This is a genomic window from Rhodococcus sp. SGAir0479 (assembly GCF_005484805.1).
Lineage (GTDB): Bacteria > Actinomycetota > Actinomycetes > Mycobacteriales > Mycobacteriaceae > Prescottella.
In genome coordinates this window covers 285,232-398,183 of sequence record NZ_CP039432.1, presented here as the reverse complement: position 1 = coordinate 398,183, position 112,952 = coordinate 285,232, and the positions used below count along the sequence as shown (strand labels likewise).

Here is a 112,952-nt window from a genome sequence, read left to right as displayed (position 1 = left end):
CAGCACGGTGTGCGCCAGTCCGTCCTCGAACACGCTGCGGGCCAACGCTTCCACGCCGGCCGGCGTGGTCCGCTCCCCCACCCCGACGGCGATCACGCCGGGCGCGAGCAGCAGCACGTCGCCGCCCTCGACCGGGGCGGTGTGCGACTCGTACGCGCGCCGCACACCGCGGAACCGCGGATGGTGCGCGTAGATCAGGTCCGTCAGCGACGTCTCGCGGGCCCGCGCGGGCAGCGCGAGCGAGGTGATCGCCACCTTCCCGCCCACCCAGAACGAGGAGTCCCGGGTGAACAGCAGGTTCGGTAACGGGTCGATGACGAAGTCGGCGCCGTGGTGCATGAGCCGCACCAGCGACGGCGTCGCGACGCCGGTCCCGATCGGCAGTTCGTCGAAGGTCATCCCGGACGTGAGGATCGCGGACAGTTCCACGGCCGGCAGCCCACGCAGGTGCGCAGCCAGGTCCTGCGCGAGCGGGTGCCCGAGCCGGCGCGGATCGACCGCCGCTGCGATGCCCTGCATCCGGGCCGCCCCGCTGGTCGTCAGCGTCTCGGTGAGCAGATCGGCCAGTAGCAGGACTTCCACGCCGTGCCCACGCAGCAGGTCCGCGAAGGCGTCGTGCTCGTCCTGGGCCCGGTCCACCCACGGCAGCCCGTCGAACAGCAGCTGGTCGTTGTTGCGGGGTGTGAGGCGTCGCAGTTCGTCTCCGGGGCGATGCAGCAACACCGACCGCAGCGTCCCCACCTCGCTGTCGACGCGCAGATCCGGCGGCTCACGCAGGCTCATGGGTAAACGGTAGACCCACGCGCAACGGTCGGCACGCCACAACCCTCGAGTAATGTTCAGGTTGCCCGAGACCGACGATGGCCGGAAGAAGGACCTCGTGGACATGCCGGAATGGAACACCCGGGAACTGACGCCCGGGCAGCTGTCGGAGCGCAGTGGGGTCGCGGTCTCCGCTCTGCACTTCTACGAGCGCGAAGGGCTGATCTCGAGCCGCCGCACGAGCGGGAACCAGCGTCGGTACAAACGGGAGACGCTGCGCCGGGTCGCGTTCGTCCGGTTGTCGCAGCGGGTGGGCATACCGCTCGCGGAGATCCGGGACGCCCTCTCCACGCTGCCCGACGGCCGCACTCCCACCCGCAACGACTGGGCCCGGCTGTCGAGCCGGTGGCACGCGGACCTCGACCGCCGCATCGAACAACTCACCCGCCTGCGCGACGACCTCACCGGCTGCATCGGTTGCGGTTGCCTCTCGATGGCGAGCTGCACGCTCGCCAACCCGCACGACGAACTCGGCGGCGAAGGCCCCGGCGCGCGGGTCCTCGACGTCGACCTGGAGTGATCCGTTCCGGACTCACTCGGCGGCGCTCAGCCGCCGCCGCGCCTCGTCGCCGTCGCGCTCGACCATCTGCGACACCATCTGCCGCGCGAGGAGCTCGATCTGGCCGCCGACGAGGGGGATCCGCACCGTGATCGTTCCGCGCACGTCGAGCACCGAGCCGCCGCCGCGGGGGCTCAACGCGTACTCGCCGTCGATCGCGACGGGAATTCCGCTGGAGGTACCGCGTACCCGCCCCGCTGCCCGGCCGTCGGCGACGGGTCGCCACACGTCCACCCGCTCCATGCGCATCTCGCCGCGAACCACCTTGCGCACCAGCGCCGGAAAGCCGTCCGCGTCGACCACGTCGGTCATCGTCACCGTCACGACGGGCACGCCGTCCGTGTCCTGTTCCGCGCCCACCCGAACCGCGGCACGCGGGCCGTCGGCCACGCGCGAGCGCCAGTACTCCTCGTCGGTGAGCAGCGCGTGCACGCGCTCGACGGGATGGTCGAACTCGGCCGAGAACTCGAATTGCTTCGGCATGCCACCAGACGGTACTCCGCCCGGTCAGGCGATGAGGCCACGTTCGCGCGCCGCGGCCACCGCGGCGGTGCGACTGTCGACCTCCAGCTTGGTGAACGCGTGCACGAGATGCGACTTCACCGTGGCCTCACTCACGAACAGCTGCTTCGCAATTGCCCGATTCGACAGGCCCTCGGCGACGAGCGCGAGCACCTCGACCTCGCGGGCACTGAGATCGGCCCGAGGCTGCTGCATCCGCCGGTACAACCGCTGCGCGACGTCCGGCCCCAGGACCGTCTCGCCGCGCGCCGCGGCGAACACCGAGTCGATCAGGACGTCCGGCGCGGTGTCCTTGAGCAGATATCCCGACGCCCCGGCCTCGACGGCGCGCAGGATGTCGGCATCGGTGTCGTACGTGGTGAGCACTACCACCCGCGGCGGCTCCGGCGCCGCGGTGATCCGCGCGGTCGCGGACGCGCCGTCGATCCCGGCCCCCAGACGCAGGTCCATCAGCACCACATCGGGTTTCGCGTCCGCCGCCAGTGCGACGGCCTGCTCCCCGGAGGCCGCCTCGGCCAGCACCTCGATACCGTCGTGGGACGCCAGGAGGGCGCGCAGACCGGCACGTACCACCGGATGGTCGTCGACCAACAGGACCCGGACCTTCCTCACACCGCCCTCCCGACGGGAAGTGTTGCCGCCACGGCGGTTCCGTCGCCGGGAGCGGATTCGACGACCAGCGTCCCGCCGAGCTCCGCCAGCCGGTCACGCATCGCGCGCAGACCGAACCCGCCGGCCTCACGCGCATCGAAACCGACACCGTCGTCGACGATGTCGAGTCGAACCTCGTCGCCGGCGTGACCGAGCGTCACCCGTACCCGCTGCGCGTGCGAGTGCAGCCGTACGTTCGCGAGCGCACTCTGCGCGACGCGCAACAGGGCCACGTCGTAGTCCATCGGCAGCGCGACCGCCTCTCCGTCGGTGATCAGTTCGCCGGCGATGCCGGTCTGGTCGGTCAATCGATCGAGCAGGCGGCGCAGCGCCGACTCGAGCGGCGCCGTCTCGAGGTCCGCGGGCGCCAGTGCCGCGACCACCCGCCGCGCCTCGATGAGGTTCTGCTGCGCGGTCTCGGCGATCTGGTCGAAGATCGGCACCGGCTCGGAGTTGCGGGCCCCGGCCCGGGCCAGCAGCAGAATCGACGAGAAGCCCTGGGCGAGGGTGTCGTGGATGTCGCGCGCCAGCCGCGACCGTTCGGCGAGCGCACCGGATTCACGTTGCAACGCAACCAGTTCGTCCTGCGCCCCCAGCAACTCGCGATGCGCCTCGGTCAGTTCGTCCACCAGCGACTGACGCTCGGACGCCTCCTGCACCAACTGCTGGTACACCACCGCCATGCCGGCCGCGACGGCCGCGCCGATCGCCGGCCCCACGATCGACGCGGTCGTGTTGGTCACGCCGTGCCACAGGCTCGCGGAGACCGACACCGCGGTCAGGGCGACCGTCGCCCCGAGCGCCTGCGGGACCGACAGCAGATGGAAACAGAGGAAGAACAACGCGAACGACAGCCACACGAAGTCGGGACTCGCGAGCACCAGCACCAGCCAGCCGAGCACCAGGACACCGAGCCACAGCCGTCCCGCGGACGCACCGGTGTCGCGGCTACGTCTCGCGAAGACGACACCCGACCCGTACCAGCCCAGTTCGGCCAGCGCGAGCACCGGAATCCACCAGCGTCCGTCGTCGGCGGCCAGGGCCCGCCCGGTCCCGACGGCCAACAGCGCCACGAAGAGGGCGTGCGCACCGATCTGCATGACGCGCAACACGGGTGCCACGCCACCACGGTGCGCCGTGTCGCCGTGGTAGTCGTCAGGGTTCCGCATTGCATTCACGCTAACACCGCCGACCGGGCAATCGTGGCCGTGACCAGGGATCTCCAACTTTCGATGGAGCGTGGAACCCAACCGATGCGCGATGCCGCCGGCGGGCGTCCGGACGAGGCTGGATCACATGTTCCTCAGTATCCGAGACCTCCGTTTCGCCAAGGGCCGGTTCGCACTCATGAGCTCGGCGCTGTTTCTGATCTCCCTGATGGTCGTCATGCTGTCCGGACTCACCTCGGGACTGGGTAACCAGTCCGTCGCCGCCGTGCAGCAGCTGGGCGCGGACCACTTCGCGTTCGGCGAGCCGGCCGACGGTCAGGCACTGTCCTTCGGCGAATCCTCCGTGTCCGCACAGCAGCGTGACGCACTTGCCGCCGCGGAGGGTGTCGACGCCGCCGCCCTCGTCGGCATCGCACCGGTCCGAATCTCCACCGGCACCCGGGACGTCGCGGCCTCCGCGTTCGGCGTCGACGGCAGCTCGTTCGTCTCGCCCGTGCCACTCGACGCGCATTCCGCGGCGGTGGACGCCGACCTCGCGCACGACAACGGTTGGGGCGTGGGCAGTCGGATCGCGATCGGCGGCAGCAATTTCGAGGTGGCCGCACTCGTCGACGACGCGTTCTACAGTCATCAGCCGGTGGTGTGGATCGACCACGGCGCCTGGGCGTCGTTGCCGTCGGCCGGCGGCAGCGACGGCACCGTGATCGCACTGCGCACGACCGGAGGCTTCGACGGCGACCGCGCGGCGGCGGCGTCCGGGACGGCCGTCACCGACGAGAAGGGCGCGCTCGCGGCCATCGGCTCGTACACCTCCGAGCGCGGATCGCTGCTGCTCATGCAGGCCATGCTGATGACCGTCAGCGCTCTGGTCGTCGGCGCGTTCTTCACCGTCTGGACCATCCAGCGCGGCCAGGACCTCGCGGTCCTCAAGGCCGTCGGTGCCTCCACGAAGTACCTGTTGAAGGACGCGCTCGGGCAGTCCCTGATCGTGCTGACCCTCGGCGCCGGACTGGGCAGCCTCGCCGCAGTGGGACTGGGCGCCATCGCATCCCGGTTCGTCCCGTTCACGCTGACGGTGTCGGGCACTCTGGTCCCCTTCGCCGCCCTCATCGTGATGGGCATGATCGGCGCCGCCGCGGCCCTGGCGCGCATCGTCTCGATCGACCCGCAGACCGCGCTCGCGAACGCCCGCTGACCCCCCGCCCCACCCACGTCCCCGAAAGGACCGCTCGATGAGCATCGACCTCCGCGACATCGTCCTCACCTACCCCGACGGCGACAGCCGCCTCCGCGCCCTCGACGACGTCGACCTGCACGTGGCCCTAGGACAACTGGTGGCGGTCACCGGACCGTCCGGCTCCGGTAAGTCCAGCCTGCTCGCCGTCGCCGGGCTACTCACCGCACCGGATGCCGGCACGGTGGCGATCGACGGGACGGACGTGACCGGGTTGGACCGCGGCGAGCGCACCGACGTGCGCCGCGAGAAGCTCGGCTTCGTCTTCCAACAGTCGAATCTGCTGCCGTCGCTCACCGCCACCGAGCAACTGCTGATGATCACCCATCTCGGCGGCGGCTCGGTCCGGGACGGCCGCGCCCGCGCCCGCGAACTGCTCTGCAGCCTGGGTCTGGAAGGCCAACTGGACCGGCGGCCCAACCAGCTGTCCGGTGGCCAGCGGCAGCGGGTGGCGATCGCTCGGTCCCTCGTGAACGATCCCGCGGTGCTGCTGGTGGACGAGCCGACCTCGGCGCTGGACGAGGAGCGGAGCCGGGAGATCGTCGCGCTGTTGGCCGAACTCAGCCGCGAACGGTCGGTCGCGACGGTCATGGTGACCCACGATCTGAGCCAACTCGATCTCGTCGACGCGGCGTACGAGATGCACAGCGGAGCGCTGCGCTCCGCCGCACCGGCCGGCTCCCGGCAGCAGGCCCCTAGAGCAGCTTGCTGAACCGGTCGTTGGCCTTCTGCATCACGAACTCGTACGGCGGTGCGAACTTACGGGCCCACCAATACCCGAACCGGACATCGCCCGACGTGTAGACCAGGTACCGGTTCTTCTCGATCCCCGCGAGAATGCAGGTGGCGACCTTCTCGGGTGTGACCGCGCGCTTCTCGAACCGCCAGGTGAGCTTCTGGACCCGCGGATCGGAGCGATCGACGCCCGCGATCTGGACGGTGTCGACCAGGGGCGTCCGGACGCCCCCGGGAACGACGAGGCTCACCCCGATACCGTGCCGTTTGAGGTCGTACCGCAGCACCTCCGACACCCCGCGCAGACCGAACTTGCCGGCGCTGTACGCGGCGTGCCAGGGCAGTGCCAGGAGACCGGCCGCGGACGAGACGTTGACGAGATGTCCGCCGCGGCCGGCGGCGATCATCGGTGGCACGAACCGCTCGATGACGTGGATCGGCCCCATCAGATTCACGTCCACCATCGACTTCCAGTGCCGATGCTCGAGATTCTCCACGGTGCCCCATGCGGAGATGCCGGCGACGTTCATGACGACGTCGAGGCTGCCGAACTGCTCGTGGATCTCGTCGGCGAACGCGGTGACGGCCTCGAAGTCCGAGATGTCCAGCGCGGCAGAGAAGCTCACGGTGCCGCCCGCGCGGCCGACGATGGCGACCGTCTCGGCGAGGCCCACCTCGTTGACGTCGGTGAGGAAGAGTTCGGCGCCTCGCCCCGCCGCGGCGACCGCGGTGGCGCGACCGATCCCGCTGGCAGCACCGGTGATCAGGCACTTCTTTCCGTCGAGCGTCGTGATCGCCATTGCGCGCTGCTCCCCCACCTTCACTTCACGATTCGATCCGTGTCGGCAGTGTACGTGGCGCACGCCACTACGCGCCTCGTCGGAGACGCCGCGCCGCCTCGTCAGAGACGCTGTGTCATCTCGTCAGAGACGCTGTGTCATCTCGTCCTGATAGTCGCGGATGGTCCTCTCGATGCCGTCCGCGTCCTCCGGGCGGCCATGGCTGCGCGCGTCGTCCGCGCGCTCGCGCAGCACGCGAATCGCCCGACGCAATTCGTTGTCGCTCATTCTGCGGTCCATGAATCCCAGTTTCCGCGCAGTGACCCGTTTTTTCCAGGCGTAGTACCGAACGGACCCGACCACGGCGGGGCCGGAATACCGCTCCGTCAGTGAGCTATCGCGAGGCTACTGGGCGAACAATGTACCGACCGGCGGGAACGAAAGTAGTCATCCGGAACCATGCCGAACAATTGACCGATCATTGTTTGTGAGCTACCCGTTGGTTACCTCCGGTGCTACTATCGTCGCGATGTCTGACTTCGCTGCACGGCTCAACAAGCTCTTCGACACCGTCCACCCTCCGGGACGAAAGCCCCACACGAACGCCGAGGTGGCGAACGCTCTGGTCGCGGACGGGCATCAGATCTCCAAGCCGTACATCTCGCAGCTGCGGTCCGGCCAGCGCACCAACCCCTCCGACGAGACGGTCGCGGCATTCGCGAAATTCTTCAAGGTCAAGCCGGCGTACTTCTTCAACGACATCTACGCCGCGAAGGTCGACCACGACCTCGAACTGCTGTCGCAGTTGCAGGGCTACGGATTGCGCCGGCTCACCACCCGCGCCTTCGATCTGTCGGAGGAATCGCAGGCGCTCCTGACGACGCTGGCGGAGAAACTCCGGGCCGCCGAGGGTCTGCCCGAGATTCCGCCGGACGCCTCGCGCTGAGGGCGCCCGGACGAGCGCCGAGCAGCCCGGGACACGAGAGCCCGAAACACGAAGCCCGGACACGAAGAAGGCCCCTCCCGAGGGAGGGGCCTTCTTGTGGTGGAGCTGAGGGGAATCGAACCCCTGACCTCTTCGATGCGAACGAAGCGCGCTACCAACTGCGCCACAGCCCCGAACCACGGTCTCGCTTTCGCTGACCGCTCGCAAACTCTAACAGCACCCGGGCCCGATCGACGAATCGGCTGGTCAGGAGCCGAAAAGAGCCGAACGACAAGGGCGCCCGGCCACCGAAGTGACCGGGCGCCCCGTGCATTCGAACGTCACATGCCGGACGCGCGGCGCATGCCGTGCCCGTCGGCGTAGCCGTCGTAGCCGCGACGGTCGCCGTACTCCACCGCCTCGGCGTCGTAATGATCGAGATGATCGAAGGCCGGATCGCCGTCGTCGACCTCGAGCACGACCGCGCCGGGTCGACGCAGCCGTGACGGCACGAGGCGGAGTTCGTCGTCGGAGTCGGACTCGACACCCAGGCGCGCGCGTCCGAGGCGCGCCATCCGGCGACGACGGATCTCCTGCTCCAGATTGACCTGGCGACGCAGGTACGCGAGGTATCCGACGAGCGCGCACGCCACCACGGCGAACACCGACCACATCACCGATGTGAGCGCGACGGCGAGACCGGCGGTCAGCAGGGCCGCGAACACCAGCCCCAGGACCGCGCGCTGGCGGAACTGATACCGGGCCGCCCGCGCGATCGCGTCCGCCTCGGGGTCGAAGCCACCGCGCCCGCGCCGGTTCGGGACGAAGTCCCGCGCTGCGCCGCGCGTCCGATCGGCTGCGTCGTCCGTCATCTCGGGATCGGCGTGAACGTCCATTCGGTCCTCCGCGTCTGTGCCGTACATGTCGTCGCCGTGGGTGTCACTGCTCTGACTGGTGGGTCCGTGCTGCCAGTTGGGGTCGCTGCGGTGTCCGGCCGCCGGTCCGCGTGCCGGCCGACTCGCCCCACCCCGGAAGAGCACTCGAGTGGCGAGTGCCGCGTCCGTGGTCTGTCGGATGCGAGGCCGCCTGCTGACGAGCATCGGTACAAGGACGAACAGCCAGACAGCGACGAGCGCGACCCAGATGATCGAGGAACTCGGCATTCCGGCGGCCCTCCTCCCATTCGTCTACCAGCACGTATGACGCCAATGACCCGTTCAGGGTAGTGGCATCCGACCTCGCGTCGGCGCCGACGCGCCGACTCACCTTTCGCAGGTGTCACACCCGTCACTCGATTATCACCTCTCGAGAGCGAAATTGCAGCCTCGAGATTCACGCCGGGTGGGCTCGGGTGCCGTAGCGCGGGGCGTCGGGGACCCCGGGCACCGCAGCGCCGCGGCGGTCCCGCTTTTCCGTCCACGCGAAGAATGCAAGCTATCCAATATGCCAATTCGGCTGGTTTGCCGCGAATGGCGCAATTGACGCGCGTCATCGAATCGTTAGCGTTCCTTTATGAAATTCATGAAAACAAGTCGCCAAAATCTTACGCGTGAGTGATTGGGAGCCAATACTCGATCGCACACAAACCCACCAGTCGTCGACCCGCCATCAATGCCCCCGAGGCCGGCGTCCCCGGTCGCGAAACGAACGAAGACGAGGAATTCCCATGCACGGAAATCGCCGGTCTCTCCTTCGCCGCAGGCTCGTCCGGTCCGGCACCGCCGTCGCCGCCGGCGCTGCCGCCCTCGCGCTGACGGTGACCGTGGGCTCCGCGGGTGCCGCGGTCAGTTCCCAGCCCGACACCTCGGCCCATGCCGTCAGTTTCGACGGGTGGCAACTCGACGTCACCCAGACGGGCCAATCCGTCAACAGCGTGGTGCCGCTGTCCGGGAACCAGTTCACCCGGGACGTCTTCGCGAGTGGACGCTCGCTGGCGACCGTCAGCGGCAACGGCGGCGCCCCGTTCACGGGCGGTGTGCTCGAGGTCGGCTACCAGATCGGCTACCAGGCCGACATCTCCAACGGCGCGGTGATCACCGGCAACGCGGGGATCACGCCGGGCGTGGTGTACATCCCGGAGACGTCCGAGAACCTGATCCTCACCGGGGATCCCGAGGTCCCCCCGGTGGTGGAACTGTTCAACGGGCAGGCGCTCGAGGTGGGCGTCGAGACTCCGGTGGAGGGCAATCTGTCGACGCAGATCACCCCCGGCACCATCGCGACGGTTCCGGTGCAGCGGAAGGAGTGCAGGTCGATGCAGTGCGCCATCACGCTGCGCGACATCCACCTCGAGGTCAACAGTGCGATCGGAACGGTCTCGATTCGCTCGTACGCCCTCTTCACCGCGTCCACCGACGTGGCCGACGACGTGGTCGTCAGCTACGGGCCGCCGGTCATCGTCTGACGTCCACCCGACTTCGGGACGCGCGGGTCACGCCCACGTGGCGCGGCCCGCGCGCACCAGACGGTCGGACACCGACCCGGGAACCTCCTCGACGGTCATCGCGACCAACAGGTGGTCGCGCCACTCGCCGTCGACGTCGAGATACCGGCGCAGCAGCCCCTCCTCACGGAATCCCGCGTGCTCCAGCACCGCTCGGCTCGCGAGGTTCTCGGGCCTGACCGTCGCGTCCACCCGGTGCAGCCCCATGGGTCCGAAGCAGTGGTCCAGTCCCAGCGCGAGCGCGGCGGTGGCCACGCCCTGTCCCCCCACCGCCTTGTCGACCCAGTAGCCGATCCACGCGGAGCTGAGCGCGCCACGAATGATGTTGCCGACGGTGATCTGCCCGCGGAAGGTGCCGTCCACCTCGATCGTCATCGGCAGCATCCGCCCCTTGCGAGCCTCGGACCGCAGACTCGAGCACAGCCCGGGCCAGGCCGTCACGTGGTGACGGTCCGCCCAGGGCGCCTGCCCCGTCGGTTCCCACGGTTCGAGCTCCGCGCGATTGTCGATCCGCATCCGGCTCCACACGGCAGCATCGCGTAACCGGATGGGGCGTAACGTGACCCGGCCGGCAGCGACACGCAACGGTCCGAGCCGTGCGGGCCACCCCGGATGCACGGCCACCCGCCGCTCAGCCCCGCTGCGCAAGGAAGGCGACTTCCACCTCTTCACCGGAGCGGATCTCGGTGACCTCCGGGTCCACGAGCACGAGGCAGTTGGCCTCCGCCAGGGTGGCGAGCAGGTGCGACGACGCGCCCGGCGCACCGCCGAGTGCCTGCACCAGGTACTCCCCCGTCGTCTCGTCGCGCATCAGCTGGCCGCGCAGGAATCCCTTGCGATTGGCGATCGACGTGATGGGCGCGACCGTCCGGGCGGTGACGATCCGGCGCATCGGCTGACGCCGGCCCAACGCGATGCGGATGAGCGGACGCACCATCACCTCGAACACCACGAGGGCACTGACCGGGTTCGAGGGCAGCAGGAACGTCGGGACCTCGTCGCGCCCGAGCTGGCCGAAGCCCTGCACCGAGCCGGGATGCATGGCCACGCGCTCGACCTCGAGATCACCGAGATCGGCGAGGGCCTCGCGGACCTCGTCGGAGGCGCCGCCGCCGACCGCGCCCGCGATGACGACGATCTCGGAACGGATGAGCTGCCCCTCGACGACCTCCCGCAACCGGCGCGGATCCATCGTCGCGATGCCGACCCGATTGACGTCGGCGCCCGCGTCGCGGGCCGCGGCCGCCAGCGCGTACGAGTTGACGTCGTACACCTGGCCCGGGCCGGGAGTGCGGTCGATGTCGACCAATTCGCCGCCCACGGAGATCACCGACAGCCGCGGACGCGGGTGCACCAGCACCTTGTCCCGGCCCACGGCGGCGAGCAGCCCCACCTGGGCGGCGCCGATGATCGTGCCGGCGCGCACCGCGACGTCGCCGGGCTGGACGTCGTCGCCCGCGCGGCGCACGTAGTCGCCGGAGCGGACCGGCTTGTAGACCTTGACCCGGGCATGACCGCCGTCCGTGCGATCCATGGGAAGGACCGCGTCCGCCAGCGTCGGCAGGGGGGCGCCGGTGTCGACACGCACCGCCTGCCGGGGTTGCAGGCGGATCGGCTGGCGCGACCCCGCGGTCACCTCACCGACGACGGGCAGGGTCAGCTCGGTCGGTTCGCCGTCCTCGCCGCGGATGTCGGTGCCCGCGGCGAGGACGTCGACGCTGCGTACCGCGTAGCCGTCGATCGCGGCCTGGTCGAACCCGGGCAGTGGCCGTTCGGTCACCACTTCCTCGGCGCACAGCAGCCCCTGTGCCTCGGAGATTGCTACCCGGACGGGCCGGGGGGCCACCGCGGCAGCAGTCACTCGCGACTGCTGCTCCTCAACCGAGCGCATGTGGTTCCTCGTCCTCCCGACCCTGTACTTCTACGAAACGCTATTCGGCGGACGGCTGTTGCAGACGGTCGGTCAGCCATTCGCGCAGCGACGGGCCGTACTCCTCGCTGTCCAACGCAAAGTCAACCGCAGCACGCAGGTAGCCGCCGGGATTTCCCAGATCGTGTCGAGTTCCGCGATGGACGACGACGTGGACCGGGTGGCCCTCGGAGATGAGCAGTGCGATGGCGTCGGTGAGCTGCAGCTCCCCGCCCGCCCCCGGGGTGATCCGGCGCAGCGCGTCGAAGATCGCCCGGTCGAGCAGGTAGCGCCCGGCCGCCGCGAACGTGGACGGTGCGTCCTCCATCGCGGGCTTCTCGACCATGCCGGTGACCTTGAGGACATCCGGGTTGGTGGCGTCCGGCACGGTCTCGACCTCGAACACGCCGTACGCGCTGACCTGCTCCTTGGGAACGTCGATGGCGCACAGCACGGTGCCGCCCCGCTTGGCGCGGACGCGCGCCATGGTCTCGAGCACCCCGCGCGGCATGACGAGATCGTCCGGCAGGAGCACCGCGATGGCGTCCTCGTCATCGTCGAGCACGGCCTCGGCGCAGCCGACCGCGTGACCGAGGCCGAGCGGCTCCTCCTGGATGACCGAGTCGACCTCGAGCAGTCCCGGCGCCTTCCGCACCTTCTCCAGAAGGTGGTACTTGCCGCTGGCTTCGAGCTTGCTCTCGAGGACGAGATCCTCGACGAAGTGAGCGACGACACCGTCCTTGCCCGGCGAGGTCACGATGACGAGACGGTTGGCTCCGGAGTCGGCCGCCTCTCCCGCCACCAACTCGATGCCCGGGGTGTCGACCACCGGGAGTAACTCCTTCGGGACGGTCTTCGTCGCAGGTAGGAACCGTGTTCCCATCCCTGCAGCCGGAACGACCGCCGTCCGAAAGCACCTGTTGTCATTGGTGACGGCATCTGTCATAACTCACCACCCTATCCACCGACCCCCGCGGTCGGTCGGAGCGATCCTAAGGTGGCGATCATGAAAGCGCTCTCCAAGCCGGAATGGCGGACACACGTATTGAGCGAACGCCGCGGCCTGGACCCCGAGACCAGAGCCGCCGAGGCCGCTGCCTTGGTCTCTTCCGTCACACCGGCTGCCGACGCCCTGGCCGCCCACCGCGACGGCAGAACCGTCTGCGCGTACGTGCCCGTCGGCTCCGAACCGGGTTCGCTCGCGATGCTCGACGCACTGCGCCGCGCCGGCCGCCGCGTCCTGGTGCCCGTCACGGGAGAGCCCGGCCCCCTCGAGTGGGCCGAATTCACCGGGTCCGAGAATCTGGTCACGGCGAGCTACGGACTGCGCGAACCGAGCGGTCGGGCCCTGTCGTTCGCCGAGGTCGGCAGCGCCGCCGTGGTCTTCGTGCCGGCGCTGGCGGTCGATCGGCGCGGGGTGCGCCTCGGCCGGGGGGCCGGCTTCTACGACCGCACACTCGGCCTGGTGACCCCCGGCACCGCACTGGTGGCCGTGGTCCGCGACAGCGAGCTGGTGCCGTCGCTGCCGGCCGATCCGCACGACGTCGCGATGACCCACGCGCTCACCCCGGGGCACGGGCTGGTGCGCCTGGGTCCGGCCGGATCGGAACCGGAATAGCCGGTGGGTTAACACTGTTGGCACTGTCGACTGTAGAGTGCCAACACCTGCGGTTTGACTACACCATGCGCTACACCTGCGGAGGACCCAGTGCCCACCTACTCGTACGCCTGCACCGAGTGCGACAACCGATTCGACATCGTGCAGTCGTTCACCGACGACACCCTGACCGTCTGCCCGGAGTGCTCCGGCAAGCTCCGCAAGCTCTTCAACTCGGTCGGCATCGTCTTCAAGGGCAGCGGCTTCTACCGCACCGACAGCCGCGGCGGGTCGAGCACGGCCAGTGAGCCGGCGAAGAAGAGCGACTCCTCGTCCAGCACGAGCTCGTCCAGCACGAGTTCGTCCAGCGCTGCCGGCTCGTCGTCCGGCACGTCCGCGCCCGCCGCTGCCAGCTAGTCCACAGCAGGTTTTCCACAGCCCACCGGTCATCCACAGGCGGGTTCCGGATCCAGGCGCGCACGGGGTCGTCCGTCCTGCCCGGGCCCTACCGTTCCCGTCATGGCTCACGATCTGTTCCGCCGACGCCCCGGGTCCGACCGGGACGGGACACTGGCGCCGACCCTCGGCGGCCGGCTCGGCCCGTTCCTGCGCCCGGGGTGGGCACGGACCGACGCGGCCCGCAGGGCCGCGGCCGCCCTGCTCGTCCTCGTCGCCGTCGTCATGGTGGTCCGCGACGGGCGCGAAGACTCCGGCGATCCGGTGGTCGTCGCGGCGCACGATCTGACTCCCGGCCGCGTCCTGACTCCCGACGACCTCCGCACCGTCGACCGGCGCGGGGCCGAGGTCCCCGGTTCCGCCGTCCGCGGCCTCGACGCGGTCGTCGGCCGCACCGTCGCCTCCCCCGTGCGCGGCGGCGAGATCCTCACCGACGTCCGCCTGCTCGGTCCCCGACTGGCCGAGGCCGCCGCGGGTACCGCCGACGCCCGCGTCGTCCCCGTCCGATTGTCGGACGCGGGACTGGCCGACCTGATCCGCGAGGGCGACCGCGTGGACGTCCTGACCGTCGGCGCCGCCCGCGACACCGACGCCTCCCGCCCGCCCACGGCCACCGTGCTGGCCTCCGGGGCGACCGTCGTCCTGGTGACACCGGAACAGCCTTCAGCCGCCCGACGCGACCGGGTGGTGATGCTCGCGCTCGCCGCCCCCGACGCGAGCGCCGTCGCGGCGGCCTCGCTCACCGACGCCATCACCGTGACGCTGCACTAGTGTTCGCCCCGATCGGCACACACTCGGGAGAGGCTCACATGCTCAAGGGATTCAAGGACTTCCTGCTCCGCGGCAGCGTTCTCGACCTCGCCGTCGCGGTCGTCGTGGGCACGGCGTTCACCGCGATCGTCACAGCGTTCACGAACAACATCGTCAATCCGTTGGTCGCGGCAGTGGGCGGGTCGGACGAGTACGGCTGGGGAAAGGAGATCATCGCCGGGAACGACGCCACCTTCGTCAACGTCGGCGCCGTCGTCTCCGCGGTGATCAACTTCGTCATCATCGCGGCGGTCGTCTACTTCGTGCTGATCGTGCCGGCCAACGCGGTCAAGGCGCGGTTCGCGACCGAGAAGGAGGACACGAAGGCGAGCGAGGCCGACCTGCTCATCCAGATCCGCGACATCCTTGCGGAGGGGCGCATCGGCGAGTCCGCCTCCGGATCGGTCTCCGGGAACGGTCGGCACGCCGACGCGCTCGACCAGCCGCCCTCGGACCGTCAGCCGTGATGCGGCGGCACCTGCCGCCGCAACCACTCGTCCTGGCCGCCCGACGTGAACGCGCCGTCGCGGGAGCGCTCGTCCGACGTCTGCTCCGGCAGGACGGTTCCGAAGATCGCGTCCAGGCGTGCCCGGTCCACCCGGTCCCGCTTCCGGTCGGGGGTCCGCTCGTCCGGCTCTGGATTCGCCATGACTGTCGTGCCGCCTTGTCAGTCGTTCGTTTCTATTCTTCGATGCCCGAGAGCTGCCCGATGACGTAGCTCGCGAGCGGGGTGAGGGTGGCCATCCCGTCCCGCACGGCGGCCCGCGAGGCCGCCAGGTTGGCGACCAGGGTGCTGCCGGAGATGCCGACGAGTCCGCGGGAGACCACGGCGTCGACCGCGCCGGCCGCGAGACCGGACGAGCGCAGCGCCTCACTGATGCCCGGCAGTTCCCGATCGAGCACCTCGGCCGTCGCGTCGGGGGTGACGTCGCGGGGCGAGACCCCGGTGCCGCCGACCGAGATCACCAGGTCGACACCGCCGATCACCGCGGTGTTGAGCGCGTTGCGGATCTCCACCTCGTCGGCGGACACCGCAACCGTCGCGTCCACCAGGAATCCCGCCTCGGTGAGCAGTTCCGTCACGAGCGGGCCCGTCGAGTCGACGTCGCCGTGGGCGGTCCGATCATCGACGATCACGACCAGCGCGCGTCCGGCCAGCGGTGCTTCGAGTTCCATGGCCCCTACCGTAATGGGCGCGCCCGACACTGCGCCCGACACGGTCGGAACGTGTCCGAGAACGGCGTGCAGCGCCGGGCGGTCTCCGAAATTCATCAACGACCACCCTGCGACTGTCCGGCCAGCTGGACGTCGACGGTCCGCGGGCTGCCCGACTGATCGGTGTACGTCACCTGCACGGTGTCGCCGGGGGCGTGGGAACGGATGGCCGCGATCAGCGAATCACCCGAGGTGATCACCCGGTCGTCGACCTTGGTCACGGTGGCGCCCTTGGGAATTCCGGCCTTCTCGGCGGGGCTGCCCGGGGTGACGTCCACGACCGCGGCGCCGCCGGTGGTGGTGTCCTTCGCCGAGACCTGGACGCCGATGATCGCCTGCGTCGCCTTCCCGGTCTTGGACAGCTCGTCGGCGATGCGTCGCGCCTGGTCCACCGGAATCGCGAAGCCCAGGCCGATCGAACCGCCCTGTCCGCCGGCGGTGGCGATGGCGGTGTTGATGCCGATGAGCTGACCGTCCATGTTCACGAGCGCGCCGCCGGAGTTACCGGGGTTGATCGCGGCGTCGGTCTGGATGGCGTCGATGACGGTGTTCTGGTTGCCCTGCTCCCCGCTGGTCGACACCGGTCGGTCGAGTGCGGAGATGATGCCCGAGGTGACGGTGCCGGCCAGGCCCAGCGGGGAGCCGACCGCGACGACCTGCTCGCCGACCTGGACGCCGTCCGAAGAGCCCAGTTCGATCGGCGTCAGGTCCGACTTGCCCTGGACCTTGATGACCGCGATGTCCGACGTCGGGTCGGTACCGACGAGCGTGGCGGGCGCGGTGGAGCCGTCCGAGAACGCGACCATGAGTTTGCCGTCGGAGCCGCCGCCGGAGACCACGTGGTTGTTGGTCATGATGAGGCCGTCGGACGACAGGATCACGCCGGACCCTTCTCCTTCGCCGCGACTGCCGGCGACCTGGATCTGCACCACGCTCGGCACCACCTTGGCGGCGACCGCCTCGACCGATCCCTGCGGCGCGTTGGACGCGTTGCTCGTGCTCGGCTTGGGCGCGTCGAGCGCATTGGTGACCGGCGCGCTGCCGTTGTCGGACGTCGCGAGCGAGCCGACCACACCGCCGATGCCACCGCTCACCAGGGCCAACGCGATCGCGCCGGCGACCAGCGCGGACCGGCCCACCCGGCGAGGCTCCCGCGGCGTGGGCGCGCCGGTGGTGGGCAGTGTGCCCGTCGTCCCGACACCGGGGAACTGCTCGGTGGGCTGCTGCTGGTAGCCGGGGTAGCCGTGCTGCTGGTAGCCGTGCCCGCCCGCGGCGCCGGGGTAGCCGGCGCCCTGGGTCGGGTTCTGCTGGTAGCGCCACGGATCCTGCGGGTCACCCTGTCGGTCGGAGCCCTGGTAGGGCGCGCCGTGCTGCGGGGCTCCTTGGTCGGGGCCGCCGTGAGGGTTACGGTCGTCGGTCATCGCACCGCCTTCTGTCGTGACCGCCCGCGTGGTGCGGGACGAGTCCGGTCGTCGACTTCCAGGTTGCCCGGCACGGCTGAGAGGCCGCTGAGACACCGCTTTCAGTTTCCCGTGGTGTTGCTGCGGTTTCCACCCGAGGGCGCCGTACGCGCGATCCGTGACCGCCGCTGCGCCGGGTCAGTGGACGCCGGGGTGGGGCTCGCCCGGCAGCACGATCCGGATGAGCGCGCCGCCGCGCCGGGAGGTCTCGACGGCGATGGTGCCGCCGTGCTTGACGACCACCTGCCGCACGATCGCCAGCCCCAGCCCGGAGCCGGGCATCGACCGTGACGCCGTGGACCGGTAGAAGCGCTCGAAGACCAGTTCGCGCTCCTCGACGGGAATGCCCGGTCCGGCGTCGTCGACGGTCAGTTCCAGGAGCCGGTCGCCGATCTGGCGCATGCGGACATCGACGTGCTGCCCCGACGGACTCCACTTCGCGGCGTTGTCGAGCACGTTGAGGACCGCCCGGGACAGACCCGCCTGATCGCCGTAGATGAACCACGGCGTGGTGACCGCCTCGAAGTCGATCTCGTTGCGCCGCCGGCGGGCCTTCTCGAGCGAACGTTCGACGACCTCGCTGAGGTCGACGAGTTCGAAGACGGTCTCGGGGGCGTCCTCACGCGCGAGATCGACCAGATCGCCGACCAGGGTGGACAGCTCCTCGATCTGCGCCATGACGTCGGCGCGGAGGTCGGCCATGTCCTGGTCCGGAATGTGCGGTGCGCCCGGGCGACTCGACGCGATGAGCAGTTCCATGTTGGTGCGCAGCGACGTGAGTGGGGTGCGCAGCTCGTGGCCGGCGTCGGCCACCAGCCGGCCCTGCCGCGCCCGCGACTCCGCGAGCGCCCGCAGCATGGTGTTGAAACTGGTTGTCAGCCGCGCCAGTTCGTCGTGCCCGGTGACGGGAATGGGCGTGAGGTCGTCGGTGCGGGCGACCCGCTCGGTGGCCGCCGTGAGCCGGGCGATCGGCCGCAGCCCGGTCCGGCCCACGGTGGTCCCGGCCGCGGCCGCCAGCACGACGCCGCAGCCGCCGACCACGAACAACACCCACGCCAGCCGGTCGAGGATGTCCTCGGTGGGTTGGAGCCGCTGCGCGATCACCAGCGTGCTGCCGTCGCGCGTCCTCTCGGCCAGCACCCGGCTGTCCTCGACGGTGCGCAGCGAGAAGTCCCGCTGGCCCCGCGCCACCGCCATCTCGGCCGGGCCGATGGGCACCACCGATCCCGGTGGGATGTACTTGTTCAGGTCCGGGAAGATCAGCGCCACACTGATGTCGCTGGTGTACAGCGTCGCCCCGGCGATGTACCGCGGATCGAAGGTGATGAGTTCGTTGTCGACGATCGACGACGCGCGCGACTGCAGCTGCTTGTCGACGTCGTTGTAGAGGGCGCGCGCGACCACCGCGTACGCCGCGACCGCCATGACGGCGACCGCGATCGCCACGACCGACGCCGCGAGCAGCGTCACCCGCCATCGCAGCGACACCGACCGCGTCAGCGGCATCGGCGGACGCATCTCGCCGCGCCGGGGCGCCGTCGCGCCGGGCGCGGCACCCGGACCGTCCGGCCGCGTCCCGGGCCTTCCGAAGGGAGCGACCATCAGGGCGGGGTCTCCCGCAGGACGTAGCCGACGCCGCGCACCGTGTGGATCAGGCGCGGCTCACCGTCGGCCTCGGTCTTGCGCCGCAGGTAGCCGACGTAGACCTCGAGCGCGTTGCCCGACGTCGGGAAGTCGTACCCCCACACCTCCTCGAGGATCCGACTGCGCGAGAGCACCCGCCGTGGGTTCGCCATCAGCATCTCGAGCAGCGCGAACTCGGTGCGGGTGAGGCTGATCGAGCGGCCACCGCGTGTGACCTCCCGGGTGACCGGGTCGAGGGTGAGATCCTCGAATCGCATCGCCTCGGAGTCGTCGCCCCCGGCCGGGGTCGCGCGGCGCAGCAGCGCCCGCAGCCGGGCCAGCAGCTCCTCGAGCGCGAACGGTTTGGGCAGGTAGTCGTCGGCGCCGGCGTCGAGCCCGGCCACCCGTTCGGACACCGAGTCCCGGGCGGTCAGCACCAGGATCGGCAGATCGTCGCCGGTGCTGCGCAGCCGCCGGCACACTTCGAGGCCGTCCAGGCGCGGCATCATGACGTCGAGCACCAACGCATCGGGCCGCGACGCCGCGACCTTCTCGAGCGCATCCATACCGTCGACGGCGAGCTCGACCGTGTAGCCGTTGAAGCTCAGCGACCGCCGCAGCGAGTCCCGGACCGCCCGGTCGTCGTCGACCACCAAAATGCGCATGCCGACATTTTGGCCCGGCGGGCTGAGATCCCGCTGAGAGGCGACCGCGAGCCGGGAGCGTGTCGCGTCACTCCTGGGGCAGCCGCGGGCCCGGCAGGCTCCAGTGCCGCCACAACGCGACCAGACGCAACGCGGTCGCGACCGCGGTACCGACCAGCAGCACGGCGTCGTGCGGCAGCCCGGCCGAGGTCCCCGCGACGACCAGCGCCGCCCCGAGCAGCGCCGGGATCGCGTACAGGTCCCGCTGCAGCAACAGCGGCACCTCGTTGACCAGCACGTCCCGCAGGATGCCGCCACCGATCGCGGTGGTGGCGCCGATGAGCGCGGACGCGAGCGGACCGGCACCGGCGTCGAGCGCGATGGCGGCGCCGGTGCACGCGAACAGACCCATTCCGGCGGCGTCGAGCACGAGAATCTCCCGCCGCAGCCGACCCAGCGCGGAATGCACGAAGAAGACGAGCACCGACGTCGCCGCGGCCGTCCCGAACAGCGACCAACTGGTCAGCGACGTGGGCGGATGGATGCCCAGCAGCACGTCCCGCACGATGCCGCCGCCGATGCCGGTGAACACACCCACGACGCACACACCGAAGATGTCGAGACGTTTGCTCACCCCGACCAGGGCACCGGACGCCGCGAACGCGGCGATGCCGACGAGGTCGAGGATCTGCAGCAGCACGCCGACAGCGTCGCACGCACCGCGTCACCGCCGGCACAGGTGCCCCCGGCGAACCCGTCCCGGCCCGAGTTTTCGCTGGCACGGCCGCCGCGGGCCGCCGGTCCGGTAGGATTGCGCAATCAGTCGAGCCGGTAAGGAAAAGCAATGGCAGTCAGAAGGTCCCCGTCGAAGAAGGCGCGCAGCGAGCAGGGCCGCCGCCCCAAGAAGAACCCGCTGATCGCCGCGGGCATCGAGACCGTCGACTACAAGGACGTCAACCTGCTCCGCACCTTCATCTCCGATCGCGGCAAGATCCGCAGCCGCCGCGTCACCGGGCTGACCCCGCAGCAGCAGCGCCAGGTGGCCACCGCGGTGAAGAACGCCCGCGAGATGGCCCTGCTGCCGTTCATCACCAGCCGGTAGCCCGAACCACGTACGAGAGGCCGCGCCGTCACCCGACGGCGCGGCCTCTCGCGTTCGCGGGTGCCCACCGGCGGCTCCACCGGCCCACGCTAGATTCTCCGGGTGTCGCTCTCGCTCCGTACCGTCGCTCTCCTCGCCGCCACCGCCCTGACCGTGGGCGGCGTCGCGGCGTGCTCGTCCGACTCCCCAGGCGCCTCCGGTGCCGCCGGCGCGGACTGCATCACCGATTTCGATCCGGCCATCGACTATTTCCCGGACAAGCAGTCCGTCGAGTACGCGCAGAACTTCGACATCGAATACCACAACTCGTACCAGGTGCTCACCGTCCGCCAACCCGGTCAGCCCGACGAGGCGTACGTGCTCACCAAGTGCGGCGCCCCGGCACCCGACCTGTCCGGGGACCTCGCGAACGCCCAGCAGGTGGCCACGCCGGTGAGCGACCTGTTCGCCGAGTCCACGACGCATCTGCCCAGCCTCGAGGCGCTCGGCAAGCTCGACGTCCTGACGGGTTTCGCGAGCGCCGACTTCGTCTACAGCGACGCGGCACGCGAACACTTCGCCGACACCGGCGTCGTGCAGTTCGCCACCGCCGGTCAGGTGGACGCCGAGGCGGTTGTCGCGCACGCTCCGCAGGCCCTGGTGACCGGCGGTTTCACCGACCCGGCCTTCGCGGTGATCGAGCGCTCGAAGATTCCGGTGCTCGACAACTACGACTGGCTCGAGACCGATCCCCTGGGCCGCGCCGAGTGGATCAAGTTCTTCGCGGCGCTGACCGGTACCGAGAAGCAGGCCGCCGAGACGTTCGACGGCATCGTCGCCGAGTACGACAAGTACACCGACCTGGCCGCCGCAACCGCGCCCGCACCGATCGTGCCGGGACTGCCCTACCAGGGCGGGTGGTCGGTGCCGTTGGCGAGTTACTCGAACGCGCTGTACGGCACGGCGCACATCACCCACCCGTGGATGAGCGAACCCGGCACCGGCAGCCTGCAGACCGACCTCGAGACCGTGTTCGCGAAGGCGGGCGCGATCCCGCTCGCGATCAGCACGTCCGCCGCCACGACCGTGGCCGAGGCGCTCGCCGCCGAACCGCGGCTGGCGGAGTTCGCGGCGTTCCGCGACGGGCAGGTGTGGACATCGTCCGCGCGCGCGACGGACGCCGGCGCGCTGGACATCTACGAGCAGGGCGTCCTGCGTCCCGACCTCGTGGTGGCCGACCTCATCGCGATCGCCCATCCGGAACTGCTGCCCGGGCACGAGTTCACCTTCTACCGCCGGCTGCAGTGACCCGCACCGCAGCCACCGTCACCGGCCTGGTCGCGCTCGTCGTCGCGGCGACCGTGCTGGCGGTGTCGGTGGGTTCGGTGACGATCCCGTTCGGCACCACGGCGCGGTATCTGCTGACGGGTGACGCCGGCGCCGACCGTTGGACCACGCTCATCCGGGACATCCGGCTGCCGCGGGTCGTCACGGCCGCGTGCGCGGGCGCGGCGCTCGCGGTGGCGGGGCTGTTGATGCAGACGCTGTTCGCCAACCCGCTCGCCGATCCGTACATCCTCGGGGTGTCGTCGGGCGCCAGTCTCGGAGTCGCGTTGGTGGTGCTCGGCTCGGGCACCGGAGCCGGTGTGTTCGCGGCCGTCGCGGGCACCGGCCGCCTGGGCATCGCGGCCGCAGCCGCCGTCGGCGCGTTGGTGGTGCTGCTGCTGGTGCTGGCCATCTCCCGGTGGGTCCGATCGGTGGTGACACTGCTGATCGTCGGCGTGATGGTGGGCTCGGTGACGAGCGCGGTCGTCTCGCTGCTGGTCGCGTTCTCCGAACCCGCCCAGATGCAGCAGTTCATCCTGTGGAGTCTGGGCTCGTATTCGGGCGCGTCCTGGTCGGATCTGCGAGTCCTGGTGCCGGTGGTGCTGGCCGGACTCGTGCTGGCGGCGACGCTGGTGCGTCCGCTCAACGCGATGCTGCTCGGTGAGGACTACGCCAGCTCGATGGGCGTGCACCTGCTGCGCACCCGGACGGTGGCGATCACCGCGGCGGCGCTGCTGGCCGGCGGGGTCACTGCATTCTGCGGCCCCATCGCCTTCCTGGGGATCGCGGTTCCGCATCTCGCGCGGCTGGCGCTCGGGACGTCCGACCACCGGATCCTGCTGCCCGGCGCGGTGCTCATGGGCGCGGCGGTGTCGCTGCTGTGCTCGGTCGTCGCGCAGCTCCCCGGCCGCGACGGCGTGCTCCCGCTGAACGTGGTGACCGCGCTCGTCGGCGCGCCGGTGGTGATCCTGGTGTTGCTGCGCTCACGGCGCGCAAAGGCCGGTGTCGCATGACGCTCGCGCTCGACGGTGTCACGGTCGGCTATCCGGGCCGGCCGCCGCGCCGGGTACTGGAGGACCTGCACCTGACCGCCCACGCCGGACAGGTCACCGCGCTGCTCGGTCCCAACGGCGCCGGCAAGTCGACGCTGCTGCGCTCGGTCGCCGGGCTGCAACGCGTCCTCGGCGGCACGATCCGCCTCGACAGCCGCGACGTCACCGCGCTGCCGCCGGCGCAGCGGGCCCGCCGGATCGCGGTGGTCCTCACCGACCGTGTCGAGGGCGGACTGCTCACCGGCGGTGAGGTGGCCGCGCTCGGCCGGCTCCCGCACCAGGGCTTCGCGTCGCGGCTGACCGACGACGAGAAGCGGTTGATCGCCGACAGCCTCGAACGGATGGGTGCCACGCATCTCGCCGACGTCCGGATGCACGAGATGTCCGACGGCCAGCGCCAGCGGGTGCTGATCGCGCGGGCGCTGGTGCAGCAGCCGGCTCTGCTGGTGCTCGACGAGCCCAGCGCGTTCCTCGACGTCGCGGCGCGGGTGGAACTGTTGGCGCTGCTCGAGGAGATCGCCGACGACAGCGGCATCACGGTGCTGCTCTCGACCCACGACGTCGAACTGGTGCTGCGCACGTCGCGGCACGTGTGGCTGGCCGCGGGCGACGGCACCGTCGTCGACGGCACTCCCGCGTCGCTGATCGAGGCGGGCGCCATCCGCCGGGCCTTCGACTCGCGGCGCGTTCACTTCGATCCGTCCGACGGCATCTTCCGGCTCGGCAACCCCTGAGACCCGACTTCCCTGAGACCCGGCTTCCCCTGAGACCCGGCTTCCCCTGAGACCCGGCTTCCCCTGAACGGGAATTCACGGCACGCTCTGGGCCCCGAACCGTGCCGTGAATTCCCGTTCAGCGGTCGGGTCTAGACTTCCCGCCGGGTTTCGGTTCGGTTTGGGAGGTGCCCCGCGGCGTGTCGGGTGTAGTCGCGGGTTTCACGGTCATCTTCGTCGTCATCGCGATCGGGTTCTTCCTCGGTCGCACGGGCACTCTCGGTGAGCACGGCCAGTTCGTGCTGAGCCGGCTGGTGTTCTTCGTCGCGACGCCGGCGCTGCTGTTCGACACCCTGGCCCGCTCCGACCTGTCGGTGGTCTTCTCCCCCACCCTGGCGGTGGCGGCGGCCACGGCATTCGCGGTCGCCGGCATCTACCTGGCGATCGCCCGCGTGTGGCTGCGCCGCCCACTGCCGGAGTTGACGATCGGCGCGCTGTCCGCGTCGTACGTGAACTCGGCGAATCTCGGCATCCCCATCGCGGTGTTCGTCCTCGGCGACGCGTCGTTCGTCGCGCCGCTGCTGCTGTTCCAGATCATGATCTTCTCGCCCGTCGCGCTCACCGTCCTGGACATCAGCACGACCCGCGCAGGCGCGTCCCGGCTCGAGACGATCACCGCGCCGTTCAAGAATCCGATCGTCCTGGCCGGCGCGGCCGGGCTGGTGGTGGCCGTATCGGGATGGACGCTGCCCGAGGCGTTGATGCAGCCGTTCCAGCTGATCGGCGGTGCCTCGGTGCCCGGCGCGCTGCTGGCGTTCGGGTTGTCGCTGTACGGGGTCCGGGTCCTCGAGAAGGGCGCCAGCCCGCGCCGCGACGTCGCGCTCGCCTCGGTGCTCAAGATCGGCGTCCAGCCGGTCCTGGCGTACCTGATGGCCCGGTTCCTGCTGGGCCTGGAGGGGCACGAGCTGTTCGCGATCGTGGTGGTCGCGACGTTGCCCACCGCGCAGAACGTGTTCGTGTACGCCAGCCGCTATCAGCGCGGCATGGTCCTCTCCCGCGACGCGGCCTTCGTCACGACGCTCGCGTCGATTCCCGCGATCGCGCTGGTCGCGGCGCTGCTGGCCTGAGCCGCCTCACGCCGCATCGGCGGGCGGCGGCGGTTTCCGGAGGCTCGACACCACCCCGTACAGGAAGAGGAGCCCAGCCACGACCAGCGCTCCCCCGGCGATCCGCATCGGCAGCGCGTCCCGCGTGAGTACGATCGCGGCGCCCCCGGCTCCCGTCACGAGTGCGATGGCCCCGGAGGCGAGCCGTTGCCGCGGGGTGCCCGTCGGCATCGACGGCTTGCCCTGCCGGTCGCGCCACCAGTCCTGAAGTCCCACGGCGAACAGGAACGCCAGGTACAGCTCCATCCAATCGCCCTGCACGATGCCGGTCCCGACCAGGAGCAGCCACGACAATCCGACGACCGCACACGCGGTGACGACGAGACCCTTCGGCAGGCGCACGGTGTGATCGTGACGGACCCACGCGCGGATGTCCATCACCTGCCGGGGCGCCGCATCCGCATGTAGTCGCTGACGACGGCGGCGCCCAGACCGTCCAGATCGGGGGCGACGACGCGGCCGCCGACGCGCTGGGCCATCCGATCGACCACCCGGGCCAGACCGGGATCGTCGCCGAGCCGGAAGATGGTGACCTGCGCGCCGAGCCGGGCCAGGGTGTCGAGTTCGCGCACCGTCAGTCCCAGGGTTCGCACGCTCGGCGGGTAGTCGAAGAACGCCTGCCCGTCGGGCTCGAGGTGCGCGGTGGGCTCACCGTCGGTGACGATCAGCACGACAGGCTGCGCGTTGGGGTGCCGGCGCAGATGCCGTGCCGCGAGCAGCAGCGCGTGATGCAGATTGGTGCCCTGGTCCCACGCGCCGTCCAACCCGGCGAGTTCCGCCGCCGACAGCGACTGCGCGTAGCGCCCGAAACCGATGAGCTGCAGCGCGTCCCCACGGAACCGGGTGGTCACCAGGTGGTTCAGTGCGAGGGCGGTGCGCTTCATCGGCACCCAGCGGCCGTCCATCACCATCGAGAACGACGTGTCGACCAGCAGCGCGACAGCGGCCTGCGCGCGCTGCTCCGTCTCGGCGACCTCGACGTCCGCGACCGTCATCCGCACCGGCATCCGGCCCGGCTCGCGCAGGATCGCGTTCGTCAGCGTCCGCGTGACGTCCCAGGGTTCGGTGTCGCCGAACTCCCACGTGCGCGACGCTCCCGTCGGCTCACCCATGGCGCCGGCCCGGCGCGTCTCGCGTTGCCCGCCACGGTTCGCGAGGCGTCCGGCCACGTCCCGCAGCGCCGTCTGCCCGAGTTGCCGCATCGCCTTGGGCGAGAGCCGCCACTGGCCGTCGGGTGCCCGGTCGAAGAAGCCCTGCTGCTGCAGCGCGCGTTCCAGGTCGGCGAGGGTCCGCGTGTCGGCGACGGCCTGATCCCCGAGTTGCCGGGCCAGTGCCTCGGCGTCGATGTCGTCGAGCTGGGCGCCCGGATACTGCTGCGACAGTTGGTCGGACAACCGCTCCAGGTCGGCGACGTCCGCGACCGCCGACGTCCCTTCCCCGAGGCCGAGTCCCTCGTCGCCGCCGAACTGCGCCGAACCGTTCCAGTCCTCCCCTGGACGCGCGGACTGCAGGTGCGCGTCGAGCCGATCGAGCTGGCTCATCAGCGAGGCGTCCCCGAATGCCTGCTGCGCCAGCGCATCGAGTTCCGCACGCTGGTCGGGGGTGAGCGAGTTCCGGAGCCGCTGCGCCGCCGCGGCGCGCCGGGCCAGCGAGTCCAGCAACTCTTCGGTGTTGCGCGGGTTCTCGGGGAAGAACTCGCCGTGGCGGTCCATGAACTCCTCGAACTGCTGCGTGGTGTCCTCGCCGCGAGCGTGGCTGTCCAGCAGGGAGTTGAGGTCCTCGAGCATCTCCCGGATCCGTTCGCGATCCTCGTCGGTGGCGCCCTCGAGCAGTTGCTTCATGCCCTCGAACCGCTGGTCGAGCAGCTCGCGTCCCAGCAGGTCGCGAATCTTCGCATAGTCCTCCCGGGCCTGACTGCTGCGCCAGTCGTAGTCGGCCAGGTCCGCGACGGCCTGCGCTGTGGACGGCGGCAACTCCTCGATCCGCATCTCCGCGAACCGGGCGTCGTCGTCGAGCGCGCGGGCGAGCGTCTTGCGCTCCTCGAGCACCGCCCGGTCGAGCAGCTCCCGCACCTCGTCGAGCGTTCCCCCGAGGTTGTTGCGCTCCAACAACTCCCGACGTCGGCGGTTGGCCTGGGCGGCCAGGTCGTCGAGACCGCGGCGGTCCCCGAAGCCGCGGCGCAGCAACTCGCGCAGCGCGGACCGCGGAGACGCCCCCTCGAGGACGTCGTCACCGATCGCGGCCAGAGCCTCCCGCAGATCGACGGGCGGCGCCAGCGGATCGCCGCCCTCGTACGGGCCGTAGCGCGCGCCGCGGGACATCTTGTCTCCCTTCACGAATTCGGCTACGAGTAGACGGCCTGGCCGTTCTCGTCCGGGTTCTTCGAGATCCGGCGGGCCAGATACAGGCCCTCGAGAGCGAGTTCGACGGCCGATGCCCGCTCCCCGTCGGACTGCGCGCCCAGCCGGGACGCCAGATCCCCGAGGACCTCGAGTTCCGGCAATTCCGCCAGGAACGCCTTCGCGGTGACCCGTTCGCCGGTCACCACCGGCTGCCCCAGTTCGACGGCGGTCACCAGCGGCGCGAGGTCGATGCCGCCGAGCAGGCTGCGTGCGGTGTCGGCGGTGGCGCGGCGCAGCAGGTGTTCGAGGATCTCGAGTTCCCGTCCCTCCTCGCCGGATTCGAACTCGACCTTGCCGCGCAGCACCTCGACGATCGTGCCGAGATCGATCGGCCGGGCCACGGCCTCGGCCTCGCCGAGCACGGCGCTGCGGTGCACCGCGGCCGCGCTCACCGTCTCGGCCCCGGCCACCGCGAAGCGGGCCGAGACGCCCGAACGCTGATCCACCGACGTCGACTCGCGCAGCAGCCGGGTGAAGCGGGCGAGGACCTCGAGCAGGTGGTGCGGCACGGCGGCCTGCAGATTCGCTTCCTGCTCGATCACCTCGATCTCGTCCTCGAGCAGCGGCGGGTAGTGGGTGCGGATCTCGGCGCCGAAGCGGTCCTTGAGCGGGGTGATGATGCGCCCGCGGTTGGTGTAGTCCTCCGGGTTGGCGCTGGCCACCAGCAGCACGTCCAGCGGCAGCCGCAACGTGTACCCGCGGACCTGGATGTCGCGCTCCTCCATCACGTTCAGCAGCGACACCTGGATGCGCTCGGCCAGATCCGGCAGCTCGTTGATCGCGACGATCCCCCGATGCGCCCGCGGCACCAGGCCGAAGTGGATGGTCTCCGGGTCCCCGAGACTGCGCCCCTCCGCCACCTTGATCGGGTCGACGTCGCCGACGAGGTCGGCCACCGACGTGTCGGGGGTCGCGAGCTTCTCCGCGTACCGCTCGCTGCGATGCCGCCACGCGACCGGCAACGCGTCCCCCAGTTCGGCCGCGCGGCGCAGCGAGATCGGCGTGATCGGCTCGTACGGATGCTCGCCCAGTTCGGAACCCGCTATGACGGGCGTCCACTCGTCGAGCAGCAGCGACAGTGTGCGCAGCAGCCGGGTCTTGCCCTGACCACGCTCACCGAGCAGGACGACGTCGTGCCCGGCGATGAGCGCACGCTCGAGTTGCGGCAGCACCGTCTCCTCGAACCCGACGATGCCGGGCCAGGGATCGACACCGTCGCGGAGTGCGGCGAGGAGGTTCTCGCGCATCTCGTCCTTGACCGGACGCTGGAGGTGACCGGACGCGCGGAGTTCGCCGAGTGTCCGGGGCAGGTGCGCAGGCGTTGTGGCAGTCACCACTCCACGTTACGAGCGATCTGGCGATTCGGCATCCGGACCGCGATCGTGCACGCTGCCTCTGCCGCGCTCTGATAGACACAGCTCCATGGCCGAATTCGAGATCACGTTCACCACCGACGACATCACGCTGCACGGCAGCCTGCGGCTCCCCGCCGGGGCCGACGCCGATGCGCCCGTGCCCGCCGTGCTGCTGCTCGCAGGCAGCGGCCCCACCGACCGCAACGGCGACAGCGCGTTGCTGCCGGGCTCGATCGGCACCCTCGAGTTCCTCGCCGACCTGCTCGAGCAGCACGGTTTCGCGAGCCTGCGCTACGACAAGCTCGGCAGCGGCGCCACCGGCCTCGGCCCGTACGAGCTCGAGGACATCGGCGACCTCGGCTTCTCCGTCTTCGTCGACTCCGCAGCGGCCGGGCTGAGATTCCTGGCCGGCCGGGCCGCCGTCGACCCCGACCGGGTGTACGCGGTCGGGCACAGCGAGGGCGCGCTCATCGCGCTCGCGCTCGCCGACCGCGGCGCGAAGGTCGCCGGCATCGGACTGCTCGAGCCGCTCGCGGTGCGCCTGCTGGACCTGCTCACCACGCAGATCGACAACCAGCTCACCGCCGTCGTCGACGCCGGACAGCTGCCGGTCGAACTCGCGGACGAACTGCGCGTGGCACTGGCCGGGGCCGTCGAGTCGCTGCGCGACGACGCCACGCTGAGCGACGACCTGCCGGATCCGCTGCGCGCCGCCGGGCTGGTGCCCGCCAATGCCCGCGCTCTCGCCGAGGAGGATGCGCTCGATCCGCGGGAACTCGCCCGCCGCCTGCCCGCCGGACTCCCGGTCGTCACGAGTTGCTCGGCCAAGGACATCCAGCTCATCAACAGCGACGTCGACGCGCTCGACGCGGCACTGGCGCACACCGCGCTCACGCCGGTGCGGATGACCACCGCCAACCACGTCCTCAAGGAGATCGGCGACGCGCCGTCCACGGGCGCCGACTACATCGAGCCGCTGCCGTGGTCCACCGAGTTCACCACCGGGTTCGAGGCCTGGCTGCGCAACCTCTGACTGCCCGGCCGTGACGCCGGACGACACCGCGCACGCAAAACCGAGATGTCGTCCGGCGGTCACTGCTGTATGGTTCTCCGTTAACCAACGGGCTCACACGAGAAAGGTACGGTCGCAATGCAGTCGAAGAGCTCGGCACTTGCCGTCAAGCGCATTTCCGAACACGCGTATTTCGCCGTACCCGCGTGGCACCGCCACGCAGCCTTCGTCAGGTGGCCCCGAGAGACGAGTTCCCCGTAACCGGAACCTCTCTCGGGCACCCGAAGGCACACCGCCTCGGGTGCCTTTTCTTTTACCTACTTCCAGTCAGGAGAAGCCACATGAAGCTTCGTCTCGGTGCCGGAGGCACCCTCCGGTACGGTGCCGGAGGCACCACCGATCTGGACCTGCCCGGCGACCTCACCGGTCAGGTCGTCACCGTCGATTTGCGGCACGTCGATCCGGGGAGCGATGCCGGCGCGACGGCACTGCTCAGCGAGCTGATCGCGCGCGGGGCGGCGCGGCTGGTCATCTCGGGCACCGACACCGCCAGCGCCCGCGCACTGCTCGCATCCGCACAGCACGACGCTCCCCCGTCGGGACTCGCCGCCTAGCGGCCACGAGCCCGACGAGGGAGCGTCGACAGGGGTTCGATCAGTGCGCGAAGTGGCGGGCACCGGTCAGGTAGAGGGTGACACCGGCCTCGCGGGCGGCCTCGATGACCTCGTTGTCGCGGACCGATCCGCCGGGCTGGACGACGGCGCGGACACCGGCGTCGAGCAGGACCTGCAGTCCGTCGGGGAACGGGAAGAACGCGTCGGACGCGGCCACCGAGCCCTTGGCACGGTCGCCGGCGCGCTGCACCGCGAGGTGCGCGGAGTCGACGCGGTTGACCTGTCCCATGCCGACGCCCACCGAGGCGCCGTCGTTCGCGAGCAGGATCGCGTTGGACTTCACGGCGCGGCAGGCGCGCCACGCGAATTCGAGGTCCGCGAGCGTCTTCTCGTCGGCGGCGTCGCCGACCACCAGCGTCCAGTTGGCGGGATCGTCGCCCTCGGCGTCGAGCACGTCGCGCTCCTGCAGCAGCGTGCCACCCGAGATCGGGCGCAGCTCGACGCCGGATGCGGTGGGTGCCGCGGCCTCGAGGACGCGGACGTTCTTCTTGCGGGCCAGCACCTCGACGGCACCCGGCGCGTACGACGGGGCGATGACGACCTCGGTGAAGATGTCGGCGACCTGCTCGGCCATCTCGACGGTCACCTCGCGGTTGGCGGCGATGACGCCACCGAACGCGGAGACCGGGTCGCACGCGTGCGCCTTGCGGTGCGCCTCGGCGATGTCGGCGCCGACCGCGATGCCACAGGGGTTGGCGTGCTTGATGATTGCGACCGCAGGCTCGGTGTGGTCGTACGCGGCACGCCACGCGGCGTCACCGTCGGTGTAGTTGTTGTACGACATCTCCTTGCCGTGCAACTGCTTCGCCTGCGCCAGGCCCGCCGGGCCGGACGGGCTGTCGTACAGCGCCGCCGCCTGGTGGGGGTTCTCGCCGTAGCGCAGCACCGCGGAGCGGTTCCAGGTGGCACCGACCCAGCGCGGGAACTTCGACTCGGCGGTGTCTTCCGCCGCGTCGCTCGGGGCGACGGTCGCGACCAGGCTCTCGGTCATCCAGGTGGCGACCGCGACGTCGTACGACGCGGTGTGCTGGAACGCCTGCGCCGCCAGCGCGGTGCGCTCGAAGAGGTTGAAGCCACCGGCCTCCACCGCGGCGAGGACACCCTCGTACTTCGCGGGGTCGACGACGACCGCGACGGACGGGTGGTTCTTGGCCGCGGCGCGGACCATCGAGGGGCCGCCGATGTCGATCTGCTCGACGCACTCGTCCGGGGTGGCGCCCGACGCGACGGTCTGCGTGAACGGGTACAGGTTCACGATCACCAGCTCGAACGCCTCGATGCCCAGTTCCTCGAGCTGCGCGAGGTGCTCGGGCTTGCGGGTGTCGGCGAGGACGCCGGCGTGCACGCGCGGGTGCAGCGTCTTGACGCGGCCCTCGAGGCACTCGGGGAAGCCGGTCAGGTCCTCGACCCTGGTGACCGGGATGCCGGCGTCGGCGATCTTGGCTGCAGTGGAGCCGGTGGACACCAGCTCGACACCGGCCTGGTGCAGGCCGGTGGCCAGTTCGACCAGTCCGGTCTTGTCGTAGACGCTGACAAGTGCGCGGCGCACAGCCTTGCGTTCACTCACTGGGGATCACGGCCTTTCGTCCGTCGGAAACAACACCTCGGAGGGCGACGGCGGCCACGACCTGGGCCAGCAGTCGCCGCTCGACAATCTTGATGCGCTCGTGCAGTGCGGCCTCGTCGTCGTCGACACGGATCTCGACCGGCTCCTGGGCCAGGATCGGGCCGGTGTCGATGCCGTCGTCGACGAGGTGGACCGTCGAACCGGTCACCTTGACGCCGTATGCGAGCGCGTCCCGCACCGCGTGCGCGCCGGGGAACGCCGGCAGCAACGCGGGATGCGTGTTGATGATGCGGCCCCCGAACCGTTCGAGGAACACGGGGCCGAGAATCTTCATGAAACCGGCGCTCACCACCAGGTCCGGCTGGTGCGCGGCGACGGCCGCGGTGAGCGCGACGTCCCACGCGTCGCGGTCGGCGTGATCGCGCAGCGCGACGCGGAAGTGCGCGATACCGGCCGCGGCCGCGTGCTCGGTCGCGGAACAGTCGCGGTCGACACCGACGGCGACGATCGTCGCGGGATACCCGTCCGTCCGGGAGGCGCCGACGAGTGCCTGCAGGAGACTGCCGGTCCCCGAGGCGAGTACGACGATCCGAGCGGGCACTGTGGGCCGCAGCTGGTCACGCGTGGCAGTCAGCGCACTACTCCTGGTTTTCGGGACGGTTCCGGCCCCGGTACGGGCCGGGTACGAGCCTAGTCTCTGGGGTTCCCGGGCCCGTCCGGCAGGGCGGCTTCGTCCGCCGACGTCGCCTCGGGGGCATCGTCGGCCTCGTCCTCCGGCTCCTCGACGTCGGCCACCTCGACGGCGGTCACGGCTTCGGGTCCGTCCGTCACGGTCGGTGTCGCCGGTTCCTCGACGATCTCCGCCTCCACCACCGCGGTGTCCTCCGCCGTCGCGTGCTCGCCCGTTTCGTGCTCGTCCGTTTCGTGCTCGTCCGATGCCGCGGCGTCGTCCGGTGCGTCGGCCGCTGCACCCGTCGCCTGCTCGAGCTCCGGGTCGGGGCCGGAGCGGTACCGGACGGTGGGCCGTTCCAATCGTCGGATCTCGAGGGGCGCAGCGACGTCGTCGGCGCCGGTTCCGATGTCCGTGGTGTCGACGTCGGTTTCCCTCTGGTCCTCGTGGGTCTCGGCGTGCTCCGTCTCGCGGCCGCGGGCGAGGAGCGCACCGACGACGAGTCCCGGCACGACGAGCCAACCGAACGTGACGACGCCGAGGGCCGCCGGCTCGACACCGACGAATCCGTAGGACCCGAGGTCGCCGCCCGCGAGCAGGCCGAAGAGGCCGGCGACGACGCCGACCACCGCGGCCGCACTCGCGACCACGTACGCGGTCTCCGCCATCGGCAGCCGCAGCCGCCCGCAGTCGCGGCCCAGGAGCGCACCGATCGTGACGGGGACGATCAGCAGAATCGGCCAGGCGCTGCCGACGAGTGCGGTGGGCACGCCGGCGAGGACCGGGACCGGCGGCACCGGTCCGGGCACCACGTCGAAGACGCTGACCGCGGCCCCCGCGTGGGCGGTGCCACCGACCAGGACCGCCAGGGCGCCCATCGCGACGTTCGGCAGGTACAGCACCGACAACACGGTGGACCCGAGCAGCCCCACGAACCCGAAGTCGCCGCCGAGCAGGTCCCCCACCTCGGACCAGGACCACACCAGCGATGCGGCCGTCACCGCCGCACCGGCCGCGAACATCGATCCGGCCGCCCGCCCGGCGGGCCGCCCGATGGCGGGGACCCAGTCGGGCAACCCCCAGCGTGCGCACAGGCTCGGCCCCACGGTGGCCGTGATCCCGGCAGCCGCCGCGAGCAGATGTATTCCGAACACCGAGCCGAGCGCTTCGAGTGCGCTGGGCTGCTGCAGCGGGATCAGCGCCGCCGCGTCGGTGATCACGGCGAGCGCGATGAGCGTCGCCGCGATCGGTCCGGCGACGGCGGCCGCGATCACCTTGCCCACGTCCCGCGCATCCGCGTCCGGCGCCACGGCCCGCGCGCAGCCGCGGGCGACGACCCACATCATCAGCATCGTCGGCAGCAGGGGCAGGATGCCCAGCGGCGCACCGGTGACGGTGAGCGACACCTGGTGCACGGCCAGCCAGCTCGCCGCGACCGCCCCCACCGCACCGGCCAGATCGCTGTTGGAGGAGACCAGCGTGACGAGCACGGCCGCGCAGATCAAGGCGATCGCGACCCCGGTCGGGCGCAGGGCCACCCCGAGCAGCGTGCGGACGTGATCGGGGCCGGCCTCGGGCTGTCCGGAGGTGTTGCGGCGGCTGCCGCGAGCAAGCAGAGAAGTCATCGGATCGAGGGTCGCACCCGTGCCCGGCGACGGCCCTCAGGCGCGCCGAGGCGTGGTGCGCCCCACTCGTTCACTTCTCCTCGTCGTCCTTCGCCGAGGGGTTCTCGCTCGTCCGAGCGTCGAACGCCTGTGTGGGCGCGCCCGCATCCTCGGGCGCGGCGCTCTGGTGCCGAGGAGCTGACGGCGGCGGGGTCGGCTGCCCCTGCTGGTACGGCTGGCCCGCCGACGGCTGCTGCGGCATCTGCTGCGTGGGCTGCTGGGCCTGGTACGCCTGGAACTGCCCGTATCCGGCCGTGGGCTGTTGCTGCTGCGGGTAGCCCTGCGACTGCGCCGGCTGACCGTAGCCCGGGGTCTGCTGGCCGTAGCCGGGCGTCTGCTGGCCGTAACCCTGCTGTCCGCCGTACCCCTGCTGCGGGGCATATCCCTGCTGCTGGCCTCCCGGCTGGCCGTAGCCCTGCTGCCCGCCGTAGCCCTGCTGCTGCGCGTACCCCTGCGGATGCCCGTAGGCGGCGGGATGCGCGTGCGAGCGGTACGGACGCCCCTGCGGCATCTTGACGAGACCGGCGCCGAACAGGAACACCGCGACGGCGAGAGCCGCCTGGACGAACGAGAGAACCAGGATCGCGATGCCGCCGCCGGCGAGGCTGCCGACACCCGGGAGGCTGAGCATGAAGACGAACGAGACGAGGAAGCCGACGACGGATGCGACGGCGGCCGGCGCCGCGTGGTACTGCTTCGGCAGCAACGAGATGCCGGCCAGCAGACCACCGGTCAACAGGAACGCCAGCGGCAGCGCCCCGCCGCTCTCGAAAGCGTCCTGGGTGAACGAGAATCCGAAGCCGACATTCGTCGAGTTCTCGAGGTACGGGGCGAACCCGAGCAGAAAGTTGACGATACCCAGCGCGAGCACGCCGAGTCCCAGATAGAACGCGAGCCCGCGAGTCCGGCTCTGCGCGGGCGCCTGCGAAGGCTGATCGAAACCGGACCCTCCGTCCGTGTACGTCATGTCTGCTCCTAGTCGGTCGATCATGGGCTCCCTGAACGCTACCCGCAACGACCCGTCCGTTGCGCCCACTACGCGTCAGGCGCGCACCGTCGTCCCGCGGCCGGTGTCGATCGCCGCGACCAGCTCGGCGTGGTCGCGGACGGTCAGGTCCGCGTAACCGCGCGCGAAGCCGGCGATCGCCTCGTCGAAACCGGTCCCGGAGCCCAGGTAGGCGGCGATCGCGCCCCGGTCACCCGACCGGGCGTGGGCGTGCGCGAGCACCCGCCCGCACAGCCGCGCATACGTCTGCAGGCCGGTCGGGGTCATCGACTCGATCGCCGGCGACGCCTTCGCATCGCGCAACTGCCGCACGTAGTAGTCGCGTCGCACACCGTCGAACCCTGTCCCCGACTGCCACCCCAGCAGGATGTCGCTCGCCGCCTGCATGATGCGCTGCCCCTCGACCACGCGCCGACCCTCGCTCGGGTACGACGGCCCGTCGAGATAGCGCGCGAGTACCGAGCGCTCCGCCTCCTTCGCCTGCAGGAACAGCGGGTCGTCGTCGTCCGCACCGCGCAGCAACAGGATCCACGCCCGGGTCCCGACACTTCCGACGCCGACGACCTTCCTCGCCGCCTGCACGAACTCGTACTGCTCGAACGGAATTCGGCACGGATCCTGCAACGTGTCCCGGTACTCGGCGAGCCGGGTGCGCAGTTCCGCGTACACCGCGTCGGCGTCCGCGTCCGCGAAGACCTCCTCGATCGGGGCGACGAGTGGTGGCCGGCTGACGATCCGCCGCCGCCCGTCCACGACCACCGTGAGCTTGCCGAGTGCGTGCACGCTGTCGTAGCGCCACGACTTCTCCACCAGCTTCCGGCTGCTCCTGCGGGTCGCGGCATCGAGTTCGTCGCGCAACTGCGCCAGCTCGGCCGACGGCTCGACATGGGTGTACCAGACGGCAAGATGGCCGAGCGCGGCCTGCCGGATCATCGTCTCCCGGTACCCGGCGACGCACGCGTGGACGATGCGCGAGCGCCGTTTGCCACCGCACCCGATCCCCCGCGCCGCCACTTCGACGCTCGCGGCCAGCCGCTTGACGTCCCACTCGAACGGCCCCGGGTAGGTCTCGTCGAAGTCGTCGAGGTCGAACGCCAGCCGGCGCTCGGGCGTCGCGAAGATTCCGAAGTTGCCGAGATGCGCATCCCCGCACAGCTGCACCCGCAGGTCCGTCCGCGGGTTGCGCGCCAGATCGTCGGCCATGACCAGCGCCGATCCTCTGAGGAACGCGAAGGGCGACAACGACATCCGCCGACTGCGCACCGGCACCAATTCGGGGATCCGGGTGCGCGCCTGGTCGTCGAGCAACCCGAGCGGATCCCGCGGGGCTCCAGGCTCGAGGGCGGCCAGCGCCTCGAACGGCACGCGCGCACGGGTGGCCTCGCCCCGTCGCGCGCGTTCGGTACGGGTGGGGAACTCGGCGGCGTCGGACATGATGCCTCGCTCGGGGTCGGAACGACCGGCGAGCACCATTGTCTCCCCGGACGGGCTGCCGATGACGGGAACGGGGAAGATGAGTCATGCCCTCCACGCTGTCCCCCGGCGCCGACGTCGTCGTGGAGACCGAGATCAAACACTCCCGGTTCATCGCCGCGCTGCGCCGCGTCGACACGCCCGCCGACGCGCAGGCCTTCCTCGACGAACAGCGCCGCGGCTACCCCGACGCGCGCCACCACTGCTGGGCGTACGTGACGGGTGACGAACCCACCGAGCGGGCCGAGCGGTCCGGCGACGACGGCGAGCCCGGCGGTACGGCCGGCGTCCCGATGCTCCAGGTGCTGCGCGCGCGGCAGCTGGTCGACGTCGCGGCGGTCGTCACCCGCTACTTCGGCGGCATCAAGCTCGGCGCGGGCGGACTCGTGCGCGCCTATTCCGGCGCCGTCGCGGCGGCCGTCGACGCCGCGGCCTCGCAGTCGCGGTTGCTCGGGCGCGAGCGGCTCGACCTGCTCACCGTCGACGTCGGGCACGACATCGCCGGTCGTGTCGACGCCGAACTACGCGGCCGCGGCGTGCTCGTCGTCGACACCGCGTACGCGGCCGAGGTCACCTTCACCCTCGCGACGAAGGATCCGGACGCGTTGGCGGCGATCGTCGCCGAGCTCACGGCCGGCGCCGGCCGGCTCGAACCCGCCGGGGTGCGGTGGGTGGACGTGTGACGCGGAACGGCGCCCGCAACCGGACGAGGTGTCCGGTTGCGGGCGCCGTTCGCGTGGATCCGGGCCGGGCGACGAACGCCCGCGCCGCACGGATCAGAGGCTCTTCAGGATCTCCCGGGCGAGAGCCGCGGTCTCGGACGGCGTCTTGCCGACCTTGACGCCGGCCGCCTCGAGGGCGTCCTTCTTGGCCTGCGCGGTTCCCGAGGAACCGGAGACGATGGCGCCGGCGTGGCCCATGGTCTTGCCCTCGGGAGCCGTGAAGCCCGCGACGTAGCCGACGACCGGCTTGGTCACGTTGGCCTTGATGTAGTCGGCGGCACGCTCCTCGGCGTCGCCACCGATCTCACCGATCATCACGATCAGCTTGGTCTCGGGATCCTTCTCGAACGCCTCGATGGCGTCGATGTGGGTGGTGCCGATGACCGGGTCGCCGCCGATGCCGATGGCGGTCGAGAAGCCGTACTCACGCAGCTCGAACATCATCTGGTAGGTCAGGGTGCCGGACTTGGAGACCAGGCCGACCGGGCCCTTGCCCGCGATGTTCGCCGGGGTGATACCGACGAGGGCCTCCTCCGGGGTGATGATGCCCGGGCAGTTGGGGCCGATGATCCGGGTCTTGTTGCCCTTCTCGACGTTGTAGGCCCACGCGTACGCGGAGTCCTGCACCGGGATGCCCTCGGTGATGACGACGAGCAGCGGGATCTCCGCGTCGATGGCCTCGACGATGGCGTCCTTCGAGAAGGCCGGCGGAACGAACGCGATCGAGACGTCCGCGCCGGTCTCCTTCATGGCCTCGGCGACGGTCGCGAAGACCGGCAGCTCGACAGCGTTGCCGTCCTTGTCGGTGTGCGAGACCGTGGTGCCGGCCTTGCGGGCGTTGACGCCGCCGACGACCTGGGTGCCGGCCTTGAGCATCAGCGCGGTGTGCTTGGTGCCCTCGCCGCCGGTGATGCCCTGGACGATGACCTTGGAGTCCTTGGTCAGGAAGATAGCCATTGTTGTGTGTGTCCCTTACTTCGCTGCGAAGGCGAGCTCGGCAGCCTTGTCGGCAGCCTCGTCCATGGTTGCGACGACCGTGACCAGCGGGTGGTTGGCCTCGGCGAGGATGCGGCGTCCCTCTTCGACGTTGTTGCCGTCCAGGCGCACGACGAGCGGCTTGTTGGCCTCGTCACCCAGGGTCTGCAGCGCGCCCACGATGCCGTTGGCGACGGCGTCACACGCGGTGATGCCACCGAAGACGTTGACGAAGACGCTCTTGACCTGCGCGTCGTTCAGGATGACGTCCAGGCCCGCAGCCATGACGGCAGCCGAGGCGCCGCCACCGATGTCGAGGAAGTTGGCCGGCTTGACGTTGCCGTGCTTCTCGCCCGCGTAGGCGACGACGTCCAGGGTCGACATGACCAGGCCGGCGCCGTTGCCGATGATGCCGACCTCGCCGTCGAGCTTGACGTAGTTGAGGTCGTTCTCCTTGGCCTTGAGCTCGAGCGGATCCGTCGCGTCCTTGTCCTCGAACTCGGCGTGGCCGGGCTGACGGAAGTCCGCGTTGGCGTCCAGGGTGACCTTGCCGTCGAGGGCCAGGATCTGGTCGTCGGGCGTACGGACGAGCGGGTTGACCTCGACCAGGAGAGCGTCTTCCTTGATGAAGACCTCCCACAGCTTCTGGATCGTGTTGGCCGCGGCGTCGAGCACCTCGGCGGGCAGCTTGCCGGCCTCGGCGATGCTGCGCGCGAACTCGAGGTCGACACCCTTGACGGCGTCAACGGGGATCTTCGCGAGAGCGTCGGGGTTCTCCTCGGCGGTGACCTCGATCTCGACGCCACCCTCGACCGAGCACATGGCCAGGTAGGTGCGGTTGGTGCGGTCGAGCAGGAAGGAGATGTAGTACTCCTCAGCGATGTCACTCGCCTCTGCGACCAGCAGCTTCTTGACGACGTGGCCCTTGATGTCGAGGCCCAGGATCGCCTCGGCGTTCGCCTGCGCGGCGTCCGCGTCGGGCGAGTACTTCACGCCACCGGCCTTGCCGCGGCCGCCGACCTTGACCTGCGCCTTGACCATGACCGGCTTGCCGATTTCCTCCGCGATCTCGCGGGCACCGGCGACAGTGTCGGTAACACGGCCGGCCGACGTCGGCACGTCATGCTTGGCGAAGAGTTCCTTCGCCTGGTATTCGAAGAGATCCATCTGCTCACCGTCTCGTCTGCGTTGACGCCCGCTCAGGGGTAGGAGCGGGTCCTTGTCGGACTTTAACTAGTTCAATCAATCGACTATCGCTCGCCCACATGCTATGTGGCATATGTCACGCGGCGGCAGTCGTCGCGGAACGCCTCGCGGGGGCGCGCGGCCCCACGGGCGGTCGCGCTCACCTCGAGGAGCACCACGGCAAGGATTGCAGGTGCCCCACTCGCGCCTGCGACCGGATCGTCCGGGCGGAACACCTACGCCTCACGGAGCACTCCGACAACAGGCGCCACACCCCCCGATTGCGCCTCCGCCGGACGGGCAACGCCCCGGCGACACGGGCCGCGCCGCGACGCGACCGGACGGTTCCGCGACCCCGCCGACGTCACTCGCCGGGACAGGTCACGGTGCGGGCCGCGGGCCACTTGGCGATCGGCGAGGACAGGACCGAATACAGACGGTGTAACAAACCGGATCCGTCCCGATATATGAACGAGACCAAGTGGCATGTTCCAAGAAATCCCAGTTCATACTGTGATGACCATCACATCTGCCGTTTCAGGCCGCTCTGCAGGTTGCTCCCCCGCAACCGTTTCGTTACCGTCGCCAGGGTCTAAGTCACAGGCAGGTCACGGGCAGGAGGACGGCAGGGCGCATGCACCACCGCACTCAGTTCACGGCCAGCCGCTTTGCGACACAACACGCTGACCCGGAAACCACGGTGTTCCCGACAGCGGCGGATCACGAGTTCGAGCGTTGCAATCCAGCAGCGGAGCCGTCTCCAGTCGGGCTGTTGGAGCGAGTGGACGGCGTCACAACCAGCTATCCGACGCCCTCGGAGGTTCGTTACTCCGAGGCGGAAAGTACTGAGATTCGTAACGCCATGCTTCCCAGCACCCCTGAGCCCCAGCCCACGGACTACGACGCGGCCCCCACCGCGGCGTTCGTCCCCAGCGGACCGACGGTCGAGGTGACCGCGCCGCGGACCGGTGGCCGCCATCGCCTTCCCGCTCCCCCCTCGGCCCTCAAGGGTCGCGCGGCCGTCATCGCGGTCGCCGCCGGCGCCGTCGTCGCAGCCGGCCAGGCAGCCATCAGCGCGCCGGCCGACCATGGCGACCACACCGATATCGAACTCACCGCCTCCGACATCGGCACCACCGCCGTGCCGCAGGCCGCACAGTTCAGCGACGTCCCGCAGACACCTGCCGACAGCGCAGCTCCGCAGGTCCTCGCGGTCGCCAATCCCACCGACCTGGGCCAGTTCTCCAATCTCCTGGCCAAGGGCCAGCGTTTCAGCGAGGAGCGTGCGGCCCGTGAGGCTGCTGCCCGCCGCCCGCTGTTCGTTCTGCCCGCGCAGGGCGTCTACACGTCGTCGTTCGGCTCCCGGTGGGGCACGCTGCACGCCGGCGTCGACATCGCGAACGCGATCGGCACCCCGATCCTGGCCGTCGCCGACGGCGAGGTCATCGACTCCGGTCCGGCCTCCGGGTTCGGAATGTGGGTCCGCCTCAAGCACGCCGACGGCACCATCACCGTGTACGGCCACATCAACGAGACCCTCGTCACCGTCGGCCAGAAGGTCATGGCCGGTGACCAGATCGCCACGATGGGTAACCGCGGCTTCTCCACCGGCCCGCACCTGCACTTCGAGGTCCACCTGGCCGGCGAGAACAAGATCGACCCGATTCCGTGGCTCGCGACCCGCGGCATCAGCCTCGGCGTCGAACAGCCCTGACGCTCGAACCCTCCGGCCCTCACGGGCTGCGAACCGACGAGTTTCGAACGGGTTCTTTCGGGTAATCCGACCGCGCCGCCGTGCGAGAACGTCTCCGGCTGTCTGCGCACTGCGCGCGACACGGGTGCGGCGGGTGGCAGGAGTACCCGATGACCGACAACGGACGTTCGCTCGCGCGACAGACCACGGCGGAACTGGGTAGGCCCCACAGCGTCCTGGCCCGCCAGCGCCGCGATCACATGCAGCTCGACGATCTGATGCAGGAGGCCGCGGCCACGACCGGGCCGGAACGGCAGGAAGTGCTCGCCGAGCTGTGCCGTCTGGTGTTCACCCACGCCTTCGCCGAAGAAGCGGTGTTGTGGCCCATCGTTCGCCGGACCGACGACGATTCGCTCCTGCGGATCGGGTGGATGTGGGAGGTGGTGCGCCGCACCTCGCCGACGCGGCCGCACCCGGTGGTCTCCCGCCGGATGCCGCCGCCTCGTGTCACCTCAGCCGGATGGCGGCGGGCCTCGCCGGGGCCGTCGAGCATCTGCCGCCGCTCCGACGGGGAGAGGACCCCTCGACCCGCGCCCAGCCGAATCGGGGCGTCCTCCCTGCCTCGAGCCGCTCAGGGCTTGTGGGGGTCGATCGCTTCCTTGACCTTCCCCATGAGGCCCTTCTCCGTGCCCATCGCCGACGAGCGCGGTTCGCCCCGGGAACCGTCGTAGGTGTCGTACAGCTGCGGGTCCGGCGGCGGCGCCCCGGCCTTGCCGCCCAACGCAACCGGGTCCGGAAGGAACGAGTTCGTGTGGACGCCGTCCGGTGCCGTGCCGGTGGCCCACCGGCCCTGATCGGACTGCGTGCCGTCCGACAGGTGCCACAACGTCCCGGCGTGTTCGGTGTGCTCCTCGTCGAGCAACGCGGTCGGTGCCACGGTGCCGGAGAGGCCGTCGGCCTTCAGTTCCTCGATGGCGGCCAGCCACATGTTCTGGTGGTACGTGTCGCGGGCGAGGTTGAACTTCAACATGTCTTTGACGCCCGGATCGTCGGTCATGTTGTACAGGCGGGCCGTCTGCAGCCGACTCTGGGCCTCGGCCGCCACGTTCGAGTAGAAGTCGGCCAGCAGGTTGCCGCCGGCCACGATGAACCGTCCGTTCCACGGCACGCCGTTGCTGTCGGCCAGCGTGGGGCCGCCGCCGGAGACGATCGCCTGCTGGGGATCCATGCCCCCGAGCACCGCAGCCACGACCGGGTCCGCCGCGGCCGCCTTCGTGGACTCGGTTGCCGGCGCGCCCTCGAGCAGTCGCGCGATCATGGTGGCGATCATCTCGACGTGGCCGATCTCCTCGGTGGCGACGTCCATGATGAGGTCCTTGTACTTGCCGTCCATGCGACAGTTCCAGCCCTGCATGAGGTACTGCATGGTCACGGTCATCTCACCGAACTCGCCGCCCAGCAACTCCTGAAGCTTGCGGGCATACACGGGATCCGGCTTCTCCGGCGCGACGTCGAACTGCAGATGGTCTGTGTGACGAAACATAGGGCTCTCCCTCGGGTCGGGTGAACCACTCGCCTACCCGGCCGATGCCGGAGCAAACATCCCCTCGGACGCCGCCGGACGCCGGTGCGACGGGCTACGTCAAAGTTTGACCATCGGGACGCCACCGATCAGCATCAGGCGCACCTTCCCCGCCGAACCGAAGTCGATCGTGACGGTGGCGGTGGGCCCACTGCCCTTCGTCTCGAGCACCTTGCCGAGGCCGTACTTGTCGTGACTGACCCGATCGCCGACCGCGAGAACCAGATTGTTGTTGCGTCCGCGGGGCGCCCCGAAGCTGGGCGACGACCCGCCGCCCCGAGAGCTCGACCCGCCGAAACCGCCGCCCCCACCGAAGCCCGAACCACCGAACCCCTGTCCCCGCGGACGTCCGCCACCGATGGCCCCACCGGCGCCGAGCACGCCCGGATCCTCGCGGCGCCAGTCCAGCAGGTCCGTCGGAATCTCCTGCAGGAAACGCGATTCCGGGTTGGTGACCGGCTGCCCCCACGCCGACCGCACGATCGCCCGGGTGAGATACAACCGGTGCCGCGCCCGCGTGATGCCCACGTACGCCAGACGGCGCTCTTCCGACAACTCGGCCGGATCGCCGAGGGCACGCATGTGGGGGAACTGTCCGTCCTCCCAGCCGGTGACGAACACGACGGGAAACTCGAGCCCCTTCGCGGTGTGCAACGTCATGAGCGTGACGACACCCTCGCCCTCGTCGGGCACCTGGTCCGAGTCGGCGACCAGCGAGACCCGTTCGAGGAACGCCGCGAGCGAGCCCGGATCGGGCAGCCCCTCGTCGTCGTCCGGGTCACCGGGATCGGCGTTCTCCTCCGCGAACGCTGCCGCGTTACGCGCATCCGAACTGAATTCCCTTGCAACGCTGACCAACTCGTTGAGGTTGTCGAGACGGGCACCGTCCTGCGGGTCGCTGCTGGACTCGAGTTCACGGCGGTAGCCGGTACGGTCGAGCACCGCCTCGATGATCTCGCCGATGTCGGTGAGGTCGTTGCCGTCGGCGTCGGTGGTGGTCATCAGCGCCCGCAGACCGTCGACCAACTCGAGGAACGACGCGATGGCCTTCTGGGACCGGGTGTTGAGCAGCGGCACGACGCCCTCGGCGCCCGCCCGCAGTGCCTGCGCGAAACCGATGCCCTTCTGCTCGGCGTACACCGACACGCAGGCCTCGGCCCGGTCGCCGATGCCGCGGCGCGGCGTGTTGAGGATCCGGCGCAGACTCACCGCGTCGTCCTCGTTGGCGAGCACGCGCAGGTACGCGACGATGTCGCGGACCTCCTTGCGCTCGTAGAAGCGCGTGCCTCCCACCACCTTGTAGGGAATGCCGAGGCGGATGAAGATCTCCTCCAACGCGCGCGACGAATTGTTGGTGCGGTAGAACACCGCGACGTCGTCGAACCGCGCGTCACCGGCGTCCACCAGGCGGTCGATCTCCGACGCCACGAACTGGGCCTCGTCGTGCTCGTTGTCGGCGACGTAGCCGATGATCAGTTCGCCTTCGCCCGAGTCGGTCCACAGCCGCTTCTCCCGTCGCCCGGTGTTGCGGGAGATGACCGCGTTGGCGGCCGACAGGATGGTCTGCGTGGACCGGTAGTTCTGCTCCAGCAGGATGGTCCGGGCCTGCGGGTAGTCCCGCTCGAACTCCTCGATGTTGCGGATGGTGGCGCCGCGGAAGGCGTAGATCGACTGGTCGGCGTCGCCGACCACGCACAGCTCGGCCGGCGGGACCGCGTGCGGATCGTCGCTCGGCTCGCCCACCAGTTCGCGGACCAGCATGTACTGGGCGTGATTGGTGTCCTGGTACTCGTCGACCAGGACGTGCCGGAACCGTCGGCGGTAGTACTCGGCGACCTGCGGGTGCCGCTGCAGCAGGGACACCGTCTCGCCGATGAGGTCGTCGAAGTCGAGAGCGTTCGCGGCGCGCAACCGCTGCTGGTACAGCGCGTAGACGCGGGCCACGAGCTTGTCGAGGTCGGCCCCGTCGCGCTCGGCCTCGGCAGCGGCCTCCTCCGGATCCTTGAGCTCGTTCTTGTGGTTGGAAATCTTGGTCGCGAGCAGCCGCGCCGAGTAGCGCTTGGTGTCGATCTCGAGGTCCTTCGAGATCATCGTGAGCAGGCGCCGGGAGTCGTCGGCGTCGTAGATCGAGAAGTTCGAGTTCAACCCCGACAGCAGCGCGGACTGGGCCCGCAGGATGCGGACACAACTCGAGTGGAAGGTCGACACCCACATGCTGTTGGCGCGCGGACCGACCAGCTGCGCGACGCGCTCCCGCATCTCCGCGGCGGCTTTGTTGGTGAAGGTGATCGCCAGGATCTGGCCCGGCATCACGTCCCGCTCTGCCAGCAGGTAGGCGATCCGGCGGGTCAGCACGGCGGTCTTGCCCGATCCCGCGCCCGCGACGATGAGAAGCGGTGAACCCGCGTGCAGGACGGCCTCCCGCTGCTGGGGGTTGAGACCTTCGAGCAAGGCGTCGGACGAGGCGTGAGAACGGCCTGCCGCACCCATCGTGGAGCCGGGAATCGTGTTCATCGTCTGTCCACGCTACCGGCGAACTCCGACACTGCGGCAGGGGCCTGATGACGCAGGTGGTGAAGGCAGTCACCTCTGCTTGGGTTGCACTCCGTCCGCGTGGCAAACTGGAGTGATGATCATCGCAGTGCAGGGACACCGCGCCGGCGGCCGCCGGTGCACGCGTCTCGAGCACTGGCGATTTCCCAGCGGGTACCGACCGACGGTGCCCGCGGCCTGATCCCCCGCGCGCCCCGAGGTCCACACACCGGATCCCGGGGCGTTCTTGTGAGCTGGACCCGGATTCGTAACGACTCGAGGGAACCGAACGAACCTAGTTCTGACACGAGGAGAACATTATGAGCAGCCCCACCGCACCTCCTTCATCCGAATCGCCCGGGCCCGCGAGCGAGGCCGAGATCGCCGAGCTTCGCAAGGAGATCGACCGGCTCGACGCCGAGATCCTCGCGGCCGTCAAGCGTCGCAGCGAGGTCTCGCAGATCATCGGGCGCACCCGTATGGCCTCCGGCGGCCCCCGGCTGGTGCACAGCCGGGAGATGAAGGTGCTCGAACGGTTCAGCGAGCTCGGCCAGGAGGGCCACACGCTCGCGATGCTGCTGCTGCGCCTGGGTCGCGGCCGCCTGGGGCACTGACGACTCCCGCACTGCGACGACTCCCGCACTGCTGACGACTTCCGCACTGCACTGACGCTGAACCGCCCGGTCACATGTGACCGGGCGGTTCCGTCTCTCGGGAGCCCGTCAGGCCCCGAGGGGCCGGATACTCACGGCAGCGCGATGTACTTCGTTTCCAGGTACTCGGCGATGCCCTCGGTACCGCCCTCACGACCGAATCCGGAGGCCTTGACCCCACCGAACGGGGCGGCCGTGTCGGAGATGACGCCGCGGTTGACGCCCACCATTCCGGTTTCGAGGGCGTCCGCGACCCGCAACGCCCGGTCGAGATCGCGGGTGTAGATGTACGCGGCGAGACCGAACTCCGTGTCGTTGGCGGCCGCGATCCCCTCCTCCACCGTGTCGAACCCGGTGATCGCCGCCACCGGCCCGAACACCTCCTCGCGCAGAATGCGCGCCGATGCCGGCACGTCGGCCAGGACGGTGGCCGGGTAGAACCAGCCCGGACCCTCCTGCGCCTCGCCGCCGAGCAGCACCTTCGCGCCCACCTGCACGGCGTCGTCGACCAGCTCGGTGACGGTCGCGAGTTGGTCGGCGTTGATCAGCGGCCCCAGCGTGGTCTCGGGGTCGATACCCGGGCCCATCTTGGTGGCCGCCATGCGCTCGGTGAGTTTCGCGGTGAACTCCTCCCGTACCGCGTTGGCGACGTGGAAGCGGTTCGCGGCGGTGCACGCCTCCCCGCCGTTGCGGAGCTTCGCGAGCATCGCGCCCTCGACGGCGGCGTCGACGTCGGCGTCGTCGAACACCACGAAGGGTGCGTTGCCGCCGAGCTCCATCGACGTTCGGAGCAGGCCCTCCGCGGACTTCTCGACCAGCAGCCGGCCGACGGCGGTGGAGCCGGTGAACGTGAGCTTGCGCAGCCGCGGGTCTCCCAGGAGCGGCTCGGTGACGGCACTCGAATGCGATGTCGGCAGCACCGACAGCACGCCCGGCGGCAGTCCCGCCTCGGCGAACAGCTCGGCCAGTGCGAGCATCGTGAGAGGCGTCTCGGACGCGGGCTTGACGATCATCGTGCAGCCCGCGGCCAGCGCGGGCCCGATCTTGCGGGTGCCCATCGCCAACGGGAAGTTCCACGGCGTGATCGCCAGGCACGGTCCCACCGGCTGCTTCGACACCAGAATGCGGCCGTTGCCCGCCGGGGCGCCCTGGTAGCGGCCCTCCAGCCGGACGGCTTCCTCCGCGAACCATCGGAAGAACTCGCCGCCGTACTTGACCTCGGCGCGGCTCTCGGGCAGCGCCTTGCCCATCTCGAGCGTCATCAACTGCGCAAACGTCTCGGCGCGCGTGGAGATCTTCTCGAAAACCGACCGCAGCAGCTCGGCGCGCTCACGGGGTGCGGTCGCGGCCCAGTCCGCCTGCGCGGCCGCGGCGGCATCGAGTGCCTTGACGGCGTCGGCGGGGCTGGCGTCCGCGACCTCGGTGAGCACCTCGCCGGTGGCGGGATCGTGAACAGGGAAGGTGGCACCGTTCTCGGCGTCGACCGCGGTGCCGCCGATCCAGAGCTTGGTAGGAACGGCACGAATCAGTTCGGCTGGGTTCATACCTCCATCATGCGCCGAGTTCTCGTCCCGTGAGAGTCGCCGGGTACGCCGGCGGCCGGGCCGATAAGCTGCTTTTCCATGAGCACAGACATCACGGGAACCGCAGCCTGGAAGAACCTGGATGCGCATCATCGCGTGATCGAATCTGCCCATCTGCGAGACTTGTTCGCACAGGACCCGGGACGCGGCACCGAGCTGACTGTGACCGCTGGTGACCTGTACATCGACTACAGCAAACACCGAGTGACGCACGAAACCCTGTCGCTGCTGGTGGATCTGGCGCGCGCCGCGCGCGTCGAACAGCGGCGCGACGAGATGTTCGCCGGCGCCCACATCAACACCTCGGAGGACCGTGCGGTACTGCACACCGCGCTCCGGCTTCCTGCGGACGCCGACCTCACGGTCGACGGACAGGACGTGGTGGCGGACGTGCATTCGGTGCTGAACCGTATGGGCGACTTCACCGATCGCCTCCGCTCGGGTGCCTGGCGTGGCGCGACCGGGGAAAGGATCCGGACGGTCGTCAACATCGGTATCGGAGGTTCCGACCTCGGTCCGGTCATGGTGTGCCGTGCGCTTCGTCACTACGCCGACGCGGGCATCACCGCCCGGTTCGTCTCGAACGTCGACCCGGCAGATCTGGTGGGTACGCTCGCCGGTCTGGACCCGGCCACGACCCTGTTCGTCGTCGCGTCCAAGACCTTCTCGACCCTCGAGACACTGACGAACGCCTCCGCTGCCCGGCGCTGGCTCGTGGACGAGCTCGGCGAGGCCGCCGTCCCCAAGCACTTCGTCGCGGTGTCGACCCATGCGGAGCGGGTCGCCGAGTTCGGTATCGACACCGACAACATGTTCGGCTTCTGGGACTGGGTCGGCGGCCGGTACTCGGTGGACTCGGCCATCGGGCTGTCGGTGATGGCAGTGATCGGCAAGGAGCGGTTCGCGGAGTTCCTCGCCGGCTTCCACGCCATCGACCAACACTTCCGCACGGCACCTCTCGAACAGAACGCGCCCGTGCTCCTGGGTCTGATCGGGGTCTGGTACTCGAGCTTCTTCGACGCCGAATCGCGTGCAGTGCTGCCCTATTCGAACGACCTCGTCCGCTTCGCCGCCTATCTGCAGCAGCTGACGATGGAGTCGAACGGCAAGTCGGTGCGCGCCGACGGCACACCGGTGGCCTGCAAGACCGGCGAAATCTTCTGGGGCGAACCGGGCACCAACGGACAGCACGCCTTCTACCAACTGCTACACCAGGGCACCCGCCTCGTGCCGGCGGACTTCATCGGATTCGCCGAGCCCACCGACGACCTCCCGACGTCGGACGGCAGCGGCAGCATGCACGACCTGCTCATGAGCAACCTGTTCGCACAGACCAAGGTGCTCGCGTTCGGCAAGACCGCCGAGGAGATCGCTGCAGAGGGCACTTCCCCGGAGTTGGTGCCGCACAAGGTGATGCCGGGCAACCGCCCGTCGACGACCATCCTGGCGCCGCGTTTGACCCCGTCGGTCATCGGTCAGCTCATCGCGCTCTACGAGCACCAGGTGTTCGTGGCCGGGGTGATCTGGGGTATCGATTCGTTCGACCAGTGGGGTGTCGAGCTGGGCAAGGCCCAGGCTCTCGAACTGGGTCCGGTGCTGACGTCGGCGGATGCCCCTCCACAGCAAGAGGACTCGTCGACCGACGCGCTGATCCGCTGGTATCGCGGGCAGCGGGGCCGGGCGGTCTGACGCCTGCTCGATCTCGGGCGATTCTCGATTCGCATGACGCCCCACAGAACAGTCCGCTGCGGCCGGCACCCCACTCTCGGGTGTCGGCTGCAGCGGTTTCAGGGCCGTTGTGGCGGCGTCGCCCTCCCTCGACTACGCGGCGTGGGGTCCGGCGCGGTTGTGCGCGGGCATGGGCTTCTTGTACGGGTCAACCAGTGATGGTGGGGTGAACCACGGGTGGTGGTCGGCGCCGATCTGCACTGCCCAGTGGCTGTGGTGCAGGAGTCGGTGGTGGTAGCGGCACAGCAGGACGAGGTTGTCGAGGTCGGTGGCTCCGCCGTCTGCCCAGTGATGGATGTGGTGCCCTTCGCAGTGGGCGGGTGGGGCGCCGCAGCCAGGGAAGGCGCAGTCATGGTCGCGGGCGATCAGGGCGCGACGCTGCTTCTTGGACACGGTTCGGGTGGTGCGTCCGAGGTTGAGCGGGATTCCGTCGTCCATGAGGACCGGGGTGAGGTGGCAGTCGCAGGCGAGGCGGCGGGCGGTGGCGATGGTCAGCGGTCCGAGGTGTGGGAGACGGGCGACGTCCCTATTGTCAAAATCGCTGTCTCTGAACAGGTTCGGCGCATCAGCGCCCTTGTCTCGGCTTAACCACGCATCGTGGTCGTGATCGTGGTCGGCGCGGGCGAGGTCGCGGGCGTTCACGTGCAACGACAGGTGCGGCTTCTCGCCGCCCTCGATGGGCGCCTCACCCGAGTCGAGGTAGCGGCGCAGGATCTCGGCGAATGCCTCCGCCCGCCGCTGTCCCGCGGTGCGGGTCGCAGTCGGGTCGTCGTTCGGGTTCCGCGGTTTCGTCAGCGCGGACAGCGCCGTCAGCAACATCTCCCCGGTGACCGCATCCAAGTCACCCTTGACCGCCACGCGCCCGTTCAACGTCTTCGAGGCGTGAAACTCGTTGCGGTCCACGTCTTCACTGGGTGGCAACTCGTCGGATTCGAAGATCCGCTCGAGCCGCGAGATGCAGGTGCGCACACTCATCGTGGTCGCCGCCGGATTCGCGGCGCAGTCCAGCAGCAGCCGCCGGCAGTCGGGCAGCGCCTCGGCGGGCATGCCGCAGGGTGGCCGCTCGCAGAACTTGCTGATCAGAGCGGCATGCTCAGCCGAAACCTGCCCGCTCTCGTGCGCCGCAGCGACCTCCGGTTCCCGCCGCAACGCCTTCCCCAGCGCCAGAATCCGCGCAGCCGCCGGTACCTCCAACAGCGTGTTGGCTGCGAGCCACTGCTTCACGCTACGAAACCCCAACGTGTCGAACGAGACTGCGCGCTCGTCGATCTCGGCCACGGCGGTCACGCGCAGGGCTTCGAGCTGCTCGATCAGACGCGAGAGGTCGACCGTCGTGCGCACCAGATCCAGCTCGGCCAGCCCGCGCACATCATCGTGACTGAGCGCCACGAGTGCAGCAGCTGTGGTGTTGAGTCCCCCCGGATTCATGACATGAGTTTAGTTCGAACTGGTGTTCGAGTCAAGGGTTCTCTCGTGCGTCAGGCTTTTCCACGCGCCAGGGGCCGCCCCCCTGTGCTGTCGGGGTGAAGGACTGTGGCCGCCCACCCGGTCGGGCGGGCGGCCACAGTGCTCACGCGGTCTGGCGCTCTCGCGGTCTGGCCAGCTGGGGGTCAGGACGTCCAGCTCACCGAGCCGGCACCCCCGAGCGATCCGGTCGGGGGCGGGGTGGCGTCGGTGATGCCGAGGACCACCGGCAGGACCGCGGCATCACCGATGCCGTTCGATGCGGTGACCGTGAAGGTGTAGGTGCCGGCGGTGGTGGGGGTTCCGGACAGCACCCCGCCCGGGGAGAGGGTGAGTCCGTCGGGCAGGGTGCCGGTGGCGGTCACGGTCGGGGCGGGCTGGCCGGTGACGGCAAATGCGTGGTTGTAGGGCTGGCCGACCATCCCTTCAACGGGGGTTCCGGCGAGGGTGGGCGGCTGATCGATCGCGATCACCGACACCGTGCCGTTGAGGTTGGTGACGTAGACGCGGTTGCCGTCGACCGCCACCCCGTACGGGCTCGCGCCGATCGGGATGGTGCCGACGACGGCGGGCGGGGACGCGGCCGTGTCTATCACCGACACCGAGTTGTCGCCTCTGTTGGTGACGTAGGCGCGGTCCCCGTTCGGGGTGATCGCCACCCCGTACGGGTGCGTGCCGACCGGGATGGTGGCGACGACGGCGGGCGGCGACGCGGCGGTGTCGATCACCGACACAGTGTCGTCGGTGAGGTTGGTGACGTAGGCGCGGTTGCCGTCGACCGCCACCCCGTACGGGTTCGTGCCGACCGGTATGGTGCCGACGACGGCGGGCGGGGACGCAGCGGTATCGATCACCGACACCGTGCCGTCGGCGAGGTGGGTGACGTAGGCGCGGTCGCCGTCGACCGCCACCCCGGCCGGATTCCCGCCGACCGGAACAGTGCCGACGACGGTGTTCGTGGCGGTGTCGATCACCGACATCGAGTTGCTGCCGTAGTTGGCGACGTAGGCGCGGGGGCCGTCGACCGCCACCCCGAACGGCAGCGTGCCCACCCCGATGGCCGCGGGCGGGGTCGCGGCGGTGTCGATCAGCGACACCGTATTGCTTTCGGAGTCGGTGACGTAGGCGCGGTTGCCGTCGACCGCCACCCTGGCCGGAGCCGCGCCGACCCCGATGGTGGCGACGACGACGGGCGGGGTCGCGGCGGTATCGATCACCGACACCGAGTTGCTGCCGTAGTTGGTGACGTAGGCGCGGTCCCCGTTCGGGGTGATCGCCACCGCGAGCGGCGACGCGCCGACCGTGATGGTGTCGGTGACGGTGTCCGCAGATGCCGGACCCGCTCCGGTGACGATTGTCGCGACGGCGAAAGCGCCGGCAGCTAGTGCTGCCGCGCTACGAGACAGTCGCCGCCGCGGCGTGGCCGATCGACGATGGCCATAGGAGGTGTTCCCTTCCCGATACAGTCCGCACCCCGATCGGGGGCACGCGGCAGCCACCGTCGGGTAGCCAACCGACACAGAACATAACGGGCATCCGTCCAGAAACAGGCCACTTTCAACCATATTCGGCACTTCACAGAGGTTTCGCCTGCATCGACGGCGGTACCTGGCGCGCCTCACGCGAATTGGACACTCACGACTCCAACCTGCAATGCGGTCAATCCCCGCCGAGTTCTTCACGCAAGACAGTTCTCGTGCGTCAGACTCTCCGGCAGAACCCAGGCGTTCACGATCCGAGCACAGGCCGGGAGGGACGGGCGTACGGCGTGGTCGCGGCGAACGAGTATTCGGGAACTGCTCCGGCTCAGCGCCTTCCGGAGGAACGATCGACGAAGAGTCTGCGGGAGACGCTCACGACAATTGTCGCGACACCTACCTCGCCCCCAGTGGGGCCGCGACTGCGAGAGTCGAGGTGAGCCAGTAGAGCCGGTCTGAGGTATCGCGGGAAGGCACGTCGGAGACGACGGCAAGCGCGAGGAGCCATCCGTCACGGCGGAGTCGCTGCGGGCCCGCCGTAGTTTCGTCGCGATCTGTCGCCCCCCGTGAGATCCAGCTCCATCACATGGACACCGCTCGAAGGGATCGGCCCGACCTCACGCCGCGTGAGGCCGACTCCACCGGCTTGTCGTGTAGATCCGCCCGAGCCGGTCGACGAGCCGAGCCGCCAGGGCCTGCTCCTCGAGCCACGACACGGCGCCGAGTCCCCGCCGGATCGCTGCGGCCGCTCCCCCGTACGCCCAGAGGCCGTCGTCGGCCACCACCGTCACCTGCTCCCACTGGCCGCTGACCGGGTCGTGTTCGCCATAGGTGAGGTCCGTTCCGACCGTCGCCATCGCGGCCCTCGTGGGCAGTTCGACGGGTCCGTGCCCGGGAACGTCCACTTGCCATCCGCCGGCCGGGCAGTGCCCCGCGGTGGCGACCACCGAACCGATGCGCACCAGCACGCCACACTCGAGTCGGTTCCCCGCGAGCGCGGCTGCCCGGTCGGCGGTGTCGGCCTTGGCCGTGTCGGTGACGTCCAGCGACACACCCCACGGCGCGAGCACGGTGGCGTCGTCGATCTGGATGTCGGCGAACGTGGGTTCCGGATGGATCGGTGGGACGCCGGGCGGGGACTCCTCGACCGCGAGCGGGCTGACCGCACCGTCGGTCATGCGCGCGACCCACAACGCCGAGCGCAACAGGCCGGACAGGCGGACGCTCACGCGCACCGGCTGTCCCTGGGCCAGGTTGACGGCATGGATCTCGGCGTCCCCGCGCCGCAGGCTGCAGGCCGCTTCGGCGTCGGAGAGCACTGCACCCACCAAGCCCACCGCAGGTCCCAGCGCGGCGTTCTCGGTGACCTGCACCGCGATCTCCTCGCCCCAGGCGCTCCATCGTGTCTCGACCGACATGACCGTGCTCCGTTGTCGGGTCCCCGTCGAGGGAACTGTGGTGCACCCAGTATGCGCGCTTGTCGCAAATGCCCTGTTCAGCGCTTTGTGAAGCCGACAGCGGTGAGCGCGAATCGCACCAGGTCGTCGACGACCGTGGGGTCGTCGCCACCGGACGCGAGCGGTCCGGTCAGGACCTCGGCCGTCGCACCCACCAGGGAGGCCGCCGCGAGTGGCACGTTCTGCGGCTCGAGTTCACCGTCGGTGACGCCGTCCGCGACCGCCGCGGCGAATGCGTCCGCGAACGCGCGACGGAAGATCAACCGCTCGACGTCGACCGCTGCGTCGACCGGTTCGGCGAGCAGGGTGTATGCGAGCTTGGGATTACGCATCGCACGACGAGCGAAGGTCTCGATCACCGCCGCGATCCGCTCGGTGGCGCGCTTACCCGGACCCGCGGCCGCGTTCACCGCCTCGACCTCTCCCCCGACGATCTCGCGGAAGACCGCCACCACCAGGTCCGACTTACCGGAAAAGTGGGAGTACACGCTGCCGGTCGCGACGCCGGCCCGTTTCGCGACGGCGGCGATGGTCAGCCCCTGGTATCCCGACTCCGACAGCACCGCCACAGCCGCCCGGAAGATCGCGTCCCGCTGCGCAGCGAGCCGTGCCGCGACGGCGGGGGTTCGACGGTAGGCCATGTAGGTAGTGAACCAGCACGCACGTCGAACTCACGATTCCACCCTGGACCGGCGCGGACGCCGGGTAGCGTCGAACCATGTCGGTGCGTATCGAACGATCCGGACCCGTCACGACGATCGTGCTCTCCCGTCCCGAGGTACGCAACGCGGTCGACGGTCCCACCGCGTCCGCTCTCGCGGACGCCTTCCGCGCATTCGACGCCGATCCCGACGCCGCAGTCGCGGTCCTGTGGGGCGAGGGCGGCACCTTCTGCGCCGGCGCGGACCTCAAGGCGCTCGGCACCGACGACTCCAACCGCGTCACCCCGGACGGTGACGGCCCGATGGGGCCCACGCGGATGCAGTTGTCCAAACCGGTGATCGCCGCCGTGGCCGGGCACGCTGTTGCCGGCGGGCTCGAACTGGCGCTGTGGGCGGACCTGCGGATCGCCGAGTCGGACAGTGTGTTCGGGGTCTACTGCCGGCGCTGGGGCGTACCGCTCATCGACGGCGGCACGGTCCGGTTGCCGCGCATCGTCGGGGCCGGCCGCGCGATGGACCTGGTGTTGACGGGCCGCGCCGTGCACGCCGACGAGGCCCTGGCGATCGGACTGGTCAGCAGGGTGGTGCCCACGGGCGAGGCGCGCGCGGCGGCCGAGGCGCTCGCCGCCGAACTGGCTCACTTTCCGCAGACGTGCCTGCGGGAGGACCGCATGTCGCTGCTCGAGCAGGAGGGGCTGCCGGAACGGGACGCGCTCGCGTCGGAATTCCGACACGGCATGGTCGCGGTGACGGTCGATGCACTGAGCGGCGCCGCCCGGTTCGCGGCCGGTGAAGGGCGCCACGGTCGATTCGAGTCGCGATAGCCGTCGCGATGACTCCCCCCACGACGAGCAACACGCCGGACGCGCTGGTTCGACGGCTGCGGGAGGCGGGGTGTGTGTTCGCCGAGGACGAGGCCACCGTTCTGCGGGCGAGCGCCGTGGACGCCGAGCACCTCGAATGGCTGTGCGCCCGCCGTATTTCCGGCGCACCACTCGAACACGTCGTCGGATGGGTGGCGTTCGGGGACCTCCACCTGGACGTCGGCCCCGGCGCGTTCGTCCCCCGGCAACGCACACTGTTGCTCGCCCGGGTCGCCGTCGCGGCCGCGCGCGTCCGTGGCGCCCCGACCGTGCTCGAGGCGTACGCGGGTGTCGCTCCGGTGGCCACGACAGTTCGGCACTCGGTTCCGGAGGCGCGAGTGCTCGCCGCCGAGATCGACCCGGTCGCGGCCGATTACGCGCGCCGAAACCTGGGCACCGGCGCCGCGGTGTACCGCAGCGACAGCTTCACCGCAGTGCCGGATGCGTTGCGGGGCCGGATCGACGTGATCGCCGCCGTCCCCCCGTACGTGCCGACGACAGCGGCTGATCTCCTGCCGCGGGAGGCCCTCGAGCACGAGCCGGACCGTGCACTGTTCGCCGGTGACGACGGACTCGACCATGTCCGCCGACTGATCGACCGTTCCTACGACTGGCTCGCGGACGGCGGCGTGCTCGCGATCGAGATGAACCGGAACCAGTGGGCAGCCGCGGGCCGGCACGCGCGCCGTGCCGGTTTCACGGTCCGACGCCGCAGCGACGGGCACACGTCCGTGCTCACGGCCACCCGTCCGCGCGGTCGGCGCGCCGGTCACCGCTGCCGGTAGCGTCCGTGCCATGGACCGGTTGACCGTGGTGGACGAGATCTTCCTGCGCCGGCACCGCGGCTACGGTGTCCCGATCGTCATGCAGGGGGTGTGGCGTACCGAGGAAGCCGTGGACGCCTCCGTTCTCGAGTCCGTGCATTCGGCACTGGCCCGCGGGGCGCTGGGCCGGCGCGTGGTCCGACCCCGGGTTCCCGGTGCTCGATTGCGCTGGGAGGCGAGCACCGCGACGCATCCCTTGCGATACGCGCGCGAAGCGGTCGACGACGTGGTCGCGTGGGCCGATGCGCAAACCGGTGTGGACGTCGATCCGGAGCACGGCCCCGCGTGGGCCCTGGCCGCGACCCCCGTCGTCGGCGGCGGCACGGCCGTCTCCCTGGTGTGCTCGCACGCCGTCGCGGACGCCCGCGGCCTGGTGGGTGCGGTGGACGTCGCACTGTCCGGCAAGTCCCCGGTACCCGCCCCCCGGCGCACGTCGGACGCCGCCGACGCCGCCGGACTCGTCGGCACGGTCCTCGCCCGCGGTGCCGCGGCCTCGCTGGGGCTGGCGGTCAGCGCACGACGACGGCGCGAACTGCGGGACTTCCGCAACGCGGCTTCCACCGGTCGCGCGACGAGCCGCACGCACACCGCGACCGGCACCACCACCGCGATCGTCGACGTCGATGCGGCGGCCTGGGACACCGTGGCACGGCGCGAGGGCGGTACCGCGAACGGACTCTTCATCGCCCTCGTCACCGGGGTCGCCGAGGCGGCCGGGATTCCGATGCCACTGCACGTCAGCGTGCCGGTGGACCTGCGTAGGACCGACACCGTCGACAACGCGGTGGTCGTCACGGAAGTGATTGTGACACCGGATTGTTCGCTGTCGGACATCCGGCGCGCGAGCCGCGAGGCCTACACCCGTGCCCCGATGGGGGCGCCGTCCGGGTTCCCGGAGGAGATCGTGCAACTTCTCCCCGACCGAGTTGCCCACCGCCTCACGTCCGGCGCCGGGGAACGCGACGCGTTGTGCTCGAACATCGGACGGTTGCCCGACTCGTTGGCCGCGCTGGGCCCTCATCGGACCACGGGCGTCGCGACCCGCGCCATGCATCCGGGACTGAGCCCGGCGCGGCCCGTCGCAACGACCACCCGGTTGTCGGCGTACCTGTGCTCCTGCGCCGGCACGTACACATTGTCGATCGTGGGGTTGGACTCTCGCCGCTTCGGCGACGCCGCACGGCTGCGCCGGAGCGTCGTCGCGCAACTGGAGAAATGGGGACTTCTCGCACGACCCTGGTGAGCCCCGTGGCACCCGTGGCACCACTTTGGCATCACAAATCTCCGTAAATCCCTTCATATGGCATCGACTTGGTGCCATAGTGGTGCCATGGACTTGGAACCGTACGTCAACGCCCTGCATCGGGACCTCGCGATCGCGGCCGAGGCCGGCGGGCCGGATGCCCGCGCGCTCGCCGAGCGCCTGACCGCACCACTCGACTCGGCGGCACGTCTGGCATTGCTGGACGCGCTCTCCGACGCCGCCGCCGAGATCACGCGTGATCTGGCGCCGGGATCGGTCGACCTCCGGCTGCGCGGCCGCGAACCGAGCTTCGTCGTCACTCCCCCGCCGCCCTCGGTCGCACCGGACGCCGAGGCACCCACTCCCGAACCGGCCGCCCGCCCGGCCGACGTCGACGAAGGGCCGATGACGCGCATCAATCTGCGGCTGCCGCAGGACCTCAAGGACCGCGTGGAGGACGCTGCCCGCGCGGCCGGGATGTCCGTCAATTCCTGGCTCGTCCGTGCGGCCTCCACCGCGCTCGACGAGAGCGCCGCCCCCCGGCGGCCGGAACGCCGTGCTGCGACGGGCGGCGACCGCTTCACCGGTTGGGTCCACTGACCCTCCATCCGTGCACGTCTCCACTCACACCCCGAGGACCACGATGCCCACTTTCAGTACCGACGAACCGATTTCGGCCACGCTCTCGTTTCCCGTCGGTGACGTCACCGTGACCGCCACCGACCGGAACGACACGGTGGTGGAGGTCCACCCCAGCGACCCGCAGCGCGACGTGGACGTGCGCGCCGCGGAGCAGACCCGCGTCGAGTACTCGGGCGGGCGTCTGCTCGTCCAGGCTCCCCGCCCGCGCGGGCTCGGCGTGTGGGGCAAGGTGGGTTCGATCGACGTCACCGTGGCGCTGCCGTCCGGGTCGAGTCTCGAGGCCGACGCCTCCGCCGGCGCGGTCCGATCCACCGGCCGGCTCGGCAACGTCCGCGTCAAGACGGCGACCGGCGACGTCCGGCTGGGTAGCACTGCGCCGGCCACCGTGACCACCGGCGCCGGCGCGGTGGTCGTCGACACCATCGCGGGGGACGCCGAACTCTCGACCGGTTCCGGCACGGTCGAGGTGCGCCGTGTCGACGGCAACGCGACGGTGAAGAACTCCAACGGCCACAACCGAATCGGCTCCGTGCGGGGGAACCTACGGATCAAGACGGCGAACGGGGACATCGCGGTCGGTCACACCGGCGGGGACGTCCACGCCGCGACTGCCAACGGCGAGATTCGCATCGACGAGCTCACGCGCGGCACCGCCTCGCTGCGGACCGGGCACGGCGCGATCGAGGTCGGCATTCCGGCCGGGACGGCCGCCCGCCTCGACGTCCACACCTCGTTCGGCAAGGTGCACAACCTGCTCACCCCGACCGACCGACCGGCCCCGATCGGCGAGAAGGTCGACGTCGAGGCCCACACCGGGTTCGGCGACATCACCGTCCAGCGAGCGGGGCTCGGGGACGACGACCCGCGAAAGGCGGAGCAATGACGACCGCAATCTCGACGGCATCGGCCGTACGTGTCCGTTCGCTCCGAAAGTCGTTCGGAGACAGAGTGGTACTCGACGGAATCGACCTCGACATCGCCGAGGGATCGATCTTCTCGCTTCTCGGCCCCAACGGTGCCGGCAAGACCACGGTGGTGAACATCCTCTCGACGCTCGTGGCGCCGGACGCCGGTGACGTCCGCGTCGCGGGGCACGAGCTGGCCGACGATCCGGACGCGATCCGCGCCGCGATCGGCGTCACCGGCCAGTTCTCCGCCGTGGACGGTCTGCTCACCGGAGCCGAGAACCTCACGCTGATGGCCGATCTCCACCACCTCGGTCGGCGTGAAGCGCGCGCCCGCACTGCCGAACTCCTCGAACTGTTCGACCTCACCGAGGCCGCGTCCACGCCCGCGTCGAGCTACTCGGGCGGTATGCGACGCCGACTCGATCTCGCGATGACGTTGGTCGGTCGTCCGCGGGTGATCTTCCTGGACGAACCGACGACCGGACTGGACCCGCGCAGTCGCCGCTCGATGTGGGACATCGTGCGGGAACTGGCAGCGGACGGCGTCACCATCTTCCTCACCACCCAGTACCTCGAGGAGGCCGACCACCTCGCCGACCGGATCGCGGTGCTCGACGGGGGCCGGCTCGTGGCCGAGGGCACACCGGCCGACCTCAAACAGTTGGTGCCCGGTGGTCACGTCCGCCTGCGTTTCGCAGATCTCGACGAATTGTCGGCGGCGGCAAGGTCGCTCGGCGAGTCGACGCGAGACGACGAGTCGCTCTCGCTCCAGGTGCCCGGCGACGGCAGCGCCGCGTCGCTCCGCACGATCCTGGACCGGCTCGACGCCGACGCGATCGACGTCACGGACCTGTCGATCCACACGCCCGACCTCGACGACGTGTTCTTCGCCCTCACCGCCCGCTCGGACTCCCCGAAGGAGACTTCGCGATGACCACTCGGTCCTACGCCGTGAGCGATTCCGCAACGATGCTGCGGCGCAACCTGCGGCACATGCTCCGCTACCCGTCGATGACGGTCATGCTGATCGGGATGCCCGTCGTGCTCCTGCTGCTGTTCGTCTACGTGTTCGGCGGCACCCTCGGCGCCGGCCTGGGCGACCCGGCCGGTGGGCGCGCCGCATACATCGACTACGTCACGCCCGGCATTCTCCTGATGACCGTGGCCAGTTCCGCTCAGGGAACGGCGATCTCGGTCGCGACGGACATGACGGAGGGCATCATCGCCCGCTTCCGAACGATGGCGATCTCACGCGCGTCGGTGCTGACCGGGCATGTCGTCGGCAGCCTGATCCAGACGATGATCAGTCTCGTCGTGGTGACCGGCGTCGCCGTCGCCGTCGGGTTCCGCCCCACGGCCACACCGGTGGAGTGGATCGCCGCGATCGGCCTCCTGGCGGCCTTCACCGTCGCGGTCACGTGGCTGTCGGTGGCGCTGGGGTTGGTCTCCCAGAGCGTGGAGACGGCCAGCAACCTGCCGATGTTCCTGATCCTGCTGCCCTTCCTCGGGAGCGGGTTCGTTCCCACCGACTCGATGCCCGCCGCCCTGCGCTGGTTCGCCGAGTACCAGCCGTTCAGTCCGGTCATCGAGACGCTGCGCGGACTGCTCCTCGGGGAGCCGATCGGCGCGAACGGCAGGCTCGCCGCGGCGTGGATCGCAGTGATCGCGACATTCGGGTATGTCTGGGCGAAGCGTCTGTTCGAGCGGCGCCCCACCCGCTGACGCCACCCCGAAGCAGCGCGAAACCGCCCTCCCCGGCCTACCGTGGATCCATGGCTTCCGAAGAATTCGACGTCATCGTGATCGGAGGCGGGCCGGCCGGGGAGAACGCCGCGGCCTACGCCATCGCCGGCAGTGACCGCACCGCGGCACTCGTCGAACACGAGCTGGTGGGCGGTGAGTGCTCGTACTGGGCCTGCATGCCGTCGAAGGCGCTGCTGCGACCGGTCGAGGTGCTGAGCACCGCCCGCCACATGCCCGGTGTCGAGGAGAAGGTGAACGCGTACGGGCTCGACACCGCAGCCGTGCTGACGCGGCGGGACGGCTTCACCCACAACCTCGACGACTCGTCTCAGGTGTTGTGGGCGGATTCGGCCGGCATCGACGTGATCCGCGGCAGCGCGCGGCTCACCGGCGTTCGCGAGGTCACGGTGGGCGACCGGGTGCTGCGCGCCCGCGAGGCAGTGGTGATCGCGACCGGCACCACCGCGAGTGTGCCCGACCTGCCGGGCCTGCGCGACGCCCTGCCGTGGACGTCCCGGGATGCGACCAACGTCCGCGAGATCCCGAAGCGGCTCGCGGTCGTCGGCGGCGGCGTGGTGGCGTGCGAGGCCGTGACGTGGCTGCACGAACTCGGCGCCGACGAGGTGACGCTGCTGGTCCGGGGATCGGCCCTCCTCGAACGCACCGAACCGTTCGCGGGCGAGATGATCGCCGAGAAGATGCGCAAGCACGGGATCGACATCCGGTTCGGCACGTCGGTGGAGTCCGCGTCCCGGCCCGGCGTCGTCGACACCGGCGTCGGCCGTGTCCACGGCGGGCCGGTGACGCTGCGGACCAGCGGTGACGGCCGAGAGCACGCCGAACTGACCGTCGACGAGGTACTGGTCGCGACGGGCCGCACCCCCGGCACGGCGGGACTGGGACTCGAGCGTTTCGGCCTCCCGGACCACGGCTACGTCACCGTCGACGACCACCTGACGGTTTCCGGCGTGGACGGCGACTGGTTGTACGCGGTGGGCGACGTCAACGGGCGTGCACTGCTGACGCACATGGGCAAGTACCAGGCCCGCGTGTGCGGCGACGTGATCGCCGCCCGGGCGGAGAGCCGTCCGCTCGACGGGCCGCGCTTCGTCGCCTCGGCCGATCACGGCCAGGTGCCGCAGGTGGTGTTCACGACGCCCGAGGTGGCGGCGGTCGGACGCACCGAAAGCCAAGCCCGTGCAGACGGATTCGACGTCGAAATGGTGGCGGTGGACATCGACGTCGCCGGCGCCGCGCTCGCCCGTGACGACTACTCCGGCCGCGCGTCGCTGGTGATCGACCGCGCGACCGACACCGTCCTGGGCGCGACGTTCGTCGGGTCCGGGGTGGCCGAGCTGGTCCACGCCGCCACCGTCGCGGTGGTCGGCAAGGTGCCGCTCGAGAGCCTGTGGCACGCGGTCCCGTCGTACCCGACGGTCAGCGAGGTCTGGCTGCGGCTGCTCGAGGCTCGACGCGACCGGACATGAACCCGCCGCCCGCGCCACCGTCCCCGATGCTGGCCACGCTCGGTCAGCCGCCGGACGGTGACGGCTGGGCCTTCGAGATGAAGTGGGACGGGCAGCGGGCCGTGGCCGACGTCGGGGTCGACGGCGTCCGGTTGTTCAGCCGGAACGGCAACGACGTCACCGGCGCGTTCCCCGAGCTGCTCGAGCCGCTGGCCGAGGCCGTCGCCGACCACGAGGCCGTGTTGGACGGCGAGGTCGTGGCGCTCGACCGGCACGGGCGTCCGTCGTTCGCTCGGCTGCAGCGGCGGATGCACGTACTGCGTCCGACGACGCAGCTGCGCAACGACTTTCCCGTCACGTACTACGCGTTCGACGTCCTCGCGCTGGACGGCGAGCAGACCGTGCACCTGCCCTACCTGGAGCGCCGCAAGCTGCTCGACGGCCTGGGGTTGTCCGGTACCCGCGTGCAGGTGCCCCCGTTCTGGACCGGCGTCGACGGGGACCGGATGCTGGCCCTGGCCCGCGAGCACCACCTCGAGGGCGTGGTCGCCAAGCAGGTCGACTCGACGTACGCGCCCGGCCGGCGCGCCCCGGCCTGGATCAAGACGCCGCTGCGGAGCAACACCGAGGGCATCGTCGTCGGGTGGGTCGACGGCACGGGCGCCGCGAGTCACGGCGTCGGGTCGCTGCTGCTGGGCGCGTACGACGACGACGGCCGCCTGGTCTACATCGGCCACGTGGGCACCGGCTTCAGCAGCGCCACCCGCCGGTCGCTGCGGCAGCTGCTGAAGACGTTGGAGCGGCCGACGAGTCCGCTGGCCGCGCCGCCACCGACGCGCGACACCAAGGGCGCGCACTGGGTCGAACCCGAACTGGTCGGCGACGTCGAGTACCGCGAGTACGCGGGCGGGAGCCTGCGGCATCCCAGTTGGAAGGGCCTGCGCGACGACAAGTCCCCCGACGAGGTGGATCTGCCCGGTCGGCACTGAGCGGACGCCGGCGCGCACCGGTCGAGGGCTCATCCACTCACCGAGACCTCCCTTGACAGGCGATCGGCCAGACCGAACTATGACGCACGTCACTTCCGCCCTGTTCGACGTCGAAAGGAACCATTCGTGACCAAGTCTGTCGACCCCCAGGCATACATTGCGTCGGTCATGGCCGAATTGACGGGGCCCGGTGGGCGATTCGAACTCGTCCCGGAGGACGTGCTCGGAGTCCGGATGCCGGTGATGAAGAACCGCGACAAGTCCCTGGGTGACGTCCTCGCGGCCTCCGCCGCGTACGGCGACCGGGACTACCTCGTCACCGAGGATCGACGGATCAGCTACGCCGAGCACCTGCGCGCCGTCGCCGCGTTCGCCACCGCATTGCGCGAGCGCTACGGCGTCGGCAAGGGCGACCGGATCGGGATCCTGGCCGCCAACACTCCGGAGTGGGTGGAGTCGTTCTGGGCCGCGCAGGCCCTGGGTGCGATCGCGGTCGGTTTCAACGCGTGGTGGGTGCCGCGGGAGATCGAGTACGGCGTGGGCCACGTGCGCCCCGCGGTGCTCGTGGTCGACGCCAAGCGTGCCGCCCTCCTCGACGGCCTCGACATCGATGTCCCGGTCCTGACGATGGAGGACGACGTCCCCCGCCTGATCTCCGAGTTCGCCGACGCCGACCTGCCGCGCACCGACGTGGCCGAGGACGATCCGGCGGTGATTCTCTACACCAGCGGCACCAGCGGTCGCCCCAAGGGCGCGGTGCATTCGCACCGGAACCTGTTGTCCGTCATCGAGTACCACCGCTACAGCGACGCCCTCGCCGCGGCGTTCAGCGGCAACCCGGTCAGCGACGGCCCGAGCGATCTGCGCTACCTGCTGACGTCACCGCTGTTCCACATCGCGAGCCTGCACAACCTGGTCGTCCCCCGGCTGGCGACCGGCAGCGCCGTGGTGATCCACCAGGGGTCGTTCGACGCCGACCGCGTGCTGGCGCTCATCGAGCGGGAGAAGGTCACCAACTGGGGCGCCGTCCCGACGATGGCGGGTCGTCTGCTCGAGCACGAGGACGTCACCCGTTACGACACGTCGTCGCTCACGGCGTTCGCCCTCGCATCGGCGCCGTCCTCCCCCGGCTTCCAGCAGCGCCTCCGCGAGAAGCTGCCCTTCGCCGCCAACGCGCTGGTCGACAGCTACGGCCTCACCGAGTGCAGCACCGCGATCTCGGTGGCCACTCCGATGGACCTGCAGGCGTTCCCCGGCACGTTGGGCCGGCCGATCATCGGTGTCGCCGTGGAGATTCGCGATCCCTTCGGCGAACCGGTGCCCGACGGAACCGAGGGCGAGATCTGCGTCCGTAGCCCGTACGTGATGCTCGGGTACTGGGAGAACGACGCCGCGACCGCCGACGCGATCCGGGCGGGTCGGTGGCTGCACACCGGTGACTTCGGCGTCATCGAGAACGGCATGGTCCGGCTCACCGGCCGGCGCTCGGATCTGATCCTGCGGGGCGGCGAGAACGTCTACCCCGTCGAGATCGAGCAGTGCCTCGACGAACATCCGGCGGTTGCCGAGTGCGCCGTGGTGGGTGTCGACCATCCCGACCTCGGGCAGGAGGTCGCGGCGGTCGTCGTGCCGCGCCCCGGGACGACGGTGACCGAGGACGAACTCCGGGCCTTCGCAGCGGACCGGCTCGCGTACTTCAAGGTGCCCACCCGGTGGCGGATCACCGAGGAACCGCTGCCGCGCAACGCGACCGGTAAGACGATGCGCAAGCAGATCCTGATCTGAGGCGTCGAGCCACGGAATGCGGGCCCGAGCCGACGTATAGTCGCGGCCATGACGTCGAGACTGGACGTGACCACCGCCGACGGCGTCGTGCGGGGTCGTCGGCTCGGAGACCTGCTGACGTGGCGTGGCATCCCGTTCGCGGCTGCGCCGGTGGGGCCGCTGCGGCTGCGGGCACCGCAACCGGTGGAGCCGTGGACCGGGGTCCGCGACGCCACCGAGTTCGGTGCCGCCGCGCCGCAGCCCCGGATGGGGACCGCGCTGCGGCCGGGGAAGTACCAGCCGATCTCCGAGGACTGTCTCACGCTCAACGTCGTGGCACCGGCGACGGCGAGCACGAAGCCGCGGCCGGTGATGGTGTTCGTCCACGGGGGCGCGTTCGTGATCGGCACCACCGCGATGGGTCTCTACCGCGGCGACCGGCTCGTCCGCCGCGGTGACATCGTCTACGTGTCGGTGAACTATCGGCTGGGTGCGCTCGGTTTCCTGGATTTCCGGGAGTTCTCGACGGCGGATCGGCCGTTCGACGCCAACCTCGGACTGCGCGACCAGGTGGCCGCGCTGGAGTGGGTGCAACGCAACATCGCGGCGTTCGGCGGCGATCCCGGCAACGTGACCGTGTTCGGCGAGTCCGCGGGTGGCACCTCGGTGACCACACTCATGGCGACGCCGACGGCGCAGGGGCTGTTCGCCCGCGCCATCGCCGAAAGTGCCGCCCCGGTGCTGGTGAACGAGGCGCAGCGCGCGCGAGAGTCGGCACGTCAGTTCCTGGACCTGCTCGGCGCCGACCGTGGCGAGGCGAGTCGCGCACTCGACCTCGCGACACCCGCCGAACTCGGCCGGGCTGCACGACGATTGAGCGCGAAGACACTGGCCGACACCCCCGGACTGCACCCGTTCGGCCCGGTCGTGGACGGCGACTTCCTGCCCACCGCACCGCTGCAGGCGTTCACCGACGGGACCGCCCACCCGATGCCGATGATCATCGGCACCAACGCCCGTGAGGGCGCGCTGTTCCCCAGGTTGATGGACGGCCTGCCCACGGACGCGGCCCGCATCGACGCGATGTTCGCGCTCACCGATCCCGACGCCCGTGAACGCATCCTGGCCGCCTACCCGGGGTATCCCGCGCCGGCGGCGGCCATCGCGTTGGGCGGTGATCTGACCTTCTGGAAGCCCTCGATCGACATTGCCGACGCACACTCCGCGCACGCTGCCACGTACAGCTACCGATTCGACTACGCGCCCCGGCTGATGCACTGGCTCGGACTGGGCGCCACCCACGCGCTGGAGATGATCGCCGTCTTCGGCTACGGCGACTCCGCCGTGGGACGCGCCCTGACCGCCCCCGGCGGACGCAGCGGGCTGCGGGCCGTGACCGACCGGATGCAGGAGAACTGGATTGCTTTCGCGCGCAACGGCGTACCGGAGCCGTGGTGGCCGAGGTACGACGCGCAGCACCGGCGCACACTGATCTTCGACGCGCCCGCCCGGGTCGAGCGGGACCCGGGCCGGGATCGCCGCCTGGCGTGGGCCGACTACCGCGGGTACGTCGGGGAGGGCGCCGCGGACCGCGAGTCCGATCGGTGACCGACGACGTCGACGTCTCCTTCGCCGACGGGGTCGTTCGCGGTCGACGCCGCCGGGACCTGCTGTCGTGGCGCGCAATCCCTTACGCCGCGCCCCCGGTCGGGCGGCTGCGCCTGCGCGCACCGCAACCCGTCGCTCCGTGGACCGGCGTGCGCGCGGCCACGGAATTCGGCTCCCCGGCACCGCAAGAGCGTCGACGCGGCGACGAGGACTGCCTCACGCTCAACGTCCTACGCCGGGCGGAACCCAGCGCCGTCGCCCGGCCGGTCATGGTCTACATCCACGGCGGCGCCCACACTGCCGGGACGGCGGCGGCGCCGATGTACAGCGGTGCCGCGCTGGTCCGTCGTGGCGACGTCGTCTTCGTGTCGCTGGGCTATCGCCTCGGCGCGCTCGGTTACCTCGACTTCCGCGAATTCGCCACGCCGACTAGACCTTTCGATGTCAATCTCGGGCTGCGCGACCAGATCGCCGCTCTCGAGTGGGTGCAGCGGAACATCGCCGCGTTCGGGGGCGACCCCGACAACGTCACGCTGTTCGGCGAATCGGCGGGCGCGGACGCCGTCATGACTCTGCTGTGTACACCGGCGACCCGGGGACTCTTCGCTCGCGCCATCGCGCAGAGTCCGCCGCCGGCGACGTCCAACGGCACGGCCCTGGCCGCCCGATGGGCGCGCGAGTTCCTCGCCATCGCCGACGTGCCGCGCGCCGACGCCGCCCGCTACCTCACGACGGCCGCTCCCGGCGACCTGGTCCGTGTCGCGTCGACACTCAGCGCCCGGGCGGCCGACGAGGTTCCCGGGGTGCGGCCGTTCGCGCCGGTCGCCGACGGTCGGGTGCTCCCCGAGCATCCGCTGGAGGCGTTCGAATCCGGCACCGACCACCGCGTGCCGCTGCTCATCGGCACCAACGCGCAGGAAGGACGAATCTTCCCGCGGATGCTCGACATCCTCCCGACGGACCCGACGCGGATCGCGAAGATGTTCGAACGGACCGACCCGGCGATCGTGCGCCGGGTGCTCGCGGCGTACCCGGGCTATCCCGGCCGGCGGGCGGCCGCGGACCTGGGCGGTGACGTCGTGTTCTGGGAGCCGTCGCTGCGGTGTGCCCACGCGCACACCCGGCACAGCGACACGTACATGTACCGGTACGACTTCGCGCCGCCACTGCTGCGGATACTCGGCCTGGGCGCCACCCATGCCACCGAACTGCCGGCCGTGTTCGGCACCCGCGGGCCCACGACCCGGTTCACGACGGCGCTCGGTGGGCGTCGCGGACTGCGAGTGGTGACCGACACGGTGCAGCGACACTGGCTCGCTTTCGCGCGAACCGGACGGCCGCTCGGCGACTGGCCGCGGTACTCCGTCGACGGCCGCGAGACGCTGATCATCGACGAGAACTGCCGTGTCGAATCCGACCCGCTGCGGGCCCGACGCGTGGCGTGGCGCGGATACCGACACCGGCATTGAGTGCGCGTTGATATACCGTTGCGAATCGCAACCAAATTTCAGGCTGTGGGAGACCTCGATGTCGATGCTCGACCTGCGTCTGGGCGGCGACGGATGGGTCGCCCAGCTGAGCCGGTTCGCCCTCGTCGGCGGATCGAGCAATGTCCTGTACGCGCTGTCGTTCGTCGTTCTCGACGCGTACGGGACGTTCCTGGCGAACGCGGTGGGCGTGGCGACCAGCACGATGCTCGCGAACGAACTGCACCGTCGCCGCACGTTCCGCGCCGCCGACCGGGTGCCGTGGTTCGCCGCACAGTGGGAGGGCGGCGCGCTCGCGCTCCTCGGTCTGCTGGTCAGCTCGCTCGCCCTGGCACTGCTGCACTTCTTCTTCCCCGGCGCCACCGGACTCGTGTCGATCGCGCTGGTGATCGGCGTCAGCGCGGTGGTCGGCGGGTTGCGGTTCGTCGCGCTGCGGGGCTGGGTGTTCGGGCGCCGCCAGGTGCTACTTCAGTAGCCGCGACATCCGGCGGTCGGCGAGGATCCTGCCGCCGGTCTGACATGTCGGGCAGTACTGGAACGATCGCTCGGCGTACGCCACCTCCCGGACCGTGTCCCCGCACACCGGGCACGGCATCCCGGTCCGCGCGTGCACCTTCATCCCGGCGCGCTTCTCCCCCTTCAGGCGCGCCGCCTCCTGTCCCACCGAACGGGCGACGGCGTCCTCGAGCTGCGTGCGCATCGCGTCGTACAGCACATCGACGTCGTCGGCGGTGAGCTTGGCCGCGGTCGCGAACGGCGACAGCCGCGCCGCGTGCAGGATCTCGTCGGAGTACGCGTTGCCGATCCCGGCGAGCAGCGACTGGTCCACCAGGGCGGTCTTGAGCCGCGCGGTCGTACCGGCCAGGATCTCCCCGAAATCCGCCCGGGTGAGCTCGAGCGCGTCGGGGCCCAACCGCGCGATCCCCGGCACCAACTGCGGGTCGGTCACCACCCACACCGCCAACCGCTTCTTGGTTCCGGCCTCGGTGAGGTCGAAGGCGGGTGTCTCGCCGTCCGGGGTGAAGAAGTGCACGCGCACCGCCAACGGCCCCTTGCCCGGTTTCGGCGGGGACGGGCTGGGATTGTCGATCCAGCGCAGCCAGCCGCCGCGGGACAGGTGCGTGATCAGCCACAGCCCGTCGCAGTCCAGGGCGAGATGCTTGCCGAACCGTCGCGCGCCGGTGACGTTGCGGCCCTGCAGCGCCGTGACGGGCGGATCGAACGTCTTGAGCACGCTCAACGCGGCCACGTCGACGCGTCCCACCACCGCACCCACGGCGTGGTCACGCAGGAACTGTGCCAGGGATTCCACCTCGGGCAGTTCGGGCATGGGGTCAGCGTAGGTCCGAGCGCCGACAGCCGCGCGCGGATTCGTCTCCCGCGCGCAATGTCGCGCGCGCAGGACGCGGTTTCGCGCGCGGCGTCGGGAAGGCGAGCCGCAGGCGGCTCAGCGTCTGATCAGGTAGATGTCCATGATCCAGCCCTTGCGCTCGCGCAGTTCGGCGCGCACGCGCACGATCTCGCCCTCCACCTCGCGCAGCCTGCCGGAGATCAGGACCTCGTCGGGCAGCCCCAGGTACGCACCCCACCAGATCTCGGCGTCCTCACCGGGCACGTGGGTGAAACTGCACTCGGCGTCGAGCATCACCACCGCGGTGCCGACACCGTCGGGCAGGCCCTCGCGCAGTCGCCGGCCGGTGGTGACGTGCACGGGTTCCCCGATCCGGTTGAGCACGATCCGGTGCTGTGCGGCGAGCGCCTGGATGCTCGTCACGCCGGGGATCACCGTGTAGTCGAACGCGACGTTGCCCCGGGACAGGACCCGCTCGACGATCCGCAACGTGCTGTCGTAGAGGGACGGATCACCCCACACCAGAATCGCGCCGACGCCGTCCTCCGCCGCGAACTTCTCCTCGAAGATCTCCGCGCGCCGATCGTGCCAGTCGTCGACGACAGTGCCGTAGTCGGCCTGAGCGGAGCCTGCGGAGCGAACAGATGGCACGTTCGTGCGGTCGCGGGGCGGGTCGAGGATGTCGACGATGCGGTAGTCGCGGTCCATGTGCTCGGACAGGATGGTGGTGCGCAGATCCACCAGCTCCTGCTTCTCGTCGCCCTTGCCGATGACGAAGAAGACGTCAGCCCGGTTCATCGCCTTGACGGCCTGGATCGTCACCTGGTCGGGGTCGCCGGCACCGATGCCGATCACGAGGAGCTCACGCATGGGCGCAGGCTATCGCCCGTGCGCCTTTTCGGTAGCAGCCGCCACCGGAAAGGTGCACGGGTGGCGCAGCCGCCTAGACTGTGGCCCGTGCACTCGCCCTACGAAGATCTCCTGCGCCTGGTCATGGACACCGGAACCGCCAAGGCGGATCGCACCGGAACCGGGACGCGCAGTGTCTTCGGGCACCAGATGCGTTTCGACCTCGCCGAGGGCTTCCCGCTGATCACCACCAAGAAGGTGCACCTCAAGTCGGTGGTGTACGAGCTGCTGTGGTTCCTGCGCGGCGAGTCCAACGTCACGTGGCTGCAGGAACACGGTGTCACCATCTGGGACGAGTGGGCGGACGCCGACGGCGAACTGGGCCCGGTGTACGGCGTGCAGTGGCGGTCGTGGCCCACGCCGTCGGGCGAGCACATCGACCAGATCACCAAGGTGATCGAGACGCTGAAGACCGACCCGGACTCGCGGCGGATCATCGTCTCGGCGTGGAACGTGGCCGACCTCGACGCCATGGCGCTGCAGCCGTGCCACGCGTTCTTCCAGTTCTACGTGGCCGACGGCAAGCTCAGCTGCCAGCTGTACCAGCGCAGCGCGGACCTGTTCCTCGGTGTGCCGTTCAACATCGCCAGCTATGCGCTGCTGACCCACATGGTGGCGCAGCAGGCCGGCCTCGAGGTGGGCGACTTCGTCTGGACCGGTGGGGACTGCCACATCTACGACAACCACGTCGACCAGGTCACCGAGCAGCTCTCCCGGGAGCCGCTCCCCTATCCGACGCTGAAGCTGAACAAGCGCGACTCGATCTTCGACTACACCTTCGAGGACGTCGAGATCGTCGACTACCGGCACCACCCGGCGATCAAGGCGCCGGTGGCCGTCTGATGATCGGCCTGATCTGGGGCCAGACCACGGCCGGGGTGATCGGCCGCGACAACACCATCCCGTGGCGGGTCCCGGAGGACATGGCCCGGTTCAAGGACACGACCATGGGCCATCCCGTGGTGATGGGCCGGCTGACGTGGGATTCGCTGCCGCCGCGCTTCCGTCCCCTGCCCGGACGCCGCAACATCGTCGTCACCCGTCAGGACGGCTGGTCGGCGGACGGGGTGGAGACCGCCCGCGGGATCGAGCACGCACTCGAGCTCGCCGGCGACACCGCCTGGGTGATGGGTGGCACCCAGATCTACACGGCGGCGATGCCGTTCGCCGATCTGCTCGCGGTCACCGAGATCGACACCGACATCGAGGGCGACGCTTTCGCCCCCGCCATCGGCGACGAGTGGGTGATCGGGGACGAGGGCGACTGGCACATCTCCGAGAAGTCGGGGCTGCGTTACCGGTTCCTGACGTACGTGCGCGGCTGACGCGGTAGCCGAACCGTTAGCTCGATAGCCCGGCCCTTCCCGTCGGGGTGGGTCATACTGCGGAAGCGGTGTCCCGTTCGTCCCCGACGCATGGAGTGGCATGTGATGGACAAGACCTCACTGACGGCCCTGGCCCGCCAGCAGCTCAAGCTGGCGGCGGCTTCGTCCAGTGGACGCAGCTCCCAGACCGTTTTCGGCGGCCATCAACGCCACCTCCGTCAGACCGTGATCGCGCTGAGCGCCGGTAAGAGCCTCGCCGAACACGACAGCCCGGGCGAGGCCACGATGCTGGTGCTCAGCGGCAAGCTCGCGCTGATCTGTGGCGAGGATTCGTGGAAGGGGTCCACCGGCGACATGCTCGTCATCCCGGCGGCGCGGCACAGTGTGGAGGCCCTCGAGGACGTGGCGTTCCTGCTCACTGTCACGAAGTAGAGGTCACACCGACTGCGTCTCGGATGCCGGGACGCCGCCGATCGACAGCAGCCCGTGGACGAACTCGCGGAGTGCCCGCTCGTCGCCGGTGTCGACGGCGCCGCGCGTGGTGATCAGCGATGCGACGACGCGGAAGGCCCACTCGCCGGCGGCTCGGGCACCGATCCCGGTCCCCGGCGACCCCGCGAGCATCCGTTCGAAATGCGGGACCAGGAACTCGGCGCCGCGGTCGATCAGCGGACCGGCCGCAACCGAGAACCACGGCAGCACGAGCGCGGGGTGATCGCGCAGGCCCTTCTGCAGTACCGCGTGGCGCCGCGCGTACCCGACCGCGAACACGACGCAGTCGACGAACCCGCTGCGCACGTCGCCGCGGGCGTGGAGAACGGGGTCGAGCACCGCGAAGAAGCGGGTGATCTCCCGCTGGAGCAGCGCCTCGAAGATGTCCGACTGGTCGCCCACGTACTTGTACACGGTGGGGCGGGACAGCCCCGCCCGTTCGGCGATCACCGCGTGCAGACGGGAGCTGTATCCGGACTCGACCAGACACGCCTCGGCGGCGTCGAGGATGCGTTCGCGAATGGCGCCGGGCCGGAGGTCTTGCGCACGGGATGTCACCGGACGGAGTGTAGTGCGGAAGGCACCTACCGGACGGTTTCTGCCACGGACGGTCGCGTCGGCCGTCGGGAACCGGTCCCGGGTAGCTGCCTCCGGACGCAGCAGGAGGGGGAGTCCGGCGTCGACCCCCTCCCCCGAGGATCGACGCCGGACAGATACGTGCCGGGGCGGGCCACCACGATCGCGCCTCCGACCACGTCACCGAATGCATCGAGGCCCGGGTGCAACGTGTTACACCCGCTTTCGACCGATCTCCCCGGTTTTCTCGCGCCGCCTATGCTGCGTGCATGGTCGAGAGTGTGCATCGGGGCTACGGGGAGTACGAGAACCTCGAGGACGTGCTCGCCGACATGCGCAGCCGCCTGGTCGACAGCGTCGCGACACCGAACCGGCTGCGGGAACTGCTCGAGGCCGTTCTCGTCGTCGGCGCCGGACTGGAACTCGACTCGATCCTGCAGCGCATCGTGCAGGCCGCGACGACGCTGCTCGACGCACGGTATGGCGCGCTGGGTGTGCGCTCCCCCGACGGCGGGCTGTCGGAGTTCGTGTACGAGGGCATCTCCCCCGACGAGCGTGCCCGGATGGGACACCTCCCGGAAGGGCACGGCCTGCTGGGACTGCTCATCGAGCATCCGCGGCCGGTCCGCGTGGCCCACCTGGGCCGGCATCCGGCATCGGTCGGGTTCCCGCCCGACCATCCCCCGATGGACAGCTTCCTGGGGATGCCGATCATCGTGCGGGGACGCGTGTTCGGCAGCATCTATCTCACCGAGAAGCGGTCGGGCCCGGAGTTCACCGACGAGGACGAGACGATCCTCGACGCCCTCGCCGCGTCGGCGGGTGTGGCCATCGACAACGCGCATCTCTTCGAGGAGGCCCGCACCCGCGAACGGTGGCTCACGGCACTCGCGTCGTTCAACGCCCGACTGCTGTCGGGCGGCTCGATCGACGAGGCCCTCGATCTGCTGGTCACCCGCACGGGCGACCTGTGCGGCGCGAGCGGCGCCTACGTGATGGTCGTGGACGAGGAGGACGCGACCGTGGAGGCCGCGTGGTCGCACGACGGTCCGCGTGCGGGCAGTCACCTCGATCTGTCGGACTCCGATCTGTTGCCGGTGGTCCGCGCGCGCCGACCGGCGCTGTTCACCGAGCACGACCGCGTGGCCCCGTTCGACACCCCCCGCGTCCGGATCGCGGCGCTGCCGCTGTCGACGACGTCGGGGGTCGCCGGCATGTTCGTGGTCACCCGCGACGGCGAGGGCTGGACACAGGACGAGGTCACGCGGTTGGGGTCTATGGCGGACTCGGCTGCGCTCGCGGTGGAGTTCGCCGACCAGCAGCACCGGCGCCGCCAGCTCGACGTCCTCGCCGACCGCGACCGCATCGGTCGCGACCTGCACGACAACGTCATCCAGCAGCTGTTCGCGACCGGCATGAGCCTGCAGAGCCTGCTGCTCGACGAGACCCACCCGGTCCCCGAATCGGCCGCGAGCACGCTCACGCAGACGGTGTCCCAGCTCGACCGCACGATCCGCGAGATCCGCACGACGATCTTCGATCTGCACACCACGGGCGACGACGCCCCGGCGAGTCTGCGCCGCCGGCTGCTCGACGCGATCGGCGACCTCACCACCCGCTCGGTCCTCACGCCGAACGTCCAGTTCACGGGGGCGATCGACACGCTCGTGCCGACGCGGATCCATCCGCACGCCGAGGCGGTGCTGCGGGAGGGACTGAGCAACGCGCTCCGGCATGCGGGGGCGAGCACCGTCACCGTTGCGATCGACGCCGCCGACCACCTCACCATCCGCATCTGCGACGACGGCGTCGGCGTACCCGACAACCCCCGCCGCAGCGGACTGAACAACCTGGCCCGCCGGGCCGAGCAGTGCGGCGGCAGCTGCACGGTGTTGCCCGGCGCGGGCGGCGGCACCGAGCTGACGTGGCAGGTGCCGCTGGGCTAGGTGCGCCTACCGCTTGTTGCGCAGCTCCGTCGCGAGGACCGCGGCCTGCGTGCGGCGCTGCATGCCCAGCTTGGCGAGCAGGCGGGAGACGTAGTTCTTGATCGTCTTCTCCGCCAGGAAGAGACGCTCGGCAATCTCCCGGTTGGTGAGTCCCTCGCCGATGAGGTCGAACACCGCACGTTCTTGATCGGAGAGCTCGGCGAGCGGATCGACGGTGCGCTCGGACCGGATCCGCTGCATCAGTGCGGCCGTCGCGCGGCTGTCGAGCAGCGACCCGCCCTCGCCGACGGTACGGACCGCGGAGATCAGGTCGGTGCCGAGGATCTGCTTGAGCACGAACCCCGACGCGCCGGCCATCACGGCGTCGAAGAGTGCCTCGTCGTCGGAGTAGGAGGTGAGCATCAGGCAGCGCAGGTCCGGCAGCACGGCCCGCAGGTCACGGCACAGTTCGACGCCGTTGCCGTCGGGCAGCCGGACGTCGAGCACCGCGACGTCGGCGCCGCTGGCCGGGACCCGTGCCATCGCCTCGCCGACCGAGGCAGCCTCGCCGACCACCGTCAGATCGGGCGCGCTGCCGAGCAGATCGACCAGTCCGCGCCGCACGATCTCGTGATCGTCGACCAGAAAGACCCGGGTCATAGGTGCCACCTTTCTCTTCCGTCGGCGAAACGCTACCGCGCCGGGCACCCCGCGGCGGGGGCGGCACCTCCCGCTGCGTGGAATCCGCCGTAGGCGCCCACCGGCCCGCGCCCTAGCGTCCTGTCCGGGTCGAGGGAAGGAAGTGCGATGAGTCACGCGGCGGGCCACATGGCGGGCAGAGTGGCGAGCAACACGCCCGTGCCCACGGTGTACGTCGTCGACGAGCTGGTCGTCGCGCCCGGCCGTGGCCGCGAGTTCCTCACGTCGTATCTCGAGCGGTACGCACCGGGCGCGCGCCGCCGCGGGTTGGTCCTCGACCGGGTCCTGGTGAGTCCCCCGGTCTGGCTCGACGACCAGTCGAACACCCTGACCGTGACGTGGACGGTCCCCGGCGCGGACGCGTGGTGGCAGCAGCGCTGGGCGGCGGGCCGGGACCCGGACGTCGCGGCCTGGTGGGCGGACGCGGACGCCGCACTGGTCAGTCGCCGGCGCACCACCTCGTGCGCGCTCGACGACGTGGCGGCGGTGTCCGATGTTTGAGGTCATCCGGCTGATCCACTTCACCGCTACCGCGGATCGGCAGAGCACGGCAGCGGTCCTGACCGGGTTGCGTGCCGCCGTCGTCCCGCACGCCACCGCGGCGTCGATCGCGCCGACGCTGCCCGGTGGCATCAACGCCGGACACGCGATCTTCCGGGTCCGCTTTCCGAGCGAATCGGACTGGCGCGCAGCCGAGCACGCGGTGGATGCGGCCCTGTGGACGCCGACGGTCGAGCGGGTGGACGGCGTCACGTTCCCGGGCGCGGTGCGCGTCGCCCGCTCTGCCGCGCCACCGCGCGTGTACCGGACGCTGCTGGTCGCCGTCGATCCCGCGGCCGAACCGGACGACGTTCGGCAGTTCGAGATCGAGACCGCTGCCATGCCGCACTACATCCGCTCGATCGGGGCGTCGCAGCTGGCGCGGGTGTCGTCGGCGTCCGGGGCGGCGCTCTGGACGCACGTGTGGGAGCAGGAGTACTCCGACCTGGGGGGATTGACCGGTCCCTACATGTCGCACCCGTACCACTGGGCGCACGTGGACCGTTGGTTCGACGGCGAACGGGGGCAGAAGATCGTGACCGCGCTGTGCCACGGTTTCGCCACGATCGAGGAGTCGATCCTCACCGCGGGATGACGATCGTGGACCTTCGTCACCGCGGCAGCCGAGACCGTCCTAACATTTCGGTCGAACGTTCTGCTGCCGAAGGGAACCACGAATGACCACGGGTATCGAACAGCGCGAGTTCCAGACGGAGACTCGCCAGATTCTGGATCTCATGATCCATTCGGTGTACTCCAACAAGGACACCTTTCTCCGCGAGCTCGTCTCCAACGCGTCCGACGCGCTCGACAAGCTCAAGCTCGAGGCGTTCCGCGACAAGGACCTCGAGGTCGACACGTCGGATCTGCACATCGAGCTCGACGTGGATGCCGAGACCCGCACGCTCACGGTGCGCGACAACGGCATCGGGATGTCGCGTGACGAGGTGATCGAGCTGATCGGCACGCTCGCCAAGTCCGGCACCGCCGAGCTGCGCCGCAAGCTGCGCGAGGCGAAGGACGCAGTGGCGTCCGAAGAGCTGATCGGTCAGTTCGGCATCGGCTTCTACTCGACCTTCATGGTCGCCGACAAGGTCACGTTGCTCACCCGCAAGGCCGGCGAGAAGCACGCGACGCGGTGGGAGTCGAGCGGCGACGCCACGTACACGATCGAGACGGTCGACGACGCCCCGCAGGGCACGTCCGTGACGCTGCACCTCAAGCCCGAGGACGTCGAGGACCACCTCTACGACTACGCCTCCGAACGCAAGCTGCGCGAGATCGTCAAGCGGTACTCGGATTTCATCGCCTACCCGATCCGGATGCAGGTCGAGCGGCCCGCGCCGAAGAGCGACGACGCGGACGAGACCGACGATGCGCCGAAGACGGTCGTCGAGACCGAAACGCTCAATTCGATGAAGGCGCTGTGGGCCCGCCCGCGCAGCGAGGTCACCGACGAGGAGTACAGCGAGTTCTACAAGCACGTCAGCCACTCGTGGGACGATCCGCTCGAGATCATCCCCATGAAGGCCGAGGGCACGTTCGAGTACCAGGCGCTGCTGTTCATCCCGTCGCACGCGCCGTTCGACCTGTTCTCGCGCGAGCACCGCGCCGGCATCCACCTGTACGTCAAGCGTGTGTTCATCATGGACGACTGCGAGGAACTCATGCCCGAGTACCTGCGCTTCGTCAAGGGCGTGGTCGACGCACAGGACCTGTCCCTGAACGTTTCTCGCGAGATCCTCCAGCAGGACCGGCAGATCCGCGCGATCCGGCGCCGCCTCACCAAGAAGGTCCTCACCACCATCCGCGAGATGATGACGGCCGACGACGACACGTCGCGGGACAAGTACCGGACCATCTGGTCCCAGTTCGGCCGGGTCCTCAAGGAGGGCCTCCTCTCGGACTTCGACAACCGCGACACGCTGCTCGAGATCGCGTCGTTCCCGTCGACCCACAGCGAGGACGAGCAGACCACGCTCGCGCAGTACGTCGAGCGGATGAAGGACGGCCAGGAGCAGATCTACTACCTCACCGGCGAGTCCCGCCAGCAACTCGAGGCGTCGCCGCACATGGAGGCCTTCCGCGCCCGCGGACTCGAGGTGCTGCTGCTCACCGATCCGGTGGACGAGATGTGGGTGACGTCGGTCCCCGAGTTCGACGGCAAGCCGTTGCAGTCGATCGCCAAGGGCGAGGTGGATCTCGACACCGAGGAGGAGAAGAAGGAGGCCGAGGCGAAGCGGGAGGAGCAGGACAAGCAGTTCGCGGACGTTCTGGGCTGGCTCACCACTACGCTCGACGACCACGTCAAGCAGGTGCGGCTGTCGACTCGCCTGACCGACTCCCCCGCCTGCATCGTCGGCGACGAGTTCGGGATGACCCCCGCGCTCGAGCGCATGTACCGGGCGTCGGGCCAGCAGGTGCCGCACTTCAAGCGGATCCTCGAACTCAACCCGACGCACCCGCTGGTGGAGGGGCTGCGCGCCGCCCACGCCGAGCGCGGTGACGATCCGAGTCTTGCCGAGACCGCCGAATTGCTGTACGGGACGGCGCTTCTCGCCGAGGGCGGCGAGTTGGAGGATCCCGCACACTTCGCGAAGATCCTCGCGAACCGCCTGGCCCGCACCGTCTAGGGGCGGCCACCGGCGGGAGACTGCGGCGCCCGCGGGAGTTCGCTCCCGCGGGCGCCGCCGTCTTCCGCGCGCACCTCGGTCGCGCCGCCAGAAACCGGCCATGAACGCCCCCCGGCTCGAGTAGCATCGGAACCATCTCGTTCGATTCCCTTCGGGAGGCCGACGTGCGTGGACTTGGCATCGATCTCGGAACTACGAACACGGTCGTCGGGACTCTCGATGACGGAATCGTCCTGAACGAACCGTCGTTCATGCTGGTGCGGAACAGAGATCCGCGCCGGGCGCTCGCGATCGGCCAGGACGCGCGCAACCTCGTCGGCCGCACGCCGTCGGGCATCACGCAGGTTCGACCGATGCGCGACGGGGTGATCGTCGATCTCGAGTCCGCGCGCGCGTTCGTCACCGCCGTCATCGATCGGGTGGCCCCGCGCCGGCGGTACGGGCGCCGGCCGACGGCCGTCATCTCGACGCCGGCCGGCGCGACCCCCCTCGAGCGTCGCGCACTGCTCGAGGTGGGGCACGAGGCGGGGCTGCGCAAGGTGGGGCTGATCCCGGCGCCGGTCGCGGGAGCGCTCGGGTGCGGGGTCAACCCCCTCGAGCCCCGCGCCCACCTGGTCGTGAGCGTCGGCGGCGGGACCTCGGAGGTCACCGCCATCTGCTTCGGTGGGGTGATCTCGCACCGCAGTAGCCAGCTGGCCGGGGAGGAACTCACCGAGGCGCTGCACCACTACCTGCGCGAGGAGCACCAGATCATCGTCGGCGAGCTCACCGCCGAGCGCGCCAAGATGGGCGCACCCGACGCCACCGAGGACCATTCCCTCGTGGTGGAGGGACTGGACGCCGTCACGGGTCGCGCCCGGCTGCTCTCGCTCGACGTCGAGGAAGTGGTGGAGGCGCTGCGACCGACCACGACGGGAATCGTGCAGACGTTGACCGCTTGCCTGGAAGAGCTTCCGCCGCAGGCGATCAGCGACGTGATGGCCGAAGGGGTCCTGGTGATCGGCGGTGGCGCGTTGCTCCGCGGACTATCGCAGCTGTTCGAGGAGTCGTTCGGCCTGCCGGTCAAGACGGCCGAGCGGCCGCTGACCTGTGTGGGCGAGGGCGCCACCGCCTGCCTCGATCACCCGGAGGTGGTCGCCGCTTACAGCGGCTGATCACCGCGGCGCGGGCGGGCGATCCGCGAGGTAGCGCTCGAGCAGCGCCTTGACCACGGGGCCCGCCGTCGCCGACCCGAATCCGCCGCCGCGCACCAGCGCCGTGACGACGATCTCGGGGGAATCGAAGGGCACCACTGCGGAGAACCAGGCATTGAGGCCACCCGGCGCCGACGGATCCTCCGCGGTGCCGGTCTTGGCGCCCGCGGGTACCGGGAGTGTGGCGAGCTGGCCGGCGGTGCCGGCGGCGGCCGAGGCGCGCATCCCGGCGCGCACCGGGTCGAGGCGGTCGGCGAACGCGAGCCGCTGCGGCGCCGCCGTCGGAATCGGTGCGCCCTGCCCGGTGCCGTCGGCCGCCGCGAGCTGTGGGGTGACCGTCGCCCCGGTGGCGATGCCGGACGTCCACCGCGCCACCTGGAGCGGCGTCGCCGTCACCGTCCCCTGCCCGATGCCCATCAGCAGCGTCGAGCCCGGGTACCAGCTACCGCCGGTGGCGGCGACCTTGTCCGGGGTGCCGACGAAACCCTCGGCCTCGCCGGGCAGGTCGATTCCCGATGCGTGGCCGGCGCCGAGTTCGTCCGCGGCCCTTGCCATCCGGTCGGGTCCGAGGAGTTCGCCGAGCTTGTAGAAGTACACGTTGTCCGACCACTGGATCGCTCCCAGCAGGTCGTTCGACCCGATCGGTTTCCAGTTCGCGAACGTGTGCCCGCCGTACGTGTAGGCGCTACCGGTCTCGATCACCTGCTCCGGGTCCAGGACCTGGTCCTCCTGGTTGGCCGACGCGACGACGATCTTGAAAGTGGAGCCGGGCGGCGCGGCGGTCTGGTAGGCGTGGTTGAGCATCCGGCCGGGCCCGGCGCCCTCGCTCTGGGCGGCCAGCGCGACCGCGTCGACCGGTGGGCCGTAGACGTTGTTGTCGTATCCGGGCACGCTGGCGAGCGCGAGCACCCCGCCGGTACGTGCGTCCATCACCACCGCCGCGCCGAGGTCGCCGCCGCTGCTGCCGACCGCCTGGGCCAGGGCGTCCGTCGCGAGGGTCTGCAAGCCGATGTCGAGGTGCAGTCGCAGGTCGTGACCGGGCACCGGGTCGACCCGCTCGGCGGGCCCGATCAGATTTCCGGCGGGATCGACGTAGACGCACTGCCGGCCGTCCGTGCCGCGCAGCAGCGCGTCGTACTGCTTCTCGAGCCCGGCGCGGCCGACGCGCGACCCGAGTGCCAGCTGCGGCCAGCGTTCCATGTCCTGCGGATCGCCGACGCCGACGTACCCGAGCACGGACGCGAGCGCCGGCCCGTACGGATAGTGCCGCTTCCCGGACGGCACGACGAGCACGCCCGGCAGTTTCGCGTCGATGATCCGACGGGCCTGGTCGGGGGGTACCCGACCGACGGTGGCCTGCATCTCGTCCGCGCCGCGATCGGCCAGGATGCTGGTCAGCTCAGCGTCGGGCTCGCCGAGCAGCGAGGCCAGCATGGAGCGCTCCCAGGCGTCGTCCTCGTCGAACATTCGGCTGACCACCGAGATGGAGTACTCGGGCACATTGGTCGCCAACGGCACATTGTTGCGATCGAGGATCTCGCCGCGTTCGGCGGGCAGACGGATGCACCGCGTCATCTGGGTGTCGCTCAGCGCGCGCAGGGCAGGACCGCGGTCACTCTGCAACTGCCAGGCGAACACGGACATCGCGACGAGGAGCGCGGTCACTGCGAGGGAGCCCGCCGTCACTCCCCGGGGGCGTCGTCCCGTGGTGGACGCCTGCGCCCACAGCGGCCGGGTGACACCGTCGCGGCGGACCGCGAGCACCAGCCCGATGGCGACGAATCCGACGAGGGCGACGGTGCCCCCGTAACTGAACATCGGCAGCGGCATCCCGGTCTGCGGCAACACCGACAGGCTCGCCCCGATCGACAGCACCGCGTGGATCCCGAACAGCCCGCCGACACCCGCGGCGACGAGCGCGGCCTCCTTGGTGCGCGCCCGTCGCGCGGCGAGCGCGGCACGCCAGGTGATCACCAGGCTGGCCGCGATCACTACCAGCCCGGCGAACAGCCCCCACCCGTACACCACGCTGGCGAACGCGAGGTCGTGCTCCGCCTCGGGAAGATATGCGGCCCTCAGGTCGTACGTGGGGTCGCGGGCCAGGCCCCACAGCCCGCCACTGCCGACCGCGATGTCGGCCTGCATCGACGCCCAACCGGACCCGCCCGGATCGGCGTCGCTCGACACGAACGTCTGGATCCGCTCGAGCTGGTACGGGCGGAGGAACAGCACAGCGATGGGCAGTGCGGCGATACCGATCGCGAACAACGGCATCAACGGCGCCATCGGCACCCTCGCGAGGATCAGCATCAACAGCGCGATTGCGACGAGCACGACGGCACTGGAGAGATCGGGCTGCAGCGCGACCAATGCGACGACGCCACCCGCGATGGCCAACGCCGCCGCCAGTCGACCGAACGTGTAGCCGCCGGCCAGGATGGTCGCCGACACCATGACCAGACCGAGCTTGGCGATCTCGGACGGCTGGACGGTGAACAGACCGAAGTCCAGCCACCGCTGCGCGCCCTTGACCGCGACACCGACGACCGGCACCGCCGCCAGCATCACCACCGACACCGCGAGCGTCACCCAGCCCAATCGCGCCAGGTTGTTCACCCGCATGCGCGACACGACCCACATCAGCGCGAGACCGAGGACGGTGAAGCACGCGTGCCGGATCGCCTGCGACGTCAGCCCGATCGACACCAGGTTGAGCAGCCCGAGGACCGCGAGCACCACCGCAGCCGAGACGATCCACGGATCGGACTCCCGATCATGTCGCCCCAACCGGCCACCACCCCCGCCCATCAGCACGCCGCGTTCTCGGCTGGTACGTACAGCGGCTCCGACGCGGCGACGGCCGGGGCGTTGGTGACCGCGGCCACCGCCAGTGCGGGGCCGGTCGGCAGCGTCGTCCGACTGAGGCCGTACACCCCTTCCCGTCCCGGCTCGGTGGGCATGGTGACGTCGCCACCCGCCTGCACCTCACCCGAGCAGCGGTTGTAGACGTCCAGCCGCCACGTGACGGCGTCGACGGGTGCGGCAGGGTCGAGCCGGATGTCCACCCGGACGGAGCACGGCTGCCCGGGGCTGCACGAGCCGTCGGCGAAACTGGCTGTGACCGAGGCGATCTGCCCGGCAGAAGCCGGGGCGCCGGTGTTCACGGGGCCGGCTGGAGCACCCTCCGCGGCGGGCGGGGCTCCGCTCGGGCTCGCCGGTTCGGGCGGCGGCGACACCGGTTCGATGCGATTGTCCGCCGACTGGTCCGCCGGTTCGACGAGCGCGCTCCAGCCCCGGTGCAGCTGGTCCCACGCGCGGGGCGCCGCCGCGACGGCCCCGGCGAGCACGACGATCACCAGCAGGGCGAACACGCCCTGCCGCCGGGACGGCCGTCTCCGCCGCAGGTGCCACGCGCTCGGGACCGGCGGATACCAGCCGGTGCCCGGCGCCAGCGACCCGGACGGAACGGACGGCGCGGACGGCACCGACGGCGCGGGCGCGGTGGCCGTTCGATCGCCGACCGGGCTTCCCTGCGCCGGGGCCCGCCCCGCCGTCGCCCTGACGAGGTCGCCGATCCGACGCCGGCGCCGCGCCTCGCCGGCCGGGTCGAGCTCGGGGTCGATCACCGGACGAACCCGACGAATCATGCCGTCCGAATCCGTTGTGTCCGATATCGATTCGATCAGCACGTCACCGAACCCCGAACCCCGGCAGTTCGCCGCGATATCGCGCAGCACGCCCGCGGCCACCGCGTCCGTCTCGGCGCCGGGCGCGGGCCCGTCACCGTCGATCGTCAGCCGTCCACCGTCGGACACGGTCACGGCATCGCCGTGCAACGGAGTCGGGCGGCCACCGTCCGGGCACTCGAGTCGGTCGAGCAGGTCCGCGACCAGTTGCGCGGCCTGCGCCGGCGTCAGCCGCACGACCGCGAGGAGTTTCGAGAGCGCGATGCGGAGGCCGCCGCCCGATTCGCCGCCGCCGGATCCGGACGATTCCGACCGGAGTGCTTCGGACTCACTGTCGCTCGCGTGGATCCCCAAGGCTGCTTCGTTCATCACGCATCCCCGAAACGATTGCCTCCCGCTCGTGAGACCGAACGGGAGCGCGTGGGCGGTGGACCGGCCGTACCTGTTTTCTGTCGAAGTCCGTTGCGCCTGTTCGCATCCATTTAACTCCGATCGGGTCCGACGAGGGGAGGAATCGCGAAGGCGACGGGCCCCGAACTCCGTCCGGCGCCGGTCCCGGTTCGCCTGGTTCCATCGCCCTTCCGACCGTTTCGTAACGTAGGGATCCGTGTCGATCGAAGTTCCGCCCCCGATTCCCACCCCCACCCGGGCCTGGCCCGCGCTGGTGCGTGTGCCGAGGGACGGACGTCGGTGGCCGGGGACGGCGCGGGCAGCCGCCGCCGTCGCACTGCCGGGTCTGCTGGGCATCGCCCTCGGACACGACCTGTCGGCAGCCGTCGCGACGCTCGGCGCGTTCGCCGTCGTCTACGGGGAGAGCCGTCCGTACCGGATGCGGTGGCGGGCGGTCTCGGTCGCGGCGTGCGTGATGGTGGTCGCGGCCCTCGTCGGCGCCTTGGCCGGCAGCGTCGTCCACGATGCGGCCGTGGCAGGCGGATCCGCGCTGTGGCCGCTGGCACTCGTGCTGGCGATGTCTGCGTTCGTGGCGCTCGGCGCGTTCGTGGTCGACGCGCTGCGTCTGGGCACGCCGGGCGCTTTCCTACCGTTGCTGGCCGTCGAGATCGCCTCGGCGCTCCCCGCCGCCGGATTGCCGGTCACTCACGTCGTGGGGTGGACGGCGATCGGCGGCGCCACGGCCGTCGTCGTCGCGATGTCCGGCCGGCCGGTGCGGCCACGCACACCCGAGCGGGCCGCGGTGGCCTCCGCCGCCGCCGCGGTCGACACCTTCGACCGCGCCCGCGACTCGGTGGCCCGACGCCACGCGGCGGTCAAGGCCGTCCACGCGGCCTGGCAGTGCCTGCACGACGCGCGCATCGCCACCCGGGAGCACGCACTGGCCCGCGACCTGCTTGCCGTCCAGGACCGGTGCGTCTCGCTGCTGCACGGCAGCGGGACGGCGCTCGACGCGGACGGTGAGGACCTGTGGCGCCGGGTGCCCGCGCCACGCCCGACGGTCCGTTTCCGGCTGCGGCGGGCGCTGCGTCCGCGCAGCCGCTCGACGCTCATCGTGATCCGACTGCTCGTGGCCTGCCCGGTGGCGGGCGCGGTCGCGATGGCGCTCGGTGTCGCCCGTCCCGACTGGGCGGTGATCACGGCCGCGATGATCCTGCACCAGGGCCCGGACCGGATCCTGGGGACGTACCGGGCCGTGCACCGGTTCGCCGGCACCGTGCTGGGGTTGCTCGTGCTGGCCGCCCTCACCCCGCTGCACCCGACCGGCGCGGCCCTGGTGCTCGTGCTCGCGGCGTCGATGGCCGGGGTGCAGGCCTACCTCGTCCGCAACTACGGGCTGGCGATGGTCTTCATCACCACGCTGGCGCTGCTGCTCGCCGGCCTCGGGTCCCCCGACGACCTCACCGTGGTGACGCGCGACCGGCTGCTGGAGACGGTGATCGGGGTGGTCGTCGCCGTCGTCGTGCTGTGGACGCTGCTGCCGTCGTCGTACCGGGCGGTCCTCGCGGACGCCGACGACCGCGTCGCGGCGACGATCGAGCGGATCGCCGCCACCCCCGACCCGGCCGCGGCTCGCGAGCTCTGCCGCGGACTCGAATTCGACCTGCACTCGGCGACCACGGCCGCGCTCGTGGCCGCCCATACCGACCCGGCGTGGACCGAGTCCCGGTGGGCCCGCCACCACGCGCTCAACGAGGCCGGGTATCGCACGTTGGCGGTCTCGGGCTCGTAGACGACGCCGGGACCGCGTGGCTCGGCCACACGGTCCCGGGAGGGTGTCGGATCTAGCTGCCGGACGGCACGATCAGCACCGGGCAGTCGGCGGTGTGCAGCATCGCCCGGCTGGTGGAACCGAGCAACATGCCCTTGAAGCCGCCGCGGCCACGCGTGCCCACGACGATGAGCTGGGCCTGCTCGGCGTACTCGCTGAGCACCCGCACCGGCCGGTCGCGCGCCACGACGCGTTCCACGGCGACGTCCGGGTACTGCTCGCGCCACCCGGCGATACGCTCGGCCAGCACCACTTCCTCGCCCGTCTGGATGCGGCTCCAGTGCGGATCGTCCGGAGTGGCACCGAGCGACGGCTGCACACTCACATCGCTCCAGACGTTGACGGCGATGAGGTTGGCACCACGCACCGCCGCCTCCGCGAACGCCGCGGCCACCGCGGGCTTGCACGACTCGGAACCGTCGACGCCGACCACGATCGGCCCCTCCGTCGGCGGCAGACCGTCGAGCGTCCGGCCCCGGACCACCGCCACCGGGCACTCGGAATGGGCGGCCACCGCGGCGGTGACCGAGCCGACCACCAGACCGGTGATCTCACCGTGTCCGTGCGAGCCCAACACCACCATCCACGCGTCCTTCGACACGTCGATCAGGGTGGGCGCGGGACGCCCGTCGATCTGTTCGGTGCTGATCTCGACGGGCGCGATGTCCTCGGCGGTCTGCCGGGCCAGCACCTGCGCGCTGTCGAGACGGGAACGGGCGGTGTCACGCAGTTCGTCCTGGAAGCTGCGAGCCAGGTACGGCTCGGAGTAGTAGAACGCCGGGATGTGCACGGCGGTGACGATGTGCAGACGACGCTGGTGGACGGCGGCGGCACGGGCCGCCCACACCACCGCGTTCGACGCCGCCTCGGAGCCGTCTACGGCGACGACGATCGCATCTTTTGCGCTCATGGAATCAGCTTCTCCTTCACACCCGCGGTGTGTTCGGGGACCGGTCGAGGACCATTGTCGCGATATCCGCCCGCCACCGGGTACGTCTTCGGTCCCGGGCGAGCCGTGACACCGAGCACGTCGCGGCCCCGCCCGGGTCTGCGGTCAGTCGACGAGCGCGCGCAGCTTCTCGATCAGCGCCACCCGGCCGGCGCGGTCCGCCGCGAGCGGCTGGACGTTCAGCGTGGTGACGCCGGCGGCCGCGAATGCCGCGACGCGCTCCTTGACGTAGCTCTCGGTGCCGATGAGCGAGATCGCCCGCACCAGTTCGTCCGGCACCGCCGCGGCGGCCTCGTCCTTCTTGCCGCCCAGGTACAGATCCTGGATTTTCTCGGCCTCCTCGGCGTAGCCGTAGCGGCACGCGAGGTCGTTGTAGAAGTTCTTGCCCTTGGCTCCCATGCCGCCGATGTACAGCGCCAGGTGCGGCTTGATCCACTGCAGCATCGGCTCGACGTCGTCACCGATTGCGAGCGCCGGACCCGCGTAGATTTCCAGGTCGCCCAGGCTCGCATCCCGCTTTGCCTTGCCTGCCGCGAGCGCGTCGCCCCACACCGACTCCGCCTTCTCCGGGTGGAAGAAGATCGGCTCCCATCCCTCGGCGATCTCGGCCGTCAGCGCGACGTTCTTGGGGCCGAGCGAGGCGATGACGATCGGAATCCGCTCCCGCACCGGGTGGTTGATGAGCTTGAGCGGCTTGCCCAGACCCGTGCCCTGGTCGGCCGGCAGCGGCACCTGGTAGTACTTGCCCTGGTACTGGACCTTCTCGCGCCGCCACACCTGGCGGCAGATGTCGACCAGTTCGCGGGTGCGGCCGAGCGGGGCGTCGTACTTGACGCCGTGGAAGCCCTCGATGACCTGCGGGCCGGACGCGCCGATGCCCATGACGAAGCGGCCGTTCGAGACGTAGTCCAGCCCGGCCGCCGTCATCGCCGTCAGGCTCGGGGTACGGGTGTAGATCTGGAAGATGCCGGACGCGAGTTCGATCGTCGACGTCTTCGCGGCCAGGAAGCCGAGCTGACTGACGGCGTCGAACGAGTACGCCTCGGGCACGAAGACGATGTCGAGGCCGGCCCGCTCGAGGTCGGCGACCTCCTCCACGGTCTCCGCGAACCCTCCGCTGTAGTTCAAGCCCATACCGATGCGCACTTCGGCGACCCCATTCCGTGTTATCTGTGACGGACGTTACGGAAGTGGACTCTACGACCGCTCGGGCCGAACCACCATCACGGGGCACTGCGCCTTCTGCACCAGCTCGTTGCTGGTCGATCCGAGCAGCAGGCCGCGGAAACCGCCGCGGCCACGGCTGCCGACCACCACCAGCTGCGCCTTCTGCGACCACGCCAGCAGATGGGTGCGGGGGCCGTCGATGTAGAGCTCGCGCTGGACCTCGACGTCGGGGTAGCGATCGCACCACCCGGCGAGCCGCTCGGACAGCACCTCCCGCTCGGCGTCCTCGAAGGCCCGCGGATCCCGGATCGCGCTGCGGCCACCGGCGAGGGTGCCGTGCGGGGTGTCGCTCCAGGCGTGGATGGCGACCAGCGGCACGCCGCGCTGCGCGGCCTCCGCGAAGGCGACGGCGGTCGCGCGCTCGCTGGTCCGGCTGCCGTCGATGCCGACGACGACGGGCCCCTCGGTGGGAACCTCGCCGTCACGCTGGTGGACCACCACTACCGGGCACACACCGTGGCTGGCGGCGTTCACCGCGGTGGAGCCGATCCCGCCGGCCGCCCCGCTGCCGGATGCCCCCAGTACCAGCGCCCGTGAATCCTCGGACAGTGACACGAGCCAACGTGCGCCGCCCAGGGTGGAGATCTCGGTGGAGATGGCGAGGTCGCCGGAGACGTTGCGGGCGACCTCGGCGGCACGCGCGAGGATCTCCTTGCCCTCGTCCTCCATCCAGTCGTAGATGCCGGCGACATCGAGGTACGGCGCACCGTAGGTGTAGGGCGAGAAGTTGAGGGCGTGGATGATCCGCAGCGACAGGCCGCGGTCCGCGCACGTCCGCGCGGCCCACGCGACGGCCGCCTGCGCGGCGTCCGATCCGTCGACACCGACCACCACGGAGTTCTCGTCCCGCGCGATCGACGGCTCCCTGACGCCCTGCTGCATGCCCTCTGCGCTCATCCCGCTCACCCTCTTCCGTTGCGACGAATCGGTGCGGCAAGTCGTGGTCGATCCCCCGGATCGAACCGATCGAGGTGCCGACTCCGACGTTAGTCACTCCAGCGCGGTTACGCGGGGAGGCGGGGGTCCCGTGTAGTTCGGGACCTAAGACCCTCTCCCCGTGTCCGAAGGTCGGGACTTCCCGCCGCGGGGCGCGACACCCGTCACATTTAATTGGAGTCTCATATTCCAATTTTCTACAGTGAAGCCATGCAGCTCACGCAGTTCACCGACCTGGGCCTGCGGATCGTCATGCGACTGGCGACCGGCCCCGGGGCCGACGCCGGATCCGATCCCAGCACCAGGGCGATCGCGGAGCAGCTCGCCGTCTCGTACACCCACGCCACGAAAGTCGTTGCCCGGCTTGGCGAACTTGGCGTGGTCACCACCCGCCGCGGCCGCGGCGGCGGCCTCGCGATCACCGAGCTGGGCCGCACGGCCTCGCTCGGGTGGCTCACCCGCCAGCTGGAAGGCGACGGCGAGGTCGTCACGTGTGAGGGCGACAAGCCGTGCCCGCTCAGGCACGGATGCCGACTGCGCTCCGCCCTGCGCGACGCCCAGAACGCCTTCTACCACTCCCTGGACGGCCTGACGGTCCACGACCTCACGGCGACCGGGAGCTCCCCCGAAAACGTGCTGCTGACGCTCACCGCGCCCACAGCGAACCACTCGTAACACCGAACCGACAGGAGAATCCGATGCTCTCGGAGGCCTCGAAGGAAACCGTCCGCGCCACCCTGCCCGCCGTGGGAGCAGCGATCGGCGACATCACGAAGCTGTTCTACCGCAAGATGTTCGACGCCCACCCGGAGCTCGAGCGCGACCTCTTCAACCGCGGCAACCAGAGCCAGGGCGAGCAGCAGAAGGCACTCGCCGGCGCCATCGCCGCCTTCGCGACACTCCAACTCGATCCCGACCCGGAGCGCGTCCGGACCATCCTGTCGCGCATCGCGCACAAGCACGCGTCGCTCGGCATCACCGCCGACCAGTACTGGATCGTGCACAAGTACCTGTTCGAGGCCATCGTCGAGGTGCTCGGCGAGGCCGTGACGCCCGACGTCGCCGCGGCGTGGGACGAGGTCTACTGGCTGATGGCGAACACGCTCATCGCGATGGAGGCCGGACTGTACGACGAGGCCGGCGTCGAAGCCGGTGACGTGTGGCGCACGGTGCGGGTGGTCCGCCGCGCCCAGCAGTCCGCGGACTCGGTCTCGTTCACGCTCGCCTCGCTCGACGGCGCCCCGCTGCCGACGTTCGCGCCGGGGCAGTACATCTCGGTCGCCGTGCACCTGGCCGACGGCGCCCGGCAGATCCGTCAGTACAGCCTCGCGTGCGACCCCACCGACGCCGAGTGGCGCATCACCGTCAAGCGGATCGCCGCCCGGAAGTTGCCCGACGGTTCCGATTCGCCGGCCGGGGAGGTGTCGAACTTCCTGTACGACAACGTCTTCGAGGGCGACGAGCTGTCCGTGTCGCTGCCCTTCGGGGACCTGGTGCTGCCCGACGACGACGCGCCGTTGCTGCTGATCTCCGCCGGCATCGGCTGCACGCCGATGATCGGCATGCTCGAGCACCTGGCGTCCACCGACGACAAGCGCAGCGTCGCGGTCCTGCACGCCGACCGCTCCGCCGCCCACCACGCCCATCGGGCCGAGCTCACCGAACTGGTGGAGCGCCTGCCCTCCGGCGTGATGCACCGCTGGTACGAGGACCTCGGCGCACGGGAGGCGTTCGCCGGCACCCGGCTGGGCCGGGCGGACCTGACCGACGTGACGGTCGAGCCGGGTACCCGTGCGTTCCTGTGTGGCCCGCTGCCGTTCATGCTGGCGATGAAGGCATCGCTCATCGCCCGTGACGTGCCGGCCGAGAACATCCACTACGAGGTGTTCGGCCCGGACACCTGGGCGGGTGCCACCGCGTAGGAGCGATCGAACGGCACGGCCGTCGGCGACACCCCGTCGCCGTCGGCCGTGCCTCGGGCGCGGTGGTGGGAGGCGTGTTCTAACGTGAGGTGTGGCCCGACCCCAGTTGATCCTGACGCCGCTGACGCCCGCGGCGCTCTTCCTCGTGCTCACCATCGACGAGGGCGGTGAGAACACCGTCCGCGACCTCCTCTCCGACGTCGACGGCCTGCGCAAGGCCGTCGGGTTCCGAGTGGCCGACGGCGGGCTGGTGTGCGTCGCCTCCATCGGGTCCTCCGCGTGGGACCGGCTGTTCGACGGCCCCCGGCCCGCGGAACTGCACGAGTTCGTCGAACTCGACGGCGGCCGGCACCGCGCCCCTGCCACCCCGGGCGATCTGCTGTTCCACATCCGCGCGGTGTCGATGGACCTGTGTTTCGAGCTGGCGTCCAAGATCGTCGGCCGTCTGCGCGGCGCCGCGACCGTGGTGGACGAGACGCACGGCTTCCGCTACTTCGAGCAGCGCGATCTGCTGGGGTTCGTGGACGGCACCGAGAACCCCGAGGACGTCGAGGCGGCCGAGGCTGCGCTGATCGGAGACGAGGACCCCGACTTCGTCGGCGGCAGCTACGTGATCGTGCAGAAGTACCTGCACGACATGGACGCCTGGAACGCCATCTCGACGGAGGAGCAGGAACGTGTCATCGGGCGCACCAAGCTCGACGACATCGAGTTCTCCGACGACGTCAAGCCGACCAATTCCCATGTCGCCCTGACCAATATCACCGACGACGACGGCGACGAGCTGCAGATCCTGCGCGTCAACATGCCGTTCGGCAATCTCGGCGAGGCCGAGTTCGGCACGTACTTCATCGGGTACGCCGCCACACCGGCGGTCACCGAGGAGATGTTGCGCAACATGTTCCTCGGCAAGCCGGAGGGCAACACCGACCGCATCCTCGACTTCTCCACCGCCGTCACGGGTGGGCTGTTCTTCTCCCCCACCATCGAGTTCCTCGACGACCTCCCGCCGGCGCCGGGCATCCGACCGGCCGACACCGAAGACACGAGCCCGTCCCCCGCCGCTGACGGATCACTCGGAATTGGCAGCCTCAGAAGGAGTTCCACACGATGAACAATCTCTATCGCGGTCTCGCCCCGATCACCGACGCCGCGTGGGCGTCCATCGAGGAGGAGGCGACCCGCACCTTCAAGCGGCACATCGCGGGACGCACCGTCGTCGACGTCTCGGGCCCGCACGGCACCGACTTCTCGGCGGTGGGGCTGGGGCGCACGACGACGATCGAGGCACCCGCCGCGGGTGTGCAGGCGCGTCAGCGTCGCGTTGCGCCACTCGTCGAGCTGCGGGTGCCGTTCACGCTCTCGCGCGAGGAGATCGACAACGTCGAGCGGGGCGCGCAGGACGCGGACTGGGACGCGGTGAAGGACGCCGCGAAGAAGATCGCGTTCGCCGAGGACCGCGCGATCTTCGAGGGCTATGCCGCTGCCGGCATCGAGGGCATCCGGGCGAGCTCGTCGAACCCGCCGCTGCGCCTGCCCGACGATGTGCGCGACGTCCCCGAGGTGATCAGCCAGGCCCTGTCGGAGCTGCGCCTGGCCGGTGTCGACGGGCCGTACTCGGTGCTGTTGAGTGCCGAGGCGTACACGTTGGTCAGCGAGACGTCCGATCACGGCTACCCGATCCGCGAGCACATCCGTCGACTGATCGACGGCGACATCATCTGGGCGCCGGCGATCGACGGCGCGTTCGTGCTCACCACCCGCGGCGGCGACTTCGACCTGCAGATCGGACAGGACCTGTCGATCGGCTACCTCTCGCACGACTCGGAGAGCGTCGAGCTGTACTTCCAGGAATCGCTGACGTTCCTCACCTACACGGCGGAGGCATCGGTCGCGCTGGGCCGCGGGTAGGCCGGACGGAGGAGTTCCTCACACCGCCGGGGCGAAGGGTTGACAGCAGGCCCGCAGCAAAGGTTAGCCTAATCTGCGTTACCGAACGGTGATGTACGAGCCCGCCACCCCGGGCGTGAGGAGCAACCTGCCGTGATCGACGATCTGATCGAGTTCGCATACGCCCGGGATATCGTGCGTGAGACGTTGCCCGCGGCCGACGGTTGCGACCACTACGTCCTGGCGTGCCCCGGTGACACGGCGATCCACGTGTGGGTCCGCCCCGACGGCCGCTTCTCGCGCGCCGTCGGCGAGCAGGGCGCGCTGACGATCGGTCAGGTCGCCGCCGCCTCGCGGCTGTCGTATGCCGGTCGGGCGGAGCGCTCGGCCGCCTGAGCCCCGTCGAACGAGAAAGTCCCCGCCCGGTGCGCTACCGGGCGGGGACTCTTCGGTTTCGGGCTGCGACTCACATGGTGGTCGAGGCTCCGCGCCACGTGACGGCGACGCCGCGCTCCTCGAGCCACGTCGACGGGTCGATCTTGGTGCCGTTCGCGCTCCACACCTCGAAGTGCAGGTGCGGGCCGGTGGACTGGCCACGGTTACCGACGGTGGCGATCTGCTGGCCCGCGACGACGCGCTGGCCGACACCGACCTGGTAGTCGTTGATGTGCCCGTAGACCGTGGTGGTGCCGTCGTCGTGCTTGACGCGGACCCAGAGACCGAAGCCGGAGGCCGGACCGGCGTCGACGACGACGCCGTCGGCTGCAGCGTGGACGGGCGTGCCGATCGGGGCGGCGATGTCGAGGCCGTTGTGGCGCTCACCCCATCGCGGACCGAAGTCGGACGTCAGAGTTCCGGAGACGGGCTTGACGGCACGCGGCGCGACGCCGGTGGAGCCGAGCGCGGCCCTTGCGGCATCGCCGATCGCGCGGACGGCGTCCTCGACCTGCGGGAGGCCGGCCGGGATCTGCACGGCCTCGACGGCGTCGATCATCTGCTGCGGCGTCGCCGCCGGGGGAAGCACGGGGAGCTGGATCTGCGAGAGGTCGGGCAGCGGCGGCAATTCCGGAAGCTGGATCCCGGCGGGCAGGAGCCCCTCGGGGAGCTGGAGCTGAGCCGGGGCCCCGACCGGCTCCGCGGCTGCGGATCCGGCTCCGAGCTGCGCGCCGGCGGTGAGGATTGCACCCGTGGCCGCGGCCACCGTCGCGGCCTTGACCCCGGCCCCGGGGCCTGAGGTCTCACCGCGGTGCCGACCCCGCGGGGCGGTCGGGTCGAGCTCGATGAGAACAGCGTCGGATGACATCCGGCGATGGCGTCCCACAGTCACTTACCTCGTCAATCGGATTCTTCGGCCGCACACTCCGGAGTGCACTCGATCTTGCTGCCGGGCCAAAGTAACAAATCCATATACGTCTTGGCCACCGTTACCTGATCTTTATTTCTCGAACCCGGCATCGGTGCTGCGAGGCGGTCGCGCTCGGGCTGCCGCATGGGCGTCAGCTGCCTGCGGTGGGGAGGGAGCGCACGTGCGCGACGCCTCGGCCCGCGCCGGGGGCGCGGCTCGACGGATGACCGCACGCGGGCCTCGCCGGGTATGCCCGGCGACGCGACCGATTCATCAGCACCGGCCTCCGGCCGCTACACTCCCTAACTGCGGAGCAGTGCCAACGCGCTACGCTGCGCCCCCGCCCTCGTAGCTCAGGGGATAGAGCACGGCTCTCCTAAAGCCGGTGTCGCAGGTTCGAATCCTGCCGAGGGCACCCCACTCACTCCTCCGAAGCTCCGGCAAGGATTCCGTCGGCGGTTCGGTCGTACTGACGAACCGTGGATCTGATCACCTCGGCGAATTTGTAGATGTCCACGACCGTCTCGATGTCATGCCGGGTCCCGACCTTGTTCCCAGCTTCGAAGGTCGTCACGAACTTCACTGATTTGCCGTTCAGATGCAGCCGAATGATCGGCTTACGGTTGTTGTCGTCCAAGAGAATCGCGCAGTACGACTTCGAGTCGCGATACACGACCCGATTGGGCGCCACGACCGCTACGGCGATCGCCCGAACGATATTGAAGCCTTCCAGCTCCTCGTCGGTCGTGACGATATCCGGGTCAGGACCATCCAGCGCCACGGCTTCGTCGTGAGTGATGACATCGACGACTTCAACGTGCGTGGTCGCGGGTTGCACGCCTCCGGATTCTTCGCCCAGTGCACTCTTGAGGCGGTCATTCACCTGGTCCGTGATGTACTGGCTCGCCGCTTTCGCCACGAGTCCGCGGAACTGGTCGACGACACGCTGGGTTGCCTTGCCGTCGTACACCCTCGCGACGAAGTACCGGATCCAGTCGTCCGTCGGTTCCTTGATTTCATTGGCAAGCGCTCGTTTGACCAGGCCGATGTACTTGAGCTCCTCGGCCGCGCTGATGACTGATTCGAGATCGAAGGACTCCTTCGACAACTTCTGGACCTCCGCTACGAGAGCGCGGTCGACGTCGAGGAGATCGAACACCAGGAACGGCTTCTCGTCCATGCGGTTCGGAGCATCACCGTCCGTATAGACCTGATACACCTGCCCGTTCGTCAGAATCGCGATACGGGCGGAGGTCACTGCGAAGTAGCGGAAGAGCTGAGAAGCGTGCTGAAGGCTGAGCGCCTCGCCGACCTTCTTGCACTCGATCAAGATTTGGACTTCGCCATCTTTCTTGATGGCATAGTCTATCTTCTCCCCTTTTTTGACGCCCACGTCGGCGACGAATTCCGGAACGACTTCCGAGGGGTCGAAGACGTCATACCCGAGCACTGACGAGATGAACGGCATGATGAGCGCGTTCTTCGTCGCCTCCTCGGTGAGGATCTCACTCTTCCGGTCACGAACCTTGCCGGCGAGTGTGTTGATCGCGTCGGCGAATTCCATTTCCCCAACCCCCCTGTTTGCCTGACACCCACTTTGAGCAGGAAGTACAGCACAACAAAAGCCGGAAAAGTACGTTATCGCCGAAAGCCCGCGCCCCGCGTGACACAGTTTGGGTCGGTCCGAGCCCTCGCCGCAGTTGGCGCGACGACTCTTGATCAAGAGTCGCGCAGGCCCTCGATCCCCACCACGGCCACCCCGCTGAACACCCGCGCGCCGCTCTGGTTCACGGTGACGACGGCGAGATCGGCAACTGCTGCGCGTTCGTCGTCTTCGCGCAGACCGGTGACTTCGGTGCGCGCGGTGAGGGTGTCGCCGGGCCACACCTGCGAGAGGATGCGGCCACCGAACGACAGCACGTTCGCATGGCCGACGCGGTCGGTGATCGCCCGTCCCGTCATGCCCATGGTGAGCATGCCGTGCGCGAAGACGCCGGGATACCCCCGGTCCCGCGCATAGACGTCGTCACTGTGCAGGGGATGGAAGTCGCCCGAGGCGCCGGCATACATGACGAGCTGTGCCCGCGAGAGGTCCTCGACCAGCCGGGTGGCCCACACGCTGCCCACCGCGAACCCGTCTGCACCAGAGGTCGATTCGCCTCCCCGGTGCAGCGTCGCCGCGACCGGAGCGGTCGGCAGCGACGGGAGTGTGGGCTTGCGCTCGACCATCGCCGACACCCAGCGCGCGGTGGCGACCGTGGCGCCGTCCGAGTCCCGGTAGTCGGTGAGGATCTCGGTGAACGTCATCGTGCCGGCACGACGGCCACTCTTCTCCCACGAGGCTCCCGGACGCGAGTCGGCGACCAGTCGGTCCCCCGCGCGGATCGGGCGGTGGAATGTGAAGTGTTGCTCGAGATGGAACCCGGACGGCTGCTCGCGCCCACGCGGCTGCGCCCCCAGCCACGGCACACCCGGCCGCGGGCGGCGGGCGTACTCCGGATCGAAGTGATCCGCGGCCATGAGGAACGTGGGTGGCGCGACGAGCGCGCCCGTTCCCGTGCGGTCGATCAGATCGACGTCCTCGAACGCAGACGCGGTGTCCCCGATCGCCCGCGCGAACTGCATGAGGTGGGCACCGTGAACGACGAACTCGTACATCCAGCGAACCTTTCAGACGGACAGAACGATCTTCCCGAAGAAGTCGGACGACTCCATGAGCCGGTGCGCCTCCGCGATCCGGTCGAGCGGAAACACTTCGTGGACAACGGGACCGACGGAACCCTGCGCCACCAGTCGAAACAGCTCGGTCAGCACCTGGCGAACCCGCTGCTCGTCCGGCCGACCCACGCCGAGAACCGACAAGCCGTGCTCGAACACCCGGCCGAGATGGAGTTCGGCAAGGTGACCCGCGGTCACACCGGTGGTCACGTACCGCCCGAAGGGCCGCAGCGAACGGATGGCGTCTGCGAACACCGGGGCGCCGACGTGGTCGAGCACCACGTGTACGCCGGCACCGGCCGTGAGGTCTCGGATCCGGGTGACGATGTCCTCGCGGTAGTGGTCGATCACGGCCACCGCACCGAGGTCCAGTGCCCGCGAGCGCTTCTCGGACCGGCCCACCGTCGTGATGACGCGACAGCCGGCCTCGCGGGCGATCTGGATGCCGAAGCTGCCCACCCCGCTTCCGCCGGCGAAGATCAACACGTCCTCGCCGGGGCGTATCGCCGCCCGATTGACCAGCGCGTCGTAGGCGCTGCGTCCGGCGGTGGGGACGGCGGCGGCCTCCTCGTACGAGCACCCCGGGGGCAGCGGCAACGTCCACACGGCCGGGACCACCGCCAGTTCGGCGTGGGTGCCCCGGCGGCCGATCGCCACCACGTCGGCGCCCGGCACGAGATCCGGGTACGTGCGCTGCGCCGCCTCCCCCACCGCCACGACCGTGCCGGCCACGTCCCGGCCCCCGATGTGCGGCGGGGTGACGCGCATCCCGTGTGAGCCCTCCCGCCAGTACACGTCGACCCGGTCGAGCGCCGCCGCCTTCACGCGGATCAGGACGTCGGTCGGCCCCGGGACCGGATCGGGCACCTCGCCCACGCACAGGACGTCCGGGCCACCCTGGCGGGTGTGGTACGCGGCGAGCATCGGCGGCTCCTCGACTCGGAGGCGACCGAGGGACACGGTCGCATTCCGCGAAACATCTCACACGCCGCGTTCGCAGCCCCCGTGAGTTCCACCCAACGGAATCGAGGGCCGGATGCGCCTGCGTCACCGCGGGATCGGCTCCGCAGCGACGTTGCGTTCACGGAGAGCTCAGCGTGTCCAGCACCACCGGGTCGATCGCCTCGGCACAGGCCGCGGCGACCAGGCGTTCGTGTACGGCCACGGCGTCCGCCTCGGTCGCGTGCCTACGGGATTCGAGGAGCTCGTGGTCGCGATCGAAGACGGCGGTCTCGAAGATCATCGGTACGTGGGACTCGCCCGCCAGGTCCATGCCCAGCCACACCGTCGCGACGTCGCGGATCCAGTCGAGGTCGCCCATGTCGAGCACCGTCACGCAGCGGACCCGGTCGTACCCCGGCGTCGCCAGGAGTCGCTGGGCGTCGGCCGCGGGAATCGGCCGCCCGCTCCGGTCGTACCACTGTCCGGATGCCGGGTTCACCATCGGTGCTACCCCCTCGGTCGGGTCACGCGGACGTTGTCCCACCGATCGTATGCACCGTCATGCCGCGTCGACACGGACATCGCCGACACCGGCCGCCACCGGCACCGCCGCGGGTACCCGTCGCGCCCGCGGGCGCATTCGAACCACCGAACCGGACGCGACTGCGAACAGTGCACCCGCGATCCCGGCCGACATCGTTCCCGTGACGGCGATCCCGAACATGAACAGCCCGGCTGCCAACATCCAGCAGATCACGCCGCCCGCGAGGGGACGACCGACCAGGCAGTCGACCCCATCCCATTCGTCCGTAACGGCCCGAACACTCACCACATCACCGATCCCTAGTCGCCCGTCCCGACCGGACGGTCGGACACCAAACCAACTTATCTGTGTCCGATGATATAGATTTATTGCAAGATCTTCAGAAGACTAGATGCATCTCGAACGAAAGGAAGCGGGCGCCTCCCCGGAGGCGCGGTGCTCACACCGAGGAGAACGATCGCCACGCCGCCTGGCGAGGCCGGACGAGAGAGACGAACGCCATGTCGCGCAACCACGAGTACTTCACCGACCTCTACACCGATGCCCTCATCGCTTTCGCAGCAGCGACGCACCTGCCCGCATGCGTAGATCTGATGGGGACCGGGTATGTGATTCGTGCCGACTTCGAGTTCGGTCGCTTCCTCGTCGCGTCCAACACGAACGGCGGACTCTCCGACACCCGCAGCGAAGACGAGCTGTGGACCGTCGGGGTGTACCAGCAGTCGGCGACGGGCGCGAAGCTCCTCGCGACCGAGGCCGACCACGGCCTCATGGGCGCGTACGGCCGCGCCGTCGAGCAACTCGAAACGGCCGGCTCGTGGGCGCCTGTCGAAGTCGACCTGGGCCGGCCCATTCCGCTCGTGGAGGGCGCCGCCTAGCCCATCGACGTCCGCGGGCATTCCGGTCCGACCGACCCCGAGAAGGGAGGTACCCCCCGTGACTTCAACTACCTCGAAACCTCTGTCCCGACCGCCGTCCTCGCACGGCGTGTACGGAATCTCCGTCACCGCCGAGCTGTCCGGCGTCGGGCCTCAGACCCTGCGCCTGTACGAACGGCGCGGGCTGATCGATCCCGGCCGCACCGACGGCGGCACCCGGCGTTACAGCCCGGACGACGTCGAACGTGTCAGGCGCATCGGGGAATTGGTCGATCTCGGCGTCAACCTCATCGGCGTGCGAGAAATCCTCGCACTCGAGGACGAACGCCGGGAACTGCTCGAGCAGCGCAAGCACCTGACCGAACTCCGCGGACGCCCCGGTGGCGGGGCCGACCACGATTCCTCTCAGCGGGACTCGTCGTGAACGTCGTCCGCGCGCTTGTCCTCACGCAGACCCCGCCAGCTCGGGTGCCGTAGCCGGCCGGCGTCGGTGCGGTCACGGAACCGCACCTCGCCGACCAGCTTCGGTGTCACCCAGACCGTCTCGCGTCCGCGCACGTCCGGGACCTCCCCCGCGAACGGGCTGGTCTTGCGCTCGAGGGGCGAGAGCAGTCCCGCCAGGCGGTCGAGGTCTCGTTCGCTGAAGCCCGTGCCGACCCGCCCGACGTAGCGGAGGCCGCCCGCGGCCGGCACTCCCAGCAGCAACGCACCGAGGCGCCCCTCGCGGGCGCCTCGGCCGCGGACCCAGCCCCCGATGACGGCCTCCTGCGTCAGCCAGTTCTTGGTCTTGATCCAGGCGGTCCCGCGTTTACCGGGGAGGTAGACGGAGTCGCGCCGCTTGGCGACGATGCCCTCGAGGTGCTGTCCCTGCTCGACGACGCTCTCCACCGGACCGCTGAGTCGGGGTGGGACCTCGAGGCCGTCGACCGCGGTGGCCAGCGCCTCGAGCACGCGCCGTCGATCGTCGTACTTCTTGCGCAGCAGCGACACCCCGTCCAGATGGAGGATGTCGAAGGCCCAGAATCGCGCCGCCTCCCCGGCCTGCAGCGCGGTGAAGTCGGTGTGGCCGGCGGCGTCCACGCTCACGACCTCGCCGTCGAGAACCACGCGATGCCCGGCGAGGGTGTGCACCAGCGACTGCAGCGCCGGGTAGCGGTCGGTGACGTCGTTGCCGGCACGACCCCTCAAGGTGAGGTCGCTTCCGTCGAACTCGACGAGAAGCCGGATACCGTCCCATTTCCCCTCGAACGCCCACTCGTCCGGGTCCAGGCCCTCGACACTGCCCGCGGTCGCGAGCATCGGCTGCAGGCCCCGCGGCAGGTCGCCGGTGCCACCGCCGGTGTCCTCGTTCTTCATCCGGTGCATCAGCCACTGGTCGCCCTTGGTCCGGATGAGCGCGAACTGCCCCTGCGCGCGCTCCCCGAACAGGCGCACGATCACCTCGTCGTCGCGCCATTTCACCGGCTCGTAGGTGCCGGCGTCCCAGATGCTCACCGTGCCGCCGCCGTACTCGCCCTTGGGGATAGACCCGGAGAAGCTCGCGTACTCGAGCGGGTGGTCCTCGGTGTGCACCGCCAGCCGATTCTCCTTCGACGACGTCGGGAGCCCGCGCGGCACCGCCCACGAGACCATGACACCGTCCCGTTCGAGGCGGAAGTCGTAGTGCAGGCGCCGGGCGTGGTGCTCCTGGATCACGAACGAGTTGCCTTCGCCGCCTTCGGCCGCGGTCCGCGGAATGGGTTCGGGTGTGCGCGCAGGGTCACGCTTGCGGCGGTATTCGCTGAGGGCGTCCATCCGGTCGTCGAGATCGACGAGAAGGTCTCCGTCGCGGCGGAACCGGTCGAGCACCTCGTCGAAGCGCAGGTGCCGTAGGTCCGGATCCTCGAGTTCCTCCCACGTGCGCGGTGCCGCGACCGTGGGTTCGGTGCGCCCGCGCAGGGAGTACGGCGCGATCGTGGTCTTGGCGGGATTGTTCTGACTCCAGTCCAGGAACACCTTTCCGGCGCGGACCGATTTCGCCATGGTCGCGGTCACCAGGTCGGGGTGAAGTTGCTCCAGACTCGAGGCCACCTTGCGGGCAACCGTCGACGCCCCACCGGGGGCGAGGGTGCGGTCGAGCGGCACGTAGACGTGAATTCCCTTGCTGCCACTGGTGACCGGGTAGGCGGTCCAGCCGAGGGTGGCCACGAGATCGCGCACCGCGAAGGCGACGCGCGCACAGTCGGGCAGCCCGACCCCCTCCCCGGGGTCCAGGTCGAACACCAGCCGCGTGGCGGGTCCGGGCTCACCGTTCACGAATTGCCATTGCGGCACATGCACTTCCAGCGCGGCCTGCTGCCCGATCCACACCAGAGCCGCGGTGGAATCGACGACGGGGTAGCGCACCGTGCGGTCCTTGTGGTGCACGGCGTGCGTGGTGATCCAGTCGGGCGCCGACGCAGCCAGGTTCTTCTCGAAGAACGCCGGCTCGTCGACCCCGTTGGGCCACCGTTTCCGAGTGGCCGGCCGGTCGACGACGTGCGGCAGCATAGCCGGGGCGATCGCGGTGTAGTAGTCGATCACCTCGCCCTTGGTGGTACCCGTGGCCGGGTAGAGCACCTTGTCGAGTCTGCTCACCGCAACCCGACGGCCGTCGATCGTCCGTGTCGACATGCGGGCACCTCCGCTCGAGTTCCCAGGCTGTACGCACATTGTGCGCTCCCGGTACCCGAACGTGCCCGGTTTGCGGCCTACCGCCGACCGGCCGCAGAAGTGTTCCTACTCCGAGGTGCCCTCGGAGTCGTCGAAGAACGACCATTCACCGTCGTGCTCGACTTCCATCCGCCAGCCCAGCTCCGAGTTGTCCGCCTTGTTGTCGACGAACCATGCGTGCGCCTCCTGCGCGCTGTCGAAATCGTCCGTCGCGACGACACTTCCATGAGGATCGAGAACTCTGTAGGTAGCCATGACTCGTTCCTACCCGATCGGCGTTCTCGTCGCAGAGAACGAGAGCAGCCGGGTGGGCCGCGGTGCGTGCCTCCCAGGCCAAGCCGCCGGGTCTGGGCGTACCTGAGCTCGGCGAGGGTTTCGTCCGCGTCGGTGGACATGGTTCCGAGCAGGCTGATGCCCCGTGCCTTCTTGCCGTGGCCAATTCACGACCCAGCTCGTCCGCCACTCTGACCAGTCGCCGGATCTGCTGGACCGAAGTCATCTTCTGCCCCTCCGTCCGCGGATGGTTGTCCTCGTTGCCGCAGCGGGTGCGTAGTCCCAATGTGATCGCCATCGCGTCGACAGGGAGCACAGACGGCAAGAGCGTCGCGGATGTCAGGCACGCGCCAGCCGGAACCCGCCGGACGAAGTTCATGATGTTGTACGGGTTGGGGCCGTCGAATCCTCCACCGATCGCCACCCACGTCAGGTTGAAGGGCGCGGTGCAGGCCCAGCGTAGGACATGTCGCCGTTCCGGCGATCCGGTTGGTGAAGGACTAGAGACGCCTTCGCCGAGTTCGCACGTGCCGCCACCCTGCGACAATCGACCGTTCCGATGACATTGCCCCAAGACCCTTCGATCCGGCAATGGAAAGAACTTGCGCCAGGCGTGGTTCGTCGACCGCCCTGTGACAAGTCGAGAAAAGACATGTGCCGCGCTCAAAACCAAAGGTTGAGCGCGGCACATGTAGAACACGATCCCCCCGGCGTCGTGAATGACTGCACCACTAGAGGTGGTGCCGCCCGCGTGCACGGAGTTAGGGAAGGAGTACCGAATTACGGTCCGATCGCGACCGAAAGGTCGCCGGTGGCAGTGGTGACCGCGTTGGCGGTACGGGCCGCCACCGCGGCGCCGAAGCCCGCGGCCAGGACAACCTGGCCGCCGGGCCCTACAGCGACACGCGCCGTTGCCGATCCTCCACTGCCGAGCGAAGGAGTCGCCCGCGTTGCGGGTTTCGTAGCGAAGGTCAAAGATCCGAGCCCGGTCGCCTCGGTGACGAGCTTGGCCGAGGGCTTGCACATCACGGCTGGGGTGGCGGTTCCGCCGAACGCGGCGTAAACGAACGCCGGAATGATCGGGACCCGCGCACCGTCGACCCGGCTGACCGGCGACCGCGGCAGTGCCACTACCGTCGTCGGTGGCGCCGCGACCGCGGTGAGCACCGTCGGTCGCGTGGGCACTGTGGCCACGATCGCCTGTGCTGGTGCTGACATAGCAGCCTCCAAATCGAAGAGGTGGATCAGCTCACGGCAAAGGTCGGGGTGATCAGCAGAGTGCCCTGCGCTCCCAGCGTGGTCGGGGCGATCGCAACCTTGTCGATGAACGTACCGCCGGTGGCGGCGCTCCACAGACCGGCGTGGGTGTAGGTGCCGGCGGGCAGGTTCACGGTGACCTGGCTGCCGGTGATCTGGCCGTTGGCCGGCGCGCCCCACGTGGTGGCCACGCGGGCATAGGCCGGCGAACCACCCGAGGCTTCCGCGAGGCCGGTGGGGCCCGGGTCGCCGGTGTGGACCGAAACGTACACTGTGGGCGCGGTATTGGCGTATGCCACGCACAGAGCGTTCTTGGTCGACGTAACAGCAATAGCCATGATGTTCTCCTTGAAGATTGTTTATGCAATGAGTTTCGCGGTTGTCGAGCGGCGAATGAGGTCAGTTGCGGATGACGGAGCCGACGTACCAGGCGTAGGTGGTGGCTGGGGTGGTCGTGTAGGTGACCAACATCGTGTAGCGCGAATTGGTGGGGATCGGATCGGATGTGGCCGCGGGAACGGTCCAGCTGGCCGCGGTCGGGGTGACCGTGGCGGGCCAGGTACCCAGCGATGCGCCGCCGGGCGCGGTGAGCACGATGGAAACGGTTGTTCCGGCTGGGAATACGGCCCCACCGGAGGGCTGAATGGTCTGCACGAAGCCGGCGCCGGTGGTGAGTTTGAGTGGTTCGATCTTTGGCTGGTAGCCGAGGTATCCGGGGTCGATCGGAGATGTCATGTGATTCCTTCGCTGTGTTCGACCTCGTCCATGAGTTCTTTGGACAGGTTCAGTTCCGGGATGCGGCCGTGCTGGGCCGCTTCGATTACGCCGCGCAGTACCGCGAGCGCCTCGCGGAAGAGGCCGGTGACACGGTCCAATTCCTGCATGGACGCGGCCTGCGCGGCCTCTACGCCGTCGAGCCGCAGGGAGACGACTCGCAGTTCTTCCGACACACGGGACAGGGTCGCCAAGGCGATGTCGTTGACCTGTTTGGCGGCGGATACTTCGTGTCGAATAGTCTGTGCTGGTTGAGCATTCCGGGCCCGCAGCCAGGAGTAGAAGCTGGTGGCGCCGGAGCCGCCCAGGAAGGTGGCGGCGCTGACCAGCGTGGTTTCGAGAACAGGCATCAGGTCCCTTCGAACCTGGGCACTGTCGGCAGGTGATGGCTTTGCGCCATTGTGGACTCCAGGAGGTTAGTAGGATCGCCAACGGGTGGGGGCTCGATCAAGTCGGCCCTGCGAAGGCCTCGGTGTTGAGTTGGGCACCGGCTAGGTACGGTTGATCAGGGCCCCGTCGAAATAGGTGTTGGAGCCGACGAGATTGTTATTGACAGTGGAGCTGTAGCCAGGAGCGACGACTGCCCCCGCGGGCAGGTAGACGACGAATGTGGCCTCGACGCTCGAGGCGTACCCGTAGTAGAGGGTCACGTATTCGGTGCTCTCGACCCGAAGCTGAACGGTCTTGGGCCCGGTGCGCAACTGCCGCCACGTCGCGCCGGAACTTGGGGCCCACCAGAGGTCGGCCGCGATCTCGGCGGTCAGCGCCTTGGCGTAGGACAGGCCGAGGCTCATCCGGTACCAACCTGAGACCGGCACCTGAACTTGCCCGGGCCCCAGGGCAGAGACCGTCACTGCCGAGCTGTGCCGAACGGTGTCGAAGGTACCTGCCGCGACGACACGGGAGCCCGCTGGCTGGGGCGCATTCGTGGAACTGATGCGGGCCAGCGCCCAGCCGACACCGGTGACCGGAGGGGACGCGAGGTCACTAGCCGTCAACGCGGCGACGGCAAAGGAGAAATACCCGAACAAGCCCGACCAATAGTACTGGCTGTCGAATCCGAAAGACCTGTTCCCCACCCCGACGGGTGAGCTCTCGACGCTGTCGATGTAAGCCAAGACAGGGACCCCGTTGAGCAGCACCTGGTAGCTCGCGCCGATCGCGCTCAGGGTCACGGTATCGCCGGTTCGGACGGTAACTGCCGCGGTGCCCCATCTGGTGTAGTTCAGCCCGGTTGTGCGGGTGCCTCGTCCGAGCCGCACTTCATTGGCAAGTACGTCGGCGAAGACGAAGGTGGCCAGGTCGGGCGCGGCACGAATGAAGAGCGAGGTACTGACTGTGCCGGCCTGATTCGCGCGGCCCATTACCGCGGAGACTGCTTGATCGTCGCTTCGCAGCACCATCTTCGACAGTGCGACGACGTTGCCGGTTCCCTTGTCACCTTGCTGGTTCAGCTGAACCTGACCGCCGACAATGGTCAGGTCCGCGACTTGACCAAATTTGTGGGTGGTGTAGCCGGAACCGAGCACCGTGCGCTCGAAGTCATCAGAAAACGTTGTACCACCGATTTGTTCGCCAGGCGACGGCGGCTTCAGTGCCTCGATCGTGGCTTTGTTGGCATCGGCAACCACCTGCGCACTGGCGGCGGTGGAGTTTGCCTCGGAGGAGCGGGTTTGCGCTGTTGTGGTGGCGGTTTGGGATGTGTCGGTGATCGCCTTCCAGTTGCCGCCGATGGTGGTCACGCCCGCGAACGAGCCGATGACGCCGGAGACCATCGACTCGCGGGCACCCTCCCAGGTCAGTTTCTGGAGGTTGCCGATGTTGTTCGAGGCCGCCGCGTCGCCGACGTACGCGCCGGCGGGGACGTATTTGTCAGGTGAGGTCACAGTCAGGCTCCATCAGTAGCTCAGCAATGCGCCATCGAAATAGGTTGCCGTGCCGACGAACCCATTCTTGCCACCGAGGTAGTAACCTGGCGCCACCACCGATCCCTGCTGCAGGAAGACCGTGAATGAGCTGCCGATGCTTTTGGACGCCGTGTCGTCGGCCGTGCGAGCACCGACCCTAGACAACGACCAGGATCCGCCGGGCGCAGGCGTGGTCCACAGTCCGACCCGCGCTCCGGTGGTAGACGAAGACAGGGCATACGCGGTCGTGATCGCGTACCAACCCGCCTTCTCTATCTGCACCTCGCCGCGTCCGAGATCGGGTACGGCGATGTTTTTGGCGGGGCCGACAGTATCAAAAGTGTCTGCTGCCAGGCGCGCTTCACCGGCCGGCTGAGCGACAGCGACGGAGCTGAGGCGGTACAGCGACCACCCGGTGCCGACGATCGACGGCGAAGAGAGATCTGCCGCGGTGAGTGCGTTGATCGCGAACGAGAAATATCCGAACAGTCCGTTCCAGTAGTACTGGCAGCCGAACCCGAAGGACCGGTTGTTCGCTCCGATCGGAGATTGGGGGGCGTCGGCGGTATCCCCATCCGTGTGACCGATGACGAGAACGCCGTTCACCAGAACCTTGTAGGTGCGGCCCACGGCTTCGATGGTGACGGTGTCGCCGGTATTGACCGCGGTCGATACCGGGGGTCTCCAGTTGTTGTACACGGTGGTGCCCCCACTGCGCGTGCCCCAACCGAGATGGATGCTGTCCCGATAGATGCGGGCGTAGACGAAAGTCGACAGATCCGCAGCGGAGCGGACGACGATCTGAGCAGCGGCGTTATAGGCCTCCTGCATCCGGCCAACTACCACGGATACACGTTGATCATCGGCGCCTGTCACGGTTTTCGACAGGGCGACAACATTGCCTGTGTTCTTGTCGCCGACGCGATTGAGTTGCACCTGGCCGTCGACGACCACCAGATCCGCCACCGGACCGGTCTTGAATGTGGTGTAATCCAGACCCAACTCAGTGCGGCTGAATGCGTCCGAAAACGCTGTACCGCCCGATGATTGGCCGGACCGAACGGCAACCAGCTCGGCCAAATCCACGGCGTTCTGGGCCGTGGTATTTTGCACGGCCTCAGCTGACGCCTGCGCCTGGGAGGCACCGGACTGCGCGTCGGTGGCAGCGTTCAACGCCAGCTTGGTCACCGAGTTCAGATTCGAGCCGATCGCTTCCACACCTGCGAACGACGCTGTGACCTTGGACAAGATCTCCGCCCGGGCCGAGTCCCAGGTGACCATCGGCAGGTTGCGAATCGAGCCGCCAGTATATGCGCCCGGCGGTACCCACCTGTCCGGGCTGGTCATCGCGGACCCCCCGTCGAAAGATGTTCCGCCGCCGGATGGTCGGAGTTTGAGACTCCGACCGCGTCGGTGAACGATTCCACTAGCTCGGCTGCCGCGTCCGCAGCGGCCTCCAGCACCGGCTCGTTCTTGACGATCCACACATTGACGGTGCGCAGCACTTCAAGCGCGGTGAGCAGTGCAACGCCCGCGCCGACCGCGGAAGCCGGCGCGTACTGCAGCAATGCCACCGCAACGGTGAGCACGCTGGCGATGCCGCCGATCAGCGACACCACCGCTTTCGCGTTGCGAGCGACGAACGCTCCAACGTTCTGAGCCATGAGCAACTCCTAGCAAGACAATTGCGCCGAAGGCGCGGAGAATGAATTGGAGGTGGCCCTGATCCGCGGCGACAACAGCCATCCCGAAACCGCTGCTCCTTCGGGTTTTCAATAACCCACAATCTATTTCGTTGATTGCGGGCCTGGACGTTGTCTGCGCCGATGCACTCCCACCTGTACCGTTCTAGCGGGCCAGCGACCGCGGAGGCGTTCGCGGTCGAGATTTTCTGCGCGGAGGTCGCCGTGGATCGTGCAACCGCCGCAGCTGAGTCCCAGCTGAGCTCCTGCAAGTTCCGGATCGAGCCGCCGGAATACGCACCCGGGGGGGATTTGATCCTGATCCGGGCTCGTCCTCAGCTGCCGTCCGGGAGATCCTCGGCAGAGCCGACTCTTGCGGTGTTCAGGTCGAGATCACGCGGGTCCACCAGGTGCTTGAGTTCACCGGATTCCCTGAGCTGCTCTACCAGGTGGGCCCTTTCGTCCGGCGTCAGCTCGGTGACATCCGGTGCCGAGCTCTCCGGCGGACGCGGCGCGCCCTTCTCCGCCCACTGGCCGGCGCCGTTGAGCCAATGCGAGAGACCGCGCGCGGGCGGGTGGTATTCCTTGGTCTGCTCGCTAGCGTAGTGGCGAAATCCAAGGTCCCACAGATGTTTCGACCACTGCCGCAGCACGTCGGGATGCACGAGAAGTGGTGAGTTCTGTGGGCCGGGCAGGCCGACCAGCGCCCACACGAAGGCCTCGCTGGGATCGTCGGGGTTGCACTGCTCGAGGGAAGGAATGGACATGTTCTCTCCGGAGGGTTTCGATAGGGATTCGGCGGGCGGAACTACATCTGGACGGCCAGCGCGTGGATGTCGTCGACAATGTCTGCGACCACGCGCATGGACTTGGCGAAGGGCATGTCATGGTCACGCTCCGAGCCGACGGTGACCTGCCAGGCCGGGCTCGCGGTCCGCGACCAAGCCAGTTCGAGTTCGGTGACCTGGTCGACGTACACCGTGCCTTCGGGCATGCCCTTGACGGTGGAACCGACACGGTCGCCGAGGAAGAAGTGTCCCTGCCCTTGGTCGCCGATCAGATACGGCTCGCCGTTGGCGACGATGAACTTGTGGGTGAAGTGCTGGCGGGTCTTCCACATACCCTGACTCAGGGTCAGCAACGAGCCGAGGGTGTAGGCGCGGTCGGCACTGTTTTCGAAGTGCTCCCAGTAGTGCGACCAGCCCGCCTCACTGACGCGCTGTCCCGATTGGTGTTTCTGCCAGGCCATCAGCGTGTCCGACAACAGTGACGTCGCGATCGTGTTGGCCACCGCCGTGGCGGCGTTCACCACACCACCGGCGATGGATCCACCGAACGGAATCTCGCCGAGGGCGCCGGCGACCAGCATGCCGACCACCTGGATCGCCGAGGAGATCGCCTCGTTCACACCGGGCATCGAGTGACCGCCGGTGAGAACCTGCACCGCCGACGAGGGATTGACGATGAACTGTGAGGTCTGGATGCCCGTGTTATCGTTCTGCCGGTAGACGACCCACGGATGCGACGGGAGCGTGCCCATCCAACCCCGACTGTCCGGGTTCCTGTACAGCTCGGGCACATTCGGATCCTGAAGCGTATCCGGAATGTAGTCGAGATTGCTGCTGTCGAGCACCTGCTTGGTGCGCTTGAGCCCCTGCACCAGGTTGCCGCCGGTGCTGGTACCGGTCCAGAAGCCGGACTTGTCGACGATGTCGACAACCAGGCAGCCGTGCCGGACCTTCGCACCCTTCCACGGTGGCGGATCACCCTGCAACCAGCGCCGCGTGACGACCGCCAGCTGCGCCGATTCCAGGGCGCCCGACGAGGCTTCGTGGAAGTTCTGGAAGCGAGAGCTGAAGATCGTCCACATCGACGTATCAGACAGGAAATTACCAGGTTTCACCACGACTCCCCAAGTGGACTGGTCAAAGCTGCCCCACTGAGTGGGGTCCATCGGATCGTCGGGCAACGTCCACAGCCCGCCTTGCAGGCGGAGCAGATTCAGATGCAACGCGGTTTTGAGCACCCAGACGCTGGGCCCCGCGAGCAGGAACTGCCGCGGGAACTGAACCGTTTCCGGCAGAAACGGATTCGACCAGCAGTAGATGTGCTTGAGGTCCTGATAGGAGTGCATGAACAGCAACTCGACGGTGGTGACACCGTGGCCGTCGGTCTTGATGACAGCCTTCTCCAGCCGCCCGTCCCAGCGCGCGCCATCCTTGTCGACGGTGATGTGTACGTTCTTCTTGGTGCGGCCATTGATATCGACCGCCCACTTCGCCAAGTAGTAGTCGTAGGGCAGCACGAGCAGACCGGTGCCGGCCTGGTTCAGAATCCAGCGGAAATCAGCGCTGATCTCCGCGCCGCACACACCGCGCAGGTTCCAGTCGCCATCCCACAGGCGGATCAGAGGCCGCGAGAACCGCTGCTGCTTGCGAGCCGTCTTGGCCGATTGTGCATCCGCGTAGATCGCGGGGAGGTCCAGCACCGAAGTCACTGCAGCCCCCACGGGCGTGACCAGTTGCGCGGCTGCACCACCAGCACCGACGCGCCGGTCGGCGCACCACTCACCTTGACTGGTACTGCGGTGGCCGGCGTGTACGGGGGCACCGGATAGAGGAAGCTGACGCCGTTCATCAGCGCCCAGATCTGGGAGCCGTCCTTGGCGACGATCATCTCTTCCATCGGGTCGGTGTCGACCGTCAGATCCTTACCCTTGGTAGTCATCGGCAATTCGATCACCCGATCGCCGTGGCCTTCGACCGCACCCCACGAGAAGTCCGGCAGTGTCCACCTACCCGGCGCCGAACATACCCACTTGAGCCACATCGGCTGATCGGTCGGGTTGGCGATGGTGATCGTGCCGGACTGGCTCTTGACCTCGCCGGTGGTGTCGATCCCGGTGGTGTCGATCGTGGAGGTCCAGGATCCGGTCACATCGGACTCGACCCACCACGGATTGCCCGCTGTACAGGTCATCACGACCTTGCCGATCGACTTCAGATGCGGATCTTTGTCCGGCTTGAAGTCCGGTTGCTCCGACATCCTCAGTTTCAGCGTTCGCGTGCCGAAGTCGGTCGTGATCGTCAACGTAGCGTCGCGGTCGTAGGCCCAGGCCTTCCGCCACGCGGAATCCACAGCCTCCCACGAACTACCCGCGGTCTGAAAGACGTTGACCGCGAATACGACATCGCGCTTGTTCGTCCGGTAACCACCGAACGAGGAACCGGCCTGAAACGCCGACTGATTCCAAATCGTCGTCACCGGCGCGTCGTACAACCCGGTCGGCGACGTGGCCAGCTCTACACCCTCACGACCACTCCCCTGACCGGCGATGGTCCATCGTGAACCATCGACTCCGGTCACCGTGATCATCGCAGCATTGGACGCCACAGATTCACCTCAATCCATATCATTGCCGCGGCAGCTAATGAGACAATTCCCATTGCGCCGACAGGATTTTCAATCGTCCGATGATGTCTTCGTTGCTCGACATCGAGATATTCACCGTCGCCGGTTGCCCACCGGGAGCCGGCTGGGCCGGACCGCTGCCGCCGCCGGATCCACCGCCCGCCGAACGCGCCGCCAGCATCTTTTGCAAGAAGGACGGATCGGCGTTCAACGCCTGCAGGAACGGGCGATTTGCCGCGGTCGATCGTGCATTCATCACGAACTCGCCGTCGGAAAGGTAGGCCGGAATCTTGTCGCCGATCGACGATCCCGGCCCCTTGATATCGCCGCCGGTGGCGTAAGCGGGCACATTTCCGCTCTGTCGCAGGAAGCTCTGCAGCCTGCTGCTCGCGTCGCTACTTCCGTTCATAGTCATATCGATTCGTTTGCCATCCTCTGCACGTCAGCTCACGAAGACCGACACGAACAGTCCAGTGCCGATGGCCTGTCCCGTGCCGTTCTGGTGCAGTCGCACGTCCAGCACATCGCCGAAGCGCAGTACCGGTTGCGCGGTGAGCGGAATGGTGACGGGGATTTCCGCGGCCAGATTCAGGCCAGCCGTCAGCGTGAGGCTCGCAAAGGTCTGCATCACAGCGCCATTGCGGAGCTGGCGTACAGAGATGGTGGCGTTGTTGGTCGCGGCGCCGGTGACAGTGGCAAACCCCGGCGGTGCGACCAGCTGGACATCGGTGACTGTGTCGCCGCTGTAGAAGGCCGGGGAGTAGACCCCAGCCAGGGTTGTGGTATCGGCTGCGCCGGCGGCTTGGGCCGGCAGCGTTGCGGAATAGATCATTCGTCCTCCCAGGTGGATCCGGTGAACTGGTCGATGAGGCCTTGCATCGACTCGTCTCGTTGTGCGTCGCGGACGATGTCCACTGCGGTGACCGGTCGTGGCATCGGCGTGATCCGGGGTGGATCGCCACCCGCTGCGGCGATTACCGCGGCCTGCACGCCCTGGAGTGCGTCGATGATCGACAGCAGTAGATAGCTGTCGATGGTGTATCCCTCCGGAGTCGGGCCGGCGGGGTCGGTCTCCACTTCGTACAGGTCGAGTTCGGCCTCGGCTTGTTCGGCGGCGAGCACCTGCTCGGCCAGCTCACGATCCATCGCCAGCGCCGAGCGGTATTGTGAACCGTGCGGCAGCCTGTCCTTGACGGACCAGATCGTGCGCCAATCACGGCTTCGAATAGTGTTGGGCCCGAAGCATTCCCGGATGTCGATGCCGCGCTCGAGCAAGTCGTAGTCGAGCGCGGCACCGAAACGTTCCCAGAACTCTACGAGCCCTGCGATCCCCCCGGCAGCTCCGAGGAGCCCTGGCCGAAGAGGTGGGCGTAAAGATCCTTCTGGAAGGCGAACCACTCGTCGAGCGGCCGATCGGCGAACAGTTTTTCGACGGCGTCGTACTGGTCGCCCAGCACGATGACCATCTGGTCGTCATCGCTGGAGGTCCGGCGCAAGGCCAGGACCTGGCTACGGGTGACCGGTGCGATCGCGATGTCGCCGGTCAGGCGGTAGGGCGCGCGTCGGCGCGGGGCGAGCTCTTGCTGCAGCTCGTAGAAACGACCGCCGACCTCGGCCTGGTCGGCCACTTCGGGCGTGGATGCCATAATGCAATATCTCCGGTTTGTGTCGTACTACTAGGACTTCGAGGCGCGGCCGCGGGCCGGCTTGTCGACGGCGTCGACCTCGGCCTTCTCGGCGTGGCCGAGCTTGAAGACCGCGGTGACGTACTCGGTCGCGTTGGAAACGATGTAGTCGTCGACGCCGTCGGTCATGGTGACGGGGTACTCGGTGGGGATGGCGGACACGGTGGACCCGCTTTCTTCTCCGGCAAGAATGGACAAGGAATGTGTGGGGCGCGCCATGACCGGAGACACATGACACGCCCCACGCCCAAGTCCGTGGACCTGGGAGATCGAGAAACCGTCAGGAGACAGTTGGTGCTTTACGCAGCGTTCGGGATGTTGGTCTGGGTCAGGATCTTCTTCCAGCCCGCGCCGCCGAAGCCATGGGCGATGGCGTAGCCGGCGGTGTCGTCCTTGAAGGCGACCA

The 112,952-nt window shown here is 69.5% G+C and carries 114 protein-coding genes, 2 tRNA genes and 1 pseudogene (2 of these 117 only partly in view); 50 read left to right on the top strand and 67 right to left on the bottom strand.

Translation table 11 applies throughout. The features are described 5' to 3' along the window. A protein-coding gene (locus tag E7742_RS01930) for an arginine deiminase (protein WP_137797383.1) crosses the window boundary here: on the bottom strand, positions 1–783 show its 5' portion. Its footprint begins 456 nt before the window's first position; 783 of the gene's 1,239 nt are visible here — the first part of the coding sequence; the start codon lies at positions 781–783; its stop codon lies off the left edge, out of view. 97 nt (positions 784–880) lie between these two features. Between E7742_RS01930 and soxR the strand changes: the two genes are divergently transcribed. Then, the gene (gene soxR, locus E7742_RS01925; protein ID WP_137801009.1) at positions 881–1,342 is read left to right on the top strand and encodes a redox-sensitive transcriptional activator SoxR; all 462 of its coding nucleotides are present in this window, start codon (positions 881–883) and stop codon (positions 1,340–1,342) included. Between the two features lie 12 nt (positions 1,343–1,354). Here soxR and E7742_RS01920 read toward each other — a convergent pair whose 3' ends face one another. From E7742_RS01920 to E7742_RS01910, 3 genes are read right to left on the bottom strand one after another with little or no spacing between them, the layout of a single operon-like run. After that, on the bottom strand, positions 1,355–1,864 hold the full coding sequence (locus E7742_RS01920; protein WP_137797382.1) for a DUF2505 domain-containing protein: 510 nt from the start codon (positions 1,862–1,864) through the stop codon (positions 1,355–1,357). Positions 1,865–1,888: 24 nt separating this feature from the next. Further along, entirely contained in the window at positions 1,889–2,515 is a 627-nt protein-coding gene (locus tag E7742_RS01915; protein WP_137797381.1) for a response regulator, read from the bottom strand. Next, a complete protein-coding gene (locus E7742_RS01910; RefSeq protein ID WP_137797380.1) occupies positions 2,512–3,723 on the bottom strand; it encodes a sensor histidine kinase in 1,212 nt (403 codons plus the stop codon). The genes E7742_RS01915 and E7742_RS01910 overlap by 4 nt, the downstream gene beginning before the upstream one ends. 127 nt (positions 3,724–3,850) lie before the next feature. Between E7742_RS01910 and E7742_RS01905 the strand changes: the two genes are divergently transcribed. Further along, complete coding sequence (locus E7742_RS01905; protein WP_137797379.1) at positions 3,851–4,918, top strand: ABC transporter permease; 1,068 nt, start codon at positions 3,851–3,853, stop codon at positions 4,916–4,918. 37 nt (positions 4,919–4,955) lie between these two features. Then, positions 4,956–5,669: an ABC transporter ATP-binding protein gene (locus E7742_RS01900; protein WP_137797378.1), complete on the top strand. Its 714-nt coding sequence runs from the start codon at positions 4,956–4,958 to the stop codon at positions 5,667–5,669. Here E7742_RS01900 and E7742_RS01895 read toward each other — a convergent pair. Together E7742_RS01895 and E7742_RS23100 are read right to left on the bottom strand one after the other, a co-directional pair. Further along, on the bottom strand, positions 5,653–6,492 hold the full coding sequence (locus E7742_RS01895) for an SDR family oxidoreductase (RefSeq protein WP_137797377.1): 840 nt from the start codon (positions 6,490–6,492) through the stop codon (positions 5,653–5,655). The two genes, E7742_RS01900 and E7742_RS01895, sit on opposite strands and share 17 nt — an antisense overlap. A gap of 123 nt (positions 6,493–6,615) precedes the next feature. Continuing rightward, positions 6,616–6,759 carry a hypothetical protein gene (locus E7742_RS23100; RefSeq protein WP_175420366.1) on the bottom strand — a complete coding sequence of 48 codons (144 nt, stop codon included), beginning with the start codon at positions 6,757–6,759 and terminating at the stop codon, positions 6,616–6,618. 241 nt (positions 6,760–7,000) lie between these two features. Here E7742_RS23100 and E7742_RS01890 point away from each other — a divergent pair, with 241 nt between their 5' ends. Beyond that, the gene (locus E7742_RS01890) at positions 7,001–7,417 is read left to right on the top strand and encodes a helix-turn-helix domain-containing protein (protein WP_137797376.1); all 417 of its coding nucleotides are present in this window, start codon (positions 7,001–7,003) and stop codon (positions 7,415–7,417) included. A gap of 97 nt (positions 7,418–7,514) precedes the next feature. On the opposite strand, the gene E7742_RS01885 is transcribed toward E7742_RS01890, so the two are convergent. Beyond that, positions 7,515–7,590, bottom strand: a tRNA-Ala gene (locus E7742_RS01885). Positions 7,591–7,737: 147 nt separating this feature from the next. After that, a complete protein-coding gene (sepX, locus tag E7742_RS01880) occupies positions 7,738–8,559 on the bottom strand; it encodes a divisome protein SepX/GlpR (RefSeq protein WP_137797375.1) in 822 nt (273 codons plus the stop codon). Between the two features lie 503 nt (positions 8,560–9,062). On the opposite strand from sepX, the gene E7742_RS01875 reads away from it, so the two are divergent. Next, a complete protein-coding gene (locus E7742_RS01875; protein WP_137797374.1) occupies positions 9,063–9,800 on the top strand; it encodes an MspA family porin in 738 nt (245 codons plus the stop codon). Between the two features lie 27 nt (positions 9,801–9,827). On the opposite strand, the gene E7742_RS01870 is transcribed toward E7742_RS01875, so the two are convergent. From E7742_RS01870 to E7742_RS01860, 3 genes are read right to left on the bottom strand one after another with little or no spacing between them, the layout of a single operon-like run. Beyond that, entirely contained in the window at positions 9,828–10,463 is a 636-nt protein-coding gene (locus E7742_RS01870; RefSeq protein WP_137797373.1) for a GNAT family N-acetyltransferase, read from the bottom strand. 7 nt (positions 10,464–10,470) lie between these two features. Beyond that, positions 10,471–11,730, bottom strand: a complete 1,260-nt coding sequence (gene glp, locus E7742_RS01865; protein ID WP_137797372.1) for a molybdotransferase-like divisome protein Glp — start codon at positions 11,728–11,730, stop codon at positions 10,471–10,473. Positions 11,731–11,770: 40 nt separating this feature from the next. Then, positions 11,771–12,694, bottom strand: coding sequence for a UTP--glucose-1-phosphate uridylyltransferase (locus E7742_RS01860; RefSeq protein ID WP_137797371.1), 924 nt, complete (start codon positions 12,692–12,694; stop codon positions 11,771–11,773). A gap of 60 nt (positions 12,695–12,754) precedes the next feature. On the opposite strand from E7742_RS01860, the gene E7742_RS01855 reads away from it, so the two are divergent. The 4 genes from E7742_RS01855 to mscL all read left to right on the top strand — a co-directional run bounded on the left by E7742_RS01855 (position 12,755) and on the right by mscL (position 15,078). Continuing rightward, the gene (locus E7742_RS01855) at positions 12,755–13,366 is read left to right on the top strand and encodes a 5-formyltetrahydrofolate cyclo-ligase (protein ID WP_137797370.1); all 612 of its coding nucleotides are present in this window, start codon (positions 12,755–12,757) and stop codon (positions 13,364–13,366) included. Positions 13,367–13,456: 90 nt separating this feature from the next. Then, entirely contained in the window at positions 13,457–13,762 is a 306-nt protein-coding gene (locus E7742_RS01850) for an FmdB family zinc ribbon protein (RefSeq protein WP_137797369.1), read from the top strand. 102 nt (positions 13,763–13,864) lie between these two features. Next, on the top strand, positions 13,865–14,572 hold the full coding sequence (locus E7742_RS01845) for an SAF domain-containing protein (RefSeq protein ID WP_137797368.1): 708 nt from the start codon (positions 13,865–13,867) through the stop codon (positions 14,570–14,572). A 38-nt stretch (positions 14,573–14,610) separates the two neighbouring features. Beyond that, positions 14,611–15,078, top strand: coding sequence for a large conductance mechanosensitive channel protein MscL (gene mscL / locus E7742_RS01840; protein WP_137797367.1), 468 nt, complete (start codon positions 14,611–14,613; stop codon positions 15,076–15,078). Here the strand turns inward: mscL and E7742_RS01835 are convergent. The 6 genes from E7742_RS01835 to E7742_RS01810 all read right to left on the bottom strand — a co-directional run bounded on the left by E7742_RS01835 (position 15,069) and on the right by E7742_RS01810 (position 20,253). Continuing rightward, on the bottom strand, positions 15,069–15,260 hold the full coding sequence (locus E7742_RS01835) for a hypothetical protein (protein ID WP_137797366.1): 192 nt from the start codon (positions 15,258–15,260) through the stop codon (positions 15,069–15,071). The genes mscL and E7742_RS01835 overlap by 10 nt on opposite strands. 32 nt (positions 15,261–15,292) lie before the next feature. Beyond that, positions 15,293–15,787, bottom strand: coding sequence for a MogA/MoaB family molybdenum cofactor biosynthesis protein (locus tag E7742_RS01830; protein WP_217497518.1), 495 nt, complete (start codon positions 15,785–15,787; stop codon positions 15,293–15,295). Positions 15,788–15,882: 95 nt separating this feature from the next. Next, positions 15,883–17,247, bottom strand: a complete 1,365-nt coding sequence (locus tag E7742_RS01825; protein ID WP_137797364.1) for a S1C family serine protease — start codon at positions 17,245–17,247, stop codon at positions 15,883–15,885. 177 nt (positions 17,248–17,424) lie between these two features. Then, on the bottom strand, positions 17,425–18,888 hold the full coding sequence (locus E7742_RS01820; protein ID WP_441346874.1) for an ATP-binding protein: 1,464 nt from the start codon (positions 18,886–18,888) through the stop codon (positions 17,425–17,427). Beyond that, positions 18,888–19,574 (bottom strand): response regulator transcription factor, encoded by a 687-nt coding sequence (locus tag E7742_RS01815; RefSeq protein ID WP_137797363.1) that lies wholly within the window; start codon positions 19,572–19,574, stop codon positions 18,888–18,890. Before E7742_RS01815 ends, E7742_RS01820 begins: the two co-directional genes overlap by 1 nt. Positions 19,575–19,641: 67 nt before the next feature. Further along, positions 19,642–20,253: a trimeric intracellular cation channel family protein gene (locus E7742_RS01810; RefSeq protein ID WP_137797362.1), complete on the bottom strand. Its 612-nt coding sequence runs from the start codon at positions 20,251–20,253 to the stop codon at positions 19,642–19,644. A gap of 144 nt (positions 20,254–20,397) precedes the next feature. Between E7742_RS01810 and rpsR the strand changes: the two genes are divergently transcribed. The 5 genes from rpsR to E7742_RS01785 all read left to right on the top strand — a co-directional run bounded on the left by rpsR (position 20,398) and on the right by E7742_RS01785 (position 24,852). Further along, positions 20,398–20,655 carry a 30S ribosomal protein S18 gene (rpsR, locus tag E7742_RS01805; RefSeq protein WP_137797361.1) on the top strand — a complete coding sequence of 86 codons (258 nt, stop codon included), beginning with the start codon at positions 20,398–20,400 and terminating at the stop codon, positions 20,653–20,655. 102 nt (positions 20,656–20,757) lie between these two features. After that, positions 20,758–21,942 (top strand): ABC transporter substrate-binding protein, encoded by a 1,185-nt coding sequence (locus E7742_RS01800; protein WP_137797360.1) that lies wholly within the window; start codon positions 20,758–20,760, stop codon positions 21,940–21,942. Continuing rightward, a complete protein-coding gene (locus E7742_RS01795; protein WP_137797359.1) occupies positions 21,939–22,973 on the top strand; it encodes a FecCD family ABC transporter permease in 1,035 nt (344 codons plus the stop codon). Before E7742_RS01800 ends, E7742_RS01795 begins: the two co-directional genes overlap by 4 nt. After that, a complete protein-coding gene (locus E7742_RS01790) occupies positions 22,970–23,746 on the top strand; it encodes an ABC transporter ATP-binding protein (protein WP_137797358.1) in 777 nt (258 codons plus the stop codon). Before E7742_RS01795 ends, E7742_RS01790 begins: the two co-directional genes overlap by 4 nt. A 179-nt stretch (positions 23,747–23,925) precedes the next feature. Beyond that, complete coding sequence (locus E7742_RS01785; RefSeq protein ID WP_137797357.1) at positions 23,926–24,852, top strand: AEC family transporter; 927 nt, start codon at positions 23,926–23,928, stop codon at positions 24,850–24,852. A gap of 6 nt (positions 24,853–24,858) precedes the next feature. Here the strand turns inward: E7742_RS01785 and E7742_RS01780 are convergent, their stop codons facing one another. Genes E7742_RS01780 through E7742_RS01770 form a run of 3 tightly spaced genes read right to left on the bottom strand, consistent with a single transcriptional unit; the run spans position 24,859 to position 28,630 of the window. Further along, complete coding sequence (locus E7742_RS01780) at positions 24,859–25,233, bottom strand: hypothetical protein (protein WP_137797356.1); 375 nt, start codon at positions 25,231–25,233, stop codon at positions 24,859–24,861. A 35-nt stretch (positions 25,234–25,268) separates the two neighbouring features. Further along, positions 25,269–27,212 (bottom strand): vWA domain-containing protein, encoded by a 1,944-nt coding sequence (locus tag E7742_RS01775; RefSeq protein WP_137797355.1) that lies wholly within the window; start codon positions 27,210–27,212, stop codon positions 25,269–25,271. Positions 27,213–27,235: 23 nt separating this feature from the next. Further along, positions 27,236–28,630 carry an ATP-binding protein gene (locus tag E7742_RS01770; RefSeq protein WP_441346873.1) on the bottom strand — a complete coding sequence of 465 codons (1,395 nt, stop codon included), beginning with the start codon at positions 28,628–28,630 and terminating at the stop codon, positions 27,236–27,238. Positions 28,631–28,715: 85 nt separating this feature from the next. Here E7742_RS01770 and E7742_RS01765 point away from each other — a divergent pair, with 85 nt between their 5' ends. Both E7742_RS01765 and E7742_RS01760 read left to right on the top strand, forming a co-directional pair. After that, a complete protein-coding gene (locus E7742_RS01765; protein WP_137797354.1) occupies positions 28,716–29,681 on the top strand; it encodes an alpha/beta hydrolase family protein in 966 nt (321 codons plus the stop codon). A 320-nt stretch (positions 29,682–30,001) separates the two neighbouring features. Next, positions 30,002–30,274, top strand: a complete 273-nt coding sequence (locus E7742_RS01760) for a hypothetical protein (protein ID WP_137797353.1) — start codon at positions 30,002–30,004, stop codon at positions 30,272–30,274. A 40-nt stretch (positions 30,275–30,314) separates the two neighbouring features. Here the strand turns inward: E7742_RS01760 and purH are convergent, their stop codons facing one another. From purH to E7742_RS01735, 5 genes are all read right to left on the bottom strand, one after another. Then, positions 30,315–31,901, bottom strand: a complete 1,587-nt coding sequence (gene purH, locus E7742_RS01755; RefSeq protein WP_137797352.1) for a bifunctional phosphoribosylaminoimidazolecarboxamide formyltransferase/IMP cyclohydrolase — start codon at positions 31,899–31,901, stop codon at positions 30,315–30,317. Continuing rightward, a complete protein-coding gene (purN, locus tag E7742_RS01750) occupies positions 31,894–32,502 on the bottom strand; it encodes a phosphoribosylglycinamide formyltransferase (protein ID WP_137797351.1) in 609 nt (202 codons plus the stop codon). Before purN ends, purH begins: the two co-directional genes overlap by 8 nt. Before the next feature lie 89 nt (positions 32,503–32,591). Continuing rightward, a complete protein-coding gene (locus tag E7742_RS01745; protein WP_137797350.1) occupies positions 32,592–34,196 on the bottom strand; it encodes a cell division protein PerM in 1,605 nt (534 codons plus the stop codon). Positions 34,197–34,266: 70 nt separating this feature from the next. Further along, positions 34,267–35,202: a DUF5336 domain-containing protein gene (locus E7742_RS01740; protein ID WP_137797349.1), complete on the bottom strand. Its 936-nt coding sequence runs from the start codon at positions 35,200–35,202 to the stop codon at positions 34,267–34,269. 75 nt (positions 35,203–35,277) lie between these two features. After that, complete coding sequence (locus E7742_RS01735; RefSeq protein WP_137797348.1) at positions 35,278–36,675, bottom strand: DUF2252 domain-containing protein; 1,398 nt, start codon at positions 36,673–36,675, stop codon at positions 35,278–35,280. A gap of 86 nt (positions 36,676–36,761) precedes the next feature. Here E7742_RS01735 and E7742_RS01730 point away from each other — a divergent pair, with 86 nt between their 5' ends. Further along, positions 36,762–37,397, top strand: coding sequence for an IMPACT family protein (locus tag E7742_RS01730; protein WP_137797347.1), 636 nt, complete (start codon positions 36,762–36,764; stop codon positions 37,395–37,397). Positions 37,398–37,490: 93 nt separating this feature from the next. On the opposite strand, the gene sucD is transcribed toward E7742_RS01730, so the two are convergent. Continuing rightward, positions 37,491–38,393, bottom strand: coding sequence for a succinate--CoA ligase subunit alpha (gene sucD / locus E7742_RS01725; RefSeq protein ID WP_137797346.1), 903 nt, complete (start codon positions 38,391–38,393; stop codon positions 37,491–37,493). 15 nt (positions 38,394–38,408) lie between these two features. Beyond that, complete coding sequence (sucC, locus tag E7742_RS01720) at positions 38,409–39,578, bottom strand: ADP-forming succinate--CoA ligase subunit beta (protein ID WP_137797345.1); 1,170 nt, start codon at positions 39,576–39,578, stop codon at positions 38,409–38,411. Between the two features lie 652 nt (positions 39,579–40,230). Here sucC and E7742_RS01715 point away from each other — a divergent pair. Beyond that, on the top strand, positions 40,231–41,310 hold the full coding sequence (locus E7742_RS01715) for a M23 family metallopeptidase (RefSeq protein ID WP_137797344.1): 1,080 nt from the start codon (positions 40,231–40,233) through the stop codon (positions 41,308–41,310). Between the two features lie 610 nt (positions 41,311–41,920). Here E7742_RS01715 and E7742_RS01705 read toward each other — a convergent pair. Next, a complete protein-coding gene (locus E7742_RS01705) occupies positions 41,921–42,832 on the bottom strand; it encodes a manganese catalase family protein (protein ID WP_137797343.1) in 912 nt (303 codons plus the stop codon). A gap of 99 nt (positions 42,833–42,931) precedes the next feature. Beyond that, positions 42,932–45,385, bottom strand: a complete 2,454-nt coding sequence (gene pcrA, locus E7742_RS01700) for a DNA helicase PcrA (RefSeq protein WP_137797342.1) — start codon at positions 45,383–45,385, stop codon at positions 42,932–42,934. Between the two features lie 338 nt (positions 45,386–45,723). Between pcrA and E7742_RS01695 the strand changes: the two genes are divergently transcribed. Further along, positions 45,724–46,017 carry a chorismate mutase gene (locus E7742_RS01695; RefSeq protein ID WP_137797341.1) on the top strand — a complete coding sequence of 98 codons (294 nt, stop codon included), beginning with the start codon at positions 45,724–45,726 and terminating at the stop codon, positions 46,015–46,017. A gap of 131 nt (positions 46,018–46,148) precedes the next feature. Here E7742_RS01695 and E7742_RS01690 read toward each other — a convergent pair whose 3' ends face one another. Further along, positions 46,149–47,600: an NAD-dependent succinate-semialdehyde dehydrogenase gene (locus E7742_RS01690; RefSeq protein WP_137797340.1), complete on the bottom strand. Its 1,452-nt coding sequence runs from the start codon at positions 47,598–47,600 to the stop codon at positions 46,149–46,151. A gap of 78 nt (positions 47,601–47,678) precedes the next feature. On the opposite strand from E7742_RS01690, the gene pgi reads away from it, so the two are divergent. Beyond that, a complete protein-coding gene (pgi, locus tag E7742_RS01685) occupies positions 47,679–49,328 on the top strand; it encodes a glucose-6-phosphate isomerase (protein ID WP_137797339.1) in 1,650 nt (549 codons plus the stop codon). 132 nt (positions 49,329–49,460) lie between these two features. Here the strand turns inward: pgi and E7742_RS01680 are convergent, their stop codons facing one another. From E7742_RS01680 to E7742_RS01665, 4 genes are all read right to left on the bottom strand, one after another. Continuing rightward, a complete protein-coding gene (locus tag E7742_RS01680) occupies positions 49,461–50,795 on the bottom strand; it encodes an HNH endonuclease signature motif containing protein (RefSeq protein WP_137797338.1) in 1,335 nt (444 codons plus the stop codon). Between the two features lie 182 nt (positions 50,796–50,977). After that, the gene (locus tag E7742_RS01675; protein ID WP_254699132.1) at positions 50,978–52,111 is read right to left on the bottom strand and encodes a YncE family protein; all 1,134 of its coding nucleotides are present in this window, start codon (positions 52,109–52,111) and stop codon (positions 50,978–50,980) included. 815 nt (positions 52,112–52,926) lie between these two features. Then, entirely contained in the window at positions 52,927–53,727 is an 801-nt protein-coding gene (locus tag E7742_RS01670; RefSeq protein WP_137797337.1) for an FAD:protein FMN transferase, read from the bottom strand. A gap of 77 nt (positions 53,728–53,804) precedes the next feature. Continuing rightward, complete coding sequence (locus E7742_RS01665; protein WP_137797336.1) at positions 53,805–54,407, bottom strand: TetR/AcrR family transcriptional regulator; 603 nt, start codon at positions 54,405–54,407, stop codon at positions 53,805–53,807. Between the two features lie 77 nt (positions 54,408–54,484). On the opposite strand from E7742_RS01665, the gene E7742_RS01660 reads away from it, so the two are divergent. The 13 genes from E7742_RS01660 to E7742_RS01600 all read left to right on the top strand — a co-directional run bounded on the left by E7742_RS01660 (position 54,485) and on the right by E7742_RS01600 (position 68,440). Next, positions 54,485–55,252: a crotonase/enoyl-CoA hydratase family protein gene (locus tag E7742_RS01660; protein ID WP_137797335.1), complete on the top strand. Its 768-nt coding sequence runs from the start codon at positions 54,485–54,487 to the stop codon at positions 55,250–55,252. A gap of 8 nt (positions 55,253–55,260) precedes the next feature. Beyond that, a complete protein-coding gene (locus E7742_RS01655; protein ID WP_137797334.1) occupies positions 55,261–56,076 on the top strand; it encodes a N5-glutamine methyltransferase family protein in 816 nt (271 codons plus the stop codon). 10 nt (positions 56,077–56,086) lie between these two features. Next, a complete protein-coding gene (locus E7742_RS01650) occupies positions 56,087–57,358 on the top strand; it encodes a hypothetical protein (RefSeq protein ID WP_137797333.1) in 1,272 nt (423 codons plus the stop codon). Between the two features lie 87 nt (positions 57,359–57,445). After that, positions 57,446–57,958 (top strand): Arc family DNA-binding protein, encoded by a 513-nt coding sequence (locus E7742_RS01645; protein WP_137797332.1) that lies wholly within the window; start codon positions 57,446–57,448, stop codon positions 57,956–57,958. Between the two features lie 43 nt (positions 57,959–58,001). After that, complete coding sequence (locus tag E7742_RS01640) at positions 58,002–58,883, top strand: DUF4097 family beta strand repeat-containing protein (protein WP_137797331.1); 882 nt, start codon at positions 58,002–58,004, stop codon at positions 58,881–58,883. Then, a complete protein-coding gene (locus tag E7742_RS01635) occupies positions 58,880–59,842 on the top strand; it encodes an ATP-binding cassette domain-containing protein (protein WP_137797330.1) in 963 nt (320 codons plus the stop codon). Before E7742_RS01640 ends, E7742_RS01635 begins: the two co-directional genes overlap by 4 nt. Beyond that, positions 59,839–60,630 carry an ABC transporter permease gene (locus E7742_RS01630; protein ID WP_137797329.1) on the top strand — a complete coding sequence of 264 codons (792 nt, stop codon included), beginning with the start codon at positions 59,839–59,841 and terminating at the stop codon, positions 60,628–60,630. The genes E7742_RS01635 and E7742_RS01630 overlap by 4 nt, the downstream gene beginning before the upstream one ends. 50 nt (positions 60,631–60,680) lie before the next feature. Then, positions 60,681–62,138 carry a dihydrolipoyl dehydrogenase family protein gene (locus E7742_RS01625; RefSeq protein WP_137797328.1) on the top strand — a complete coding sequence of 486 codons (1,458 nt, stop codon included), beginning with the start codon at positions 60,681–60,683 and terminating at the stop codon, positions 62,136–62,138. Then, positions 62,135–63,106, top strand: coding sequence for a non-homologous end-joining DNA ligase (gene ligD / locus E7742_RS01620; RefSeq protein WP_137797327.1), 972 nt, complete (start codon positions 62,135–62,137; stop codon positions 63,104–63,106). The genes E7742_RS01625 and ligD overlap by 4 nt, the downstream gene beginning before the upstream one ends. Before the next feature lie 126 nt (positions 63,107–63,232). Then, positions 63,233–64,891, top strand: a complete 1,659-nt coding sequence (locus E7742_RS01615; protein ID WP_137797326.1) for a class I adenylate-forming enzyme family protein — start codon at positions 63,233–63,235, stop codon at positions 64,889–64,891. Positions 64,892–64,939: 48 nt separating this feature from the next. After that, the gene (locus tag E7742_RS01610) at positions 64,940–66,478 is read left to right on the top strand and encodes a carboxylesterase/lipase family protein (RefSeq protein ID WP_137797325.1); all 1,539 of its coding nucleotides are present in this window, start codon (positions 64,940–64,942) and stop codon (positions 66,476–66,478) included. Next, positions 66,475–67,947 (top strand): carboxylesterase/lipase family protein, encoded by a 1,473-nt coding sequence (locus tag E7742_RS01605; protein WP_137797324.1) that lies wholly within the window; start codon positions 66,475–66,477, stop codon positions 67,945–67,947. The genes E7742_RS01610 and E7742_RS01605 overlap by 4 nt, the downstream gene beginning before the upstream one ends. Before the next feature lie 58 nt (positions 67,948–68,005). Continuing rightward, positions 68,006–68,440 (top strand): GtrA family protein, encoded by a 435-nt coding sequence (locus E7742_RS01600; RefSeq protein WP_137797323.1) that lies wholly within the window; start codon positions 68,006–68,008, stop codon positions 68,438–68,440. Here the strand turns inward: E7742_RS01600 and E7742_RS01595 are convergent. Together E7742_RS01595 and cobF are read right to left on the bottom strand one after the other, a co-directional pair. Then, entirely contained in the window at positions 68,429–69,295 is an 867-nt protein-coding gene (locus E7742_RS01595) for an Fpg/Nei family DNA glycosylase (protein ID WP_137797322.1), read from the bottom strand. The genes E7742_RS01600 and E7742_RS01595 overlap by 12 nt on opposite strands. 117 nt (positions 69,296–69,412) lie before the next feature. Beyond that, positions 69,413–70,186 carry a precorrin-6A synthase (deacetylating) gene (cobF, locus tag E7742_RS01590; protein WP_137797321.1) on the bottom strand — a complete coding sequence of 258 codons (774 nt, stop codon included), beginning with the start codon at positions 70,184–70,186 and terminating at the stop codon, positions 69,413–69,415. A gap of 123 nt (positions 70,187–70,309) precedes the next feature. On the opposite strand from cobF, the gene E7742_RS01585 reads away from it, so the two are divergent. From E7742_RS01585 to E7742_RS01575, 3 genes are all read left to right on the top strand, one after another. Next, entirely contained in the window at positions 70,310–71,068 is a 759-nt protein-coding gene (locus E7742_RS01585) for a thymidylate synthase (protein ID WP_254699254.1), read from the top strand. Next, positions 71,068–71,550 (top strand): dihydrofolate reductase, encoded by a 483-nt coding sequence (locus E7742_RS01580; protein WP_137797319.1) that lies wholly within the window; start codon positions 71,068–71,070, stop codon positions 71,548–71,550. The genes E7742_RS01585 and E7742_RS01580 overlap by 1 nt, the downstream gene beginning before the upstream one ends. Before the next feature lie 105 nt (positions 71,551–71,655). Further along, positions 71,656–71,982, top strand: coding sequence for a cupin domain-containing protein (locus E7742_RS01575; RefSeq protein ID WP_137797318.1), 327 nt, complete (start codon positions 71,656–71,658; stop codon positions 71,980–71,982). Positions 71,983–71,985: 3 nt separating this feature from the next. Here the strand turns inward: E7742_RS01575 and E7742_RS01570 are convergent, their stop codons facing one another. After that, positions 71,986–72,600 carry a TetR/AcrR family transcriptional regulator gene (locus tag E7742_RS01570; protein ID WP_137797317.1) on the bottom strand — a complete coding sequence of 205 codons (615 nt, stop codon included), beginning with the start codon at positions 72,598–72,600 and terminating at the stop codon, positions 71,986–71,988. 287 nt (positions 72,601–72,887) lie between these two features. Between E7742_RS01570 and E7742_RS01565 the strand changes: the two genes are divergently transcribed. Further along, positions 72,888–74,564: a sensor histidine kinase gene (locus E7742_RS01565; RefSeq protein WP_137797316.1), complete on the top strand. Its 1,677-nt coding sequence runs from the start codon at positions 72,888–72,890 to the stop codon at positions 74,562–74,564. 6 nt (positions 74,565–74,570) lie between these two features. On the opposite strand, the gene E7742_RS01560 is transcribed toward E7742_RS01565, so the two are convergent. Further along, positions 74,571–75,203, bottom strand: coding sequence for a response regulator transcription factor (locus E7742_RS01560; protein WP_137797315.1), 633 nt, complete (start codon positions 75,201–75,203; stop codon positions 74,571–74,573). A 147-nt stretch (positions 75,204–75,350) separates the two neighbouring features. Here E7742_RS01560 and E7742_RS01555 point away from each other — a divergent pair, with 147 nt between their 5' ends. The 4 genes from E7742_RS01555 to E7742_RS01540 all read left to right on the top strand — a co-directional run bounded on the left by E7742_RS01555 (position 75,351) and on the right by E7742_RS01540 (position 79,569). Further along, positions 75,351–75,743 (top strand): hypothetical protein, encoded by a 393-nt coding sequence (locus E7742_RS01555; RefSeq protein WP_254699131.1) that lies wholly within the window; start codon positions 75,351–75,353, stop codon positions 75,741–75,743. Then, entirely contained in the window at positions 75,736–76,377 is a 642-nt protein-coding gene (locus E7742_RS01550) for a Dabb family protein (protein ID WP_137797314.1), read from the top strand. Before E7742_RS01555 ends, E7742_RS01550 begins: the two co-directional genes overlap by 8 nt. 82 nt (positions 76,378–76,459) lie before the next feature. Beyond that, positions 76,460–78,415, top strand: coding sequence for a molecular chaperone HtpG (htpG, locus tag E7742_RS01545; RefSeq protein ID WP_137797313.1), 1,956 nt, complete (start codon positions 76,460–76,462; stop codon positions 78,413–78,415). 164 nt (positions 78,416–78,579) lie between these two features. Continuing rightward, a complete protein-coding gene (locus E7742_RS01540; protein ID WP_137797312.1) occupies positions 78,580–79,569 on the top strand; it encodes a rod shape-determining protein in 990 nt (329 codons plus the stop codon). Here the strand turns inward: E7742_RS01540 and E7742_RS01535 are convergent, their stop codons facing one another. Both E7742_RS01535 and E7742_RS01530 read right to left on the bottom strand, forming a co-directional pair. After that, positions 79,570–82,416: an FtsW/RodA/SpoVE family cell cycle protein gene (locus E7742_RS01535; RefSeq protein WP_137801004.1), complete on the bottom strand. Its 2,847-nt coding sequence runs from the start codon at positions 82,414–82,416 to the stop codon at positions 79,570–79,572. Further along, positions 82,416–83,663, bottom strand: a complete 1,248-nt coding sequence (locus E7742_RS01530; protein ID WP_137797311.1) for a hypothetical protein — start codon at positions 83,661–83,663, stop codon at positions 82,416–82,418. The genes E7742_RS01535 and E7742_RS01530 overlap by 1 nt, the downstream gene beginning before the upstream one ends. A 238-nt stretch (positions 83,664–83,901) precedes the next feature. Between E7742_RS01530 and E7742_RS01525 the strand changes: the two genes are divergently transcribed. Continuing rightward, entirely contained in the window at positions 83,902–85,476 is a 1,575-nt protein-coding gene (locus tag E7742_RS01525; RefSeq protein ID WP_137797310.1) for an FUSC family protein, read from the top strand. A gap of 52 nt (positions 85,477–85,528) precedes the next feature. Here E7742_RS01525 and E7742_RS01520 read toward each other — a convergent pair whose 3' ends face one another. From E7742_RS01520 to E7742_RS01510, 3 genes are all read right to left on the bottom strand, one after another. Further along, positions 85,529–86,425 (bottom strand): universal stress protein, encoded by an 897-nt coding sequence (locus tag E7742_RS01520; RefSeq protein ID WP_137797309.1) that lies wholly within the window; start codon positions 86,423–86,425, stop codon positions 85,529–85,531. 144 nt (positions 86,426–86,569) lie between these two features. Then, positions 86,570–87,610 (bottom strand): LLM class F420-dependent oxidoreductase, encoded by a 1,041-nt coding sequence (locus E7742_RS01515; RefSeq protein ID WP_137797308.1) that lies wholly within the window; start codon positions 87,608–87,610, stop codon positions 86,570–86,572. Positions 87,611–87,661: 51 nt separating this feature from the next. Continuing rightward, complete coding sequence (locus E7742_RS01510; protein WP_137797307.1) at positions 87,662–88,588, bottom strand: universal stress protein; 927 nt, start codon at positions 88,586–88,588, stop codon at positions 87,662–87,664. Positions 88,589–88,837: 249 nt separating this feature from the next. Between E7742_RS01510 and E7742_RS01505 the strand changes: the two genes are divergently transcribed. From E7742_RS01505 to E7742_RS01485, 5 genes are all read left to right on the top strand, one after another. Continuing rightward, a complete protein-coding gene (locus tag E7742_RS01505) occupies positions 88,838–89,302 on the top strand; it encodes an RrF2 family transcriptional regulator (RefSeq protein ID WP_137797306.1) in 465 nt (154 codons plus the stop codon). Between the two features lie 23 nt (positions 89,303–89,325). After that, a complete protein-coding gene (locus E7742_RS01500) occupies positions 89,326–90,549 on the top strand; it encodes a globin domain-containing protein (RefSeq protein WP_137797305.1) in 1,224 nt (407 codons plus the stop codon). Positions 90,550–90,640: 91 nt separating this feature from the next. Then, the gene (locus tag E7742_RS01495) at positions 90,641–91,663 is read left to right on the top strand and encodes a Dyp-type peroxidase (protein ID WP_137797304.1); all 1,023 of its coding nucleotides are present in this window, start codon (positions 90,641–90,643) and stop codon (positions 91,661–91,663) included. Beyond that, positions 91,660–92,460, top strand: a complete 801-nt coding sequence (locus tag E7742_RS01490; RefSeq protein ID WP_137797303.1) for a family 1 encapsulin nanocompartment shell protein — start codon at positions 91,660–91,662, stop codon at positions 92,458–92,460. Before E7742_RS01495 ends, E7742_RS01490 begins: the two co-directional genes overlap by 4 nt. A 132-nt stretch (positions 92,461–92,592) precedes the next feature. Next, positions 92,593–92,835, top strand: a complete 243-nt coding sequence (locus E7742_RS01485) for a hypothetical protein (protein WP_137797302.1) — start codon at positions 92,593–92,595, stop codon at positions 92,833–92,835. 70 nt (positions 92,836–92,905) lie between these two features. Here E7742_RS01485 and E7742_RS01480 read toward each other — a convergent pair whose 3' ends face one another. Then, positions 92,906–93,760, bottom strand: coding sequence for a M23 family metallopeptidase (locus E7742_RS01480; RefSeq protein ID WP_137797301.1), 855 nt, complete (start codon positions 93,758–93,760; stop codon positions 92,906–92,908). A gap of 366 nt (positions 93,761–94,126) precedes the next feature. On the opposite strand from E7742_RS01480, the gene E7742_RS01475 reads away from it, so the two are divergent. Next, positions 94,127–94,199, top strand: a tRNA-Arg gene (locus E7742_RS01475). A 6-nt stretch (positions 94,200–94,205) separates the two neighbouring features. On the opposite strand, the gene E7742_RS01470 is transcribed toward E7742_RS01475, so the two are convergent. The 5 genes from E7742_RS01470 to E7742_RS01450 form a co-directional block, all read right to left on the bottom strand. Then, on the bottom strand, positions 94,206–95,348 hold the full coding sequence (locus E7742_RS01470) for a type I restriction endonuclease (RefSeq protein WP_137797300.1): 1,143 nt from the start codon (positions 95,346–95,348) through the stop codon (positions 94,206–94,208). Positions 95,349–95,503: 155 nt separating this feature from the next. Continuing rightward, a complete protein-coding gene (locus E7742_RS01465) occupies positions 95,504–96,442 on the bottom strand; it encodes an FAS1-like dehydratase domain-containing protein (protein WP_137797299.1) in 939 nt (312 codons plus the stop codon). A gap of 12 nt (positions 96,443–96,454) precedes the next feature. Continuing rightward, on the bottom strand, positions 96,455–97,426 hold the full coding sequence (locus E7742_RS01460; RefSeq protein ID WP_137797298.1) for a quinone oxidoreductase family protein: 972 nt from the start codon (positions 97,424–97,426) through the stop codon (positions 96,455–96,457). A 157-nt stretch (positions 97,427–97,583) separates the two neighbouring features. Beyond that, the gene (locus tag E7742_RS01455; protein ID WP_137797297.1) at positions 97,584–97,946 is read right to left on the bottom strand and encodes a hypothetical protein; all 363 of its coding nucleotides are present in this window, start codon (positions 97,944–97,946) and stop codon (positions 97,584–97,586) included. Positions 97,947–98,003: 57 nt separating this feature from the next. Continuing rightward, entirely contained in the window at positions 98,004–98,273 is a 270-nt protein-coding gene (locus E7742_RS01450) for a hypothetical protein (protein ID WP_137797296.1), read from the bottom strand. A 215-nt stretch (positions 98,274–98,488) separates the two neighbouring features. Between E7742_RS01450 and E7742_RS01445 the strand changes: the two genes are divergently transcribed. Together E7742_RS01445 and E7742_RS01440 are read left to right on the top strand one after the other, a co-directional pair. Then, positions 98,489–98,866, top strand: coding sequence for a hypothetical protein (locus E7742_RS01445; RefSeq protein WP_137797295.1), 378 nt, complete (start codon positions 98,489–98,491; stop codon positions 98,864–98,866). Between the two features lie 58 nt (positions 98,867–98,924). Beyond that, positions 98,925–99,290: a MerR family transcriptional regulator gene (locus E7742_RS01440; protein ID WP_137797294.1), complete on the top strand. Its 366-nt coding sequence runs from the start codon at positions 98,925–98,927 to the stop codon at positions 99,288–99,290. Here the strand turns inward: E7742_RS01440 and E7742_RS01435 are convergent. From E7742_RS01435 to E7742_RS01350, 18 genes and pseudogenes are all read right to left on the bottom strand, one after another. Next, the gene (locus E7742_RS01435) at positions 99,272–101,518 is read right to left on the bottom strand and encodes an ATP-dependent DNA ligase (protein ID WP_137797293.1); all 2,247 of its coding nucleotides are present in this window, start codon (positions 101,516–101,518) and stop codon (positions 99,272–99,274) included. The two genes, E7742_RS01440 and E7742_RS01435, sit on opposite strands and share 19 nt — an antisense overlap. A gap of 105 nt (positions 101,519–101,623) precedes the next feature. Continuing rightward, a complete protein-coding gene (locus E7742_RS01430) occupies positions 101,624–101,812 on the bottom strand; it encodes a hypothetical protein (RefSeq protein WP_137797292.1) in 189 nt (62 codons plus the stop codon). 56 nt (positions 101,813–101,868) lie between these two features. Further along, a pseudogene (locus E7742_RS23405) lies at positions 101,869–102,302 on the bottom strand (3-keto-5-aminohexanoate cleavage protein); the annotation flags it as partial. A 772-nt stretch (positions 102,303–103,074) separates the two neighbouring features. Continuing rightward, on the bottom strand, positions 103,075–103,425 hold the full coding sequence (locus E7742_RS01415; protein ID WP_175420381.1) for a phage tail fiber protein: 351 nt from the start codon (positions 103,423–103,425) through the stop codon (positions 103,075–103,077). Between the two features lie 61 nt (positions 103,426–103,486). Beyond that, positions 103,487–103,822, bottom strand: coding sequence for an LtfC-like domain-containing protein (locus tag E7742_RS01410; protein ID WP_137797290.1), 336 nt, complete (start codon positions 103,820–103,822; stop codon positions 103,487–103,489). Next, positions 103,819–104,211, bottom strand: coding sequence for a hypothetical protein (locus E7742_RS01405; RefSeq protein ID WP_137797289.1), 393 nt, complete (start codon positions 104,209–104,211; stop codon positions 103,819–103,821). Before E7742_RS01405 ends, E7742_RS01410 begins: the two co-directional genes overlap by 4 nt. A 141-nt stretch (positions 104,212–104,352) precedes the next feature. Beyond that, positions 104,353–105,747 carry a DUF7257 domain-containing protein gene (locus tag E7742_RS01400; RefSeq protein ID WP_137797288.1) on the bottom strand — a complete coding sequence of 465 codons (1,395 nt, stop codon included), beginning with the start codon at positions 105,745–105,747 and terminating at the stop codon, positions 104,353–104,355. A gap of 12 nt (positions 105,748–105,759) precedes the next feature. Continuing rightward, complete coding sequence (locus E7742_RS01395) at positions 105,760–107,115, bottom strand: hypothetical protein (RefSeq protein WP_137797287.1); 1,356 nt, start codon at positions 107,113–107,115, stop codon at positions 105,760–105,762. Continuing rightward, positions 107,112–107,432: a hypothetical protein gene (locus tag E7742_RS01390; RefSeq protein WP_137797286.1), complete on the bottom strand. Its 321-nt coding sequence runs from the start codon at positions 107,430–107,432 to the stop codon at positions 107,112–107,114. Before E7742_RS01390 ends, E7742_RS01395 begins: the two co-directional genes overlap by 4 nt. 353 nt (positions 107,433–107,785) lie before the next feature. Then, positions 107,786–108,217, bottom strand: a complete 432-nt coding sequence (locus tag E7742_RS01385; protein WP_137797285.1) for a phage gene 29 protein family protein — start codon at positions 108,215–108,217, stop codon at positions 107,786–107,788. 41 nt (positions 108,218–108,258) lie between these two features. Continuing rightward, positions 108,259–109,947, bottom strand: a complete 1,689-nt coding sequence (locus tag E7742_RS01380; protein ID WP_137797284.1) for a Gp37-like protein — start codon at positions 109,945–109,947, stop codon at positions 108,259–108,261. After that, positions 109,944–110,825, bottom strand: coding sequence for a phage tail protein (locus tag E7742_RS01375; RefSeq protein WP_137797283.1), 882 nt, complete (start codon positions 110,823–110,825; stop codon positions 109,944–109,946). Before E7742_RS01375 ends, E7742_RS01380 begins: the two co-directional genes overlap by 4 nt. Positions 110,826–110,877: 52 nt before the next feature. After that, positions 110,878–111,276 (bottom strand): hypothetical protein, encoded by a 399-nt coding sequence (locus tag E7742_RS01370; protein WP_137797282.1) that lies wholly within the window; start codon positions 111,274–111,276, stop codon positions 110,878–110,880. A gap of 27 nt (positions 111,277–111,303) precedes the next feature. Further along, complete coding sequence (locus E7742_RS01365) at positions 111,304–111,693, bottom strand: hypothetical protein (RefSeq protein ID WP_137797281.1); 390 nt, start codon at positions 111,691–111,693, stop codon at positions 111,304–111,306. Further along, positions 111,690–112,136 carry a hypothetical protein gene (locus E7742_RS01360; protein ID WP_137797280.1) on the bottom strand — a complete coding sequence of 149 codons (447 nt, stop codon included), beginning with the start codon at positions 112,134–112,136 and terminating at the stop codon, positions 111,690–111,692. The genes E7742_RS01365 and E7742_RS01360 overlap by 4 nt, the downstream gene beginning before the upstream one ends. A gap of 38 nt (positions 112,137–112,174) precedes the next feature. Further along, positions 112,175–112,507: a hypothetical protein gene (locus E7742_RS01355; protein ID WP_137797279.1), complete on the bottom strand. Its 333-nt coding sequence runs from the start codon at positions 112,505–112,507 to the stop codon at positions 112,175–112,177. 30 nt (positions 112,508–112,537) lie between these two features. Continuing rightward, positions 112,538–112,708: a hypothetical protein gene (locus E7742_RS23095; RefSeq protein WP_175420380.1), complete on the bottom strand. Its 171-nt coding sequence runs from the start codon at positions 112,706–112,708 to the stop codon at positions 112,538–112,540. 137 nt (positions 112,709–112,845) lie between these two features. Continuing rightward, positions 112,846–112,952 carry the end of a phage tail tube protein gene (locus tag E7742_RS01350; protein WP_137797278.1) on the bottom strand. It continues 556 nt past the right edge of the window, so the window shows 107 of its 663 coding nt (coding positions 557–663); the start codon falls outside the window, past its right edge; its stop codon occupies positions 112,846–112,848.

Coding starts and splice junctions, on each gene's coding strand:
- E7742_RS01920 (WP_137797382.1), bottom strand. CDS start 1,864: ATGCCGAAGCAATTCGAGTTCTCGGCCGAGTTCGACCATCCCGTCGAG.
- E7742_RS01910 (WP_137797380.1), bottom strand. CDS start 3,723: ATGCGGAACCCTGACGACTACCACGGCGACACGGCGCACCGTGGTGGC.
- E7742_RS01905 (WP_137797379.1), top strand. CDS start 3,851: ATGTTCCTCAGTATCCGAGACCTCCGTTTCGCCAAGGGCCGGTTCGCA.
- E7742_RS01900 (WP_137797378.1), top strand. CDS start 4,956: ATGAGCATCGACCTCCGCGACATCGTCCTCACCTACCCCGACGGCGAC.
- E7742_RS01895 (WP_137797377.1), bottom strand. CDS start 6,492: ATGGCGATCACGACGCTCGACGGAAAGAAGTGCCTGATCACCGGTGCT.
- E7742_RS23100 (WP_175420366.1), bottom strand. CDS start 6,759: ATGAGCGACAACGAATTGCGTCGGGCGATTCGCGTGCTGCGCGAGCGC.
- E7742_RS01890 (WP_137797376.1), top strand. CDS start 7,001: ATGTCTGACTTCGCTGCACGGCTCAACAAGCTCTTCGACACCGTCCAC.
- sepX (WP_137797375.1), bottom strand. CDS start 8,559: ATGCCGAGTTCCTCGATCATCTGGGTCGCGCTCGTCGCTGTCTGGCTG.
- E7742_RS01875 (WP_137797374.1), top strand. CDS start 9,063: ATGCACGGAAATCGCCGGTCTCTCCTTCGCCGCAGGCTCGTCCGGTCC.
- glp (WP_137797372.1), bottom strand. CDS start 11,730: ATGCGCTCGGTTGAGGAGCAGCAGTCGCGAGTGACTGCTGCCGCGGTG.
- E7742_RS01860 (WP_137797371.1), bottom strand. CDS start 12,694: ATGACAGATGCCGTCACCAATGACAACAGGTGCTTTCGGACGGCGGTC.
- E7742_RS01855 (WP_137797370.1), top strand. CDS start 12,755: ATGAAAGCGCTCTCCAAGCCGGAATGGCGGACACACGTATTGAGCGAA.
- E7742_RS01845 (WP_137797368.1), top strand. CDS start 13,865: ATGGCTCACGATCTGTTCCGCCGACGCCCCGGGTCCGACCGGGACGGG.
- mscL (WP_137797367.1), top strand. CDS start 14,611: ATGCTCAAGGGATTCAAGGACTTCCTGCTCCGCGGCAGCGTTCTCGAC.
- E7742_RS01835 (WP_137797366.1), bottom strand. CDS start 15,260: ATGGCGAATCCAGAGCCGGACGAGCGGACCCCCGACCGGAAGCGGGAC.
- E7742_RS01830 (WP_217497518.1), bottom strand. CDS start 15,787: ATGGAACTCGAAGCACCGCTGGCCGGACGCGCGCTGGTCGTGATCGTC.
- E7742_RS01825 (WP_137797364.1), bottom strand. CDS start 17,247: ATGACCGACGACCGTAACCCTCACGGCGGCCCCGACCAAGGAGCCCCG.
- E7742_RS01820 (WP_441346874.1), bottom strand. CDS start 18,888: ATGGTCGCTCCCTTCGGAAGGCCCGGGACGCGGCCGGACGGTCCGGGT.
- E7742_RS01815 (WP_137797363.1), bottom strand. CDS start 19,574: ATGCGCATTTTGGTGGTCGACGACGACCGGGCGGTCCGGGACTCGCTG.
- rpsR (WP_137797361.1), top strand. CDS start 20,398: ATGGCAGTCAGAAGGTCCCCGTCGAAGAAGGCGCGCAGCGAGCAGGGC.
- E7742_RS01790 (WP_137797358.1), top strand. CDS start 22,970: ATGACGCTCGCGCTCGACGGTGTCACGGTCGGCTATCCGGGCCGGCCG.
- E7742_RS01775 (WP_137797355.1), bottom strand. CDS start 27,212: ATGTCCCGCGGCGCGCGCTACGGCCCGTACGAGGGCGGCGATCCGCTG.
- E7742_RS01765 (WP_137797354.1), top strand. CDS start 28,716: ATGGCCGAATTCGAGATCACGTTCACCACCGACGACATCACGCTGCAC.
- E7742_RS01760 (WP_137797353.1), top strand. CDS start 30,002: ATGAAGCTTCGTCTCGGTGCCGGAGGCACCCTCCGGTACGGTGCCGGA.
- E7742_RS01745 (WP_137797350.1), bottom strand. CDS start 34,196: ATGACTTCTCTGCTTGCTCGCGGCAGCCGCCGCAACACCTCCGGACAG.
- E7742_RS01740 (WP_137797349.1), bottom strand. CDS start 35,202: ATGACGTACACGGACGGAGGGTCCGGTTTCGATCAGCCTTCGCAGGCG.
- E7742_RS01735 (WP_137797348.1), bottom strand. CDS start 36,675: ATGTCCGACGCCGCCGAGTTCCCCACCCGTACCGAACGCGCGCGACGG.
- E7742_RS01730 (WP_137797347.1), top strand. CDS start 36,762: ATGCCCTCCACGCTGTCCCCCGGCGCCGACGTCGTCGTGGAGACCGAG.
- sucD (WP_137797346.1), bottom strand. CDS start 38,393: ATGGCTATCTTCCTGACCAAGGACTCCAAGGTCATCGTCCAGGGCATC.
- sucC (WP_137797345.1), bottom strand. CDS start 39,578: ATGGATCTCTTCGAATACCAGGCGAAGGAACTCTTCGCCAAGCATGAC.
- E7742_RS01715 (WP_137797344.1), top strand. CDS start 40,231: ATGCACCACCGCACTCAGTTCACGGCCAGCCGCTTTGCGACACAACAC.
- E7742_RS01705 (WP_137797343.1), bottom strand. CDS start 42,832: ATGTTTCGTCACACAGACCATCTGCAGTTCGACGTCGCGCCGGAGAAG.
- pcrA (WP_137797342.1), bottom strand. CDS start 45,385: ATGAACACGATTCCCGGCTCCACGATGGGTGCGGCAGGCCGTTCTCAC.
- E7742_RS01695 (WP_137797341.1), top strand. CDS start 45,724: ATGAGCAGCCCCACCGCACCTCCTTCATCCGAATCGCCCGGGCCCGCG.
- E7742_RS01690 (WP_137797340.1), bottom strand. CDS start 47,600: ATGAACCCAGCCGAACTGATTCGTGCCGTTCCTACCAAGCTCTGGATC.
- pgi (WP_137797339.1), top strand. CDS start 47,679: ATGAGCACAGACATCACGGGAACCGCAGCCTGGAAGAACCTGGATGCG.
- E7742_RS01680 (WP_137797338.1), bottom strand. CDS start 50,795: ATGAATCCGGGGGGACTCAACACCACAGCTGCTGCACTCGTGGCGCTC.
- E7742_RS01670 (WP_137797337.1), bottom strand. CDS start 53,727: ATGTCGGTCGAGACACGATGGAGCGCCTGGGGCGAGGAGATCGCGGTG.
- E7742_RS01665 (WP_137797336.1), bottom strand. CDS start 54,407: ATGGCCTACCGTCGAACCCCCGCCGTCGCGGCACGGCTCGCTGCGCAG.
- E7742_RS01660 (WP_137797335.1), top strand. CDS start 54,485: ATGTCGGTGCGTATCGAACGATCCGGACCCGTCACGACGATCGTGCTC.
- E7742_RS01655 (WP_137797334.1), top strand. CDS start 55,261: ATGACTCCCCCCACGACGAGCAACACGCCGGACGCGCTGGTTCGACGG.
- E7742_RS01650 (WP_137797333.1), top strand. CDS start 56,087: ATGGACCGGTTGACCGTGGTGGACGAGATCTTCCTGCGCCGGCACCGC.
- E7742_RS01645 (WP_137797332.1), top strand. CDS start 57,446: ATGGACTTGGAACCGTACGTCAACGCCCTGCATCGGGACCTCGCGATC.
- E7742_RS01640 (WP_137797331.1), top strand. CDS start 58,002: ATGCCCACTTTCAGTACCGACGAACCGATTTCGGCCACGCTCTCGTTT.
- E7742_RS01635 (WP_137797330.1), top strand. CDS start 58,880: ATGACGACCGCAATCTCGACGGCATCGGCCGTACGTGTCCGTTCGCTC.
- E7742_RS01630 (WP_137797329.1), top strand. CDS start 59,839: ATGACCACTCGGTCCTACGCCGTGAGCGATTCCGCAACGATGCTGCGG.
- E7742_RS01625 (WP_137797328.1), top strand. CDS start 60,681: ATGGCTTCCGAAGAATTCGACGTCATCGTGATCGGAGGCGGGCCGGCC.
- ligD (WP_137797327.1), top strand. CDS start 62,135: ATGAACCCGCCGCCCGCGCCACCGTCCCCGATGCTGGCCACGCTCGGT.
- E7742_RS01610 (WP_137797325.1), top strand. CDS start 64,940: ATGACGTCGAGACTGGACGTGACCACCGCCGACGGCGTCGTGCGGGGT.
- E7742_RS01600 (WP_137797323.1), top strand. CDS start 68,006: ATGTCGATGCTCGACCTGCGTCTGGGCGGCGACGGATGGGTCGCCCAG.
- E7742_RS01595 (WP_137797322.1), bottom strand. CDS start 69,295: ATGCCCGAACTGCCCGAGGTGGAATCCCTGGCACAGTTCCTGCGTGAC.
- cobF (WP_137797321.1), bottom strand. CDS start 70,186: ATGCGTGAGCTCCTCGTGATCGGCATCGGTGCCGGCGACCCCGACCAG.
- E7742_RS01585 (WP_254699254.1), top strand. CDS start 70,310: ATGGACACCGGAACCGCCAAGGCGGATCGCACCGGAACCGGGACGCGC.
- E7742_RS01580 (WP_137797319.1), top strand. CDS start 71,068: ATGATCGGCCTGATCTGGGGCCAGACCACGGCCGGGGTGATCGGCCGC.
- E7742_RS01575 (WP_137797318.1), top strand. CDS start 71,656: ATGGACAAGACCTCACTGACGGCCCTGGCCCGCCAGCAGCTCAAGCTG.
- E7742_RS01565 (WP_137797316.1), top strand. CDS start 72,888: ATGGTCGAGAGTGTGCATCGGGGCTACGGGGAGTACGAGAACCTCGAG.
- E7742_RS01560 (WP_137797315.1), bottom strand. CDS start 75,203: ATGACCCGGGTCTTTCTGGTCGACGATCACGAGATCGTGCGGCGCGGA.
- E7742_RS01555 (WP_254699131.1), top strand. CDS start 75,351: ATGAGTCACGCGGCGGGCCACATGGCGGGCAGAGTGGCGAGCAACACG.
- E7742_RS01550 (WP_137797314.1), top strand. CDS start 75,736: ATGTTTGAGGTCATCCGGCTGATCCACTTCACCGCTACCGCGGATCGG.
- htpG (WP_137797313.1), top strand. CDS start 76,460: ATGACCACGGGTATCGAACAGCGCGAGTTCCAGACGGAGACTCGCCAG.
- E7742_RS01535 (WP_137801004.1), bottom strand. CDS start 82,416: ATGGGCGGGGGTGGTGGCCGGTTGGGGCGACATGATCGGGAGTCCGAT.
- E7742_RS01530 (WP_137797311.1), bottom strand. CDS start 83,663: ATGAACGAAGCAGCCTTGGGGATCCACGCGAGCGACAGTGAGTCCGAA.
- E7742_RS01520 (WP_137797309.1), bottom strand. CDS start 86,425: ATGAGCGCAAAAGATGCGATCGTCGTCGCCGTAGACGGCTCCGAGGCG.
- E7742_RS01510 (WP_137797307.1), bottom strand. CDS start 88,588: ATGAGCGCAGAGGGCATGCAGCAGGGCGTCAGGGAGCCGTCGATCGCG.
- E7742_RS01505 (WP_137797306.1), top strand. CDS start 88,838: ATGCAGCTCACGCAGTTCACCGACCTGGGCCTGCGGATCGTCATGCGA.
- E7742_RS01500 (WP_137797305.1), top strand. CDS start 89,326: ATGCTCTCGGAGGCCTCGAAGGAAACCGTCCGCGCCACCCTGCCCGCC.
- E7742_RS01490 (WP_137797303.1), top strand. CDS start 91,660: ATGAACAATCTCTATCGCGGTCTCGCCCCGATCACCGACGCCGCGTGG.
- E7742_RS01470 (WP_137797300.1), bottom strand. CDS start 95,348: ATGGAATTCGCCGACGCGATCAACACACTCGCCGGCAAGGTTCGTGAC.
- E7742_RS01465 (WP_137797299.1), bottom strand. CDS start 96,442: ATGTACGAGTTCGTCGTTCACGGTGCCCACCTCATGCAGTTCGCGCGG.
- E7742_RS01460 (WP_137797298.1), bottom strand. CDS start 97,426: ATGCTCGCCGCGTACCACACCCGCCAGGGTGGCCCGGACGTCCTGTGC.
- E7742_RS01455 (WP_137797297.1), bottom strand. CDS start 97,946: ATGGTGAACCCGGCATCCGGACAGTGGTACGACCGGAGCGGGCGGCCG.
- E7742_RS01445 (WP_137797295.1), top strand. CDS start 98,489: ATGTCGCGCAACCACGAGTACTTCACCGACCTCTACACCGATGCCCTC.
- E7742_RS01435 (WP_137797293.1), bottom strand. CDS start 101,518: ATGTCGACACGGACGATCGACGGCCGTCGGGTTGCGGTGAGCAGACTC.
- E7742_RS01430 (WP_137797292.1), bottom strand. CDS start 101,812: ATGGCTACCTACAGAGTTCTCGATCCTCATGGAAGTGTCGTCGCGACG.
- E7742_RS01415 (WP_175420381.1), bottom strand. CDS start 103,425: ATGGCTATTGCTGTTACGTCGACCAAGAACGCTCTGTGCGTGGCATAC.
- E7742_RS01410 (WP_137797290.1), bottom strand. CDS start 103,822: ATGACATCTCCGATCGACCCCGGATACCTCGGCTACCAGCCAAAGATC.
- E7742_RS01405 (WP_137797289.1), bottom strand. CDS start 104,211: ATGCCTGTTCTCGAAACCACGCTGGTCAGCGCCGCCACCTTCCTGGGC.
- E7742_RS01395 (WP_137797287.1), bottom strand. CDS start 107,115: ATGACCAGCCCGGACAGGTGGGTACCGCCGGGCGCATATACTGGCGGC.
- E7742_RS01390 (WP_137797286.1), bottom strand. CDS start 107,432: ATGGCTCAGAACGTTGGAGCGTTCGTCGCTCGCAACGCGAAAGCGGTG.
- E7742_RS01385 (WP_137797285.1), bottom strand. CDS start 108,217: ATGTCCATTCCTTCCCTCGAGCAGTGCAACCCCGACGATCCCAGCGAG.
- E7742_RS01375 (WP_137797283.1), bottom strand. CDS start 110,825: ATGATCACGGTGACCGGAGTCGATGGTTCACGATGGACCATCGCCGGT.
- E7742_RS01370 (WP_137797282.1), bottom strand. CDS start 111,276: ATGACTATGAACGGAAGTAGCGACGCGAGCAGCAGGCTGCAGAGCTTC.
- E7742_RS01365 (WP_137797281.1), bottom strand. CDS start 111,693: ATGATCTATTCCGCAACGCTGCCGGCCCAAGCCGCCGGCGCAGCCGAT.
- E7742_RS01355 (WP_137797279.1), bottom strand. CDS start 112,507: ATGGCATCCACGCCCGAAGTGGCCGACCAGGCCGAGGTCGGCGGTCGT.